Source organism: Kitasatospora sp. NPDC048296, from assembly GCF_043201815.1.
In the GTDB taxonomy this organism is placed as follows: domain Bacteria; phylum Actinomycetota; class Actinomycetes; order Streptomycetales; family Streptomycetaceae; genus Kitasatospora.
On sequence record NZ_JBICZB010000026.1, the window covers coordinates 1 to 106,705 of the forward strand.

At 73.3% G+C, this 106,705-nt stretch carries 98 protein-coding genes, 1 rRNA gene, 4 pseudogenes and 2 riboswitches; of the genes and pseudogenes, 52 read left to right on the forward strand and 51 right to left on the reverse strand.

The window, feature by feature from the left end:
* The 12 genes from rrf to ACGF12_RS17580 all read left to right on the forward strand — a co-directional run.
* Positions 1-92, forward strand: a 5S ribosomal RNA gene (gene rrf / locus ACGF12_RS17525); the annotation flags it as partial.
* A gap of 98 nt (positions 93-190) precedes the next feature.
* A complete protein-coding gene (pgsA, locus tag ACGF12_RS17530; protein ID WP_393030183.1) occupies positions 191-811 on the forward strand; it encodes a CDP-diacylglycerol--glycerol-3-phosphate 3-phosphatidyltransferase in 621 nt (206 codons plus the stop codon).
* A 124-nt stretch (positions 812-935) separates the two neighbouring features.
* On the forward strand, positions 936-3,431 hold the full coding sequence (locus tag ACGF12_RS17535; RefSeq protein ID WP_393030186.1) for a sugar phosphate nucleotidyltransferase: 2,496 nt from the start codon (positions 936-938) through the stop codon (positions 3,429-3,431).
* Between the two features lie 174 nt (positions 3,432-3,605).
* Positions 3,606-4,679: a DUF881 domain-containing protein gene (locus tag ACGF12_RS17540; RefSeq protein ID WP_393030189.1), complete on the forward strand. Its 1,074-nt coding sequence runs from the start codon at positions 3,606-3,608 to the stop codon at positions 4,677-4,679.
* Positions 4,676-5,008, forward strand: a complete 333-nt coding sequence (locus ACGF12_RS17545) for a small basic family protein (RefSeq protein ID WP_030062488.1) — start codon at positions 4,676-4,678, stop codon at positions 5,006-5,008. The genes ACGF12_RS17540 and ACGF12_RS17545 overlap by 4 nt, the downstream gene beginning before the upstream one ends.
* Positions 4,992-6,122 (forward strand): DUF881 domain-containing protein, encoded by a 1,131-nt coding sequence (locus ACGF12_RS17550; RefSeq protein WP_393030192.1) that lies wholly within the window; start codon positions 4,992-4,994, stop codon positions 6,120-6,122. The genes ACGF12_RS17545 and ACGF12_RS17550 overlap by 17 nt, the downstream gene beginning before the upstream one ends.
* 566 nt (positions 6,123-6,688) lie before the next feature.
* Entirely contained in the window at positions 6,689-7,231 is a 543-nt protein-coding gene (locus tag ACGF12_RS17555) for an FHA domain-containing protein (RefSeq protein WP_393030195.1), read from the forward strand.
* A 179-nt stretch (positions 7,232-7,410) separates the two neighbouring features.
* Positions 7,411-8,106 (forward strand): MerR family transcriptional regulator, encoded by a 696-nt coding sequence (locus tag ACGF12_RS17560; RefSeq protein ID WP_393030428.1) that lies wholly within the window; start codon positions 7,411-7,413, stop codon positions 8,104-8,106.
* A 97-nt stretch (positions 8,107-8,203) separates the two neighbouring features.
* Complete coding sequence (locus ACGF12_RS17565; protein WP_030303568.1) at positions 8,204-8,680, forward strand: bifunctional nuclease family protein; 477 nt, start codon at positions 8,204-8,206, stop codon at positions 8,678-8,680.
* A 223-nt stretch (positions 8,681-8,903) separates the two neighbouring features.
* The gene (locus tag ACGF12_RS17570) at positions 8,904-9,548 is read left to right on the forward strand and encodes a MerR family transcriptional regulator (protein WP_393030198.1); all 645 of its coding nucleotides are present in this window, start codon (positions 8,904-8,906) and stop codon (positions 9,546-9,548) included.
* Between the two features lie 187 nt (positions 9,549-9,735).
* Positions 9,736-10,407, forward strand: coding sequence for a vancomycin high temperature exclusion protein (locus tag ACGF12_RS17575; RefSeq protein ID WP_393030431.1), 672 nt, complete (start codon positions 9,736-9,738; stop codon positions 10,405-10,407).
* Between the two features lie 99 nt (positions 10,408-10,506).
* Positions 10,507-11,901: a DNA polymerase IV gene (locus ACGF12_RS17580; RefSeq protein WP_393030201.1), complete on the forward strand. Its 1,395-nt coding sequence runs from the start codon at positions 10,507-10,509 to the stop codon at positions 11,899-11,901.
* 150 nt (positions 11,902-12,051) lie between these two features.
* Here the strand turns inward: ACGF12_RS17580 and ACGF12_RS17585 are convergent, their stop codons facing one another.
* From ACGF12_RS17585 to ACGF12_RS17595, 3 genes and pseudogenes are all read right to left on the reverse strand, one after another.
* Entirely contained in the window at positions 12,052-13,542 is a 1,491-nt protein-coding gene (locus ACGF12_RS17585; protein ID WP_393030204.1) for an MFS transporter, read from the reverse strand.
* Positions 13,543-13,769: 227 nt separating this feature from the next.
* Entirely contained in the window at positions 13,770-14,429 is a 660-nt protein-coding gene (locus ACGF12_RS17590) for a YsnF/AvaK domain-containing protein (RefSeq protein WP_393030434.1), read from the reverse strand.
* 135 nt (positions 14,430-14,564) lie between these two features.
* A pseudogene (locus ACGF12_RS17595) lies at positions 14,565-14,939 on the reverse strand (PRC-barrel domain-containing protein); the annotation flags it as partial.
* Positions 14,940-15,164: 225 nt separating this feature from the next.
* Positions 15,165-15,268, forward strand: a riboswitch (glycine riboswitch).
* A 236-nt stretch (positions 15,269-15,504) separates the two neighbouring features.
* Here ACGF12_RS17595 and gcvP point away from each other — a divergent pair.
* Positions 15,505-18,405, forward strand: a complete 2,901-nt coding sequence (gene gcvP, locus ACGF12_RS17600; protein ID WP_393030207.1) for an aminomethyl-transferring glycine dehydrogenase — start codon at positions 15,505-15,507, stop codon at positions 18,403-18,405.
* Positions 18,406-18,615: 210 nt separating this feature from the next.
* Here the strand turns inward: gcvP and ACGF12_RS17605 are convergent, their stop codons facing one another.
* Positions 18,616-18,807, reverse strand: coding sequence for a DUF5999 family protein (locus tag ACGF12_RS17605; RefSeq protein WP_380613480.1), 192 nt, complete (start codon positions 18,805-18,807; stop codon positions 18,616-18,618).
* A 415-nt stretch (positions 18,808-19,222) separates the two neighbouring features.
* Positions 19,223-19,795 (reverse strand): hypothetical protein, encoded by a 573-nt coding sequence (locus tag ACGF12_RS17610; protein WP_387631341.1) that lies wholly within the window; start codon positions 19,793-19,795, stop codon positions 19,223-19,225.
* A gap of 377 nt (positions 19,796-20,172) precedes the next feature.
* Between ACGF12_RS17610 and ACGF12_RS17615 the strand changes: the two genes are divergently transcribed.
* Both ACGF12_RS17615 and ACGF12_RS17620 read left to right on the forward strand, forming a co-directional pair.
* Positions 20,173-21,678, forward strand: coding sequence for a glutamate--cysteine ligase (locus ACGF12_RS17615; protein WP_393030211.1), 1,506 nt, complete (start codon positions 20,173-20,175; stop codon positions 21,676-21,678).
* Between the two features lie 117 nt (positions 21,679-21,795).
* Positions 21,796-22,584: a CPBP family intramembrane glutamic endopeptidase gene (locus tag ACGF12_RS17620; RefSeq protein ID WP_393030214.1), complete on the forward strand. Its 789-nt coding sequence runs from the start codon at positions 21,796-21,798 to the stop codon at positions 22,582-22,584.
* Here ACGF12_RS17620 and ACGF12_RS17625 read toward each other — a convergent pair.
* The 6 genes from ACGF12_RS17625 to ACGF12_RS17650 all read right to left on the reverse strand — a co-directional run bounded on the left by ACGF12_RS17625 (position 22,562) and on the right by ACGF12_RS17650 (position 28,257).
* Complete coding sequence (locus ACGF12_RS17625; RefSeq protein ID WP_393030217.1) at positions 22,562-23,104, reverse strand: HAD domain-containing protein; 543 nt, start codon at positions 23,102-23,104, stop codon at positions 22,562-22,564. The genes ACGF12_RS17620 and ACGF12_RS17625 overlap by 23 nt on opposite strands.
* 99 nt (positions 23,105-23,203) lie before the next feature.
* Positions 23,204-24,490 (reverse strand): MFS transporter, encoded by a 1,287-nt coding sequence (locus ACGF12_RS17630; protein ID WP_393030220.1) that lies wholly within the window; start codon positions 24,488-24,490, stop codon positions 23,204-23,206.
* 62 nt (positions 24,491-24,552) lie between these two features.
* Positions 24,553-25,254, reverse strand: coding sequence for a dienelactone hydrolase family protein (locus ACGF12_RS17635; protein ID WP_393030223.1), 702 nt, complete (start codon positions 25,252-25,254; stop codon positions 24,553-24,555).
* A gap of 57 nt (positions 25,255-25,311) precedes the next feature.
* Complete coding sequence (locus ACGF12_RS17640; RefSeq protein ID WP_393030226.1) at positions 25,312-26,724, reverse strand: sugar porter family MFS transporter; 1,413 nt, start codon at positions 26,722-26,724, stop codon at positions 25,312-25,314.
* Between the two features lie 169 nt (positions 26,725-26,893).
* Positions 26,894-27,553, reverse strand: coding sequence for an FMN-binding negative transcriptional regulator (locus tag ACGF12_RS17645; protein WP_393030229.1), 660 nt, complete (start codon positions 27,551-27,553; stop codon positions 26,894-26,896).
* Between the two features lie 14 nt (positions 27,554-27,567).
* On the reverse strand, positions 27,568-28,257 hold the full coding sequence (locus ACGF12_RS17650; protein ID WP_393030232.1) for a pyridoxamine 5'-phosphate oxidase family protein: 690 nt from the start codon (positions 28,255-28,257) through the stop codon (positions 27,568-27,570).
* 34 nt (positions 28,258-28,291) lie between these two features.
* Between ACGF12_RS17650 and ACGF12_RS17655 the strand changes: the two genes are divergently transcribed.
* A complete protein-coding gene (locus ACGF12_RS17655) occupies positions 28,292-29,629 on the forward strand; it encodes an aminotransferase class I/II-fold pyridoxal phosphate-dependent enzyme (RefSeq protein ID WP_393030235.1) in 1,338 nt (445 codons plus the stop codon).
* 243 nt (positions 29,630-29,872) lie between these two features.
* On the forward strand, positions 29,873-31,066 hold the full coding sequence (locus tag ACGF12_RS17660) for a GDSL-type esterase/lipase family protein (RefSeq protein ID WP_393030238.1): 1,194 nt from the start codon (positions 29,873-29,875) through the stop codon (positions 31,064-31,066).
* A gap of 61 nt (positions 31,067-31,127) precedes the next feature.
* On the opposite strand, the gene ACGF12_RS17665 is transcribed toward ACGF12_RS17660, so the two are convergent.
* Positions 31,128-32,486, reverse strand: coding sequence for an NAD(P)/FAD-dependent oxidoreductase (locus ACGF12_RS17665; protein WP_393030241.1), 1,359 nt, complete (start codon positions 32,484-32,486; stop codon positions 31,128-31,130).
* Between the two features lie 231 nt (positions 32,487-32,717).
* Here ACGF12_RS17665 and ACGF12_RS17670 point away from each other — a divergent pair, with 231 nt between their 5' ends.
* From ACGF12_RS17670 to purB, 4 genes are all read left to right on the forward strand, one after another.
* Positions 32,718-33,473, forward strand: a complete 756-nt coding sequence (locus ACGF12_RS17670) for a HipA family kinase (protein WP_393030244.1) — start codon at positions 32,718-32,720, stop codon at positions 33,471-33,473.
* The gene (locus ACGF12_RS17675; protein ID WP_393030247.1) at positions 33,470-33,886 is read left to right on the forward strand and encodes a DUF3037 domain-containing protein; all 417 of its coding nucleotides are present in this window, start codon (positions 33,470-33,472) and stop codon (positions 33,884-33,886) included. The genes ACGF12_RS17670 and ACGF12_RS17675 overlap by 4 nt, the downstream gene beginning before the upstream one ends.
* A gap of 168 nt (positions 33,887-34,054) precedes the next feature.
* Entirely contained in the window at positions 34,055-34,510 is a 456-nt protein-coding gene (locus ACGF12_RS17680) for a MarR family winged helix-turn-helix transcriptional regulator (RefSeq protein WP_393030250.1), read from the forward strand.
* 153 nt (positions 34,511-34,663) lie between these two features.
* On the forward strand, positions 34,664-36,094 hold the full coding sequence (purB, locus tag ACGF12_RS17685) for an adenylosuccinate lyase (RefSeq protein ID WP_393030253.1): 1,431 nt from the start codon (positions 34,664-34,666) through the stop codon (positions 36,092-36,094).
* A 7-nt stretch (positions 36,095-36,101) separates the two neighbouring features.
* On the opposite strand, the gene ACGF12_RS17690 is transcribed toward purB, so the two are convergent.
* The gene (locus tag ACGF12_RS17690) at positions 36,102-37,640 is read right to left on the reverse strand and encodes an MFS transporter (protein WP_393030256.1); all 1,539 of its coding nucleotides are present in this window, start codon (positions 37,638-37,640) and stop codon (positions 36,102-36,104) included.
* 317 nt (positions 37,641-37,957) lie between these two features.
* Positions 37,958-38,131, forward strand: a riboswitch (cyclic di-AMP (ydaO/yuaA leader).
* A gap of 2 nt (positions 38,132-38,133) precedes the next feature.
* On the opposite strand from ACGF12_RS17690, the gene ACGF12_RS17695 reads away from it, so the two are divergent.
* Complete coding sequence (locus ACGF12_RS17695; protein ID WP_393030260.1) at positions 38,134-39,099, forward strand: peptidoglycan DD-metalloendopeptidase family protein; 966 nt, start codon at positions 38,134-38,136, stop codon at positions 39,097-39,099.
* A 327-nt stretch (positions 39,100-39,426) separates the two neighbouring features.
* Here ACGF12_RS17695 and ACGF12_RS17700 read toward each other — a convergent pair whose 3' ends face one another.
* From ACGF12_RS17700 to ACGF12_RS17715, 4 genes are all read right to left on the reverse strand, one after another.
* Positions 39,427-40,146, reverse strand: a complete 720-nt coding sequence (locus ACGF12_RS17700) for a DUF2470 domain-containing protein (RefSeq protein ID WP_393030263.1) — start codon at positions 40,144-40,146, stop codon at positions 39,427-39,429.
* 232 nt (positions 40,147-40,378) lie between these two features.
* Positions 40,379-40,804 (reverse strand): RidA family protein, encoded by a 426-nt coding sequence (locus tag ACGF12_RS17705; protein ID WP_393030266.1) that lies wholly within the window; start codon positions 40,802-40,804, stop codon positions 40,379-40,381.
* Between the two features lie 26 nt (positions 40,805-40,830).
* On the reverse strand, positions 40,831-41,580 hold the full coding sequence (locus ACGF12_RS17710) for an IclR family transcriptional regulator (protein ID WP_393030269.1): 750 nt from the start codon (positions 41,578-41,580) through the stop codon (positions 40,831-40,833).
* A 37-nt stretch (positions 41,581-41,617) separates the two neighbouring features.
* Positions 41,618-42,856: a sugar kinase gene (locus ACGF12_RS17715; RefSeq protein WP_393030272.1), complete on the reverse strand. Its 1,239-nt coding sequence runs from the start codon at positions 42,854-42,856 to the stop codon at positions 41,618-41,620.
* A 271-nt stretch (positions 42,857-43,127) separates the two neighbouring features.
* Between ACGF12_RS17715 and ACGF12_RS17720 the strand changes: the two genes are divergently transcribed.
* From ACGF12_RS17720 to ACGF12_RS17745, 6 genes are all read left to right on the forward strand, one after another.
* Positions 43,128-44,432: an amino acid deaminase gene (locus tag ACGF12_RS17720; protein ID WP_393030275.1), complete on the forward strand. Its 1,305-nt coding sequence runs from the start codon at positions 43,128-43,130 to the stop codon at positions 44,430-44,432.
* Positions 44,432-46,045, forward strand: a complete 1,614-nt coding sequence (locus tag ACGF12_RS17725; protein WP_393030278.1) for an amidohydrolase family protein — start codon at positions 44,432-44,434, stop codon at positions 46,043-46,045. The genes ACGF12_RS17720 and ACGF12_RS17725 overlap by 1 nt, the downstream gene beginning before the upstream one ends.
* Positions 46,046-46,151: 106 nt before the next feature.
* Entirely contained in the window at positions 46,152-46,766 is a 615-nt protein-coding gene (locus tag ACGF12_RS17730) for a bifunctional 4-hydroxy-2-oxoglutarate aldolase/2-dehydro-3-deoxy-phosphogluconate aldolase (protein WP_393030281.1), read from the forward strand.
* A 237-nt stretch (positions 46,767-47,003) separates the two neighbouring features.
* Positions 47,004-48,593, forward strand: coding sequence for an alpha-amylase family glycosyl hydrolase (locus tag ACGF12_RS17735; RefSeq protein WP_393030283.1), 1,590 nt, complete (start codon positions 47,004-47,006; stop codon positions 48,591-48,593).
* 133 nt (positions 48,594-48,726) lie between these two features.
* Positions 48,727-49,779, forward strand: coding sequence for a hypothetical protein (locus tag ACGF12_RS17740; protein ID WP_393030286.1), 1,053 nt, complete (start codon positions 48,727-48,729; stop codon positions 49,777-49,779).
* A 171-nt stretch (positions 49,780-49,950) separates the two neighbouring features.
* A complete protein-coding gene (locus ACGF12_RS17745) occupies positions 49,951-50,703 on the forward strand; it encodes a FadR/GntR family transcriptional regulator (protein WP_393030289.1) in 753 nt (250 codons plus the stop codon).
* Positions 50,704-50,768: 65 nt separating this feature from the next.
* Here the strand turns inward: ACGF12_RS17745 and ACGF12_RS17750 are convergent, their stop codons facing one another.
* On the reverse strand, positions 50,769-51,332 hold the full coding sequence (locus tag ACGF12_RS17750; RefSeq protein WP_393030292.1) for a (2Fe-2S)-binding protein: 564 nt from the start codon (positions 51,330-51,332) through the stop codon (positions 50,769-50,771).
* A gap of 602 nt (positions 51,333-51,934) precedes the next feature.
* On the opposite strand from ACGF12_RS17750, the gene ACGF12_RS17755 reads away from it, so the two are divergent.
* Both ACGF12_RS17755 and ACGF12_RS17760 read left to right on the forward strand, forming a co-directional pair.
* On the forward strand, positions 51,935-53,128 hold the full coding sequence (locus ACGF12_RS17755) for a sensor histidine kinase (RefSeq protein ID WP_393030295.1): 1,194 nt from the start codon (positions 51,935-51,937) through the stop codon (positions 53,126-53,128).
* A gap of 272 nt (positions 53,129-53,400) precedes the next feature.
* Entirely contained in the window at positions 53,401-54,039 is a 639-nt protein-coding gene (locus tag ACGF12_RS17760; RefSeq protein WP_393030298.1) for a response regulator, read from the forward strand.
* 369 nt (positions 54,040-54,408) lie between these two features.
* Here the strand turns inward: ACGF12_RS17760 and ACGF12_RS17765 are convergent, their stop codons facing one another.
* Positions 54,409-56,094: a peptide-N4-asparagine amidase gene (locus tag ACGF12_RS17765; RefSeq protein WP_393030301.1), complete on the reverse strand. Its 1,686-nt coding sequence runs from the start codon at positions 56,092-56,094 to the stop codon at positions 54,409-54,411.
* A 117-nt stretch (positions 56,095-56,211) separates the two neighbouring features.
* Complete coding sequence (locus ACGF12_RS17770) at positions 56,212-57,114, reverse strand: LysR family transcriptional regulator (protein ID WP_393030304.1); 903 nt, start codon at positions 57,112-57,114, stop codon at positions 56,212-56,214.
* Between the two features lie 138 nt (positions 57,115-57,252).
* On the opposite strand from ACGF12_RS17770, the gene ACGF12_RS17775 reads away from it, so the two are divergent.
* Positions 57,253-58,194 carry a pseudouridine-5'-phosphate glycosidase gene (locus tag ACGF12_RS17775; RefSeq protein ID WP_393030307.1) on the forward strand — a complete coding sequence of 314 codons (942 nt, stop codon included), beginning with the start codon at positions 57,253-57,255 and terminating at the stop codon, positions 58,192-58,194.
* A 3-nt stretch (positions 58,195-58,197) separates the two neighbouring features.
* On the forward strand, positions 58,198-59,070 hold the full coding sequence (locus tag ACGF12_RS17780; RefSeq protein ID WP_393030310.1) for a carbohydrate kinase family protein: 873 nt from the start codon (positions 58,198-58,200) through the stop codon (positions 59,068-59,070).
* 48 nt (positions 59,071-59,118) lie between these two features.
* Here the strand turns inward: ACGF12_RS17780 and ACGF12_RS17785 are convergent, their stop codons facing one another.
* Both ACGF12_RS17785 and ACGF12_RS17790 read right to left on the reverse strand, forming a co-directional pair.
* Positions 59,119-60,912, reverse strand: a complete 1,794-nt coding sequence (locus ACGF12_RS17785; protein ID WP_393030313.1) for a helix-hairpin-helix domain-containing protein — start codon at positions 60,910-60,912, stop codon at positions 59,119-59,121.
* 84 nt (positions 60,913-60,996) lie between these two features.
* Positions 60,997-61,686, reverse strand: coding sequence for a hypothetical protein (locus tag ACGF12_RS17790; RefSeq protein ID WP_393030316.1), 690 nt, complete (start codon positions 61,684-61,686; stop codon positions 60,997-60,999).
* Positions 61,687-61,943: 257 nt separating this feature from the next.
* On the opposite strand from ACGF12_RS17790, the gene ACGF12_RS17795 reads away from it, so the two are divergent.
* Together ACGF12_RS17795 and ACGF12_RS17800 are read left to right on the forward strand one after the other, a co-directional pair.
* Positions 61,944-62,561 carry an ArsR/SmtB family transcription factor gene (locus ACGF12_RS17795; RefSeq protein WP_393030319.1) on the forward strand — a complete coding sequence of 206 codons (618 nt, stop codon included), beginning with the start codon at positions 61,944-61,946 and terminating at the stop codon, positions 62,559-62,561.
* A complete protein-coding gene (locus tag ACGF12_RS17800; RefSeq protein WP_393030322.1) occupies positions 62,558-63,898 on the forward strand; it encodes an MFS transporter in 1,341 nt (446 codons plus the stop codon). Before ACGF12_RS17795 ends, ACGF12_RS17800 begins: the two co-directional genes overlap by 4 nt.
* Before the next feature lie 30 nt (positions 63,899-63,928).
* Here ACGF12_RS17800 and ACGF12_RS17805 read toward each other — a convergent pair.
* Positions 63,929-64,069, reverse strand: a pseudogene (locus tag ACGF12_RS17805) (DUF6629 family protein); the annotation flags it as partial.
* Positions 64,070-64,104: 35 nt separating this feature from the next.
* A complete protein-coding gene (locus ACGF12_RS17810) occupies positions 64,105-65,094 on the reverse strand; it encodes a DMT family transporter (RefSeq protein ID WP_393030325.1) in 990 nt (329 codons plus the stop codon).
* Positions 65,095-65,428: 334 nt separating this feature from the next.
* On the opposite strand from ACGF12_RS17810, the gene ACGF12_RS17815 reads away from it, so the two are divergent.
* Positions 65,429-65,692, forward strand: a complete 264-nt coding sequence (locus ACGF12_RS17815; protein WP_387626036.1) for a dsRBD fold-containing protein — start codon at positions 65,429-65,431, stop codon at positions 65,690-65,692.
* A 90-nt stretch (positions 65,693-65,782) separates the two neighbouring features.
* On the opposite strand, the gene ACGF12_RS17820 is transcribed toward ACGF12_RS17815, so the two are convergent.
* Positions 65,783-66,307, reverse strand: coding sequence for a hypothetical protein (locus ACGF12_RS17820; RefSeq protein ID WP_393030329.1), 525 nt, complete (start codon positions 66,305-66,307; stop codon positions 65,783-65,785).
* Positions 66,308-66,725: 418 nt separating this feature from the next.
* Here ACGF12_RS17820 and ACGF12_RS17825 point away from each other — a divergent pair, with 418 nt between their 5' ends.
* On the forward strand, positions 66,726-67,022 hold the full coding sequence (locus ACGF12_RS17825; RefSeq protein ID WP_393030332.1) for a barstar family protein: 297 nt from the start codon (positions 66,726-66,728) through the stop codon (positions 67,020-67,022).
* A 484-nt stretch (positions 67,023-67,506) separates the two neighbouring features.
* Here the strand turns inward: ACGF12_RS17825 and ACGF12_RS17830 are convergent, their stop codons facing one another.
* Entirely contained in the window at positions 67,507-68,385 is an 879-nt protein-coding gene (locus tag ACGF12_RS17830) for an alpha/beta fold hydrolase (RefSeq protein WP_393030335.1), read from the reverse strand.
* Between the two features lie 141 nt (positions 68,386-68,526).
* Here ACGF12_RS17830 and ACGF12_RS17835 point away from each other — a divergent pair, with 141 nt between their 5' ends.
* Positions 68,527-68,964 carry a MarR family winged helix-turn-helix transcriptional regulator gene (locus ACGF12_RS17835; RefSeq protein WP_393030437.1) on the forward strand — a complete coding sequence of 146 codons (438 nt, stop codon included), beginning with the start codon at positions 68,527-68,529 and terminating at the stop codon, positions 68,962-68,964.
* A gap of 10 nt (positions 68,965-68,974) precedes the next feature.
* On the opposite strand, the gene ACGF12_RS17840 is transcribed toward ACGF12_RS17835, so the two are convergent.
* Entirely contained in the window at positions 68,975-69,901 is a 927-nt protein-coding gene (locus ACGF12_RS17840) for an AEC family transporter (protein ID WP_393030337.1), read from the reverse strand.
* Positions 69,902-70,061: 160 nt separating this feature from the next.
* Here ACGF12_RS17840 and ACGF12_RS17845 point away from each other — a divergent pair, with 160 nt between their 5' ends.
* Complete coding sequence (locus ACGF12_RS17845) at positions 70,062-70,520, forward strand: HD domain-containing protein (protein WP_393030340.1); 459 nt, start codon at positions 70,062-70,064, stop codon at positions 70,518-70,520.
* Positions 70,521-70,703: 183 nt separating this feature from the next.
* Here the strand turns inward: ACGF12_RS17845 and ACGF12_RS17850 are convergent, their stop codons facing one another.
* Together ACGF12_RS17850 and ACGF12_RS17855 are read right to left on the reverse strand one after the other, a co-directional pair.
* Positions 70,704-71,075: a transglycosylase SLT domain-containing protein gene (locus ACGF12_RS17850; RefSeq protein ID WP_393030343.1), complete on the reverse strand. Its 372-nt coding sequence runs from the start codon at positions 71,073-71,075 to the stop codon at positions 70,704-70,706.
* A gap of 548 nt (positions 71,076-71,623) precedes the next feature.
* A complete protein-coding gene (locus ACGF12_RS17855) occupies positions 71,624-73,144 on the reverse strand; it encodes a carboxyl transferase domain-containing protein (RefSeq protein WP_393030346.1) in 1,521 nt (506 codons plus the stop codon).
* Positions 73,145-73,434: 290 nt separating this feature from the next.
* Between ACGF12_RS17855 and ACGF12_RS17860 the strand changes: the two genes are divergently transcribed.
* Positions 73,435-73,827, forward strand: coding sequence for a ribonuclease (locus ACGF12_RS17860; protein ID WP_380613530.1), 393 nt, complete (start codon positions 73,435-73,437; stop codon positions 73,825-73,827).
* 67 nt (positions 73,828-73,894) lie between these two features.
* Here ACGF12_RS17860 and ACGF12_RS17865 read toward each other — a convergent pair whose 3' ends face one another.
* Positions 73,895-74,710 carry an MOSC domain-containing protein gene (locus ACGF12_RS17865; protein ID WP_393030350.1) on the reverse strand — a complete coding sequence of 272 codons (816 nt, stop codon included), beginning with the start codon at positions 74,708-74,710 and terminating at the stop codon, positions 73,895-73,897.
* A gap of 128 nt (positions 74,711-74,838) precedes the next feature.
* On the opposite strand from ACGF12_RS17865, the gene ACGF12_RS17870 reads away from it, so the two are divergent.
* Both ACGF12_RS17870 and ACGF12_RS17875 read left to right on the forward strand, forming a co-directional pair.
* Positions 74,839-75,510, forward strand: coding sequence for a TetR/AcrR family transcriptional regulator (locus ACGF12_RS17870; protein ID WP_393030353.1), 672 nt, complete (start codon positions 74,839-74,841; stop codon positions 75,508-75,510).
* A gap of 226 nt (positions 75,511-75,736) precedes the next feature.
* Positions 75,737-76,261, forward strand: a complete 525-nt coding sequence (locus ACGF12_RS17875) for a universal stress protein (protein WP_393030356.1) — start codon at positions 75,737-75,739, stop codon at positions 76,259-76,261.
* 56 nt (positions 76,262-76,317) lie between these two features.
* Here the strand turns inward: ACGF12_RS17875 and ACGF12_RS17880 are convergent, their stop codons facing one another.
* The 3 genes from ACGF12_RS17880 to ACGF12_RS17890 form a co-directional block, all read right to left on the reverse strand.
* The gene (locus ACGF12_RS17880) at positions 76,318-77,028 is read right to left on the reverse strand and encodes an alpha/beta hydrolase family protein (RefSeq protein ID WP_393030358.1); all 711 of its coding nucleotides are present in this window, start codon (positions 77,026-77,028) and stop codon (positions 76,318-76,320) included.
* Positions 77,029-77,264: 236 nt separating this feature from the next.
* Complete coding sequence (locus ACGF12_RS17885; protein ID WP_393030361.1) at positions 77,265-78,023, reverse strand: VOC family protein; 759 nt, start codon at positions 78,021-78,023, stop codon at positions 77,265-77,267.
* Positions 78,024-78,093: 70 nt separating this feature from the next.
* Complete coding sequence (locus tag ACGF12_RS17890; RefSeq protein WP_393030364.1) at positions 78,094-78,735, reverse strand: alpha-ketoglutarate-dependent dioxygenase AlkB; 642 nt, start codon at positions 78,733-78,735, stop codon at positions 78,094-78,096.
* Positions 78,736-79,002: 267 nt separating this feature from the next.
* Between ACGF12_RS17890 and ACGF12_RS17895 the strand changes: the two are divergent.
* The 3 genes and pseudogenes from ACGF12_RS17895 to ACGF12_RS17905 form a co-directional block, all read left to right on the forward strand.
* Positions 79,003-79,503: pseudogene (locus tag ACGF12_RS17895) on the forward strand (alcohol dehydrogenase catalytic domain-containing protein); the annotation flags it as partial.
* A 53-nt stretch (positions 79,504-79,556) separates the two neighbouring features.
* Positions 79,557-80,165 carry a hypothetical protein gene (locus tag ACGF12_RS17900; protein WP_393030367.1) on the forward strand — a complete coding sequence of 203 codons (609 nt, stop codon included), beginning with the start codon at positions 79,557-79,559 and terminating at the stop codon, positions 80,163-80,165.
* 105 nt (positions 80,166-80,270) lie between these two features.
* The gene (locus ACGF12_RS17905; protein WP_393030370.1) at positions 80,271-80,789 is read left to right on the forward strand and encodes a universal stress protein; all 519 of its coding nucleotides are present in this window, start codon (positions 80,271-80,273) and stop codon (positions 80,787-80,789) included.
* A 34-nt stretch (positions 80,790-80,823) separates the two neighbouring features.
* On the opposite strand, the gene ACGF12_RS17910 is transcribed toward ACGF12_RS17905, so the two are convergent.
* The 10 genes and pseudogenes from ACGF12_RS17910 to ACGF12_RS17955 all read right to left on the reverse strand — a co-directional run bounded on the left by ACGF12_RS17910 (position 80,824) and on the right by ACGF12_RS17955 (position 92,938).
* Positions 80,824-82,467, reverse strand: coding sequence for an amidohydrolase (locus ACGF12_RS17910; protein WP_393030373.1), 1,644 nt, complete (start codon positions 82,465-82,467; stop codon positions 80,824-80,826).
* On the reverse strand, positions 82,425-83,306 hold the full coding sequence (locus tag ACGF12_RS17915; protein WP_393030376.1) for a PaaX family transcriptional regulator C-terminal domain-containing protein: 882 nt from the start codon (positions 83,304-83,306) through the stop codon (positions 82,425-82,427). Before ACGF12_RS17915 ends, ACGF12_RS17910 begins: the two co-directional genes overlap by 43 nt.
* Before the next feature lie 110 nt (positions 83,307-83,416).
* Positions 83,417-84,169, reverse strand: a complete 753-nt coding sequence (locus ACGF12_RS17920) for an Asp/Glu racemase (protein ID WP_393030379.1) — start codon at positions 84,167-84,169, stop codon at positions 83,417-83,419.
* 37 nt (positions 84,170-84,206) lie between these two features.
* On the reverse strand, positions 84,207-85,100 hold the full coding sequence (locus ACGF12_RS17925; protein ID WP_393030382.1) for a fumarylacetoacetate hydrolase family protein: 894 nt from the start codon (positions 85,098-85,100) through the stop codon (positions 84,207-84,209).
* Positions 85,101-85,125: 25 nt separating this feature from the next.
* Positions 85,126-86,250, reverse strand: coding sequence for a cupin domain-containing protein (locus ACGF12_RS17930; RefSeq protein WP_393030385.1), 1,125 nt, complete (start codon positions 86,248-86,250; stop codon positions 85,126-85,128).
* Complete coding sequence (locus tag ACGF12_RS17935) at positions 86,247-87,218, reverse strand: carbon-nitrogen hydrolase family protein (protein ID WP_393030388.1); 972 nt, start codon at positions 87,216-87,218, stop codon at positions 86,247-86,249. Before ACGF12_RS17935 ends, ACGF12_RS17930 begins: the two co-directional genes overlap by 4 nt.
* Positions 87,219-87,220: 2 nt before the next feature.
* Entirely contained in the window at positions 87,221-89,614 is a 2,394-nt protein-coding gene (locus ACGF12_RS17940) for an FAD-dependent monooxygenase (RefSeq protein ID WP_393030440.1), read from the reverse strand.
* A gap of 14 nt (positions 89,615-89,628) precedes the next feature.
* Positions 89,629-90,045 carry an acyl-CoA thioesterase gene (locus ACGF12_RS17945; RefSeq protein WP_387626118.1) on the reverse strand — a complete coding sequence of 139 codons (417 nt, stop codon included), beginning with the start codon at positions 90,043-90,045 and terminating at the stop codon, positions 89,629-89,631.
* Positions 90,046-91,656, reverse strand: a pseudogene (locus ACGF12_RS17950) (AMP-binding protein); the annotation flags it as partial.
* A gap of 217 nt (positions 91,657-91,873) precedes the next feature.
* Positions 91,874-92,938 (reverse strand): hypothetical protein, encoded by a 1,065-nt coding sequence (locus ACGF12_RS17955; protein ID WP_393030391.1) that lies wholly within the window; start codon positions 92,936-92,938, stop codon positions 91,874-91,876.
* Between the two features lie 336 nt (positions 92,939-93,274).
* Between ACGF12_RS17955 and ACGF12_RS17960 the strand changes: the two genes are divergently transcribed.
* From ACGF12_RS17960 to ACGF12_RS17985, 6 genes are all read left to right on the forward strand, one after another.
* Complete coding sequence (locus tag ACGF12_RS17960) at positions 93,275-94,474, forward strand: peptidoglycan-binding protein (protein WP_393030393.1); 1,200 nt, start codon at positions 93,275-93,277, stop codon at positions 94,472-94,474.
* 108 nt (positions 94,475-94,582) lie between these two features.
* Complete coding sequence (locus tag ACGF12_RS17965; RefSeq protein WP_393030444.1) at positions 94,583-95,590, forward strand: MsnO8 family LLM class oxidoreductase; 1,008 nt, start codon at positions 94,583-94,585, stop codon at positions 95,588-95,590.
* 673 nt (positions 95,591-96,263) lie between these two features.
* The gene (locus tag ACGF12_RS17970) at positions 96,264-96,647 is read left to right on the forward strand and encodes a hypothetical protein (protein ID WP_393030396.1); all 384 of its coding nucleotides are present in this window, start codon (positions 96,264-96,266) and stop codon (positions 96,645-96,647) included.
* Positions 96,648-96,780: 133 nt separating this feature from the next.
* A complete protein-coding gene (locus ACGF12_RS17975; protein ID WP_393030399.1) occupies positions 96,781-97,935 on the forward strand; it encodes a hypothetical protein in 1,155 nt (384 codons plus the stop codon).
* A gap of 82 nt (positions 97,936-98,017) precedes the next feature.
* On the forward strand, positions 98,018-98,413 hold the full coding sequence (locus tag ACGF12_RS17980) for a roadblock/LC7 domain-containing protein (RefSeq protein WP_393030402.1): 396 nt from the start codon (positions 98,018-98,020) through the stop codon (positions 98,411-98,413).
* 119 nt (positions 98,414-98,532) lie between these two features.
* A complete protein-coding gene (locus tag ACGF12_RS17985; RefSeq protein WP_387626093.1) occupies positions 98,533-98,907 on the forward strand; it encodes a hypothetical protein in 375 nt (124 codons plus the stop codon).
* Positions 98,908-98,939: 32 nt separating this feature from the next.
* Here the strand turns inward: ACGF12_RS17985 and ACGF12_RS17990 are convergent, their stop codons facing one another.
* The 6 genes from ACGF12_RS17990 to ACGF12_RS18015 all read right to left on the reverse strand — a co-directional run bounded on the left by ACGF12_RS17990 (position 98,940) and on the right by ACGF12_RS18015 (position 104,191).
* A complete protein-coding gene (locus ACGF12_RS17990; protein ID WP_393030405.1) occupies positions 98,940-99,341 on the reverse strand; it encodes a DUF6188 family protein in 402 nt (133 codons plus the stop codon).
* Between the two features lie 10 nt (positions 99,342-99,351).
* Complete coding sequence (locus ACGF12_RS17995; protein WP_393030408.1) at positions 99,352-100,500, reverse strand: NUDIX domain-containing protein; 1,149 nt, start codon at positions 100,498-100,500, stop codon at positions 99,352-99,354.
* Positions 100,501-100,627: 127 nt separating this feature from the next.
* A complete protein-coding gene (locus ACGF12_RS18000; RefSeq protein ID WP_393030411.1) occupies positions 100,628-101,512 on the reverse strand; it encodes an SGNH/GDSL hydrolase family protein in 885 nt (294 codons plus the stop codon).
* The gene (locus ACGF12_RS18005; protein WP_393030414.1) at positions 101,487-102,668 is read right to left on the reverse strand and encodes a glycosyltransferase; all 1,182 of its coding nucleotides are present in this window, start codon (positions 102,666-102,668) and stop codon (positions 101,487-101,489) included. The genes ACGF12_RS18000 and ACGF12_RS18005 overlap by 26 nt, the downstream gene beginning before the upstream one ends.
* Complete coding sequence (locus ACGF12_RS18010) at positions 102,665-103,891, reverse strand: glycosyltransferase family 4 protein (protein WP_393030417.1); 1,227 nt, start codon at positions 103,889-103,891, stop codon at positions 102,665-102,667. Before ACGF12_RS18010 ends, ACGF12_RS18005 begins: the two co-directional genes overlap by 4 nt.
* Before the next feature lie 111 nt (positions 103,892-104,002).
* Entirely contained in the window at positions 104,003-104,191 is a 189-nt protein-coding gene (locus ACGF12_RS18015; RefSeq protein WP_380610341.1) for a YegP family protein, read from the reverse strand.
* Between the two features lie 237 nt (positions 104,192-104,428).
* On the opposite strand from ACGF12_RS18015, the gene ACGF12_RS18020 reads away from it, so the two are divergent.
* Entirely contained in the window at positions 104,429-104,812 is a 384-nt protein-coding gene (locus tag ACGF12_RS18020) for a hypothetical protein (RefSeq protein WP_393030421.1), read from the forward strand.
* Positions 104,813-104,937: 125 nt separating this feature from the next.
* Here ACGF12_RS18020 and ACGF12_RS18025 read toward each other — a convergent pair whose 3' ends face one another.
* Positions 104,938-105,693 carry a thioesterase II family protein gene (locus ACGF12_RS18025; protein ID WP_393030423.1) on the reverse strand — a complete coding sequence of 252 codons (756 nt, stop codon included), beginning with the start codon at positions 105,691-105,693 and terminating at the stop codon, positions 104,938-104,940.
* 26 nt (positions 105,694-105,719) lie between these two features.
* The gene (locus ACGF12_RS18030; protein WP_393030426.1) at positions 105,720-106,295 is read right to left on the reverse strand and encodes an aminotransferase class IV; all 576 of its coding nucleotides are present in this window, start codon (positions 106,293-106,295) and stop codon (positions 105,720-105,722) included.
* Between the two features lie 82 nt (positions 106,296-106,377).
* Here ACGF12_RS18030 and ACGF12_RS18035 point away from each other — a divergent pair.
* On the forward strand, positions 106,378-106,705 hold a 328-nt coding region (locus tag ACGF12_RS18035; protein WP_393030447.1), incomplete at its 3' end, for a chorismate mutase.

A 106,705-nucleotide genomic window follows, 5' to 3' on the forward strand; every position in this document is an offset into this window, starting at 1 on the left:
CGCCCGGTTACATTCCGAACCCGGAAGCTAAGCCTCACAGCGCCGATGGTACTGCAGGGGGGACCCTGTGGGAGAGTAGGACGCCGCCGAACAATTCTTCGAGAGAAGCCCCCGCCGGGTGAACCGGACGGGGGCTTTTCTGTTGTAAGGTCAACGTGCATTGTCGTTACATGGGACAGGAGGCCCCCAGGTGGAGGTACAGGAGACGCGGGTCCAGACCGATCGCGTCCTCACCATCCCCAACCTGCTGAGCATGGGCCGGCTGGTCGGCGTTCCGCTTTTTCTCTGGCTCATCCTGTGGCCGGCCTTCGGCGGGCCCAACAATGACGGTTGGGCGCTGTTGATCCTGGCGCTGAGCGGAGTCAGCGACTACCTGGACGGAAAGCTCGCCAGGCGGTGGGGGCAGATCAGTCGGGTGGGGCAGCTGCTGGACCCGCTGGCTGACCGGCTCTATGTGCTGTCCACGCTGGTCGGATTGACCTGGCGTGAGATTCTGCCGTGGTGGGTGACGGCGATTCTGCTGGCCCGGGAACTGTTCATCGCCTCGCTGTTGCCCATTCTGAACAAGCACGGTTACGGGCCGCTGCAGGTGAGTTTCCTCGGGAAAGCCGCGACCTTCAATCTGATGTACGCGTTTCCGCTTCTGTTGCTCGGCAACGTGCACAGCTGGATCGCGCGGCCGGCCGAGGTGGTGAGTTGGGCCTTCATCTGGTGGGGAACCACGCTCTACTGGTGGTCCGCCATTCTTTACGCGGTGCAGGCGCGGCAGATCGTCAAGGCCGCCTCCGCGACCTCGGCGTCCACAGCCTGAGACGTGATCTGAGAGAAGTCCCACGCTGTACCGGTGCGTCGGACGATACCTTCCGGGTAGAGAACCCTCTGGAACGGTTTGATGGACCTGCAGGTCCACCACCGCGAAGGAGGACGCACCCGTAATGAAAGCCGTTGTCATGGCAGGGGGCGAGGGCACCCGACTCCGCCCGATGACCTCCAGCATGCCGAAGCCGCTGCTTCCGGTCGCCAATATGCCGATCATGGAGCACGTGCTTCGGCTGCTGAAGCGGCACGGCCTCTCCGACACCGTGGTCACCGTCCAGTTCCTGGCGTCACTGGTCAAGAACTACTTCGGTGACGGTGAGGAACTGGGGATGCATCTCACGTATGCCCATGAGGAGACGCCACTAGGCACTGCGGGGAGTGTCAAGAACGCCGAGGACGCGCTCAAGGACGACTCCTTTCTGGTGATCTCCGGTGACGCGTTGACCGACTTCAATCTCTCCGAATTGATCGACTTTCACCGCAGCAAGAACGCTCTGGTCACCGTCTGTCTCACCAGGGTGCCGAATCCTCTGGAGTTCGGTATCACGATCACGGACGACGACGGGCGGGTCGAACGCTTCCTGGAGAAGCCGACCTGGGGGCAGGTCTTCTCCGACACGGTGAACACCGGTATCTACGTGATGGAACCCGAGGTCTTCGACTACGTCGCGGCGGGGGAGTCCGTCGACTGGTCGAGCGACGTCTTCCCGCAGCTGTTGAAGGAGGGCAAGCGGGTCTACGGCTACGTCGCCGAGGGCTACTGGGAGGACGTGGGCACCCACGAGAGCTACGGCAAGGCCCAGGCGGACGTCCTGGAGGGCAAGGTCGACGTCGAGATCGACGGCTTCGAGATCTCGCCGGGAGTCTGGGTGGCCGAGGGCGCGGAGGTCGACCCCGAGGCCGTCCTGCGCGGGCCGCTGTACATCGGCGACTACGCCAAGGTCGAGGCCGGTGTGGAGATCCGCGAGCACACCGTGCTGGGCAGCAACGTGGTGGTCAAGCGCGGGGCCTTCCTGCACAAGGCGGTGGTGCACGACAACGTGTACGTCGGCCCGCAGAGCAATCTGCGCGGCTGCGTGGTGGGCAAGAACACCGATGTGATGCGGGCCGCGCGGATCGAGGACGGCGCGGTGATCGGGGACGAGTGCCTGGTCGGCGAGGAGTCGATCATCGCGGCGAACGTCAGGGTCTACCCGTTCAAGACCATCGAGGCCGGGGCCGTCGTCAACACCTCGGTGATCTGGGAGTCCCGCGGTCAGGAGCACCTCTTCGGTCTCCGCGGCGTCTCGGGGATCCTGAACGTCGAGATCACCCCCGAGCTGGCCGTACGGCTGGCCGGCGCGTACGCCACGACGTTGAAGAAGGGTGCCACCGTCACCATTGCGCGTGACCACTCGCGCGGTGCGCGTGCACTCAAACGGGCGATGATCTCGGCGCTGCAGACGAGCGCGATCGACGTCCGAGACCTGGAGAACGTGCCGATGCCGGTGGCCCGGCAGCACACGGCGCGGGGGAGCGCGGGCGGGATCTTCCTGCGGACCACGCCCGGAGTGCCGGACTCGCTGGACATCCTGTTCTTCGACGAGCGCGGCGCGGACCTCTCGCAGGCGGGGCAGCGCAAGCTCGACCGCGTCTACGCGCGCCAGGAGTACCGGCGTGCCTTCCCCGGCGAGATCGGGGACCTGACCTTCCCGTCCAGCGTCTTCGACTCCTACGCGGGCAACCTGCTGCGGACGGTGGACACCACGGGGGTCCGGGAGGCCGGGCTGAAGGTGGTCGTGGACACCGCGCACGGCAGCGCGGGGCTGGTTCTGCCGAGCATCCTCGGCCGGCTCGGGGTGGAGGCGCTCACCGTCTCCAGCGGGCTGGACGAGGCGCGGCCGACCGAGGACGCGGAGACGCGGCGGGCCGGGCTGGCCAGGCTCGGTGAGTTGGTGGCCTCCTCACGGGCGGCCTTCGGTGTCCGCTTCGACCCGGTCGGTGAGCGCGTCGCCTTCGTCGACGAACTGGGCCGGGTAATCGACGACGACCGGGCGCTGCTGGTGCTGCTGGACCTGGTCGCGGCCGAGCGCCGCAGTGGGCAGGTGGCGCTGCCGGTGACCACGACCCGGATCGCCGAGCAGGTCGCCGCCTACCACGGCACCCAGGTCATCTGGACCACGACGACGCCGGACGACCTCGCGAAGGCGGCCTCCGCCGAGGGCACGGTGTTCGGCGGGGACGGGCGCGGTGGCTTCGTGGTGCCCGAGTTCAGCGGGGTGCTGGACGGCGCCGCCGCCTTCGTCCGCTTGGTCGGCCTGGTGGCCCGGACCCAGCTCACGCTGAGCCAGATCGACGCGCGGATCCCGCAGGCGCACATCCGGCGCCGGGACATCGCGACGCCGTGGGCGGCCAAGGGCATGGTCATGCGCTCGGTGGTGGAGGCGGCCGGAAGCCGGCGGTTGGACACCACGGACGGCGTCCGGGTGGTCGAGGCGGACGGGCGTTGGACGCTGGTGCTGCCGGACCCGGCCGAGGCGGTCACCCACCTGTGGGCCGAGGGACCGGACGACGAGGCCACCGATGCGCTGCTCGACGAGTGGGCGGCGGTGGTCGACGGCGCGGGGCGGTGACGGCCTGAGCGTACGAATGCCCTGATCGGCGGGGCGTGCGGACTGGTTCGCACGCCCCGCTGTCCGTTTTCACATCATTCGGAGCGGTCCGTCACTTTCCGTGGGTGTGTGCAACGTGTGTGCAGCTCAGGGGCCGTGCGCGGGGCCCCTCGCGTTCATGGGACGATGGTCCGCATGCCAGCGACGCCGACGCCGAGTGCCCCGAACGGACGGTACAACCGTCCGGACGCCTCGATGTCGCTGCTGACGAACGTGATGGACCACAGCCTGGACGAGGGCTACGCCGAGGCGGCCGCCGCGCGGGGCGGCGAGCACGACAGTCGGATACCCCGGACCCTGCGGGGTCTGCTCACGCTGGGCGCCGGACTGGCGCTGGTCGGGGGCGTGGTGACGGTCGGCGCGGTGAACGCGCACAAGGCGGAGCCTTCGCTCGCCAAGGAGCGGGACGCGCTGATCCACCGGATCAATGACAGCAACGGCTCGGCCGACAACCTGCAGAAGCAGGTCCAGGACCTGCGGCGCAAGGTCGAGGAGACGCAGCAGCAGGCGCTCCCCTCGGGGGACGTCGACGCGGGTGGTCTGACCGGCACGGTGGGCCTGGGAGAGGTCACCGGGCCGGGAGTGAAGCTGGTCCTGGAGGACGCCCCGGGGACGGGGAGCGGGGGAAACGTCGACCCGCGGGCCGGGCAGGGCTTCTCCAACAGCGGGCGGCTGCGCGACCGCGACCTGCAGCTGGTGGTGAACGGTCTGTGGGGGTCCGGAGCGGAAGCGGTCTCGATCAACGGCCAGCGGCTGACCGCGCTGTCCGCGATCCGCGCCGCGGGTGAGGCGGTGCTGGTGGACAACCGGCCGCTGGTCCCGCCGTACAACATCCAGGCGATCGGGGACGGGCCCAGGCTCCTCTCCGCCTTCGAGAGCGACATGGCCGGGCAGTACCTGCGGCTGCTCCAGGAGAAGTACGGCATCAAGTCGACGCTTTCCGCGCAGAAGAGCCTGACGCTGCCGGCGGCGGTGGGGGTGACGCTGCGGACCGCCCAACCGGTCACGCCCGAGCCCACGCCCACGGCGACCCCGTCGGCCACGTCGTCGGCCGGCCCGAGCGGCACTCCTTCGGGCGGTTCCGGAACCTCGGAGAGCCCCGGCGCGTCCGTTTCACCATCCGCACGCAGTGGCGGTCCGACCCCGAAGCGGCGTCCGACCAGCGGATCCACCAAGACCACGACAGGGACAGGAGCAGCTAGACCGTGATTGCCGTACTGGGTCTCGTGATCGGGGTGGTCGTCGGCCTCTTCGTCCAACCCGAGGTGCCGGACGCCGTCGTGCCGTACCTGCCGATCGCGGTGGTGGCGGCGCTGGACGCGGTGTTCGGCGGCGTCCGGGCGATGCTGGACGGGATCTTCAACGACAAGGTGTTCATCGTCTCGTTCCTGTCGAACGTGGTGGTCGCGGCGCTGATCGTCTTCCTCGGTGACCAGCTGGGCGTCGGCTCGCAGCTGTCCACGGGAGTGGTCGTCGTCCTGGGCATCCGCATCTTCTCCAACGCGGCCGCGATCCGGCGTCATGTCTTCCGTGCCTGAGCCGGGCCGCGAGGCGGCGGAGGAGAAAACGGCCGGGAAGGCTGTCGAGGCGCCCGGGCCGGAGGAGGCGGAGGAGACCGCTGCGGTCGAACATGCGGAGGCGGGCGCGGAGCCGGAGGCGGAGAAGTCTGACGCTGAGGCTGAGCTTGAGGGCGCCGTGGCGGAGCCGGAGCCGGTGGTATCACTGACGAAGGCGCCGGAGCCGGAGTCCGCTGCCGGGACGTCGAAGGCGGAGCCCGAGCGCGACCCGAAGCCCGAGTCGACGGCCCAGCCGAAGCCCGAGCCGAAGGTCGAGCCAGAGGTCGAGGCAGGGCCGGAGCCCACTGAGTCCGAGCCCGCCGAGCCGGCCGGGACCGCCGAAGCCGAGCAGCCCTCCGCAGGGGACCGGACCGCCGGTCGGCGGCGGCTGAAGGCGGCGCTGTGGCCGCCGCGGCTGTCGCGCGGGCAGCTGGTGGTGGCGCTGCTGCTGTTCTCGCTCGGCCTGGCGCTGGCGATCCAGGTGCGCTCGACCAACGACCACCACAACCAGTTGCGCGGGGCCCGGCAGGAGGACCTGGTCCGGATCCTCGACGAACTGGACAGCCGTCAGCAGCGTCTCCAACAGGAGAAGGCGGAGCTCGAGCAGTCCCTGGCCAAGTTGGAGAACAGCTCCAACCAGGCCAAGGAGGCCCAGGAGCAGACCAGGAAGAAGATGACGGAACTGGGTGTGCTGGCCGGTACGGTCAAAGCCACTGGTCCGGGCATCGTACTCACGGTCGATGATCCCCAAGGGCAGGTGAAGGCAGATATGCTGCTGGACACCCTGCAGGAACTTCGAGCGGCGGGGGCGGAGGCGATTCAGATCAACGATGTGCGCGTGGTGGTCAACACCTACTTCACCGACCTGTCGGGCGGCGGGGTGCAGATCGACGGCAAGAAGGTCGCGCCGCCCTATCGGTTCACCGTCGTGGGGAACCCGCAGGATCTGACTCCCGCGCTGAACATCCCGGGTGGTGTCGTCCGTACGCTGGAGAGCCACCAGGCGCGGGCGACGATCACCCAGCAGCAGAAGGTGGTCGTGGACGCCCTCGTGGATCCGAAGACGCCGCAGTACGCCAAGCCGGCTTCGAAGTGACGGGGCGTCCGACGAACGGCCCGTCACGGCCGGGCGGCACCCCGCTGCGGGGCGCCGCCGCCGCGTGGGAGAGACTGGTTCGTACCAGTACGCTCCGTAGCACCAATCGCAGCACCAACCGTCGGAGTACCACTCCAGCAGGCCCGAGCCGCAACCGGGCCCGCAGCCTGTCCGAGGTTCTCACCCTGCCCCGCGGGCGGGTCTGTCACACGCAAGGGGATTCGCCCGTGAGTTTCTTCTCGAAGTTGTTCGGTCGCAACAAGGGCCGTGACGCGGCCGCCGTCGAGGCGCCCACCGCTCGGCACCGTCGGTCGGAGGACGAGCCCGTAGTGCCTGGCATGCGCTCCGCCCCCGAGGCCGCGCCGTACGCCGGACAGCAGCTCTACCGGGACGGCGGCGCCGCCCAGTTCGCGGGAAATCAGGCGGGCTACGGCGCGTCGGTTGACCCCTCCGGCGACCCGCGCATAGGTTTCCCGTCAGCACCCTCAACCTCTGGTGGAGGGTTTGCCCCGGACCCGTACGCCGGGCACAACCCGTCGGGTGTGCCGCGCCAGGAGGCTGTGAACATGGCTGGCCCTACTCCGTGTCCCAGGTGTGGTAACCAGAACCCGGCCGCGGCCCGCTTCTGTTCCAACTGCGGCACCGCACTGCGCGGCGGTCTGCTGCCCGAGGGGGCGGCGGAGACCACCTCGACCATCTCGATCTCCGGTCTGGAGTCCTACGATCCCACCACCACGACCGGCACCGGCACCACGCCGGCCCTGTCGGCCGAGGTGCTGCAGGCGATCGACGCGCTGCCGCCGGGCTCGGCCCTGCTGATCGTGCAGCGCGGCCCGAACTCGGGCAGCCGGTTCCTGCTGGACTCGGACGTCACCACGGCAGGACGTCACCCGCAGGGCGACATCTTCCTGGACGACGTCACGGTCTCGCGCCGCCACGTGGAGTTCCGCCGGACCCCGGTCGGCTTCAGCGTCGCGGACGTGGGCAGCCTGAACGGCACTTACGTCAACCGGGAGCGGATCGACGAGGTGTCGCTGAACAACGGCGACGAGGTGCAGATCGGCAAGTACCGGCTGGTGTTCTTCGCCGGCCACCACCGGGGGTACTGAAACCAACGTCGGCAGGAGCCCGAGTGAGCAGCGATTCCCCTTCTTCTCTCGGGGCGGCCAACCCCGCGTCGTCGTCCGGTCCGCAGCTGGACCGGGTCGGGCGCGGGGTGGTCGCGGGCCCCAGGCAGCCGCTCCGCCCGGACCGGCCGGCCGGGCGGCGGCGCGGTGGTGACGATCTGCTGAGCATCGGCGCGGTGCTGGCCTTCCTGCGCGACGACTTCCCCGAGGTGACCATCTCCAAGATCCGCTTCCTGGAGGCGGAGGGACTGGTGGAGCCGCAGCGCACTCCCTCGGGGTACCGCAAGTTCAGCCCGGCCGACGTCGAGCGGCTGGCCTACGTGCTGCGGATGCAGCGCGACCACTACCTGCCGCTGCGGGTGATCCGCGAACACCTGGACGCGATCGAGCGCGGCGAGGCCCCGCCCGCGCTTCCGCCGGCCACCGAGGCCCGGCCCGGGCCGATGGAGGAGGCCGACCGCGAGTTGGTGTCCTCCGCCGACGTCCCGTTCGGGGTCCGGCTGGGGCGCGCCGAGCTGCTGGCCGCAGCCGAGGCCGGGGAACGGGAACTCGTCGAGTGGGAGTCCTACGGGCTGGTCACGCCGGGCCCGGACGGCGGGTACGACGGCGAGGCGTTGCAGGTGGCCCGGTTGGTCGCGGAGCTCGGCCGGTACGGGCTGGAGCCGCGGCACCTGAGAGCCATGAAGGCGGCGGCGGAACGCGAGATCGCGCTGGTGGAGCAGGTGGTGGCGCCTCTGCGGCGGCACCGGAACCCGCAGACCCGGGCGCACGCGGAGGCCACCGCGCGGGAGCTCGCGACGCTGTCCGTACGGCTGCACGCGGCCATGGTCCAGGCCGGTCTGCGGACCCGTCCGTAGCGTTCGAAGAGTCCTTCACCCGTCGGGTGCACCGCGCTGACCAGCGGCGTCGGTCCTGCGCTTTCATATCCGGGGTCGGAGCCATAGGGTTGCCTGTGTGAATGAGCTCGACGTCGTGGGTGTCCGAGTGGAGATGCCTTCCAACCAGCCGATCGTGCTGCTGCGGGAGGTCGGGGGAGATCGCTACCTGCCGATCTGGATCGGCCCCGGCGAGGCGACCGCGATCGCCTTCGCCCAGCAGGGCATGACTCCGGTGCGCCCGCTGACGCACGACCTGTTCAAGGACGTCCTGGAAGCGCTCGGCCAGCAGCTCACCGAGGTCCGGATCACCGACCTGCGGGAGGGCGTGTTCTACGCCGAGCTGGTGTTCGCCGGCGGGGTCGAGGTGAGTGCCCGGCCGTCCGACGCCATAGCGCTCGCCCTGCGCACCGGCACGCCGATCTACGGGAGCGAGGAGGTGCTCGCCGAGGCGGGCATCGCGATTCCGGACGAGCAGGAGGACGAGGTCGAGAAGTTCCGCGAGTTCCTCGACCAGGTGTCGCCCGAGGACTTCGGGGGCAGCGGTCCGCAGTAGCGCGGACGGTCCGGTCGGCGGTTTCACGCGCCGTTTTGCCAAAAACCGCCCGTCTACCCACACTGGGGGCACGAAAAACCACTCTCCTGAGTGATGTGGTTTGTCTGGCCCGGCGTGGCGATCGTTGACGGGTCATAGGGGACTGCCTACCGTCAGGAGTGGCTGTCCGGGTGGCCGATGCCCGCAGTCGGGTTGCCCGCAGCACAAGTGGACGGAGGTAGGCATGAGCAGCACCGGCGATGACGCGGCCGCGGGAGGCCTGTGCGCCGTGCACGTGCCCCGCGCCGCCCGTACCGTGACCGACCTGCCCCGCATGGGCAGGTTCCCGGCCGTCCAGCCGGGTCAGCCCGCCATCGAGCGGCTGGCCCCGACATCCGAACTGATCGGCTTCCGCGGCCCGACGGCCTGCGCGGCGGCCGGCATCACCTACCGCCAGCTGGACTACTGGGCCCGCACCGGACTGCTGGAGCCCAGCGTCCGGACGGCGTACCCGGCGACCAGCCAGCGGCTCTACAGCTTCCGCGACATCCTGCTGCTCAAGATCGTGAAGCGGCTGCTGGACGTCGGCGTCTCGCTGCAGAACATCCGGGTGGCCGTCGCCCATCTGCAGTCCGCCGACCAGGCCGACCTGGCCGGGCTGACGCTGATGTGCGACGGTGCGACGGTGTACGAGTGCACCACGCCGCAGCAGGTGGTCGATCTGCTGAAGGGTGGTCAGGGGGTCTTCGGCATCGCGGTGGGGGCGGTCTGGCGGGAGCTGGAGCTGACCCTCGGTCGGCTGCACGCGGAGCGCACCGACACCGGCGAGACGCTCGTCGGGCAGGACCCGGGGGACGAGCTGGCGCAGCGGCGCAACCGGGCGGTCTGACGCGCGGTTCCGGGGCACACGTTCTGACGTGCCGGTGGTGAGCCACTGATCTTGACGAGGCCGTGGGCCCGAACGGGGAACCGTTCGGGCCCACGGCCTCGTCGTGTTGCCCGGTGGAACGATCGAGGGAGGGCATGTGGGGGTCGGCACCGGGATAGCGGGGCTGCTGCGGCGCCGCGCGGCGGGGATGCGGGTGCGGCTGCGGGAGCGGCGCACCCAGCGCAGGGTCTTCCAGGTGACGACGCTGCTCTGCTCGCTGGCGCTCGCGCCGAGCGCCTGGCTGTGGACCGCGGCGGGGGACCGGGTGGGCACGGTCGAGAGCGCGCCGTCCGCGCCGGTGGCGGTGGTCTTCGGCGCGGGCCTGGACCAGGGCAAGCCCTCGCCGTACCTGGAGCACCGGCTGACGGCGGCGCTGGACCTGTACCGGGAGGGGAAGGTGCAGGCCATCCTGGTGACCGGGGACAACGGGCGGGTCTCGTACGACGAGCCGGACGCGATGTACCAGTACCTGACCGAGCACGGAGTGCCGCAGGACCGGGTGGTCCGCGACTACGCCGGTTTCAACACCTGGGACTCCTGCACCAGGGCTCACCGGATCTTCGGGGTGGATCGCGCGGTGCTGGTCAGCCAGGACTTCCACGTCCGGCGGGCGCTGGCGCTGTGCGAGGCGGCGGGCATCCGGTCGTACGCGGTCGGGGTGCCGGAGCTGCACGACTCCACCTGGCTGTACGGCGGGCTGCGGGAGATCGCGGGGGCGGGCAAGGCGGCGGTGAACGCCTGGCTGCGGCCGGACCCGGCGCTGCTCGGGCCCAAGGAGGACGGCATCCCGAAGGCACTGGCGCAGGCGGCGAAGGAGTAGCCGACGGCGCCGGCCACCGGCCCCGGGGCGCCGGGCGTCGGTCGCGGGGCGTCGGCCGGGTTCGTACGCACTGTCGGACCCGTGCGCGATGATCAGCGGGTGCGATCTCTGCCGAGCATCATCCACCTCGACATGGACGCCTTCTTCGCGGCGGTGGAGCAGGCGGCCAAGCCCAGCCTGCGCGGCAAACCGGTGATCGTCGGCGGGCTCGGCGGACGCGGGGTGGTCTCCACGGCCTCGTACGAGGCGCGCAAGTTCGGGGTGCACTCGGCGATGCCGATGGCCCAGGCGCGGCGGCTGTGCCCCAACGCGGCCTTCCTGTCCGGGCGCTTCGAGGCGTACCGACAGAACAGCGAGATCGTGATGGGGCTGCTGCGGGAGCTGTCACCGCTGGTGCAGCCGCTGAGCCTGGACGAGGCCTTCGTCGATCTGGAGGCCGGTGCGTACGGCCCGGTGCTGGCGGAGGCGGACCATGACACCGGTGAGCGGTTGGTGCTCGCCCTGGCGGAGGACCTGCGGGCGGACATCCAGCGGCTCACCGGGCTGACCGGCTCGGTCGGGGCGGCGGGCTCCAAGCTGATGGCGAAGATCGCCTCCGAGCAGGCCAAACCGGACGGGCTGGTGCTGATCGAGCCCGGGCAGGAGCGGGCCGTGCTCGGGCCGATGCCGGTGCGGGCGCTGCCCGGCATCGGGCCGGCCACCGAGCAGGTGCTGCGGCGGGCCGGGCTGACCACGGTGTCGGACCTCGCGGAGGCGGGGGAGGCGGAGCTGGTCGCGCTGCTCGGGCGGGCGCACGGCGCCGGGATCCACCACATGTCGATAGGGCTGGACGAGCGGCCGGTGGTGGCCGACCAGGACGCCAAGTCGGTCTCGGTGGAGGACACCTACGAGGTGGACCTGGCCGACCGGGACCGGGTGCTGCGCGAGGTGGAGGCGCTGGCCGCCCGGTGCGTGCGACGGCTGCGGGCGGCCGGGCGCTCGGGGCGGACGGTGGTGCTCAAGGTCCGGCGGTTCGACTTCTCGACGCTGACCCGCTCGGAAACCCTCGGCGGGCCCACCGACGACGAGGCGGTGATCACCACGACGGCGCGGCGGCTGGCCGAACAGGTGGACATCACCGGCGGGGTCCGGCTGCTCGGCGTGGGCGTGGCTCAACTGGCCGACTACACCCAGGAGGACCTGTTCGCGCAGGCGCTGCGCGAGGAGGCGGCCGAGCACACCGAGGCGGCCCGGGCGGCGGAGGCCGAGGAGGAGCCGGAGGAGGTCGTGGTGCGGCGCTGGATGCCCGGACAGGACGTCCACCACGCCGAGTTCGGGCCGGGGTGGGTGCAGGGCAGCGGCGTCGGGCGGGTCACCGTGCGGTTCGAGACGCCGTGGAGCGAACCGGGACGGGTACGGACCTTCGCGGTCGACGACCCCGCGCTGGAACCGGCCCGGCCGTTGCCGCTGCGGCGGGTGGCGGGCGCGGAGGACGGTGAGGGGCCGGACGACTGAGGGGCTCGGGATGCGGAACGGCCCCACCCGGTAGGAGTACCGGATGGGGCCGCATACCGTGCCGGACTCCGCACCGTCGTGATGCCCTCGCGACGTAACGGAGGCCGGGCCCGCGCGCCCTGTCCCTGAGCGCGCGGGCCGGACGCCTGGTCAGGCGTCGGTCTTGGCCAGCTCGGCGCTGGAGTCCTGCGGGGCCGAGCCGCCCAGGGCGGTGGCGGCCGGCTTGACGGTGCGGATCAGGAACGGGACGGCACCGGCGACGATGCAGACGATGGCCGTGGTCCAGAACGCGTGCTTGTAGGCGTCCAGGGTGGGCAGCAGCAGCTGGATCTTGGGCGGGAGCTTCATGGTGTCGCCGGTCAGGATGGCGGTCATCACGGCGGTGCCGATCGCGCCGCCGACGGTGCGCAGCACGGAGTTCATGCCGTTGGCGATGCCGCTCTGCTCGACCGGGACGGCGCCGTTGATGAAGGCCGGCATCGCGGCGAAGGCGAGGCCGATGCCGAGGCCGAAGATCGCGGAGGCGGTGTAGATGTCGCCTTCGGCGCTGTGGCGCAGGGCCAGGTAGGCCATCGCGATCGCGCCGAGGACGCCACCGAGGACCAGCGGCAGGCGCGGGCCGCGGCGGGCGATCAGCAGGGCGCCGACCGGGGCGGCCACCATCGAGCCGATCGCGGACGGCAGCAGCATCACACCGGCGTGCAGGACGGTCGCGGTGAAGCCGTAGTGGGCCAGCTTCTCCGGGGTCTGGGCGAAGTTGCTGATGACCATGAACGAGCCGTACATGCCGAAGCCGATGAGCAGGCCGGCCAGGTTGGTGAAGGCCACGGCCGGGCGGGACATCATCTTCAGGTCCACCAGCGGGTGCGAGACCTTGGTCTCGATGATCCCCCAGATCAGGGCGACCACGGCGGCGACGGCGAACAGGCCGAGGGTCTTGGTGGAGGTCCAGCCCCAGTGGTTGCCCTGGCTGACCGCGACCAGCAGGGCGGAGAGCCAGCCGGCCAGGGTGAGGGCGCCGAGCGGGTCGGCGCCGCCGTCCTTGTCGGTCACCGGGTCGGACGGGACGCGGAAGGCGACCAGGGCCACCGCGAGCAGGCCGAAGGCCAGGCCCATCCAGAAGATCGACTTGTAGTTCCAGTGCTCCAGCAGGAGGCCGGTCGCCACCAGGCCGAGGCCGGAGCCGACGCCCATCGAGGCGCTGATGGCGGCGACGCCGCCGGTCACCTTCTGCTTGGGCAGCTCGTCGCGGACGATGCTGATCGCCAGCGGCATCACGCCACCGCCGGCGCCCTGCAGGACGCGGGCGACGATCAGCCAGCTGAAGGAGTGGGTGCTGACCGCCAGCGCCGACCCGGCGACCAGGCCGGCCAGCGAGATCAGCAGCATGGGCTTACGGCCCCGGAGGTCGCCGAAGCGGCCCAGCAGGGGAGTCAGCACGGCTGCGGAGAGCAGGTTGGCGGTCATCAGCCAGGTGATGTTGGACCCGGAGACGTCCAGTTCCTTGGCCAGCGACGGCAGGATCGGGACGACCGCGGTCTGCACCACGCTGAACGATAGCATCGCCAGGATGAGGGCCGGCAGGACCCGGGCGTTGCTCTGCTTCTCGGCCGCGGTGGTGGGCTGGGGTGCCTCACTCACGGTTGCTTCCTCCCGTACATAGTGAATGAACTGAAGTAACCATGCAGGGAGATACTTCAGAGTGTCAAATATCGAGCGGTTAAGCTTTGGCAAAGGCGGCGGGATGTCGCCTGCGGCGGGGCCGGGGGTTGAGAGCAGGAGGGCGGCGTTCGCGGGGAGTTGGGGCCGGGGTGGGGGCATGGCGAGGGCCCCGGACGGGGGTCCGGGGCCCTGGGGGGTGGGTCGGATCAGGAGAAGGGGCGCAGGGAGTCGGGGCGGACGCCGTTGGTCGCGGGGGTGGTCGGGTCGGGGTCGGCGGTGGTGCTGTCGTGGAATTCGACGCGCTCGCGGCGGAGTTCGTCGCGGACCACCTCCTCCGTCGTGTAGCGCTCGACGATCAGGCGGACCCGCTCGACCGGGGCGACGTACTTGCGGATGATGGGGTGTTCCTCGCGGAGGGTGACCTCCTCGACCGCCTCGGCGATCTCCTTGTCGGTGAGGGTGGCGCGCTCGGCGTCGCTGACCGGGATGCGCTCCACCCGGACCCGCTCGCGGACCAGCGGGATGCGGCGCTCGACCTGCTCGCTGGTCACGTACTTGCGCAGCTTCGCGGTGCCCAGGGCGTGCCACTCGGTGGTGATGTCCAGCCGCTCCTCGCGGCAGGTGACCTCGACCGGGGCGCTCGGGGCCGAGGTGGCAGCGCTGCCGGTGGGTGCCGGGGTGGTCGCGGCTGGGGCGGGTTGCGGTTTCGGCTTGGGCTCGACGGTGGGGGTGGTCGCTGTGGTGGCGGCGCTGGTGGTGGGTGCCGGGGTGGTCGCGGCTGGGGCGGGTTGCGGTTTCGGCTTGGGCTCGACGGTGGGGGTGGTCGCTGTGGTGGCGGCGGGTGCGGGGGTGGTGAGGGTCCGCACGGTGGCCTCCGCGGCGGTGTCGGTGCCGGCGGCACTGGGGACGGTGACGGTACTGACGGGGTTGGTCGGGCCGGGCTCGGCGGAGTGGAAGTCGAGTGGCTTGGCGGTCGTGGTGGCCGCGGCGGCCGGAGTGGTGCCGAAGTCGAGGTCGGGCTGGACGGGCCGACCGGGCTCCTCGGTGGCGGTCTGGCCGGCCGCCGCGGTGTCGAGGCCGTAGTAGCGGTAGAGCTGGAGTTCCTGGGCCGGCGACAGGTGCTGCCCCACGCCGAAGTCCGGGGACTCCTTGACCAGCGACTTGTCGTAGGGGACCCGGAGCTCCTCGCCGGAGAACTCGCTCGTGGTGAGCGGGACGAAGGCGTCCCGGCCGAAGATGCCGGTCCGGACGGCGGCCCACTCGGGCTGGCCGGTGGCGTCGTCCAGGTACACCTCGTCGACCGTGCCGATCTTGTCGCCGTTGCGGTCGACGGCCTTGTGGCCGATGAGGTCTCTGGGGTCGAAGTCGGTCTGCACTCTTTCCTCCAGCTGCGCTGCGGCTGCGGAACTCCCGCAGGTACGGCCGTCGGAGCACCCGTCCCGGCCGCCACTTCACACCAAAAGGCATGAATCGGACCGACGCGACCGGGGTGCGCCGGACGGGCTCGGCGCTGGGCCATCCGGGGGACGCGCGTAGACCCGGAGTGACCTGACACACCCGTGATCGGAAGGCCTCCCGCTGGTACCCTGGGCGGCGACTGCCGAGCCCGCTCGGGAGAGTCTCCGACGGCGAAAACCGCTGGTCGGGGCGCCGAAGGAGCAACTCCTCCCCGGAATCTCTCAGGCATCCGTACCGTGCGGGATAGGTCACTCTGGAAAGCAGGGCAGGAGCGTCGGCGCGGGAGCCGGCGATCACCACCCTCACCGACGGTGCAAGCCGACGGAGCGCCGACAGCGCGACGTGCGGGCGAAGCTCTCAGGTCCCGATGACAGAGGGGGAGGCCTTCCGGGTTCGTCCGCCCAGGCGATCCGCTGTCCGCAGCGGAACGACCGGTCGGCGTGCGTGCCCCCGCCGGTCCGTGACCAGGAGGCCTCGACCACCATGAACGCCCAGCCGAACGCGGGACGCCCCACCGGCGCCTCGACCCTCACCGAGCTTGAGCTGGCCAGCCCCTTCGAGAACCGCCACATCGGCCCCGACGCCGCCGCCCAGGAGAAGATGCTGGCGTCCGTCGGCTACGGCTCGCTGGACGAGCTCGCCGACACCGCCGTTCCCGAGGCGATCCGCTCCATCGCCGCCCTGGACCTGCCCGCCGGCCGCAGCGAGGCGCAGGTCCTCGGCGAGCTGCGCGAGCTGGCGAACCGCAACAAGGTGCTCCAGCCGATGATCGGCCTGGGCTACTACGGCACCTTCACCCCGCCGGTGATCCTGCGCAACGTCATGGAGAACCCGGCCTGGTACACCGCGTACACCCCGTACCAGCCGGAGATCTCGCAGGGCCGCCTGGAGGCGCTGCTCAACTTCCAGACCCTGGTCTCCGACCTGACCGGTCTGCCCACCTCCGGCTCCTCGCTGCTGGACGAGGGCACCGCAGCCGCCGAGGCGATGGCGCTGGCCCGCCGCGTCACCAAGGTCAAGGGCGGTGTCTTCCTGGTCGACGCCGAGACCCTGCCGCAGACCATCGCGGTGATCAACACCCGTGCCGTGCCGACCGGTGTCGAGGTCGTCGTCGCCGACCTGTCCGAGGGCATCCCGGCCGAGATCGTCGAGCGCGGCGTCTTCGGCGTGCTGCTGCAGTACCCGGGCGCCACCGGCGTGGTCCGCGACCTCGCCCCGGTGATCGAGCAGGCGCACGGGCTGGGCGCGATCGTCGCCGTGGCCGCCGACCTGCTGGCGCTGACCCTGCTGAAGTCCCCGGGCTCGCTGGGCGCCGACATCGCCTGCGGCACCTCGCAGCGCTTCGGCGTGCCGATGGGCTTCGGCGGTCCGCATGCCGGCTACCTGTCGGTGCGCGCCGAGTACGCCCGTTCGCTGCCCGGCCGCCTGGTCGGCGTGTCCGTCGACTCCGACGGCAACCGCGCCTACCGCCTGGCGCTGCAGACCCGCGAGCAGCACATCCGCCGCGAGAAGGCCACCAGCAACATCTGCACCGCGCAGGTGCTGCTCGCCGTGATGGCCTCGATGTACGCGGTCTACCACGGTCCGGACGGCCTGGCCGACATCGCCCGCCGCACCCACCGCTACGCCGCCGCCCTCGCCGAGGGCCTGCGGGCCGGCGGCGTGGAGCTGCTGCACGGCGAGTTCTTCGACACCGTCACCGCCGTCGTCCCGGGTCGTGCCGCCGAGATCGCCGCCGCCGCCCGCACCCACGGCATCAACGTCCACCAGGACGGCGCGGACCGGATCTCGATCTCCACCGACGAGACCACCACCCGCGAGCACCTGGCCGGCGTCTGGGCCGCGTTCGGCGTCCCCGCCGTCGAGGTGGCCGAGGCCGCCGAGACGCTGCCCGCCGCGCTGCTGCGCGAGGACGAGTACCTGACCCACCCGGTCTTCCACAGCCACCGCTCGGAGACCGCCATGCTGCGCTACCTGCGCCGCCTGTCGGACCGGGACTACGCGCTGGACCGCGGCATGATCCCGCTGGGCTCCTGCACCATGAAGCTCAACGCGACCACCGAGATGGAGGCGGTGACCTGGCCGGAGTTCGGCCAGCTGCACCCCTTCGCGCCGATCGACCAGGCCGAGGGCTTCCTGACCCTGATCCGCCAGCTGGAGCAGCAGCTGGTCGAGGTCACCGGCTACGACGCCGTGTCGATCCAGCCGAACGCCGGCTCCCAGGGCGAGCTGGCCGGCCTGCTGGCCGTCCGCGCCTACCACCACGCCAACGGTGACACCCAGCGCGACGTCTGCCTGATCCCGTCCTCGGCGCACGGCACCAACGCCGCCTCCGCGGTGATGGCCGGCATGCGCGTGGTCGTGGTGAAGACCCTGGTCGACGGCGACGTGGACGTCGAGGACCTGAAGGCCAAGATCGAGCAGCACCGCGACAACCTCTCCGTGCTGATGGTCACCTACCCGTCGACCCACGGCGTGTACGAGACCCAGATCACCGACATCTGCGCCCTGGTGCACGAGGCCGGCGGCCAGGTGTACGTGGACGGCGCCAACCTGAACGCCCTGGTCGGCCTGGCCAAGCCGGGCAAGTTCGGCGCGGACGTCTCGCACCTGAACCTGCACAAGACCTTCTGCATCCCGCACGGCGGCGGCGGCCCCGGCGTCGGCCCGGTCGCGGTGCGCGCCCACCTGGCGCCGTACCTGCCCAACCACCCGCTGCAGGAGGAGGCCGGCCCGGCCACCGGTGTCGGCCCGATCTCGGCCGCGCCGTGGGGTTCGGCGGCGATCCTGCCGATCTCCTGGGCGTACGTCCGGCTGATGGGCGGCGAGGGCCTGAAGCACGCGACCCAGGTCGCGGTGCTGAACGCCAACTACATCGCCAAGCGGCTGGCGCCGCACTTCCCGGTGCTCTACACCGGCCCGGGCGGGCTGGTCGCGCACGAGTGCATCATCGACCTGCGCCCGCTGACCAAGGAGACGGGCGTGACGGTGGACGACATCGCCAAGCGCCTGATCGACTACGGCTTCCACGCGCCGACGATGTCCTTCCCGGTGGCCGGCACGCTGATGATCGAGCCGACCGAGTCTGAGGATCTGCACGAGATCGACCGGTTCTGCGACGCGATGATCGAGATCCGGGCCGAGATTGACAAGGTCGGCTCGGGCGAGTGGGCGGCCGAGGACAACCCGCTGCGCAACGCCCCGCACACCGCCGCCACCCTGGCCGGCGACTGGGCGCACGGCTACTCGCGGCAGGAGGCGGTCTTCCCGGCGGGCGTGAACCCGGCGGACAAGTACTGGCCGCCGGTGAGCCGGATCGACGGCGCGTACGGCGACCGCAACCTGGTCTGCTCCTGCCCGCCGCTGGACGAGTACGGCGTCTGATCCGCAGCGGACGGACATGGGGCAGGGCCCTGGCAGAACGTTTCTGCCGGGGCCCTGCCCTTTGTCGTTCCCAGTCGGGTCGTCTCTTACGGTTCGTCTTCTACGGTCGGGTCGGCGGCTGCCCCCGCCGGGTGGCCCCGGGCCGTACGGTCCCGGCCGTACGGGGCGGGTCGTCCGCTCTCGGCCCGTGCTGTCTCAGCCGGTGGTGTCTCAGGCCGCGTGGGCGACGGGGCGGCGCGGGGCGATCACCCGGCCGTCGGGCAGCAGCTCTCCGGTGTCCTCGAACAACACGACGCCGTTGCAGAGCAGGCTCCAACCCTGCTCCGGGTGGCAGGCCACCGGCACGGCCGCCTCACGGTCCTCGGACTCGGCCGACGGGCACTCAGGACGGTGCTGGCACATACGCGTACCCTCGCTTCGCTCTGCGATCCTCCCCGTGGTGCGGTCCCGGAGGTGGTGCCGTCCGGAGCCGCCGCGGTAGTCGGATCCTGTCCGCAACGCCGACCAGGTGTGGACCGGCGCTCAAGTGGGTAGGACAGGTGGTCCTTCCACGCTGGTTCCCAGTGTCGGCATCTGTGGGCGCGCGCGCAGGGATTTCGTGACATGCGCCACAACTCCCGGGCAGAGATCACCCGTTCAGGTGGGGCCGGAGAGAAATCCTGCACCGATGGGCCAGCCGAGGGATAGCCCGGTGGGGCCATTGCGGATGGCCCGGCCAGGTGGTGGCCGTTCGGGTGAGGCCACGGAGCGGGGAGGGCGCGGCGAAGGGCCGCCGGGCGGTGGCCCGGCGGCAGGGTGCGGACGGGGCGGCGCGGGCTCAGGAGGAGCCGAGCAGCAGCGGTCGGGCGAGCGGAGCACGGGCGAGCAGCGGCAGCAACTCGGCGGCCGGGTAGGCGCGGTGCGCGGTGACGCCGAGCGGGGCGGGGGCGAGCGGGATCAGCAGGTCGGCGGCCGGGCCGGTGTCGGGACTGTGCAGCCACAGCGCCGTCGCGTACTGGCCGGGGAAGGTGAGCAGCCTGGGCTGGCAGCGGGAGCGGGCGTTCTGGGCGAGCTGCCAGGCCTCGCGCAGCGCCCGGACGGTGGAGGAGAGGTAGGGGCCGGCGGTGAAGTGGGAGAAGGTGTGGCCCTCCGCGCTCTGGACCACCTCGGCGGCGGCGGCCACGTCGGCGCCGTCCTTGATCAGGAAGCGCCAGCCGGTCCGGCGGGCGGCGGGGAGCTCGGGGTGCGGGCCGTCCAGGACGTGCACCGCGAGCGGATGCGCGGGGAGCAGTGGTCCGGTCGGGTGACGCAGTGCTGCGGCGGCGGGCTGGCGCAGCGCGGTGTCCGAGTCGAGCGCGCCCAGGACCGCGCGCAGGGCGCTCGGCGGGGGCTGGGGGGTCTGCAGGGTCATGGCGGGGTCCGCCTCTCCAAGCGAGATCGGCGTGCGAGTGCGGCATACCGGCGTGGCACGGCGCGTCTTCGGTGACGGGGGCCTGGCCGTGTCCGGTTGTGCAGGATCGCGGAGCCGGCGCGGTCGCCGCCGTCGACGAGGGACTCGGGGCGGGAGAAGACCGGCCGGAGCGCAGAGCGAATTCCTCGAATTCATCGAACAAATGCGCAGGGTGATCTGTTTATCACAGGCCGTGGTGGCGGGCAAGTCTACAGATGGCCTGAATTTCCGTCAGTTGCCTTGCATTGCAAGCCAGTACAAGCATTCGGGTATCGATCTTCGAGGTGGGCATGATGCTTGCACGGTCGGACGGCCGGGTGTCTCAGGAGGAGGGGACCGTGGGCGAGAAGGTCGTGGCGACTCGGGCGGATCTGGCGGATCGGCAGCAGTACCGGCTCAAGCTCCAGGCCTGCCTCGACGCGCTCGGGCGGATGCTGCGCGAGGACCGCTTCGACCGGCCGCGGGCGGTGGTGGGGCTGGAGATCGAGCTCAACCTGGCCGACGAGCAGGGCCTGCCGGTGATGCGCAACGCCCAGGTGCTGAGCGCGATCGGCTCCAGCGACTTCCAGACCGAACTGGGTCAGTTCAACATCGAGGTCAACATCGTGCCGCACCGGCTCTGCGGGCACGTCTTCGAGGAACTGCGCGAGGAGATCGACACCGGGCTTCGCTACGCCGACCGGCGGGCGGCCGAGGCCGGTGCCCGGATCGTCATGGTGGGCATCCTGCCGACCCTGGAGCACGACCACACCGGGCTGGACGCGATGAGCCACAACCAACGGTACAGCCTGCTCAGCGACCAGATCCTGGCCGCCCGGGGCGAGGACATCGCGCTGGACATCGAGGGCGTCGAGCACCTCCAACTGGAATCGGTCACCATGGTGGCCGAGGCCGCCGCGACCTCGCTGCAGCTGCACCTGCAGGTGACCCCGGAGCGGTTCTCCTCGGTGTGGAACGCCGCCCAGGCGATCTGCGGGCCACAGCTCGCGCTCGGCGCCAACTCCCCGTTCCTGTTCGGACGGGAGCTGTGGCGCGAGACCCGTCCGGTGCTCTTCCAGCAGGCCTGTGACACCCGTTCGGCGGAGCTCAAGGCCCAGGGCGTGCGCCCGATCACCTGGTTCGGCGAGCGCTGGGTGGACTCGGCGTACGACCTGTTCGAGGAGAACCTGCGCTACTTCCCGGCGCTGCTGCCGATCTGCGACGACGAGGACCCGCTCAAGGTGCTGGCCTCCGGCACCGCGCCCAAGCTCGCCGAGATGCGGTTGCACAACGGCACCATCTACCGCTGGAACCGGCCGATCTACGACGTCTCGGGCGGGGTGGCGCACCTGCGGGTGGAGAACCGGGCGCTGCCGGCGGGGCCGACGGTGGCCGACACGCTGGCCAACGCCGCCTTCTACTACGGGCTGGTGCGGGTGCTCGCCGAGCAGCCCCGGCCGGTCTGGAGCCGGCTGCCGTTCGAGCGGGCGGAAGAGAACTTCCGCCAGGGCGCCCGGTACGGCATCGACGCGGTGTTCCAGTGGCCGCGGCCCGGTCGGGCGGGCCGCGGCGGCGGGCTGCAGACGGTCTCCGCCGTCGACCTGGTGTTGGGCGAGCTGCTGCCGATGGCCTACCAGGGGCTGGACGAGTGGGGCGTGGAGCCGGCCGACCGGGACCGCTACCTGGGGATCATCGAGCAGCGCTGTCTGCGCCGCACCAACGGCGCGGCCTGGCAGAGCGCGACCTTCCACCGGCTGCGCGAGCAGTACGGGATGGACCGGCCGGCCGCGCTCGCCGCGATGACCAGGCGCTACGCCGAGCACATGCGCGGCGGAGAGCCGGTGCACACCTGGCCGGTGGGGTAGGGGCCGGCGGATCCCGCCGGCGCACATCCGCCGGACAGGCCCCGCCACCGCTGTGTCAGGATGATCGCTCCGGTGTCGGCCGACGGCCGGAGCGACCGCCCGTCCGCTGGAGCGCCCGTGACAACCCGCCCGACCGCGCCGGAGACCGCGCAGCCCACCCGCCGGCTGCTCGGCGCGGAGCTGCTGATCGTCCTCGGCCTCTCCCTCGGGGCCAGCGGGATCAGCGCGCTGATCAGCTTCGCGGGCTCGCTCACCGAACCGCTCCGGCTCGGCCAGCAGGTCGCCACACTGAACGGCTCGCGCGCGCCCGGGCGGCCCTGGCTGGACCTGGTGTGGCAGCTCTACTACATCGGGCGCGGACTGATGCCGGTGGTGCTGGTCGGCTACCTGCTGGTGCGCGAGGGCACGTCGCTGCGGGTGCTGGGCTTCGACCTCGGGCAGAAGCTGCGCGACCTCGGCCGGGGCGCGGCCGTCGCGGCGGCGATCGGCGGCTCCGGGCTGGCGCTGTACCTGGCCTCGCAGGCGGCCGGGTACAACCTGACGGTCGCGCCCTCGGGGCTGCCGGAGGTGTGGTGGCGGGTGCCGGTGCTGGTGCTCTCGGCCTGGCAGAACGCGATCCTGGAGGAGGTCGTCGTCCTCGGCTACCTGTTGCGCCGACTGGGGCAGTTGGGATGGTCCTGGCCGGCGGTGCTGGTGGCGAGCTCGGTGCTGCGCGGCTCGTACCACCTGTACCAGGGGGTCGGCGGGCTGGTCGGCAACATGGTGATGGGGGCGGTGTTCTGCCTGCTGTACCGGCGCTGGGGGCGGGTGATGCCGCTCGTGGCGGCGCACGCGCTGATCGACACGGTGGCCTTCGTCGGGTACGCGCTGCTCGCCGGCAACGTCAGCTGGCTGCCGACCCCCTGACCGCCGATCCGCCGGCGGTCGGCGCCCGGCCGCGTGGCGGGCGGGTGAGCAGGCGGTCGACGTGCCGGCGCTCCAGGCCCTGGCCGGGGTCCACCGGCAGCAGCAGCCGGTCGCGGCGCCACAGCGACCTGCGGACCAGCCGGGGCGGGATGACGTCGTCGACCCAGGCGAACGGCCGGCCCTCGGCGTAGCGCAGCAGCGGCGCCCACTTGCGGGTGGAGAACAGCTCCATCAGCGGGACGCGCGGGTCGCCGGGCTGCGGGACGTACCCGGTGAAGCGGACGAAGGGGAGCGGGTCCAGGCCGATCGCCGGGGCGATGTGGGTGTTGGCGTGCTCCTCCCAGGTGGTGGCCCAGACCAGCTCGTACGATCCGGCGAGTTCGCGCAGCCACTGGCCGTGCTTGGCGGCGAGCAGGACGGTGTAGCCGAGCAGGGTGTGGGCGTCGAAGCCGGCCTCCGGATGCGGACAGACCGGGTTCAGCACCCCGTCGACGTCCAGGAACAGCAGGGGCTTCGGCACCGGTGGGCTCCCAAAGGGATGGTTCTTCCTACTCGGTCGGACGAACCACGGGTACCACTGGTTGCGCGTCGGCAGGCGCACGTGGGGCGCACAGGGCGCTCACGAGGCGGGCGCGGGCTCGTCGACGGGCACCGGTGCGTCCGAGGTGCTGCGGGCCGGGGGCCGGCGGGTGAGCCGGCGCACCTGGGGGTCGAGCAGGACCCCGGCGCTGAGCAGCAGGCACAGCACGGCGCACGCCCAGAGTGCGCCGGAGAGGCCGAGCACGGTGGCGGCCGGGCCGGCCAGCGCGGTGCCGATCGGGGTCAGCGAGTAGGAGCCGAGCTCGTCGTAGGCGATGACCCGGGAGAACATCTCCTCCGGGACCTCCTGCTGGAGCGCGACCATCCAGTTGACGCCGAAGACGGTGACGCCGACCCCGGAGAGGAACATCGCGGCGACCAGCACCGGCAGCGGTGCGGCGACGGCCAGGGCCAGGGCGGGCACGCCGAACAGGAACACGCCCCAGTTGCCGACCAGCAGGATCCGGCGGGGACGCCAACGTGCCATCAGCAGGCCGGTGACCACCAGGCCGACGCCGTAGGCGGACATCGCCAGGCCCCAGGCGCCCGCACCGCCGAGCCGGTCGTTGGCCACGGTCGGCCCGTACACCGCCTCGACCGCGTTGATGCAGGCGACCAGGACGGCGAACTGCAGCACGATCACCCAGAGCCAGCGGCGGGAGGCGAACTCCTGCCAGCCCTCGCGCAGGTCGCGCAGCACGCTGCTGCCGGAGGCGGCGGGCGCGGACTCGGCCTCCAGGAGGAACCGGAGGGCGGCGGCGATCAGGAAGCACAGCGCGTCCAGGGCGAGCACCCAGCCGGGACCGAAGGCGGCGGTGAGCGCTCCGCCGAGGGCGGCGCCGCCGATCTGGGAGGCGTTCTGGCCCATCCGGAAGACCGAGAACGCACGGGCGGCGTGCTCCTGGGGGACGGCATGCATGATCATGCCGCCGGCGGCGGGGGAGTAGAGGGCGTAGCCGGCGCCGCCGGCGGCGGAGAGCACCAGCAGTTGCCACAGCTGGACGTTTCCGGCCAGCACCAGCGCGGCCAGGACGGCCTGGGAGACACCGCTGAACAGGTTGGCGGCGACCATGATGTGGTGGCGCGGCAGCCGGTCGGCGAGGGTGCCGCCGACGACCAGGAGCAGCACGGTGGGCAGCAGGCGGGCTGCGGTGACGTAGCCGACCTCGGCGGCGGTGCCGCCGTTGCCGAGGACGGCGAAGGCGGTGGCGATGGGGGCGCCGGCGTTGCCGAGGCCGCTGATCACGGTGGCAGCGGTCTGGATGCGGAAGTTGCGGCTCGCCCAGGCGAAGCGGCGGGCGGCTGTCGGTGGGGGTGGGGTCGGCACCCAGCGACTATGGCCTTGAGTTCGTACAGGTGTCCACCGTGTTTTGACACCTGGATCGGCGGTCAGCCGAGGTGGCCCCGGAGGAAGCTGACCGTGCGCCGCCAGGCGATCCCGGACTGCAGGGCGTCGTAGGTGCCGAGCGGGTTCTCGTCGTTCATGAAGGCGTGCCCGGCCGGGTAGAAGTGGAACTCGGGGCGGACGTCGGTGGCCTCGCCGATCCGGATCGCGGCCTCGTCCACGGCGGCCATCGGGATCGAGCGGTCGAGTTCGCCGAAGTGCCCGAGGACGTGGGCGGTCAGACCCCGGTAGCCGAAGTCCGGATCGGGCGGCAGGCCGTAGAAGGGGACCACGGCGGCCACCTTGTCCCCGGACCGGGCGGCCAGCATCAGGGCGAAGCCGCCGCCCATGCAGAAGCCGACCACACCGACGGCGTCGCCGACCGCGCCGTCCAGCGAGAGCAGGTGGTCGACGGCACCGGAGAGGTCCTCGACGGCCCGTTCGACCGGGAGTTCGCGTTTGAGGCGGGCGGCCTCGGTCCGGTCGTGGGTGGTGGCGCCGCCGAACAGGTCGGGGGCGAGGGCGGTGAACCCCTCGGCGGCGAAGCGGTCGGCCATGTCCGCGACGTGCGAGGTGAGACCCCACCACTCCTGCACCACCACCAGGCCGGGGCCGATGCCCTGCGGAGGGCGGGCCAGGTACCCGTGCGCGGTGCGGCCGTTGCTCGGGAAGGTGACGTTCTGCCGGGAGCCGCCCTGGTCAGGCATGGCTTCCTCTCGGTGGGTCGGGCCGCGTGCGGCGTGGGTGGGCAGGGGAGCGGCCTCTCAGCCCATATCTTCCAGGGCGCGGCCCTTGGTCTCCTTGATGCAGAAGGCCACGAACGGGATGGAGAGCAGCGCGAAGGCCGCGTAGATGACGTACGTCGCGGAGAGGTTCCAGTCGGCGAGGTCCGGGAAGGTGACGGTGATCGCCCAGTTGGCGATCCACTGGGCCGAGGCGGCGACCGACAGCGCCAGCGCCCGGATCCGGTTGGGGAACATCTCGCCGAGCAGCACCCAGACCACCACGCCCCAGGAGAAGGCGAAGCAGAGCACGAAGACGTGCGCGGCGATCAGGGCGACGGTGGCGTGGGTGTGGTCGAGGGTGGCGGTCTCGCCGGTGCCGTGCCGGTAGGAGAACGCCCAGGCGGCTGTGCCCAGTGCGATCGCCATGCCGATGGAACCGGCCAGGGCGAGCGGCTTGCGGCCGATCCGGTCCACCAGGACCATCGCGATCACCGTGCCGATCACGTTGATGATCGAGGTGGAGAGGCTGATCAGCAGCGAGTTGGACTCGTTGATGCCGACCGACTGCCAGAGGAAGGAGGAGTAGTAGAAGATCACGTTGATGCCGACGAACTGCTGGAACACCGAGGCGCCGATGCCGACCCAGACGATCGGCAGCAGACCGAAGCGCCCGCCGCGCAGGTCCCTCAGCCGGGGCTTGTGGGCGGACTCCAGCACCGCGCGGATCTCCGCCACCCGGGCGTCCAGGTCGACGTCCTGGCCCTCGACCTCCACCAGCACCTCGCGGGCCTGAGCCTCGCGGTGGTCGGCGATCAGGAAGCGCGGCGACTCCGGGATGGCCAGCGCCATCAGGCCGTACACCAGGGCCGGGATGGCCTCGACGCCGAGCATCCACTGCCAGGCCTGAATGCCGCCGAGGTGGCCGGTGGACTCGCCGCCGGCGGCCTGGTTGAGCGCCCAGTTGGCGAGCTGGGAGACGGTGATGCCGAGCACGATCGCCATCTGCTGGAAGGAGGCGAGCCGGCCGCGGTAGGCGGTGGGGGCGACCTCGGCGATGTAGGTGGGCGCGATCACCGAGGCGATGCCGATCGCGATGCCGCCGACCACGCGCCAGGCGGCCAGCGCCTCGATGTTCGGCGGGAACATCGAGCCGACGCCGCTGGCCGCGAACAGCGTGGCGGCCAGCAGCATCGTGCGCACCCGGCCGAGGTGGTCGGCCAGCCGGCCGGCGGCCACCGCGCCGACGGCCGAGCCGAGCAGGGCGATGGCGACCACGAAGGCGGTGGTGCCGTGGCCCACGGCGAAGTGCTTCTGGATGCCCGTCACCGCGCCGTTGATCACCGCGCTGTCGTAGCCGAACAGGAAGCCGCCCATGGCCGCGGCCGCGGAGATGAACACCACGTGCCCGAGGTGGGCCTCGCCGGAAGCTCGTGGACTGTGGACTGTGGGCACGCGCGCTCCCCGAGGTGGACGGGCCCGCACCTACGGTTGGGCAGGGCTCGTCTCACATTCGATCAGCGCGACAGCCGGCCTGCCCGAGTTGAGTTCCGATCGGGTGACCCGGGGTCAGCCCCTTGGGGTTTTGTCGGATCAGGCAAGGATCCGAGGGACTGGCCCCAAGTCAGTCGGCGGCGCGCGTCGTGGCCGTGCGCCGCTGATGGCGCCGCAGCAGCTGGGTCCGGGCGGCGGCGTCCTGGTCGTGACGGAGGGCCGGGGCGCCTGAGCGCTCGGCGAGGCGCTCGGCGATCGCGTGCTGCGCCTCGGCGGGCTTCTTGTCGTCGTACTTGAACTTGGCCCGCACCTCGCGCACCGTCAGCCGGAGCCCGCGCAGCCCCGGCAGCAGCCGGGCGAACTCGCCCTCGCCGGGGACCACCCGGACGTCCGGGGTCTCCGGCTGGAAGTGCGCCAGCTGACGGTTGAGGATCTCCGCCTTGTCCGCGGCGGACTCGACGACCTCGGCCGTGCAGTGGAAGTGGACCGAGGCGTAGTAACTGGTGGGCGTGCCGGGCGCGCCGCGCCAGTGGCCGGGGGCGAAGGCGTAGCCGTCGGTGACCGCGAGGGTGACGTTCGGGTCGGCCCGGACGGCGGCCAGCAGCGGGTTGGGCGCGGCGAGGTGGAGCAGGATCTCGCCGCGCTCGGCGTCCAGCAGGAAGTGCGTCGGGACCAGCACCGGGCCCTCGTCGGGGCGGCCGTTGGCGGCGAGCAGGCCGAAGTCGCGACCCTCGGCCAGCCAGGCGCGCCACTCGTCCTCGTCACCGCGGTCCCAGGACCTGATCAGCATCGGTGCGACCCTTCTCAGCGGGGGTAGCCGTGCAGGTGCGCGGGCAGCGGGACGGACTCGTCGTACGGGACGGGGGTGCCGTGCACGGTGGTGACCGGGATCAGGCCGGACCAGTGCGGCAGGTCGGCGTCCTCGGGGTCGTCGTTGGCGCCGTCCTCGCGGGTCTTGGCCGAGACCTCGTCCAGCTCGAGCCGGATCACGGCGGTGGCGGCGAGTTCCTTGGCGTTGGCCGGGCGGATCTCGCCGGAGCGGCCGGGGATCGCATGGTCGACCAGGGCGGCCAGCGCCATGTCCAGCTCCTCCGGGTCGGTGACCTGGTAGGCGGTGCCGTGGGCGACCACCGAGCGGAAGTTCACCGAGTGGTTGAACGCGGACTTGGTCAGGACCAGGGCGTCGACTTGGGTCACGGTGATGCAGACCGGCATACCCTGCTCGTCGGAGGCGCCGCGCAGCGGGCGGCTGCCGGTGGAGCCGTGGACGTAGAGCCGGTTGCCGACCCGGGCGAAGATCGTCGGCAGCACGATCGGGGCGCCGTCGGCGATGAAGCCGAGGTGGCAGATGTAGGCGCTGTCGAGGATGGTGTGGATCGCCTCCTGCTCCCAGGTGGCGCGGTCCTTGTACCGGGTGGGGGTGGTGCGCGGGGTACGGGAGTAGGTGGCGTCGCTGGTCGGCGTCGTGGTGCTGTGCGTCGGCGTGTCCGGCATGACAACCTCAATGTACTAGTGCATAATATGCTTTGTGCTAGGAGACTATCCGCTGAAAGGGCGACGCGCCAGCGAAATCGCCGCCCACATCGAACAGGGCGTGAGCAGCGGGCGGCTTGCCCCGGGAACCGCGCTGCCCCCGCTGCGTGACCTGGCCGCCGAACTCGGCGTCAACCCCAACACCGTGGCCGCCGCCTACCGGCTGCTGCGCGACCGGGGCGTGATCGAGACGGCCGGCCGCAAGGGCAGTCGGATCCTGCCCCGGCCCGCGCTCACCACCCGCGACCAGATCCGAGTCCCCGTACCCCCGCACGCCCGCGACCTGTCCAGCGGCAACCCCGACCCGGCCCTGCTGCCCGACCTCGCCCAGGCCCTCGCGGCGGCCGCCGAGGCCGCGAAGGCCGAGCCGGTGCTCTACGGGCACCCGAACATCGACGCCGGACTGCTCGCGCTCGCCCGTGCCTCCTTTGAGGCCGACGGGCTGCCCGGCGGCCCGATCGTGGTCGCCTCCGGCTCGCTGGACACCATCGAGCGCACCCTCGGCGCGCACCTGCGCCCCGGCGACGCGGTGGCGGTGGAGGACCCGGGCTGGGGCAGCCTGCTCGACCTGCTGCCCGCGATGGGGCTGCGGCCCGCACCGGTGCGGCTGGACGACGAGGGGCCGCTGCCCGACTCGCTGGCCGCGGCGCTCGCCGAGGGCGCCCGCGCGGTCGTGGTGACCAGCCGGGCGCAGAACCCGACCGGCGCGGCGCTCAGCGCCCGGCGGGCCGAGGCGCTGCGGGCCGTCCTGGCCGGGCACCCCGGGGTGCTGCTGATCGAGGACGACCACGGGCACGGCATGGTCGACCAGCCGTACCACCCGCTGGTCGGCGCCGGGCCGCGGCACTGGGTGGTGGTGCGCTCGGCCGCCAAGGCGTACGGGCCGGACCTGCGGGTGTCGGTGGCGGTCGGCGACGAGGAGACGATCGGCCGGGTCGCCGGGCGGCTGCGGCTGGGCGCCGGGTGGGTCAGCCACCTGCTGCAGCGCGCCGTCGCCGAGCTGTGGCGCGCCGACGCGGCGCCGGTCGCGCGGGTGGCGGCCGCCTACCGGGCGCGGCGGGACGCGCTGCTGGGCGAACTGGCGGCGCGTGGGATCGCGGCGCACGGGGAGAGCGGGTTGAACGTCTGGGTGCCGGTGCCGGACGAGACCTCGGCGCTGGCGGCGCTGGTGCAGCGCGGCTGGGTCGCGGCGCCCGGGGCGCGGTACCGGATCCAGTCGCCGCCCGGGCTGCGGTTCACCACGGCCCGGCTGGAGCCGGCGGATGCCCGGCGGTTGGCGGAGGACCTGGCGGAGGTGCTGGGGTCGGGCGGGGCCGGTTCGCGGCTGGTGTGAGCGGGGCTGCCGGGGATGGGGTGGTTTGCGGGCAGATTCCGGCGGCGGGGTGAACCGCGGGTCGACCGCGGGTGAGGCCTGGTCTGAACCCGTCGGTAACAAATGCGGAAACCTGGCGCACACGCCTAGCGGCGGCGGGCGAGGCCATGTCATCTTCATCGCGCCACCGGCCGGCGGCCCACCCTCACCTACGCGTCTTCCCGTCCCCACACCACGGGGAGACCGAGCCGCAGGAGTTCCGCCGTGCCCGAAAACTGTTCGAGCATCACCCGTAGCACCCCTGGACTCGGCCGCCGGCTGCTCGCCGCCGCCTTCGCCCTGCCGCTGACCGTGGCCGGGCTGGCCGTCGCCACGCCCGCCTCGGCCGCCCCGGGCGGGGTCTCGGCCGGGCCCACCGCGAGCGTCACGCTCGGCGACAGCTACATCTCCGGCGAGGCCGGACGCTGGATGGGCAACGCCGCCGGCACCACCGACGGCCACAACGGCACCGACCGGGCCTGGAACGGCAGTTCGGCCGATCCTTCGGTCGTCTACGGCGCCACGGCGGCGAGCGGCTGCGACCGCTCCGACGTCGCCGAGGTGGTCGGCGCCGCGACGGTCGCCCAGAGCCAGATCAACCTGGCTTGCTCCGGGGCCGTCACCGCGAACATCTTCCGCGCCGCCGACGGCGGTCAGTCACTCAAGGGCGAGGCCCCTCAGGCCGACCAACTCGCCACCGTGGCACGGCAGAACAACGTCAAGCTGATCACCCTGTCGATCGGCGGCAACGACCTCGGCTTCGGCAGCATCATCTCCGACTGCGTGCAGGACTACCTGATCTGGAACTCGTACTGCCACGACTCGGCGCAGTCCTCGGTCGACTCCAAGATGCCGACCGCGATGGCCGGGGTCGGCAAGGCGATCGACGAGATCCGCGCGGTGATGGCCGACGCGGGCTACGCGCCGTCGGACTACCGGCTGGTGCTGCAGTCCTACCCGTCGCCGATCCCGCGCAGCGCCGAGATGCGCTACCCGGAGAGCGGCTGGAGCCGTTCGGACACCGGCGGTTGCCCGTTCTGGAACGCGGACGCCGACTGGGCGCGCGACTCGATGGTGCCGCAGATCTCCAAGGCGCTGGCCGGGGTCGCGGCGACCAAGGGCGCCCAGTTCCTGGACCTGTCCGACATGCTGCAGGGCCGCGAGGTCTGCTCGACGGCCACCCAGCAGCCGACCGCGAGCTCCGCTCCGTCCGCTACCAGCAGCGAGTGGGCGCGGTTCGTCGACGGCGGGTTCAACACCACCCAGGGCGTGCTGCAGGAGTCGATGCACCCCAACTACTACGGGCAGTTGGCGCTCGGGCGCTGCCTGACCCTGCTGTGGGGGCAGAGCAGCGGTGACTACGCCTGCCGCAACACCGCCGGGCAGGACGCGAGCGGGATGTACCTGGCCGCACGCTGACGGACGTGCTTCGGCGCCCCGGCCGCGGCATTCGCGGCGGGGGCGCCGATGGCGTTCCGGTTCAGCCCTTGGCGAGCAGCGACTGGGCGTGGGCCCTGACCTGATCCTTCGTCAGATAGGCGTCGGTGTACTCGAAGTCGCGCAGACGGGCGGGCTGGCGGGCGAGGAAGCCGGTGCGGACGAAGTCGTCCCCGGCGGTCGCGTTGAGCAGCCAGTTCGAAGCCACCCGGAACTTGGCCGCATTGGTGCGCATCGCCATCAGGTGGTAGCCGCGGGCCACCAACTGGGCGGGCAGGCCGTGCAGTTCGACACCGATCGGCTTGGAGACCGCGTCCTTGCCGCCGAGGTCGACCACCAGGCCCAGATCCCTGTGGTAGTACGGCTCCAGCGGCTGGTTGCGGAGCGAGGCGATCACGTTGTCGGCCACCACGCGGCCCTGCCGGGCGGAGTGCTGGGCGGTCGGCGGGCAGACCGCGCCGTCGCCCTTGGCGAGGTCGGGGACGGCCGCCGCGTCGCCGAGCGCGAACACCCCCTCGAACTGCGGCACGCGCATCTCCGCCGTCACGGCGAGCCGGCCGCGGACCGTCTCCGCGTCCAGGGTGCCGATCAGCGGGCTGGCGGCCACGCCGGCGGTCCAGATCAGCGTGCGGCAGGGGAGCACCCGGCCGTCGGTGAACTTGACCGTCTCGGCGCTGACTTCGGCCACCGAGACGCCCAGCGACACCTCGATGCCGCGGTCCCGCAGGATCTCCAGGGCGGCGGTGCCCAGCACGTCGCCGAGTTCCGGCATCAGCTTCGGGGCGATGTCGATCAGGTGCCACTTGATCTGCCGGGCGTCGAGCCGCGGGTAGCGGCGGGCGGCGGCGGTGGTGAGGCGCTGCAGGCAGGCGGCCGTCTCGGTGCCCGCGTAGCCGCCGCCGACCACCACGAACTGCAGCCGGGACTCGCGCTCCTTCTGGTCCAAGGTGGCCGAGGCGAGGTCGAGTTGGGAGATCACGTGGTCGCGGATGTAGGCGGCCTCGGCGAGCGTCTTCATGCCGCGGGCGTAGTCGGTGAGCCCCGGGATGTCGAAGGAGCGGGTGATGCTACCGGGGGTGAGGACCAGGGCGTCGTACTTCTTCGCGACCACCTCGTCGGTGATCTTGCGGATGACGCAGACCTTGGAGGCCGGGTCCACACCGATGGCGCCGCCGGGGATGATGTGGGTGCGGCGCAGGGATCGGCGCAGCGAGACGGCCACGGACTGGGGGGTGAGGACGCCGGCGGCGACGTGGGGCAGGAGAGGGAGGTAGAGCTGGTAGCTGAACGGCGTGACCAGCGTGATCTCGGCCTCCGACGGCGCGAGCTTGCGTTCGAGGCGGCGGGCGCACTCCAAGCCGGCGAAGCCACCGCCCACGATCAGGATCCGAGGTCGTTCCATCGCTCATCCCTTTGTCGTGCAGGTCGTACCGTGAGGGTCCCCACTACTGTCCGCCACACTCGCACGGAGCAGCGGGGGCTGCCACCGGGGGCGGGCGGATGAGGGAGGGGAGCGGCAGGTGGGGTGCGGAGGTTGGTGCGGACGGGTGGAGTGGGGTGCTGCCGGGTGGGGCGGATGAGGGGGAGCGGTTCGGGGCGAGAGGAGGGGGCGGGCACCGATAAGCTGTCGGGCGTGCTCCCCGAGGTGACGGCGGTCCGGTATGTGACGCCACTGCGAGAAGGCGGCTCGATGCCGGGCCTGGTCGAGGCCGACGACCGGCGGCTGTACGCGCTGAAATGGGTCGGCGCGGCGCAGGGCCGCAAGGCGTTGGTGGCGGAGGTGTTGGCCGGGGAACTGGGCCGGCGGATCGGGTTGCCGGTGCCGGAGCTGGTGACCGTCGACCTGGACCCGGTGCTCGCGCGCAGCGAGCCGGACCACCAGATCCAGGATCAGATGCGGGCCAGCGGCGGCACCAACCTCGGGATGGCCTTCGTCAGCGGTGCGCTCAACTTCGATCCGCTGTGCTTCGACGTGGACCCCGAACTCGCCGGTCAGGTGCTCTGGTTCGACGCGCTGATCGGCAACGTCGACCGCTCCTGGCGCAACCCCAACCTGCTGGTGGCGACGGGTGGGCTGCGGCTGATCGACCACGGCGCGAGCCTGATCTTCCACCACAACTGGCCGGGCGCCGCCGCCTGGGTGCGTCGTCCGTACGACGCCTCCGACCACGCGCTGCTGCGCGCCCGGCCGGACCTGGCGGCGGCGGACAAGGCGCTGGCACCGCTCGCGGAGGCGGCGATCGAGGCCGCGGTGGCGCAGATCCCCGAGGTCTGGCTGCTGGACGAGTTCGGCTTCGACTCCCCCGAGGAGGTACGCGCCGCGTACCGTTCCCAGCTGACCGAGCGACTGGCCGGTCCGCGTGACTGGCTGCCGGAGGTGCCCGCATGACCGAGTCGCTGCCGGCCGGGCTGCCGGCCGTCGTGGAGCTGTACGACTACGAGTACGCCGTGATCCGCGCGGTGCCGAGGGTCGAGCGGGGTGAGTGCGTCAACGTCGGGGTGCTGCTGTACTGCCGGCAGAGCGCGCACCTGGCCGCGCGGACCCACCTGGACCAGGCCCGGCTGCTGGCGCTGGACCCGGTGGCGGACGTGCAGGGGGTGCGGCGGGCGCTGCGGGGGATCGAGGCGGTCTGCCTGGGTGGGCCGTCGGCCGGTCCGGCGGCCTCGGACAGCCCCGGGCAGCGGTTCCGCTGGCTGACCGCGCCGCGCAGCGCGATCGTCCAGCCAGGGCCGGTGCACACCGGGCTGACCGCGGACCCGGACGCGGAACTGCGGCGGCTGTTCGACCAGCTGGTGCTCTGATCCGGCCCTGATCCGCTGCGATGCGGTGCTGATCCGGTGCTGATCCGCTGTGATCTGGTGCCGATCCGCTGTGATCCTGCTCCGAATGGCTGGACTGTGAGGCGACTCGCCGACGGTTGCCGTGGTCAAAGCTTGAGTTACTGAAGCACTGGGTCGTACGCTGGCCCCATGGGTTCGACGACGACGACCGTACCGACCAACGCCGAGCTGATGGAGGCGTTGGCCGCCGTCGGCGCCGCGTACTTCCAGGACTTCGCGGCGGCCGCGGCCCGGCACGGGCTCTCCTCCTCGCAGGCCAAGGCGCTGGGCTCGGTGCAGGAGCCGGTGCCGATGCGGGCGCTGGCCGGGCGGCTGGGCTGCGACGCGTCGAACGTGACCGGGATCGTGGACCGGCTGGAGTCGCTGGGCCTGGCCAACCGCGAGGCGGCGGCCGGTGACCGCCGGGTGAAGATCGTGGTGATCACGGACGAGGGCCGGGAGATCCTGAACCGCATCCGCGGTGAGATGGCCCGCACCCACCAGGCCTTCGAGGCGATGACCGACGAGCAGCGGGTCGCCTTGCACTCGATCTGCGCGCAGGTCCTGCCGGTGCTGGCCGGTCGGACGGGCGGCGCGCAGCAGTAGCGGGTCGCCCGGCGCGATGACGGCCAAGGTGCCGACGGGGGCGGGCGGTTCGGCGAACGGAACGGCGAGTCCGTCCGGGCCGTGTTCGGAATCCGGCCCGGCCGCCCCAGCCGCCGACGATCGGCGTGACCTCGGCTGTTAGGCTTGCGAAGCGTGAGCGCGAAGCCCCAGATCCCCAATGTCCTGGCCTCCCGGTACGCCTCGGCGACCCTGGCCCAGCTGTGGTCCCCCGAGCACAAGGTGGTCCTTGAGCGCCACCTGTGGCTCGCCGTCCTGAAGGCCCAGCAGGACCTCGGTGTCGAGGTGCCGGCGAGCGCCGTCGCCGACTACGAGCGGGTGATCGACCAGGTCGACCTCGGCTCGATCGCCGCCCGTGAGCGGATCACCCGCCACGACGTGAAGGCCCGCATCGAGGAGTTCAGCGAGCTCGCCGGCCACGAGCAGATCCACAAGGGCATGACCTCCCGGGATCTGACCGAGAACGTCGAGCAGCTGCAGATCCGCCAGTCCCTGGAACACGTCCGGGACCGCACGGTGGCCGTGCTGGTGCGCCTGGCCAGCCTCGCCGCCCAGCACTCCGAACTGGTCGTGGCCGGCCGCTCGCACAACGTGGCCGCGCAGGCCACCACCCTGGGCAAGCGCTTCGCGTCGATCGCCGACGAGCTGCTGGTCGCCTTCCGCCGTCTGGAGGAGCTGATCGCCCGCTACCCGCTGCGCGGGATCAAGGGCCCGGTCGGCACCGCCCAGGACATGCTGGACCTGCTCGGCGGCGACACCGAGAAGCTGGCCGAGCTGGAGCGCCGGGTCGCCGGGCACCTCGGCTTCGAGAACGTGCTGACCAGCGTCGGCCAGGTCTACCCGCGCTCGCTGGACTTCGAGGTGCTCACCGCCCTCGTCCAGCTGGCCGCCGCGCCGTCCAGCCTGGCCAAGACGATCCGTCTGATGGCCGGCCACGAGCTGGTGACGGAGGGCTTCAAGGAGGGCCAGGTCGGCTCCTCCGCGATGCCGCACAAGATGAACACCCGCTCCTGCGAGCGCGTCAACGGCCTGGCCGTGATCCTGCGCGGCTACGCCTCGATGACCGGCGAGCTGGCCGGCGACCAGTGGAACGAGGGCGACGTCTCCTGCTCGGTGGTGCGCCGGGTCGCGCTGCCGGACGCCTTCTTCGCCTTCGACGGCCTGCTGGAGACCTTCCTGACCGTCCTCGACGAGTTCGGCGCCTTCCCGGCCGTGGTCGAGGCCGAGCTGGACCGCTACCTGCCGTTCCTGGCCACCACCAAGGTGCTGATGGGCGCGGTGCGCGCGGGCGTCGGCCGGGAGACCGGGCACGAGGTCATCAAGGAGCACGCCGTCGCCTCCGCGCTGGCCATGCGCGCGGGCGCCCGGGAGAACGAGCTGCTGGACCGGCTGGCCGCCGACGAGCGGATCCCGCTGGACCGGGCCGCGCTGGACGCGCTGCTGGCCGACAAGCTGTCGTTCACCGGTGCGGCCGGGGCGCAGGTCGCCGAGGTGGTCCGCCTGGTGGAGGCCGTCGCGGCGGCCTACCCGGAGGCGGCCAAGTACGCGCCGGCCGACATCCTCTGACGCTGCGTCAGTTGTCCGACGAGGGCCCTGCCACCGTTCCGGTGGCGGGGCCCTCGGGCGTCTTGGTGTGTCCGGGGTCGAGCGGCGGGGTGGTGGTGGCGCAGGGCCAGTCGCAGTTCGGCTCGGCCACCGGGTGCTCCTGCGGGGTGAGCACGTTGCCCCGGACGGTGGCGAAGGCGATCAGCCCGCCGCTGACCAGCAGACCCGCGCAGATCAGCATCGCGGTGTGGAAGGCGGAGTCCACCGAGGACGGCACCCGGTAGGCATCGCCGCTCAGTCCGGCCAGCGCCGGGAGGGCGGCCACCGCGAGCAGGCCGGCCGCGCGGGCGGCGGCGTTGTTGACGCCGCTGGCGATGCCCGCGTGCCGTACGTCGACGGCGGCCAGCACCGTCGCGGTCAGCGGTGCGACCAGCAGGGTCATTCCGCTGCCCATCACCGCGACGGCGGGCAGCACGTCCGCCCAGTAGGAGGAGCCGGGGCCGGTGCGCAGCATCAGCAGCACCCCGGCGGCGCAGAGCAGCGGGCCGACGGTGAGCGGGATGCGCGGGCCGATCCGCTTGCCGAGGCGGCCGGCGCGCGCCGACAGGGTCAGCATCAGCACCGTGATCGGCACCAGGGCGAAGCCGGAGACCAGGGGCGAGAAGCCGGACACGATCTGCAGCTGGACCACCAGCAGGAAGAACACCCCGCTGAAGGCCGCGTAGACGCAGAAGGTGACCAGGTTCACGGCGGTGAACAGTCGGGACGAGAACAGTCCGAGCGGCAGCATCGGATCGGGTGCGCGGCGCTCGACGGCGACGAAGGCGGCGCCGAGCAGCAGGCCGATCGCGCCGGTGAGCCAGACGGCGGGGGACAGGCCCTCCCCGGCGGCGGTGAGTGCGTAGGTGATCGCGCCGAGGGCGAGTGCGGCGAGCAGCGCGCCGGGCACGTCGAAGCGGCCGGAGGCGGACTCGTCGCGGCTCTCCGGGACGTAGCGGGAGGTGACCGCGATCACGGCGGCGGCCAGCGGCAGGTTCAGCAGGAAGATCCAGCGCCAGCCGGGGCCGTCCACCAGCCAGCCGCCGAGGAAGGGGCCGATGGCCGCGGACACCCCGCCGAGACCGGACCACAGGCCCACCGCCGCCGAGCGGTCGTCAGGATGGAAGACGGCCTGGAGCATGGCGAGCGAGCCGGGGGTGAGCAGCGCCCCGCCGATGCCCTGGACGGCGCGGGCGGCGATCAGCACGTTGATGTTCGGGGCGACGGCGCAGGCCGCGGAGGCGGCGGCGAACCAGACCACGCCGATCAGGAAGACCTTGCGCCGTCCGTACCGGTCGCCGAGCGCGCCGCCGAGCAGGATCAGGCCCGCCAGCGTGAGCAGATAGGCGTTCAGCGTCCATTGCAGGGACGCCAGGGAGGCGCCGAGGTCGGCGCCGATCCGGGGCAGGGCGACGTTCACCACGGTGCCGTCGAGCATCGCCATGCTGGAGCCGAGCACCGTTGCCAGGAGAACCCAGCGGCCCTGCGCGGTGCCCAGGCGCAGGGTGCCGGCCGTTGAGGTGGCCACGGCCTGATCCTGCGCCCGACAGGGTGCACGTGACAAGGGTCACCGGGCGGTGTGTCCGGGGTGGGCGGTGCGTGAGCGGACGGTCGCACTGGGCCGCCGAGGTCGGCGCAGCGTCGTGGATCAGTGGCGTCGAGTGAATGGATTGTGTACGCACCGTGCGGTGGGCCATGCGGAGGGTGATCGCGCCGCGGGGGGTTGTCGCTGGTTCAAGAGATCGACATTGCTTCACCCGAACGGATGGGTTTTAGTTCAGCGACCACCCGGCCAGCCTGGGTGGACCCACCGGGTGGAACGCCGAGTCCTGCCGCTGTCCGGTGGTTCGAACTGAGCTTTGCACGGCAGGAGCGGGGGACCCACAGGTAAGTCGCCGGACCGGAGTCCGCGCTGTTCAGCGCGAACGTCCAGGACCGGCTTGGGGTGAAGCCGCGCGTGCGGCCGGGCAACTCCAGCCCGAACCCGACAGCTCACCTCGCAGGCGTCGGAGAGGAATCCCATGCCTGCACAGGCTCGTCGTATCGCCGTGCCCCGCGCCGCCCGCATCGGCATCGCCGTCGCCGTCACCGGTGTCTCCTTCGCCCTGCCGCTCGTGACCACGATCAGCGCCCAGGCCCATAACGCCCCGGCCGCCTCGGTCGCGCAGCACGCCGCCGTCGTGGACGCCGTGTCGGCTGCCCCGGCAGCTGCCCAAGAGGGCTACCACGTCGTCGGCGGCGACAGCCTGTCCAAGATCGCCGACGCCCGGAACGTCGAGGGCGGCTGGCCCGCGCTGTACGAGCAGAACCGCTCGGCGGTCGGCGCCGACCCGAACCTGATCTTCCCGGGTCAGGGGCTGTCGCTCGCGGCCCACGCCGACGCCGCCGCCGAGCCGGCTGCTCCGGCCCAGCCCGCTGCTCCGGCCGCCCCGGTCACCCAGAGCGCCGCCGCTGTCGCAGACGCTCAGGTGCAGGTGCAGGTGCAGACCGAGGCCGCCAAGCCGGGCGTCCAGGTCCAGACCCAGATTCAGAACGCCGCTCCGGCCCAGGTCGTCACCGCCGCCCCGGTCGCCGCCACCGTCGGCTACGTCGCTCCGCTGGCCAACCCGGTGCTGGGCGAGGCCTACGGCGTGGCCGGCTCGATGTGGGCCTCCGGCCACCACACCGGCCAGGACTTCGTCGCCTCCACCGGCACCCCGGTGCGCACGGTCGCCAACGGTGTCGTGGTGAAGGCCGGCAACGGCGGCGCCTACGGCAACCAGGTCGAGATCAAGCTCGCCGACGGCAAGTACGCCCAGTATGCGCACCTCTCCGTGGTCGGTGTGAAGATCGGTCAGACCGTCACCGTCGGCCAGCGGCTCGGCCTCTCCGGCGCCACCGGCAACGTGACCGGCCCGCACCTGCACTTCGAGATCCGCACCGGGTCGGAGTACGGCTCGGACATCAACCCGGTCGCCTACCTGAGGGCGCACGGCGTCGCGCTCTGACGCTGCGCAGACCCTGTTCGGACCCCGCGCTGACCGCGGGTTTCAGGAACCACCGCTGGTGCGGGGCGAATCGACCGCCCGGGATGGTCATGTCGGGTGACCGCTCGACCGGGTGATCGCCGCACCGGTGGACATGGGCGCGGGACACGCCCAAGGCCGGCCCGGCTTCGCGAGGATCCCTCGTGGAGCCGGGCCGGCCGTTGCCGTTCGTGGCTCCGGGTGAGTTCGAGTGGTCGGGATCGCGCCGGTGCCGGCGGCCGGAGCGGTACGCGCGGACGGGGCGGATCGTGCTGGAGGACGCCGTCGAGCGGTGACGCCCGGGCGGGGTCAGTTCCGGCGGACGGGCAGGCCGTGCTCGGCGGCGGCCAGCAGCTCGTGCATCCGGTGCCCGAAGTCCTCGGTGTCGCCGGCGGGTTTGGGGAAGACCAGGCGGACGTCGCGGTGGCCGTGCGGGTGGGCCAGGCGCAGTACCAGGCCGTAGCGGTCGAGGGCGAGCGGGCGGATGTCCGGGTGCCCGGCGAGCAGGGCCGGGTCGAGCAGGCCGGTGAGCAGGTCGAGTGCGTCGGCGTGCTCGTCGGCCAGGTGGGTGAGCAGCGCGGCCTCGTGCCGGGCCAGCGGGTCGGGGGCGGCGAGGGCGAGGCCGGCGGCGGTGAGCGCGCCGGTGCCGTACGGGGTGGCGAGGACGGCGTGGGCGACGTCCACGCGCAGGTGGACGCTGAGGCCGTCGTCGGCGAGGTGGGCCAGGTGCAGCCGGCCGGCCAGGGTGAGGCGGCCGCGGATCCGGTCGCGGACGGCGACCGGGGACACGTCGGTGACGTCGAGGACGACGGCCAGGCCCTCGGTGGCTCCGGCGGCGGCCGCGGTGAGCGGGGCGTCCAGCGGGGCGCGCAGGCGCAGTCGGGAGCCGTGCACGGAGACCGGGGTGTTCAGGTCGTGGTGTTCGCCGAGGGCGCGGACGGTGAGTGAGGAGGTCGTGCTGAGCAGGCTGTGGACCCGTTCGGCGGTGGTGGGCTCGGGCACCTCGGCGTCGCCGGTGGGCAGACTCATGCGCCCACCTCGCCGCGCTCGGCAGGGGCATTCGCCCACACGCACCTTTCGATGATTCTCCCCCAGCCTTCGGCCGGGGGGACCCCCATGCTGCGCTCGCTCATGAACGGACCTCCTAATAGTTAGGTGAGCCTAACCTAATGTCCGCGCAGGGGTGTGGCAAGTGGATGGCGGGGTGCGGCGAGGCCCGGACGCGTGACGGCGTCCGGGCCCTCGGGGGTTTCGCGGGGCGTCAGGCGACGACGGCCTGGGCGTCGATCTCCACCAGCATGGGCTCCTGGGGCAGCTCCACGAAGACCGTGGTGCGGCAGGGCTTCACGCCGCCGGGCTTGATGTTCTCCTCGATGAACTCGGCGTAGACCTCGTTCATCAGCGGGAAGTCGGCGCGCTTGGTGAGGTACACGCGGAACATCACCACGTCCTCGATGGCGGCGCCGCCCGCCTCGACGATGGCCTTGACGTTCTCCAGGGTGCGGCGGGTCTGGGCCCTCACGTCGCCGTGGTGGAGGTACTCGCCGGTGGCCGGGTCCTGCGGGCCCTGGCCGGAGACCTGCAGGATCGGGCCCTTGCGGACGCCCTGGGAGAACATCCACGCGGGGGCGGGGGCGCCGTCGGTGCGGATCTCGGTCTTGTCGCCGGTCTGGGGGTGCTCGGACATGGGGTTCCTTTGGATGTGGCGGATCGTCAAATGTGGTCGGGGTCGCCGCAGTCGGCCGAGACGGCGCGGGCGGTGGCGAGCACTCGCGGGAGGAGGTCCAGCACCTGCTCGTACGGCAGGACGACGTCGGGGACGGAGATGGAGGCTGCGGCGACCACCCGGCCGCTGGCGTCCCGGATCGGGGCGGCCACGCAGTTGATGAAGGACTCGTGCTCGGCGTGGTCCTCGGCCCAGCCCCGGGCAGCGACCTTCTCCAGCTCGGCGAGCAGCGCCTCTGGCGTGGCGAGGGTGCGCTCGGTGTGCGGGGTGAAGTCGATCCCGGCCACCACCCGGCGGCGCTCGGGCAGCGGCAGGTCGGCCAGCAGCACCTTGGACACGGCGGCGCAGTGCAGCGCGGCGCGCAGGCCGATCCGGGAGTACATCCGGACCGGGTGGCGGGAGTCGAACTTGTCGATGTAGACCACCTCGCCGCCCTCGTACGCGGCCAGGTGCACGGTCTGGCCGGTGGCGGCGTTCAGCTCGGCGAGGTGGGGGGCGGCGATCCGGCGGATGCCGCGCTGTTCCAGGGCGAGGCCGGAGAGCGCGAACAGGCCCGCGCCGAGGTGGTAGCGGTAGGCGGAGTCGCGGTAGACGAACCGTTCCTCCTCCAGGCTCTGGAGCAGGCGGAGCACGGTGGTCTTGTGGACGCCGAGCACCTCGGCCAGCTGGTCGAGGGAGCGCTCGCCCTCGCCGAGCTGGGCGAGGATGCGCAGGGCGCGGGTGACGGTCTGGCTCATCGGGCTCGGGCTCCGGTCGGTGGGCTGGGGGGCGTGCTCATCGTGCCCGGGACCGATCGGCCCGTGCCCCGGTCGGGTCGGCCTGCGGCGGTGGCGGGTCGGCCTGCGGCGGGGGTGGATCGGCCTGGGCTCGGGGCTGTTCGCCGCGGGTTCGCGCTCGGGTGCCTCGGGTCCAGGACTGCTCGCCCCGGGCCCGGGCCCCGTTGTCGGCGGGCAGCGCCGGGGAGGTGATTCCCTCGGCGCTGACCCGGGTGGCGGCCCAGTCGGCGGGCGAGGCGCCGAGCAGCGCGGCCACCACGGACTCGGGCGGCAGCTCGGCCTGGTCGTCGGGGGCGGTCAGCGCGCAGGCGGCGCTCAGGTGGCCGAGCCGCAGTCGGCCGCGCTGGTCCAGGCCGTGGATCGTTCCGGCCAGGTAGCCGGCCGCGAAGGCGTCACCCGCGCCGGTGGCCTCGACCACCTCGACGGCCAGCGCCGGTTCGGCGACCGCCGTACCGTCCCGCTCCAGGGCGGTGACCATCCGGGCGGCGTCCTTGACCACAACGGTGGCGGGGGAGGGGAAGCGGCGGCGCAGCGCGGTGGGCTCGTCGGTGCCGAAGGCGGCCTGTGCCTCGTCGGTGCCGAGCAGCAGCAGATCGGCGGCGTCCAGCAGCGGCGGGAGCACGGCCGGGTCGCGGTCGTGCCAGAGCGCGGGGCGCCAGTTGAGGTCGAAACTGACCAGCCGGCCCGGGCGGCGGTCGGCGAGCAGGGCGCGCAGCAGGGCCAGGCAGTCGTCGGAGAGTGCGGCGGTGATGCCGGACAGGTGCAGCAGCCGGGCGCCGGCCAGCAGCGCGACGGCGGCCGGGTCGGTGAGCAGCGCGGGGGAGAGCGCGGCGGCCGCGGAGCCGCGCCGGTGGTAGTGCAGGCGGCTGCGGCCGGGGCCGAGGTCGTGCCGGTGGCCGGTGTCGCCGCCGACCTCCTTGAGGTAGAGGCCGGTCGGTCGGTGCGGGTCGACCGTGACGGCGGAGACGTCCACCCCGCGGGCGGCGAGCTCGGTGAGCAGGCGGCGGCCGAAGCCGTCGTCGCCGACCCGGCTGATCCAGGCGGTCGGTACGCCGAGTGCGGCCAGCGCCCCGGCCACGTTGGACTCCGCGCCGCCGACGGACAGTCGGAAGTTCTCCACCGCCTCCAGCGGGCCCGGGCGGTCCGGGAGCAGGGCGGCCATCGACTCGCCCACGCAGACGGCCGTCGGGGGAGGACCGGGGCGGCGGGTCGGCCCCGGGGCGTCCTGTCGCGGCATCTGCGGGGCTCCTCGTCTGCGGCCGTCCCGTCGTGCGCGGGTCGACCTGGGCCGGCCGTCGGTGCTTGAGCGTCGGTGCTTGAGCGTCGGTGCGTGACTGTCGGCGTCAGACCGTCGGTGCGTGACCGTCGGTGTCAGACCGCTCGTGTTCGACCGTGGGTGTTCGACCGTCAGCCGGGTCCGTTGACCGTGATCCGGCGCCGATGCTAGAACCGTGCTGCCAGCATGTGCAACCCTCGTTGCGTATGTTGCAACGAGGTGGATGGAGGAAATGGTGGAGCAGACGTTCGCGAACGGCACCAACGGGCCGGGCATCGCCGAAGGGGCGGTGGCGGCGCTGGCCGATGAGACGCTCGACTGGCGGTTCAAGGCCGCCCCGCCGGAGAGCTGGGGACACACCGTCCGGGACTGGCTCGCCACCGGCCCGACCCTCTCCTCGCTCGGCACCCCGCTGCTCACCCTCGACGGCGCCGCGCTCGACCACAACGTCCGTACCATGGCCGACTGGTGCGCCAAGGCGGGCGTCGCGCTCGCCCCGCACGGCAAGACCACCATGGCGCCCGCCCTGTGGCAGGCCCAGCTCGCGGCCGGCAGCCACGGCATCACCCTCGCCAACCTGCCGCAGGTCCGGGTCGCCCGGGCCTTCGGCGTGCAGCGGATCCTGCTCGCCAACACCCTGCTCGACCCGGCCGGGCTCGCCTGGCTCGCCGCCGAGCTGCGCGCCGACCCGGACTTCGCCTTCCTCTGCTGGGCCGACTCCACCGAGGGCGTCCGGCTGATGGACGAGGCGCTGCGCGCCGCCGGGGCCGAGCGGCCGGTCGAGGTGCTGGTCGAACTCGGCGGCCCGGGCGGGCGGACCGGCGCGCGCGGGGTGGACGCGGCCGTCGAGATCGCCGCCGCCGTCCTACGTGCCCCCACCCTGCGGCTCGCGGGCGTCGGCGGGTACGAGGGTGCGCTCGCCCACGACGCCACCGCCGAGGGGCTGGCCACCGTCCGCGGCTACCTGAAGGCCCTCGGCGAACTGCACGGCCGGCTCGCCGGCTCCTACCCGGACGATGCGCCGCCGGTGGTCTCGGCCGGCGGCAGCGCCTACTTCGACCTGGTGGTCGAGGAGTTGGCCGCGCTGCCGGAGGCCCTGGTGGTGCTGCGCTCGGGCGCGTACATCGCCCATGACGACGGCTTCTACCGGGGCATCTCGCCGCTCGCCCGGCACGGCGGCCAGGCCGCGTTCCGCGGCGCGCTGCACGGCTGGGCCCGGGTGGCCTCCCGGCCCGAGCCGCAACTGGCGCTGCTGGACGCGGGCAAGCGCGACCTGCCCTTCGACGAGGGCCTTCCGGAGCCGCAAGTCGTCCGGGGTGGAGCGGAGTTGACCAGCACGGCGGCCCGGATCACCGCGCTCAACGACCAGCACGCCTTCCTGCGCGACGCCGGCGACCTCGCGCCGATCGGCGCGGTGCTGCGGCTCGGCGTCTCGCACCCGTGCACGGCCTTCGACAAGTGGACGGCGATCCCGGTGCTGGACTCCGCCGACGCGGCCGAGCCGAAGGTCACCGGGCTGGTCAGGACCTTCTTCTGATGACGGAGGCGGCGAGAACGGTCTTCAGGGGCGCGACGGTCGTCGACGGCACCGGCGCCGAGCGCTACCGGGCCGACGTCCGGATCGCCGACGGCCTGATCGCCGAGATCGGCCGGGGCCTGGACGCGCCGTCGGTGGTGGACGCCGACGGGCTGGTGCTCGCCCCCGGGTTCATCGACATGCACGCCCACTCCGACCTGGCCCTGCTGCTCGAACCCGAGCACCCGGCCAAGGTCACCCAGGGCGTCACCTGCGAGGTCCTCGGCCAGGACGGTCTCTCCTACGCCCCGGTGGACGACACCACGCTGCCCGAGCTGCGCCGCCAACTGGCGGGCTGGAACGGCGATCTGGAGGACCTCGACTGGGACTGGCGTGACGTCGCCGGCTACCTGGACCGGCTCGACCGCACCCGCGTCGCCGTGAACGCCTGCTACCTCGTGCCGCACGGCACACTGCGGACGCTCGCCATGGGCTGGGTCGACCGCCCGCCCACCCCGGCCGAACTCGACCGGATGCGGCAGGTGTTGGCGAAGAGCCTGCTGGACGGCGCGGTCGGCATGTCCAGCGGCCTCAGCTACACCCCCGGGATGTACGCCGACACCGCCGAGCTGGTCGAGCTGTGCACCGTGGTGGCGGCCTACGGCGGCTTCCATGCCCCGCACCAACGCTCTTACGGTGCCGGGGCGTTGGCGGGCTACGCGGAGATGGTGGAGATCTCCAGGCGGTCCGGCTGCGCACTGCACCTGACCCACGCCGCGATGAACTTCGGCGTCAACCGGGGCCGGGCGGGCGAACTGCTGGAGCTGGTCGACCGGGCGCTCGCCGACGGTGTCGACCTCACTCTGGACAGCTACCCCTACCTGCCCGGCTCCACCACCCTGGCCGCTCTGCTGCCGAGTTGGGCCGGCGAGGGCGGACCGGCCGCGACGCTGGCGCGGCTGGCGGATCCGGCGCAGTGCGAGCGGATCCGGTACGAGGTGGAGGAGAAGGGGAGCGACGGCTGCCACGGCGTGGTCGCCGACTGGGCGACGATCCAGATCTCCGGTGTCCGCTCGGCCGAGCTCGCGGGGGCGGTCGGCCGGACGGTCGCCGAACTCGCCGTCGAGCAGGGGCGCGGCGGGACGGAGGTCTTCCTCGACCTGCTGCGCCGCGACGGGCTGGCCACCACGATCCTCCAGCACGTCGGACACGAGGAGAACGTCCGGACGATCATGCGCCACCGCGTGCACATCGTCGGCAGCGACGGGCTGCTGGTCGGCGCCCGCCCGCACCCGCGTGCCTGGGGCGCCTTCCCGCGCTACCTCGGCCACTACAGCCGGGATTCGGGCGTGCTGACCCTGGAGGAGACGGTCGCCCGGATGACCGGCCGGCCCGCCGCCAGGCTGGGACTGCACCGGCGCGGGCGGATCGCCCCCGGAAATTACGCCGACCTGGTGCTCTTCGATCCCGAGCGGGTCCGGGACGCCGCCACTTTCGAGCAACCCCGGCTGCCCGCCGAGGGGATCGCGTACGTGTACGTCAACGGCACCGCCGTCGTCCGGCAGGGTCGTACCACCGGCGCCCGGCCGGGGCGCGCCCTGCGTCGCACCGATCGAGGAACTCTGGCCGTATGACCGCTCCTTCCGCTGGTCCCTCGCCAACCCGTCCGCCAACCCGTCCGCCAACCCCTCCGCCGGGCTGTCGGCCGGCCGCTCCGCCGCTTCGTCCGCCGGGCCTCCCGTGCTGAGCGGCGATCCGGTGATCGCGGTGGTCCGCGCGCCCCGCATCCCGGACGCCGCCGCGCTCTGCGCCGCGCTCGCGGAGGGTGGCATCCGGCTCACCGAATTCACCTGCACCACATCGAATGTGACGGATCATCTGAAGCGGGCCTCCGAAGCGGGATGGCGAGTCGGGGTCGGGACGGTGCTGACCGCCGACCAGGCCGAGCGCGGCATCGCCGCCGGGGCGTCCTTCCTGGTCACCCCCGGCGGCCGGCCCGAGGTCGCGGCGCGGGCGCGGGCGCGCGGGGTGCCGGTGGTGCTGGGGGCGCTCACCCCGACCGAGGTGGCCCTGGCAGTGGACCTCGGGGCGGCCGCCGTCAAGATCTTCCCGGCCCGGGTGTTCGGACCTGGCTACTTCAAGGACCTTCGCGGGCCGTACCCGGACGTGCCGCTGGTGGCCTCCGGCGGCGTGAACGCGGGCAACGCGGCCGAGTTCCTGGCACAGGGCGCACTCGCGGTGTGCGCGGGGACGGACGTGGTGCCGCCGGAGGCGGTCGCGGCGGGGGACTGGGCGGAGATCACCCGGCGGGCCCGGGTGTTCACGGAGGCCTGTGCGGCGCCTTTCGAGCGGTAGCGGGGTGGTCGGGCCGGGAACGCGGAGCCGGGCTTGGGCCGGGCAGGGATCGCGGCATCGAGCCGGGCCGGGCCGGAATCGTGGAGAGGCGGGCTGTCGGGACGGCCGGGATTGGACGAGAATCGTTGGCACCCGGCTGAGCGGCACCCGGCTGAGCGGCACCCGGCTCAGCCCGGGCAAGCCCGGCGCCTCGGCCCCGGCCCGTACGCCCCCGGACCCGGTAGGAGGACCCACCCCATGACCTCGACCCGCCCCGGGCCCGACTGGTTGGACGACGCCGTCCTCTACCAGATCTACCCGCAGACCTTCGCCGACTCCGACGGGGACGGCATCGGCGACTTCGCCGGCATCACCGAGCACCTCGACCACCTCGCCTGGCTCGGCGTGGACACGGTCTGGCTCAACCCCTGCTTCGCCTCGCCGTTCCGCGACGCCGGCTACGACGTCTCCGACTACCTCACCCCGGCGCCGCGCTACGGCCGCACCGAGGACCTGGTCGCGCTGGTCGAGGCGGCGCGCGGCCGGGGCATCCGGATCCTGCTGGACCTGGTCGCCGGGCACACCTCCGACCGCCACCCCTGGTTCCTGGCCGCGGCCGAGGACCCGTCCGACCACCGCTACATCTGGTCCGACCGGCAGGTGGACGGCTTCGTCGCCTCGCCCGGCAGCCGCCACGGCTGGTACCGGCCCAACTTCTTCGACTGTCAGCCCGCGCTCAACTTCGGCTACGCGCGCGGCAGTTCCGAGGAGCCGTGGCGTCAGCCGGTGGACGCCGACGGTCCGCGCGCCAACCGGGCGGCGTTGCGCGGGATCATGGCCCACTGGCTGGGCCTCGGGGTGGCCGGGTTCCGGGTGGACATGGCGTACTCGCTGGTCAAGGACGACCCGGGCAAGGTCGAGACCGCCAAGCTCTGGGCCGAGCTGCGCGACTGGCTGGACCGCGCCCACCCCGGGGCCGCGCTGTTCGCCGAGTGGGGCGAGCCCGCCGCAGCCGTCGCGGCCGGATTCCACGCGGACTTCTTCCTGCACTTCGGCGGCGACGACCACGGCCTTGCGCTGCGCTCGCTCTGGAACAACAACGCCGGGACGGTGGAGGAGTTCTGGCAGCAGGGCCCGTGCTACTTCGAGGCCGAGGGGCGCGGCACCCCGCAGCCGTTCCTGGACGCCTGGCGTTCCGCCGCCGAGCTGACCGAGGGCAGCGGGCACATCGTGCTGCCCACCGCCAACCACGACTTCTCCCGGCTCGCCACCGGCCCGCGCGGCGGCGGGCAGCTCGCCCCCGCCTTCGCCTTCCTGCTCACCTGGCCGACCCTGCCCGCCGTCTACTACGGCGACGAGATCGGCATGCGGTACGTGCCCGGGCTGCCGGACGTCGAGGGCAGCGTGCTCGGGCCGCGCTTCAACCGGGCGGGTTCACGGACCCCGATGCAGTGGACGCCCGGCCCCGCCGCCGGGTTCTCCAGCGCGCCGCCCGAGCGGTTCTACCTGCCGCTGGACCCGGACCCGCAGCGCCCGGACGTGCTCTCCCAGCGCGCCGACCCGACCTCGCTGCTGCACACCGTCCGGCGGCTGATCGCGCTGCGCCGGGCGCATCCGGGGCTGGGCACCTCCGGCGGGGTGGAGGTGCGGAACGCCGGGTACCCGCTGGTGTACACCCGGGCCGGGCGGTACCTGGTGGCGGTCAACCCGCGCCGGGAGCCGGGGGCGGTGCGGCTGGCGGACGGCTGGGGCGCGGTGCGGCGGCTGGAGGCGCAGGGCGTACGGGTGGCGGACGGCGAGCTGCGGGCGGACGGGTTCTCGTACGGAGTGTTCGAGCTGTCGGACTGAGCGGCTGGGGGCCGGCCCGGCTTTCGACCAACGTCCAAAAGTTGTAAGGTGCATCCATAGATGGTTGCATTTACCACCTTCATTGGTTGCATTTACCACCTTGACCGAGTTTGCCGGAGGACGCACGAACGCCATGAGCACACCCCAGACACCCGCCGCGGCGCCCACCCCGGGGCACTCGCTCAAGCACCTCGCCGTCCACCTGCTCACCCCGCTGCTGATGTGCCTCGGCATGGCGCTCGCCTACCAAGGTGCCTTCCACCAGCCGGAGCCGAACCACCTCAAGGTCGCCGTGGTCGGGACCGGCCCGCAGGCGCGGGGGCTGGTGGAGGCGATCCAGGCCAAGGCCGGTGACGCGCTCGACGTCCGCACGGTCGGCGACCGCGCCGCCGCCGAACAGCTGCTGCGCGACCGCGACCTGGTCGGCGCCTTCGTCCCGGACGCCAGGAGCCCCGAGCTGATCGTGGCCAAGGGCAACTCGGACACCTCGGTGGTGGCCGCCACGGCGGTGTTCACCGACGTCACCGACAAGCAGGGCGTCCCGCTGCACGTCACCGACCTCACCACCCCCGCCAAGGGCGACCCGACCGGGCAGGGCCTGTTCTTCCTCCTGGTCGCGCTCAGCATCGGCTCCTACGCCAGCGTCGCGGCGATCGGCGCCGCCGGCGCCGGGCTGGGCATGCGGATCCGGGCACTGGTGGGCGTGGCGGTCTCGCTGGTCGTGAGCGTGATCGGGATCGTCACCGCCGGACCGGTCTTCCACGTGGTCGACCACGACTACGCCGCGATCTGGGCGCTCGGCTGGCTCTACTCGGCGGGCATCGTGCTGATCGGCATCGGCCTGCACAGCTTCCTGAAGAAGTGGACCACGCTGGCTCTGATGGTGCTGTTCGTGATGCTGAACTTCACCTCCTCCGGCGGCATCTACCGGCCCGAGCTGCAGAACGGCTTCTTCGGCGCCCTGCACGGCTTCTGGACCGGCGCCGGCTTCCTGGAGGGCGCGCGCAGCATCCTGTACTTCGACGGCGGCGTCGGCCTCGGCGGGCACGTGGTGACCCTGCTGGTCTGGCTGCTGCTGGGCGGGGTGGCCCTGGTCGCCGCGGCGATGTACGAGGGCCGCGGGCGGCGTCCGGTGGAGACGGCGGCGCAGGCCGAGGAGGAGATGGAGGAGGCGGTCGCGGTCTGAGGGGCGGACGACCGTACGGCCGAGCGGCCGGGGCTCTCGACCCCCGGCCGTTCGGCCGTGCCGGTCCGTCGTTCCGGGGCGCACACACGAGGTTGAGCATCCGACGGCAAGGGCGCGCGTCCGACCAGGAGGTACCCTGCGGGAGACGCGCACTCTGGAGGAGGGGCCGGCGTGACGACCTTCGGCAGTGCGACCCCGCTGCTCAGCGCTGTCCTCGCGCCGCTCGCCGACCTCGGCCGGGCCGACGCCGTGGCCCGGCGGATCACCGAGGCGATCGCCCTCGGCCTGGTCTCCGACGGGGACCAACTGCCCAACGAGAACGACCTGTCCGACCAGCTCGGCGTCGCCAACGGCACCGTCCGCGAGGCGCTCGCCCTGCTCCGCGAGGCCGGTCTGATCGAGACCCGGCGCGGCCGCAACGGCGGCAGCTTCGTCCGCATCCCCGCCGAGGGCTGCGAGCACCTCCAGCTCGCCAGGCTGCGCGACCTCGCCGTCGTCGACCTGCGCGACCTCGGCGACGAGGAAACGGCCGTCTTCGGCACCGCCGCCCGGCTCGCCGCCGAACGCGCCCCCGCCGACCTCGGCCCCCGGCTCGCCGGGCTGGTGCAGGAGTTGCGCGGCGCCGGCGGGCCCGCCGAGCAGCGCCGGGCCGACGCCCGCTTCCACATCGAACTCGCCGTCGCCGCCCGGTCGGTGCGCCTCACCCGGCTCGCCGTCCGGCTGCAGGCCGAACTCGGACCGCTGCTGTGGCTGCCCGCGCCCTACGGGCCCGACCAGGAGCAATTCGCCGAACAGCACCGCGAGATCCTGGTCGCGGTGCTGGCCGGTGACGCGGCCGGCGCCCGCGCGGCGGCGGAGACGCACGCGGTCGCCTGCGTGCACCATCTGGTGCGCGGCCAGCAGCGGCTGGCGGAGGACGGCTGAGGTGGTGGTGGAGGGTTGGGAGGTGGTGGTCCGTGTCCCGGAGATGACCCTCACCCGTGAAGCTCTCAGTCGCTCCGCTTCCTTGCGGCCGGCGGCCGGGTGAAACAGCAGTCCTCGCAGAGCCCCGCGCCCGGACCGATCCGGTAGTAGAGGCAGCAGCTGGTCCGGCGAAAGGCCGTTCCGCGCGGCCCGGTGAGCAGTGCGCCGGACCCGGCCAGCGGCGGACGGGCCAGCAGCTCCGCGACCAACTCCCGGGCCGCTCCCGGAGCATGGGCGTCCAGCACCCGCAGGGTTCCGGCCAGGGCGGAGGCGGCGTTGCCGAGCAGCAGGCGTGCCGAGAGCGGGACGATGGCCCGGACCGCCGCCGCGAGCGGCTCCAACTGGCCCAGCAGGACGGCCCGGTGGAGCTGGTCGGCACGACTGTCGGTCGTGCTGCGCGCCGGCTCCGGCGGAGTCCAGAGGTCGATCGGCCCCTGGTCCGGAATCCGCACCCAGGCGTGCTCCAGGGTCGGCACCGTCCCGAGCAGCACGGCCGAACCGAGGCCCACCGACCAGAAGCGGGCGGCCAGTCCGAGGTGCAGGATCGAGGCCGCGACCCGGAGCTCGGCGGTACCCAGCCGCTGCGCCACCACCCGGACCCGGGCGGCGAGCGGCGCGTGGGGTCCGGTGCCGTACAGCTCCGGCAGCGGGCGGAAGCCCGGCGGCGGTGCCCCGGCCGGGGAGGTGTCCAGAGCGAAGTACGGCCCGACGGCGGCGAGTCGGCCGTAGTCGGGCTGTCGGCGGTCGTCGGGCGGCTGGCGGCCGTCGGGTCGCTGACGGTCGCCGGGCCGTCGGAGGTCGTCGGGGGGGGGGGGGGGGGGGGCGCCCCCCCGCCGGGGGGGGGCGCCCCCCCCCCCCGCGGGGGGGCGGGGGGGGGGGGGGGGCGGGGGGGGGGGGGCGCCCCCCCCCCCCCCCCCCGGCCCCCCCCCCCCCCCCCCCCCACGCTCGGTCGGCCCGGTTGCGGGCGGGCGGTGGTGCAGGGGCATCGGCGCAAGCCTCCAAGGGTGCGGTCGGATACCGATCATGGGCATGAACGGTACCGCCGCGCCCCTGCCGCCCGGCACCGCCGCGTCGGGCGTGCTCCGATTCTGCTCCCGGGCCCTCGACCTCGCCTCCCACCCGGGAGGGGAGTTGTCTCCATCGCGGGGAGGAACCCGCCTCCCCCGGGAGAGTGGCCCGTAGGCTCGGCCGGGTGCGCACCGACTCTCAGCCCCGCCCCGCCCGGTCCCGGCGAGTGCTCGCCGCCCTCGCCGCCGTCGTCCTGCTGGCGCCCGTCGCCCTCGCGCACCCGGGAGAGCGTGGCGCGGCCGTGCTGCTCGCCCTGACGGCGGTGCTCGCGGCGGTGGTGGCGTTGCTGCCCTGGCCGGCCGGGCGGATCACGCTCACCGCTGCGGCGGGAGCCGTGGCCGGCGCCTCCGTGCTGGTCGACCTGCTCTACTCGGGGCCGTACCGGCTGCCCGCGTTCTGGCTGCCCTTCGAATGGCTCGCCCTGCTCGGCGTGGTCTTCCGCGCCGTCCGCCGACTGCCCGACCGTTGGGTCGGACCGGTCGGCGGCCTGGCCGGCCTGGCCGCCGTCGTCCTGCCGCTGCGGTTCGCCCTCCGGACACCACAGGGCGGCCCGGCCGGGCCGGTGATCGGCGTGCTGCTCTCCCTGCTGCCGGTGCTCGGAGCGGCCGGGGCGGGCCTCTACCTGCGGATCCTGGACGCCCGCCGGGAGCGCGCCGTCGCTGCGGCCAGGCGTGAGCAGCGGCTAGAGGTGGCGCGCGGCCTCCACGACTTCGTCGCCCACGAGATCACCGGCATCGTGCTGGAGGCCCAGGCCGGCCAACTCCCGGGCCAGGAAGCCGAGGAGACGGCCGCCCTGCTGCGCCGCCTGGAGGAGGCGGGGCTGCGGGCGCTCGACTCGATGGACGACATGGTCGGTGCCCTGCGAGACCCGCAGGGCGACCGGAGCACCGGGGCGCCGACCCGCTGCCTCGGCCTGGCCGACCTCCCAGAGCTGGTCAGCCGCTTCGGGACGACGGGCGGCCTGCGCGCCACCGTCGAGCTGACCCCCGAGGCCTCCGGTCGACTCGCCGGCGAGGCGGAGGCGACCGTGTACGTCGTCGTCCTGGAGGCCCTCACCAACATCCGGCGACACGCCCCGCAGGCCACCGAGGTGACCGTCCGGGTGGCCCCGGCGGACGACGGGAGCGCCGTCCGGGTGACTGTCACCGACAACGGCGGCCCCGCCGTTCGCAGGCCCCTGCTGCGCCGCCGACCCGGCTCGGGAGGTACCGGCCTGCCCGGCCTCACGGCCCGTGCGGCGGCCCACGGCGGCACCCTGACCTCGGGCCCGGTCACCCCGGCGGGGTGGCAGGTGGTGTGCGTGCTGCCGGGGCGCTAGCGGTGAGCCGTCCGGTGGCGTCGGCCGAGTAGGCTCGGCCGACGCCGCGTCCGTGCGGGTCGGCGCCGCGTCGGGCCGCCGAGGCCGAGACCGGTCGCCCCGGCCAGGAGTCCGCGCCTGCTGACGGGGAGACGTCCACGGGATGCGTTCATGGCGGCCAGCCTCACCGGACGGAGGTGAACCGCGCCGGACCGGCAGCGTGAACTTTCGCGCCGGGCGGGCGATGCGGGAGACTGCCCGCTGTGACGAGTGCGAACGGTGAGTGTCCGCGGGTGATCCGCACCCTGATCGCGGACGACCAGGAGGCCGTACGGCGGAGCGTGCGGCGGATCCTCGACGCGCAGCCGGACATCGAGGTGGTCGGCGAGGCGGCCGACGGGCAGGCCGCGCTGGAGCAGGCGGCCGAACTGCGGCCGGACGTCGCGCTGGTGGACATCCGGATGCCGAGGCTGGACGGGCTGGAGGTGACCCGGCGGCTGTCCGGCTCGGTGCGGGTGGTGGTGCTGACCACCTTCGACCTGGACGAGTACGTCTACCCGGCGCTGCGGCACGGCGCGTCCGGGTTCCTGCTGAAGCGTTCCGGCCCGTCCCTGCTGGCCGAGGCGGTCCGGGCGGCGGCCGACGGGGAGAGTCTGATCAGCCCGTCGGTCACGGTGCGGCTGCTGAAGCACGTGACGGCGCCGCCCCGCCCCGCGCAGCCGGCCCCGGTGGTGCCGCTGACCGAGCGCGAGGTGGAGATCGCCGGTCACGTCGCGGCGGGCCGCACCAACGCCGACATCGCCGCCGAACTGTTCATCTCCCGGGGCACGGTGAAGACCCACGTGGCCAGCATCCAGCGCAAGCTGGGCGTGCCGAACCGGGTGGGGATCGCCGTGTACGCCTGGGAGATGGGGTACCCGGTGCCGCAGTGACCGCCGCAGTGACCGGGGCGGAAGCGGTGACCGGGGCGGAACGGGAGCGCGTCCACGGGGCCGAGGGGATGCTCCGTGGACGCGCGGAACCTACGAGGTGGGGGTGGCCTCCGGACATGGCGTCCTCCGGCCGGTAGTTCGATCGTCGACCGAGGTAGTGCTCAGCGGCAGACCCTGATCCGTCTCGATCTGTCGCCACTGCCTCCTGCGGTCGAACTTCCTTCAGCTACCTCGCAGGTCCATCTCCCATCATGCGCCTCCTACGGCGCGCGCACCAGGGGTGAACGGCCCGAATTCGGGCAAATTTCGCAAGTCGCGAGGCCTTCGGCGGGCCGAGGCCTTCGTCGGGCATTGCGGGCCGTCGGCCCGCTACCAGCCGTCCACGAAGCTGAGCGTCCGGTGGTACGGCCCTTCCGGTCCGGTGCTGCGGTAGTCCTCGACGCTGCTGCCGGTCCGCACCGTGCGGTCCCCGTCGTGGCGCTGGGCGGTGGGTCGCAGGGTGTGGTCCACGGTGGAGCGCTCGGTGACGTGGCCGCCGGTCGCCGTGGTGGCCTCGCGGTGGTAGCCGAGGTCCATCGCGGTGCGCTGGTCGGTGTTCCCGGCCGCGTCGTGGGTGACCTTGTAGGTGACGTCCAGCGGCTCGCCCTCGTGCACCGTGGTGGTGCGGTGCGGCCCGCCGCCCCAGGTGGCGGTGGTGCGGGTGAGGTCGGTGCCGTTGTGCAGCGTCACGTCGTTGCCGCTGTCGCGCAGTTGCTGGGCGGAGCTGAAGGCGAGGTCGTCGCGGACCTCGGTGGTGATCCGGCCGTGCGAGGTCTGTACCCAGCCTCGGGCGAGGTCGTGCCGGGCGGCGGTGACGGTCCAGTCGCCGCTGCCGCCGCCGTGGTCGGTGAGCTCGGTGCCCACGGTGGCCTCGGGGGCGACCCGGTAGTCGGTGAGCTGCCCGGAGGTGCGGTCGGTGCCGTGGTCGACCTCGGCGAACAGGTTGACCTGGCCGGTCCAGACGTCGTTGCTCTGCGCCTCGCTCGCGTTGACCGTGATGCCGACGGTGTGCGGGCGCCCGTCCAGCAGCAAGCCGATGTACGGGGTGAGGTCGAGCCGGTAGGCGGGCAGGTCGAAGGCGAAGATGCCCGGGATGGGCCGCCACAGCAGCGGGTCCCAGCCGCCGGTGTAGATCACCGGGTACGGCCAGACCGCGCCGGCCACCCGGCCGTCCACGGTGAGCCGCAGCTCGCGGAACGGGCCCTTGCCGCAGGCGCCGATCGACGGGTTGGCGGCGACGAAGGCGTCCGGCGCGGAGGCGTAGGCGAACTCCTCGCAGGCGCCGCCGCCCCGGGCGTAGACCTCGGCGGTCAGGCGCTCCAGGTTCTGCGGGAAGGTGAGCTCGCGCCCGGCGGTCGGGGCGGCCTGGGTGAGCGCGAACGGGCCGGTGGTGAGCAGCTGGTCGGCGCCGCGGGCGGCGGGCCAGCGGTCGTTCGCGGTGTAGAAGGTCAGGCTCGCCGAGATCTTGTAGACGCCGGTGTAGGTGGCGTCGGTGACGTTGGCGAGGTCGAAGGAGAACGGCTGCGGTCCGGCCGTGAACAGCGGGGCGTAGCGGGTGAGGTCGCGCTCGACGTTCCACTGGATGCCGTCCTTGGACGGCTCCGGGGTGGAGGAGAGCAGGACCTGCACGCCGCCGACGCGAACGCTGAAGATCCGGTCGAACTGCCGCCCGGCGACCTGCCCGTGGAGGTCCATGACCACCGCCGACCAGGGCCCGGCGCAGTCGGCGGGCGGGGTGAGGGTGGCGGTGTACGGGGTGTCGGGCGGGTTGCCGTACCCGTTGCGGAATTCGCGCTCGTGCATCACCTCGACGGTGCAGGAGCGGGTGTCGGGGCGGGTGAGCGGCTTGGTGGCGGTGACCGGGTCGTGGTAGCCGGTGCCGAAGTCGGCGTGGGCGGGTCCGGCGGCGGTGAGGGTGCCGGCGAGGGCCAGGAGGGCGGCGCCGACCAAGCGGGCGGTGCGGCGCAGCAGAGGCCTTCGGGACTCGGTTCGGCGGAGCAGGGGGTGCAGGGCCACGGTGGATCCCCGGGGTCGGCGGCCCGTCGGCGTGCGACGGGGCGGGTGGATGATCCGGGCATCCTTCCGGCGGTGGCATGTGAGCGTCAAGGGTGGGTGCCGGAGCTCCCGCGACTCCTACGGTTCCTCCAACTCGGCCGCCTCCTGCCGGATCACGTCGCGCAGCACCGCCAGCGTCGGGCGGCGGTCGTCCGTCCGCCACTGCATCTCCAGCGGCAGGGTGGCCCGGCCCTCCAGTCGTACGGTGGCGACGTCCCCGGTGAGGTGGCCGGTCATCGAGCCGGGCACCAGCGAGAAGGCGCGGTTGCGGGCGAGCAGGTAGAGCCGGGAGCCGACGATCCGCGGCGGGCTGACCAGCACCGGCGGGTCGGTTCCGTGCTCCGCGCACAGGCCGAGCACATGGTCGTAGTAGCGGGGGTGCTGCTCGCGCGGCCACAACAGCAGTGGGAGGTCGCGCAGTTCGGCCAGGCGCAGGCCGGTCCGTCCGGCCAGCGGGTGGTCCCGGCCGAGGGCGACCCGCACCGGCTCGTCGGCGATCCGCTCCAGCCGGTAGCCGGGCACCTCCGTCAGGAAGCGGCCGAGGCCGATGTCGGCGAGCTCGGTGGCCAGGGTGGTGGACACCTGCCCGGTGTCCACGGCGAGTTCGGCGGTGGTGAGCGTGGGCAGCTCCTGCTCGGCCCGGCTGGCCACGGCGGGCAGCAGCCGGTTCACCACGCTCGGGGAGGCGACGATCCGGGCCGTGCCGAGCCGGGACTCCTCGTGCAGCCGCACCCTGGTCAGCAGCGCCCCGGCCTGTTCGAGCAGCCGGGCGCTCTCGGTAACCATCACCTCGCCCGCCTCGGTCAGGGTGACGGAGCGGCGGCTGCGGTCGAACAGCTCGACGCCGACGGTCCGCTCCAGCCGGGCGACCTCCTGGCTGACCGTCGGCTGCGAGACGTGCAGCCGCTCGGCGGCCCGGCCGAAGTGCAGCGTCTCGGCGACGGTCAGGAAGACCTCCAGCTGACGCAAGGTGAGACCCATGCCGTTCAGCCTAGTACGAACTGATAGGTGATCGCCTATCGGAAGCCCCAGGACTCATTCTGGATTCCGATGCGAAGCGTCCATACGCTGATCGTCGCGTTGCCCCAACGCAGTGGCATCTCACAGGGAGATCGCATCATGACCGGACTGCCCACCAGCACCCCCGCCATCAAGGTCTCCGAGGAGGTCGCGCAGGCCGTCGCCGACGGCCGTCCCGTGGTCGCACTGGAGTCGACGATCTTCACCCACGGCCTGCCCCGGCCGCGCAACCTGGCCGTCGCGCTGGAGGCCGAGCGGCAGCTGCGGGAGGCGGGCGTCGTCCCGGCGACCACCGGAGTGCACGCCGGCGTGCCCACCGTCGGCCTGAGCACCGAGCAGATCACCGAACTGGCCGCCGCCGACGGCCTGGACAAGGTCAGCCTGCGCGACCTGCCGGTGGTCGCCGCGCTCGGCCGGCACGGCGGCACCACCGTCGCCGCCACCGCCTTCCTGGCCCACCGCGCGGGCGTCCGGGTCTTCTCCACCGGCGGCCTCGGCGGCGTCCACTTCGGCGCTTCCGAGAGCTTCGACGAGTCGGCCGACATGACCACCCTGGCCGCCACCCCGGTCACCGTGGTCAGCGCCGGCGTGAAGTCCATCCTCGACATCCGGGCCACCCTGGAGCGCTTCGAGACCTTCAACATCCCGGTCATCGGCTACCGCACCACCAAGTACCCCGGCTTCTACGTCACCGACTCCGGGCACGAGATCAACTTCAGCGTCCAGTCGCCCGAGGAGGCCGCCAAGGTGATCGACGCCCGCGACCGGCTCGGCCTGCCGCAGGCCGTCCTGATCGCCAACCCGGTCGACCCAGCCAAGCAGCTGCCGCCGGAGGAGCTCGACGGCATCCTGGCCCGTGCCTGGGCCGAGGCCGAGCGCCGGGGCGTCACCGGCAACGCCTCCACCCCGTTCCTGCTCGACCACATCCAGCGCGACACCGGCGGCCGCAGCCTGGAGGTCAACGTCGAGGTCTACCGCGGCAACGTCCGCCTCGGCGGCGAGATCGCCACCGCCCTGGCCGCCGCGTCGACCGGGGCCTGACCCGTGCTCGGGGTGCTCGGCGACCTCGTCGAGGACATCGTGGTCTGGGTCGACGGCCCGCTGCGCCACGGCACCGACTCCAGTGCCCAGGTCTTCCGGCGGCGCGGCGGCAGCGCGGCCAACGTCGCCCGCTTCGCCGCCGGGCAGTACCCGGCCCGCTTCCTCGGCTGCGTCGGCGCGGACCCGGTCGGGGACGGCATCGTCGCCGAACTCGGCGGCCACGGCGTGGACGTACGGGTGCAGCGGCGCGGCCGGACCGGCAGCATCGTGGTGCTCATCGACCAGGACGGCGAGCGCACCATGCTGCCCGACCGCGGCGCCGCCACGCTGCTGGAGCGCGTCCCGCAGGAGTGGCTGGCCGGCCTGACCCACCTGCACGTGCCCGCCTACTCCTTCGACGGCGAGCCGGTCGGCGCCACGGCGGTGGACGCGCTGGGCCGGGTCCGGGAGGCGGGCGGCACCACCTCGGTGGACGCCTCCTCGACCGGCATGCTGGAGCAGTTCGGGCGGGAGCGGTTCCTGGGCCTGCTGGCCGAGTTGGCGCCGACCTTCGTGTTCGCCAGCCGGTCCGAGTCGGCCCTCCTCGGTCTGCTGGTGGACGGCCTGCCGGGGCCCGGGCGCGCCCGGCTGGCGGCCACCACGGTGGTCACCAAGTCCGGTGCCGAGGCGACCACCGTCGACGTGTCCGGCGAGGGGCTGTTCACCGTGCCGGTCCCGCCGGTCGCGCGGGTGCGCGACCTCACCGGGGCCGGGGACGCCTTCGCGGCGGGCTTCCTGGCCGGCTTCCTGGACACCGGGGACCTGCGCCTGGCGGCCGGGCTCGGGCACCGCAGCGCGGCCCGGGTGCTGGCCTCGCCGGGGGCGAGCGCGGGGTAGGCGATTCGCCGGGGTGGGGCTGCGGGGTGGGCGGTTGGGTGGGGCCGCCTAGCCGCGCAGTGCGTCCTTGCGGAGGAAGTGCTTCAGCCTCTGCCAGGTCCAGGCGTTGATCACGTCCTCGGCGGTGAGCCAACCGCGCTGCGCCGTGCCGATGCCGAAGCGCGGGTAGGCGAGGTGGCCGGTGGCGTGCGCGTCGCTGTCGATCGCGAAGCGCACGCCGTGCCGCCTGGCCCGCAGGATGTCCTCGTCGCGCAGGTCGAGCCGCTGTGGGGAGCTGTTGATCTCGATCGCGGTGCCGGTGCGCGCGGCCGCCGCGAACACCGCGTCGAGGTCGACGTCGATCGGCCCGCGTCGGCCGATCCGGCGGGTGGTGAGGTGGCCGATGATGTGCACGTGGGGGTTCTGGCAGGCGCGGATCAGCCGGCGGGTCTGGGCGGCGCGGTCGAGGGCGAAGTGCGAGTGCACGGAGGCCACGCAGACGTCGAAGCCGGCCAGGAACTCGGCCGGCCAGTCCACCCCGCCGTCCGGGCCGATGTTCAGCTCGGTGCCGTGCAGCAGGCGCAACTTCTTGTGCCGGTCGGCGAGTTGGCGAAGCTGCTCGCGCTGGGCGAGCATCTTCTCGTCGGTCATCCGCTGCATCACCAGGTCCGGCGCGTGGTCGGTGACGGCGTAGTAGGAGTAGCCGCGCGCGGCTGCCGTGTCGATCATCTCGGTGAGGGTGGCCAGGCCGTCGGTGAGGTCGGTGTGGGTGTGCAGGTCGCCGCGAAGGTCCGACTCCTGGACGAGATCCGGGAGTTCACCGTTCAGCGCGGCCTCGATCTCGCCCCGGTCCTCGCGCAGCGTCGGTGGGATCCAGGGCAGGCCGAGCGCGGCGTACACCTCCTCCTCGGTCTCCGAGACGACCTTGGCGCCGTCCGCCTCGGCGCCTTTCCCGGCCCCGCCGTCCTTCCGGGTCCCGCCGTCCTTCCCGGCTCCGCCCTCGACTTCGAACAGCCCGTACTCGGAGAGCTTCAGCCCCGCCCGCACCGCCATCGTGCGCAGCTTGATGTTGTGCGCCTTCGACCCGGTGAAGTAGACCAGCGCCGCGCCCCAGTCCTCCTCCGGGACGACCCGCAGGTCCACCTGGATGCCCTGGGTGGTGCGGACCGAGGTCTTGGTCGGCCCGCTCCCGATCACCTCGGCCACGTAGGGGAGTTCGGTGAGCGCGGCCATCAGCGGGGCGGAGTCGGCGGCGGTCGCCAGCACGTCGATGTCGCCCACCGTCTCGCGCATCCGGCGCAGCGAACCCGCGTACGCGCAGCGGGTGCAGCCGGGGACGGCCGAGAGCGCCTCGACCAGCTGGTCGGCCAGCTCGGTGGCGGTGTCGAGCAGGGTGCGGCCGCCGGACTGCCGCATCAGCTCGATGCCGTGCAGGATCTTCTCGCCGCTGCGCTCGCCGAAGCCGACCAGGTCGGACAGCTTGTCGGCACGGATCGCCTCGGCGAGTTCCTCGACGGAGGCGATGCCGAGGTCGCGGTAGAGGGAGAGGGCGCGCTTGGGGCCGACGCCGGGGACGGCCATCATCTCCCGCACGCCGGACGGGATCTCGGCGCGCAGGGTCTCCAGCGCGGCGATCTTTCCGGTGGCGAGGTACTCGGCGACCTTCTCGGCGGTGGACCTGCCGACGCCGGGGATCTGCTGGAGCCCTTTGACGTCCAACTCGGCCAGGTCCTCGGGGTGGCCGCCGACCGCGCGGGCGGCCTTCTCGTAGGCGCGGGCCCGGAAGGCGTCCCCGCCGGTGATGTTGATCAGGTCGGCGTACTCCTGGAGCAGCTCCCTGACCTGGTCGTTGAGCCGGGGCATGGGGCAAGTCTAGGTTCGGCGGCCCCGGCTCGCCGGGTGGTCGGCCGATGCCCGCCGGGTGGCCGGCCGGCGTCCGCCGAGCGGTCAGTCGTACGCGACCGCCAGCAGCAGGACCACGGTGAGGCCGCCGCCGGGGGTGGGCTCGACCGCGAGCCGGCCGCCCGCCGCCAGCACCAGGCTGTGCAGTGCCGGGCCGACCGGTCCGGTGGCGCGCGCGCCCGTCGGCAGCCATTCGCGGGCCTCGGGCGGCTCGTACGAACCGCGGTCGGAGATCCGTATCTCCACCCGCTCCCGCCTGCGCGCCGCGCCGCCCCGCCCGGTCGCGGCCCGGGGCGCCGCCGGGCGGGTGGGGGTGACCTCCGCGCGGACCAGCACCCGGTCGCCCAGCGGGCTGCGCCGGATCGCGTGGTCGACCAGCCCGGCTATCGCGGCCTCCATCCGCCGGGCGTCCCCGGCCACGACCGGCAGCCCGGGCGCCATCCGGACCGTGACCGCCGCGGCCCGGCCGCCGCCGCGCACCACCCGGTGCACCACCTCGGCGACCTGGACGTGCCGCGCCTGGGGCTCGCACCCGGTCTGCCGGCCGGTCCACCTCAGCCGGTCCAGCTCGGTGCGGGACAGTGTCCGGGGCGAGGCCATCGCGACCGGCGGGACCGGGCCGAGGACTTCCGGCGCGCCCTTGCCGACCTTGCGATCGCTGCGGCCCGCGCCGCCGAGCGCGCCGAGCGCCCGGGCCCCCGAAGCCACGTAGCCCCAGAGTTTCCCGCGTGCCATCGCCCTGCCCCTCGTGCCTGACCGGTGGCCGTCATCGGTTCCGCGGCCGACCGGGGCGGACCGCTTCCCGGGCCCTGCTGCCAGGGTGCGCCTCCGCCGTCCGGGTGACAATCCGGCTCCGGGGCGCGAAGCGGTCACCGGCCCCCGCCGAGCGGCAGGCCGGGCACCCGCCGACCGGCGGGGCCGTCCGTCCATCGCAAAGAACTCTTCGCAAAAAAGCCTTTGCAAACGTCTCTTTGCGGTCCTACGCTCCTGCCATGACCGAAGACCGCGGCTGGAAGCACAGCGACGACCCGCACATCGCCATCACCGCCAAGGGCATGCGGGCGATGGCGCACCCCGTGCGCATGCAGCTGGTCGGGCTGCTGCGCAAGCACGGCCCGTCCACGGCGACGAGGCTCGCCGCGCAGCTGGGGCTCAACTCCGGGGCCACCAGCTACCACCTGCGCCAACTCGCCGCCGCAGGCTTCGTCGAGGAGGACCCGGAGCGCGGCAATGCCCGTGAGCGCTGGTGGCGTTCGGCCCACCAGCTCACCGTCTGGACGGGGGACGACATGGCCGACGAGGAGCCCGAGACGGCCGTCGGCTTCCTGCGGTCCGTCCTGGCCGCGCACGCCCTGGCCGGCCAGCGCACGCTGGACGCCTTCGAGACCATGCCGCGCGAGTGGCGCCGGGTGACAGACCTCAGCGACCTGGTCCTGCAGCTCACGCCCGCCGAGGCCGAGCGGCTGACCGGCGAGCTGTCCGACGTGATCGGGCGCTACCGCCGGATCGGCGCGGGCGGGCCGGTCCCGGAGGGCAGCGAGCAGGTCTCCGTGATCGTCCACGTCCTGCCGGACCCGAGCGCCACCGCAACCGAGGGGGAAGCCGTATGACCACGACCGTCGTTGACCCGCCCGCGCGCAGCTTCCGGCCGCTGGCCGGGGTGCTGACGGCCATGGCCGTCTCCACGACCGGGACACGGGTCTCGGCCATCGCCCTGCCCTGGTTCGTCCTGGCCTCCACCGGCAGCGCCACCATGACCGGCCTGGTCGCCTTCGCCGAGATGACGCCGTACGTGCTGGTCAAGGCGCTGACCGGGCCGCTGGTCGACCGGCTCGGGCCGCGGGTGGTGTCCTGGACGACGGACGCGGTGAGCGCCGTCGCGGCCGGGCTGGTCCCGCTGCTGCACGCACACGGGCTGCTGCCGTTCTGGCTGCTGCTCGCGATGGTCGCGGTGATCGGCGCGATGCGCGGCCCGGGAGACCTGGCCAAGTCGGTCATGGTCCCGGAGGCGGCCGACCGGGCCCGGGTGCCGATGGAGCGCGCCACCGGGCTGTCGGGCGTCACCGAGCGGCTGGCCTCCACGATCGGTCCGGCGGTCGGCGGCGGGCTGGTCGCACTGATGGGCCCGCTGGCCGGGCTGGCGGTCAACGCAGCCACCTTCGCACTCGGGTCACTGGTCATCGCGGTCGCGCTGCCGCGCGGCATGGGGCGCCCGGCGGTGCCCGGTGCGGCCGCGTCGTCGTCCGGGTCGTCGTCAGGGTCGGCGGGGGAGGGGGAGCAGGGCGGCTATTGGCTGATGTTCCGCGAGGGCTTCGCCTTCCTGCGGTCCGAGCCGCTGCTGCTCGCCGTGATCGTGATGGCCGGCATCACCAACCTGCTCGACGCGGGCTTCACGACCGTCCTCGTCCCGGTCTGGGCGCGGGAGTCCGGCAACGGTCCGGCCGCCATCGGTCTGACCGCCGGTGTCATGGGCGCCACGGCAGTCGTCGGCAGCCTGATCGCGGCGGCCGTCGCCTCGCGCCTGCCCCGGCGGACGGTCTTCTTCGCCGGCTTCCTGCTGTGCGGTGCGCCCCGCTTCCTGGTGCTCGCCCTCGGTGCGCCGATGTGGGTGGTGGTCACGGTGTTCGCGGTCGGAGGCTTCGGCTCCGGCTTCCTCAACCCGATCCTCGGCGCCGTTCTCTTCGAACGGGTGCCCCGCCACCTCCTCGGCCGCGTCCACGCGCTCGGCGACTCCCTCGCCTGGGCGGGCATCCCCCTGGGAGGTCTCCTCGCCGGCGGCGCGGTCGCCCTGGTCGGTCTGATACCCAGCCTGCTCACGGCCGGGCTCCTGTATTTCGCCACCACGACGCTGACCGCGCTGCGGCCGGAGTGGCGGGAGATGGACCGTCTGCGGGGGCACACGAGCACCGCGGTCGTCGAGCAGGAGGCGGAGCCGGCACGCGCGTAGGTCATCGACCATCCAGGACGGGCGACCTGCCCAACGGAGGAGCAGGAGGCTGACCAGGGCTGCGAGGGCGCACCAGGTGGAGACGAGGGCGAGACACCAGAGCAGGGCGCAGAGCCCGGCGCCCGCGACCAGCCCGCCGGCCACGGCGTTCGCCTGCGCGCTCCAGCGCATCGGCCGGCCGCCTACCCGCCCTTCCCGTCCCTGCCCTAGTCGTCCCTGCCCTTCGAGTCCTCGTCCTGTTCGTCGTTCTCCCCGGGTTCATCCCTGTCCCCGGATTGGTCCTGGCCGCCGGGTTTGTCCCAGGGAGCGTTCTCCGGTGGCGATCCGATGCTCTCCAGGGTTTCCCGGACGGTGCCGGGCATCGCCGGGTGCCGCCCGATCACGATCACCCCGATCACAATGGCCAGCAGTCCGATCGCCTCCCAGGCCAGCGCGCCCGGGGTGACCCGCAGCCGGTCGCCCAGGAATCCGACCGCGCAGGCGATCCCGGCCAGCGGCTGGGCGGCGGTCAGCGCGGGCAGGGACATCCGCAGCGGGGCGGCCTCGAAGGCGCTCTGCACCAGCAGCAGCCCGACCACGCCCGCCGCCACCACCGCGTACGGCTGCCAGGTGCGCAGCACCGCCATCAGCCCGTCGTGGTCCAGGCGCTGGGTGGTGGTGCGGGTGAGCGCGTCCTGCAGGCCGTAGAGCAGCCCGGCGGCGAGCGCCAGCAGCGTGGCCTCCTCGAACAGCGGCAGCCGCCGGGCGAGCGAGACCAGCAGCAGGGTCAGCCCGACCACCGTGCCGACCACCAGCCAGTGCCGCAGCTCCCCGGCGGATGGTCCGCCCCCGGTGGGCCGCCCGGCCACGATGAACGCCGTCACCCCGAGGCCGAGCAGCAGCACCCCGGCCCAGCCGGAACGGCCCAGCGTCTGACGGGTCAGCACCCGGGACAGTGCCATGGCGAAGAGCAGGTTGGTCGCCAGCAGCGGCTCGACCAGTGACACCTGGCCCTGGTTGAGCGCGAGCGCGGAGAGCAGCAGCCCGCTGACCATGAACCCGGTGCCGAGCAGCCACTCCGGCATCCGCATCAGGTCCAGCAGCAGCCGCCAGCGCAGCATGTCGGCACGAGGGGCCCGCTGCGCCGCGTGCTGCTGGAGGACGAAGCCGAGCCCCAGACAGCAGGCCGCGCCGAGAGCGAGGAGGAAGACCGCCACGAAGGGACCACCAGGTTGTCGCTGCCCCGCGCCGCGCCGGCGGGTCCGGGGTGGGGTCGGCGGTCGCGGCGCGCTTCCGTCAGCCTACCGCCGGGGCGGTGGCCAGGCCGATCAGACGCGGGACGGCCCGCCGATCGGACGCGGGACGGCCCGCCGATCGGGCGTCCGGAGGCAGCGCGGTTCGGGTGCCGACGGCACGGCGGCCGTGTGCCACCCGGCCGCGCTTGCCGCTTCGGGTGGGGCAGGCGCACGCTGGTGTGAGCGGCCGCCACGGGTCCACCGCCCGTGCCGGTCCCATACAGGCGCGACGGGGGCAGGCGCCAGGAGGTGTGGCATGCACAACCAGTGGGACGTGGAGCTGAGCTTCGAAGAGGACGGCGTGCACACGACGTGCGACGCCAGGCTGGTGGGCGCGAGGGCGCCGGGCCTGAACGCCCACGGCGAGGCCGAGAAGAGCGCGGAGGACCGTCCGCTCGCCAGGATCGGCGAGGAGGTCGCGGCCTCCCGTGCCCTGGAGGAACTGTCCCGCAAGCTGCGGGCCCAGGCCACCGGGGAGATCGAGGACGAAGGGCACCGCCCGGGCTACCTGATCTACTGACCCCGGCGGCTTTCCGAACGCCCGGGCCTTTCGAGCAGGAAGGGGCGGCCGCGTCGGCACGGTCGCCCCGACCTTCCCGTGCGCTCCGGCTCAGCTCCAGGGGTTGGCCGGCTGGGCGTTGATGGCCGTCCAGAAGCGGGTGTCGGCCGGGAGGGTGCCGGTGGCCCAGAGCGACCATCCCTCACCGTCGTGGAACTCGGCCATCCGCCAGTCGCCGCCGAAGGAGTCCGCGCACAACTCGTCGGCGGCCTCGCGGCTCGTCAGCTCGGAGCCCGCCGTCGGCGCGGTCGCCGCGACCTCGCCGCCCGCCCAGCTGTGGAAGCCGGTGGTCGGGATCCCGTCCGGGGCCGGTCGGTCGTCCACCAGGATGCAGAGCACCGGCAGTTCGGTCTCGGGGTCGGTGTCGCCGAGGTAGGGGTTGCTGAGGCCGTCGGCCCCGACGTGCACCGAGCTGCCGCGCTGCTCCAAGGCGGTCCAGGTCAGCCCCAGGTGCTCGCCCGGCGAGGCGGCGACGGCCGGGGCCGACGCGACGGCGGACGCGCTGTTCGGAGGGACGGCCAGGGCGGCGAGCGCGAACACCGCAGCGGGGGCGAGGCGTCGGACGAACACGGGCATGGCTGCTCCAGGGAAGGGGGAGGCGAGTGGGGCGGCTGCGGGGCCGTAGTCTGCCAGCGCCAAGTGCCATGTGGACCTGAAGACTTGATGGTTGCGTCGGTTTCCGGCCGCCGCCCGCTCGCTTGGTCCGTGGACTACCGGACCGGCGCCGCGTCGCGTCCCCATCGCCCAGCGTCCACACCAACGTCAACGCCGGACCCGCAAACACCACCGCCGGCGCCATCGGATGGGCAGCCGCCACCTGTGATCCACCGCGCGCCGTGGTCTCGGTCATCCGGCCACGCTACGGGGGGTGAACGCACCCGACACCGCGACACCTGGCCGGTGGCCGTATGCTCCCCTCGTGGCCTGACGGGCGATCGGCCCGGGCTCCGGTTTCCCTGATCGGCCGAGTGGCGGGGCTGGGTAGTCTGCCGCGATGACGGACAGAGAACTGATCGTGGACCTGCGCGGTCGACCGATCGAGACACTCGACGACTTCTGGGACGCGGTGAGCGAGCCGTGCGGGCTGCCAACGTGGTTCGGCCGGAACCTGGATGCCTGGTCGGACACGATCGAGACCCGCGGCATCTCCGAAGTGATCGACAGCCACGACATCCTGACCGTGCACGTCGTCCAGCGGGGACTCTTCACGGGGAACCGGCCGGAGGCGCAGGTCCTGGCCGAGATCTTCGACGGGGTACGGAACCGGCTCGTCGTCCACCCGTTGGCCTGACGGAGCCGCGCGGTGTCTCAGGCCTGGCGGCGACGGGTTTGACGCCCTGATTCCGGAGTGGACGGAGGCCCCTTCCCCGCGGTCGATTCGATGAGCCACCGGACGAACGGGCATGGGCGCGAGTCAGTCGATCGGCCGAGGGCTGAAGATCCCCCCCGCACGGGAAGTCGGACCCGCCGACTTCCCGTGCGGACTTCGAGGTGGGGCGCGGCAATCCGTGGTCCGATCGCGAGCATTGGCGGGCCCGACGAGGCGCAGTGGTCGGAGCCCGTCGCTTCATGGGGCCGAATCCGGTGCAAGCCGGCCGAGCCCGAGCTCCGGCGTGGTTCCGCGGCGGGAGTGGGGGTGGGGGCTAGCGGCGTCCGGGGTCGGGCGTGGTTGTGAGGGCGACGCGTGGGGGCCGCGCGGGCCGAGGTCGGACGTGCCGCAGCGGCGTCGACTCGGGGCGTCCGCTCGGCTCGTCGTGATGCTGCGCCGGGCCGGGTCAAGGGCGGGCGGGGGTGAGGAAGTCCAGGACGCGGTGGTTGACCTCGGGAGCGGCGGAGGTGGGGAGGGTGTGGTGGGAGGTGTTCGGGATGGTGGCGATGGTGGCGTGGGGGACGGCTCGGCGGGTGGCTTCGGCGGTGTGATGAGGATCGTGGGGGCGGGAGTTGGCGGCGTACAGGGTGAGGAGGGGGGTGGTGAGGGCGCGGAGGCGGGCGGGGGTGGGCCGGGGGCCGGTGATGACGGGGGAGGCGGGGAAGCCGGCGTAGCCGAGGGCGTAGAGCTCGCGCCAGGCGGGGTCGAGGCCGTGGCCGCCGGATTCCCAGTCGAGGTAGGAGCGGGCGCGGGCCGGGGTGCGGCGGGGGAGGAAGAGGGGGAGGACACGGAGGAGGTAGCCGGGGCGGAAGCCGGTGAAGCACTGGGTGGGGTCGAGGAGTGCGAGGCGACCGACGCGGGTGGGGGTGTGCAGGGCGTATTCGAGGGCGATCCAGGCGCCGTAGGAGTGGCCGCAGAAGTCGGCTTCGGGGACGCCGAGTTGGTCGAGTACGGTGTCCAGCCAGCCGAGCAGGCCGGGGACGTCACCGAGTGGCGCGCCGTCGTGGACGCTGCGGCCCGGGTCGCCGATGAGGTCGACGGCGAGGACGCGGTGGCCGGCCTCGGCCCAGGCGCCGGCGTTGGCGAACCACGTGGTGGAGGTGGCACCGCCGCCGTGGAGGAGGACGAGGGGGCGGCCGTCGGCGGGGCCGCAGGCGTTGATCCGGGTGGTGCCGTGCGGGGTGCGGACGGTGAGGGGTTCGACCGGGACGGGCCAGCGGGCGAGCAGCGCGTCGTAGGCGGCGAGGAAGGGAGCGGTGACGGAGCGGGCGGTGCGGGTGGACATGATGGGCCTCCGCGATGTGGTGTGATCGGCGACCGGATCACATAGGGAATCGCTCGTTGAGCAAGTATCTCGCTGAGCGAGAGAATAATGGCATGCGAGTGCCCAAGGAAGGACGAGAGGGTGTCCGAGGCTGAGGAGCCGATGCGGCTGGTCCACCTGCTGCGCGGTCTGACGGTCGAACTCGACCTGTTCGGGGCGGAGTTCGCGGCTCGCAACGGTCTTCATCCGACCGATCTGCGGGCGCTGATCCACCTGTTGGACGCCGCCCGGGCCGGGGAGGTGGTCACCCCGGGCCGGCTCGGGGAGGCGCTGCGGCTGAACTCGGCCGGGACCACCGCTCTGGTGGACCGGCTGGTGCGGCTCGGGCTGATCCGCCGTGAGCGCGACCCGCAGGACCGGCGAAAGGTCCGGCTGGTGGTGGAGGAGCGGGCGATGGAGCTGGGGCAGGGCTTCTTCGGCGGGCTGATCGGCGACCTGGTCGCGGCGATGGGCCGGTTCGACCCGGCGGAGCTGACGACGGCCCGGCGCTTCCTGGAGGCGATGACGGCCGTGGTGGCCGCCGCCCGGGAGGAGGGGTGACGGAGGAGCGCTACGCGGGCCCGAGGGTCCAGCTGATCACGGACAGGGTCGCCATCGACACCAGCGTCGACCAGAGCACCGTGTCCCGGGCGAGGTCGCTGCTCTGCCCGTACTCGCGGGCGTAGGTGTAGACGTTCTGCGCCGTCGGCAGGGCGGAGAAGAGCACCACGGTGAGCAGTTGGTGCGGAGGAAGGTGGAGCAGCGGCCCGGCGACGGCGAGGGCGACGAGCGGCTGGACCAGGGTCTTGACCGCGACGGTCAGCCCGACCTCGGCGCGGCGTGAACGGCCGTCGGCGGGCGGGCGGTTGTGCAGGGACATGCCGAGGGCGATCAGGGCGGTCGGCACGCCGGCGCCGCCGAGCAGTTCGCAGGAACGGTTCAGCTCGGCGGGCAGGTGCAGCCCGGCCGCGGAGACGACGGCGCCGAGCGCGGTGGCGAGCAGGATCGGGTTGCGCAGCGGCAGGGTGAGCAGGGCCCGGCGGCCGGCCGCGCCGCTGTCCAGGACGGCGAGAACGGCGGGGGTGACCAGCAGGATCTGGAACAGCACCACCGGCGCGACGAAGGAGGCGTCACCGAGGACCTGCATGGTCACGGGTATGCCGAGGTTGGCGGAGTTGACGTATCCGGAGGCCATCGCGCCGATGGCGAGTTCGCCGGACTTGCGCCGGAAGAGCAGGTGCCCGGCGAGCAGCCCGAGGCCGGTCGCGACGGCGGTGCCGGCCGCGAAGGCGAGCATCGAGGGATTGGCGAACCGGTCGAGCGGGGTGCGGGCGATCATCAGGAAGAGCGCGGCCGGCATCGCGACGTGGAAGACGAAACGGTTCAGCACCACCTCGGCCTGCGGCCCGAGCAGTCCGGTGCGGCCGACGAGGTAGCCGATCCCGGTGAGCACCCAGATCGGGGCGAAGCCGGACAGCAGCGGATGCAGGGATGGCATGGTTCCTCGGATCGCTCGGACGGGTCTGCCGGGTTCGGCGGGGATCGCCCGCCCGCGGGAGGGCGTCAGCCCCCCGGGGCGGTGGCCCTGGGCGCCGTGGAGCCCCGGGGCAGTAAACCAGCAGGTGCCGACTCGAAGATCACGGGCCTACGATGAGCCGATGGAGCAGCAGTACCTGAGCCTGTCCGAGGTCGAGGCCATCGCGCGCCGCGCCCACCGGGGACAGGTGGACAAGAACGGGCACCCGTACAGCGAGCACATCGCGGCGGTCGCCGCCGGGACGAAGGCACGCGGCGGGAGCGAGGCGCAGATCGCGGCGGGCTGGCTGCACGACACCGTCGAGGACGACCGGCTGAGCCGGGAGTGGCTGGCGGCGGCCGCACTGCCGGAGACGACCAAGGCGATCGTGGACGCGCTCACCCGCCGCCCGGACGAGCCGGTCGAGGAGTACACCGCGCGCATTCTGGCCACGCCCGGCGCGCTGCTGGTCAAGCGGGCCGATCTGGCGCACAACTCCGACCCGGCCCGGCTGGCCTCGCTGGACCGGGCGACCGCCGAGCGGCTGGCCGCCAAGTACGCGCGGATGCGGGAGTTGCTCGGGCTCGCCGGGGAGCTGTGAACCGGGGAGCCGTGAACCGCGGAGCCGGGTGAGCATCGGGGAAACCAGGACAGGGCCCGGGCCACGCGGATCGCGCGGGCCCGGGCCCTGTCGGGTCACCCCGGTGGTCCCTGTCCGACCCCCGGGGTGAGGGGGGAGTGGTCAGGAGGCGGGTGGAAGTCGGTACGCCGGTGGTGGGTCGGCTTAGTACCAGTGGTGGTGCTGCCAGAAGACCCAGGCGGCGTTCGGGCTGCCGTAGCGGGTGTTCATGTAGTTCAGCGCCCACTTGATCTGGGTGCGCGGGTTGGTCCGCCAGTCCGAACCCGCGGAGGCCATCTTGGAGCCCGGCAGCGCCTGGGCCAGGCCGTACGCGCCCGAGCTCGGGTTGGTCGCGTGCACGTTCCAGCTGGACTCGTGGAAGATGATCTGGCTGAACGAGGCCAGCTGGTTCGCCGGGACGATCTGCTTGGCGATGGCCTTCGGGGACACGGTGGCGGCGTTCGCGGTGGCGGGCAGAACGCCGCCGAGGACGGTCAGACCGGCGGTGCCGGCGAGAATCGCGGCGGAAGTGCGCATACGGAGCTTGAAAGCGGGCATGTAAGACAGGACCTCAATCGGGTTGGGTCGAGTCGCGCCCCACCCAGGACCACGGGCCGGACAGGGGCCGTTGCGGTCGTGGGGCGCGACTCGGCGGTAAGCCGTTCACCGGCGGGACAGGAGGCCGGTGCGGCTGACGACGAGAGCCATTGTTGGCAGATGGGATCGGCCGTCGCCAAGACCCCCTTGTTACGACGCCCGGTCGTACCGGTGGTGGCCGCCGTGGATTCGAAGGGGCGGCGGCGCGCGGTGCCCGGATCTGCGCTGAGCTGGGAAAACGCCAGTCGAGTGGGACCCTGGGCGGTGGCGTGTCAACGGCCGGGAGGGCGCCACTACCGCCCGTCGGAGGTTCGATTCGACTGTGAGTGCGCTCACCGTTTAGGAGCGGCGACTGTCACCAGGCGATCCGGTCACACCACTTTGGGTGCAGACGATCTGTGCCCGGCGCCACACGATCCCCTCGCGGTCCGGAGGTGCGGGCTCACCGAACGTCGCCCGATCGCCGAACATCGATCGCCGAACATCGATCACCGAACGTCGCCCAGCCGCCGGTGCCGAGCCGCCCGGGCCGTGAGCCGTTCCGCCTCGCCGGTGGCCGCCAGGACGTCGAGCGCCGTTCCGAGCGCCGCTCCCATGCGGGCGCAGAAGGCCTCCGGTTCCTCGGCGGCGTCCGGCAGCTCCGGGACCACCTCGTCCACCAGCCCGACCTCCGCCAGGTGGTGGGCGCCGATGCCCTGGGCCCTGGCCAGCTCGGCCGCGTGCGCGCCGTCCCGGTGGACGATCGCCGAGGCGCCCTCCGGCGGCAGCGGCGCCAGCCAGGCGTGCCCGGCGGCGAGCACCCGGTCGGCCGGGAGCAGCGCCAGCGCCCCGCCGCCGGAGCCCTGGCCGAGCAGGACGGCGAGGACGGGCGTGCGCAGCGCGAGCAGGGTGGTCAGGCAGTGCGCGATCTCCACCGCGATCCCGTCCAGCTCGGCCTGGGCGGAGAGCTCGGCCCCGGCCGTGTCCACCACCGTGACCAGCGGCAGCCCCAGCTGCTCGGCGAGCCGGGCGGTGCGGCGGACGGCCCGCAGGTCGGCGGCGGTGAAGGGGCGCTCGTGCTCCGGGCTCTGCCGCTGCTGCCCGACGACCAGGACGGGCCGGCCGCCGAGCACGGCGAGCGCCCGGACCAGCGCGCCACCGCGGCCGCCGGGCGCGTCCAGCAGCACCAGCTCCTCGGCGGTGCGACGCAGCAGTTCACGGGTGCCGGGGCGGTCGGGGCGGCGGCTGCGGCGGACGGAGTCCCAGGCGTCGGGGTGCTCGGCGGGCTGCTCGTCGGCGGGGGCGGTGCCGTCATCGCGAAGGTCGCCCGTACTGGGGGGAGGCGTGGCGCCGAGGACGGCGAGTGTTCGGCGGAGCAGTTCGCGCAGCTCCTGCGGTGGCACCACGGCGTCCACCAGCCCGTGCTCGGCCAGCGTCTCCGCCCGCTGGACGTCCGCGGGCAGCTCCACGCCGCGCAGCTCCTCGTAGACCCGCGGCCCGAGGAAGCCGAGCCGGGCGCCGGGCTCGGCGAAGACCAGCTGGCCGAGCGTGCCCCAGGAGGCGAAGACCCCGCCCATGGTGGGGTTGCGCAGATAGGTGAGGTAGGGGAGGCCGGCCGCGCGGTGCGCCTGGACGGCGGCGGTGATGCGGAGCATGCAGAGGAAGGCCGCCGAGCCCTCCTGCATCCTGGTGCCGCCGGAGACGGGCAGGGCGAGCAGCGGCAGTCGCTCGGCGGTGGCGCGTTCGACGGCCCGGGTGATCCGTTCGGCGGTGGCGACGCCGATGGAGCCGCCGAGGAAGCCGAACTCGGAGGCGACCAGGGCGACCGGCCGGCCGTCGATCCGGCCGAGGCCGGTGAGCACGGCCTCGTCCAGGCCGGTGCGTTCGCGGGCGCGGTCGAGCGAGGCGCGGTAGCCGGGGTCGGCCTGATCGACGGCCGGCGGTTCGTCCCAGCCCTGGAAACTCCCCGGGTCGACCAGCAGTCCGATCAGCTGGTGCGCCGTCAGCGAAGTGCCCGTTCCCGTACCCATGTCCACCCCGTCAGAGATCGTTCCGGCCCGACACGGTGCGCCACTCTATGCGGCGCCGATGTCGCGTTGTGGGAGGGATGTGAAGGTGTGAGCAGGCCGACAACGGCGCTCGCAGTAGTTCGATGGCGGTCGACCCAAGGATGGTGCGGGCGGTTCGTGGACGGCTTCGGGGCGAGTCGCCCCGGGGTGGGCATACGGCTGAAGTCCCTGATGGGGCAAGAGAGTTACCCGTCGGTAAAAAGTTGACTCAGGGGTTCCGGAGTTGTCGGTGGCCCGCCACACTGGTCGACATGACCCGCACTCTACGCGCGTGGAAGTCTCGCGCTGCCGCCATCACCGCCGTCGCCATGATGACCCTCGCCCCCGTCGCCGTCGCCACCGACGCGCACGCCGACGTGAGCGGCACGGTGTGCCTGTCCACCCTGCCGCCGGAGGCCACCGACACCCTCAACCTGATCGCCTCCGACGGGCCGTTCCCGTACTCGCAGGACGGCGTGGTGTTCCAGAACAGAGACAGCGTCCTGCCCGGCCAGTCCTACGGGTACTACCACGAGTACACCGTCATCACCCCGGGCGCCCCGACCCGCGGTGCCCGCCGGATCGTGACCGGCCAGCAGTACCAGGAGGACTACTACACCGGCGACCACTACGCCACGTTCTCCCTGATCGACCAGACCTGCTGACACCCCCGGCACGACCGCGGTCCCGGCGAACTTTCCCGCCGGGGCCACGGGCGTACCGGGACCGGCCCTACAGGTCGGACGGCCCCCAGGCGCTCACCGCCACCTCGTCCCCGACCCGCAGCGTGCCCGGCCGCACCACCGCGAACTTGCTGCCGAACGCCACGCCGCCGGCCGCCGCGCGGCGGTAGCGGGCCAGCGTGCGCAGCGGCTCCGGGCCGGCCTTGGCGCCGGTCGACTGGTCCACCAGCGTCACCGCGCAGCGGATCGCCAGCTTCGTGTAGCCCAACTCCGCGCCGCCGACGGTGAACCGGCGGAGCAGGTCCTCGGTGTGCGGCTCCGGCCAGCCGTCCACCACCAGGTTCGGGCGGAACCGGTCCACCGGCAGCGGAGCCCCGTCCGAGCGCGCGTTGAAGTCGTCCAGGGAGGAACGCGACAGCAGGTGCACGGCGGAGCTGTCCGCGAACCCGGACGTCCCCGGGGTCAGTCCGTCGGTCACCCGGTCGTGCTCCGGCGGCACCCGGACCAGCCGGCTGGGCGCGCCCAGCACCTCGGAGAGCCACCCGGCGGCCTCCTCGCCCTGGTCGACGGCCGCGTACGGCGTGTCGAACATCCGCACCTCGCGGCGCGGGCCCTCGGTGTCGACAGCGAACTCCACCGGCTCCACCCCGGGCGCGGCGAGAGCCAGCCGGTCGCCCCCGAGGACCGTCGGCTGGACGGTCGCCAGGAGCCGGTCCCGCCGCTGGGAACGGAACACGCCCTCCGTGTCCACCACCATGAACGAGCGGTCGTGGGCCAGGCCGGCCCGGGTCAGCTCCGCCTGTTCCGCCACCACCCCGGCGCAGCCCTTCACCGGGTAGTACCGCAACTCCACCACTGTGGCCATCTTTCCCCCCGTACTCTCCAGCCGCATCGGAAGCGGCTTCTCCGTTTCCTCGTAGGGTAGTTGCCGGCGCCGGTGCCGGTGACGAGCCGCCGAACACCGGGCGGCCGCGCGGTTGCTAGGGTCGGGGCATGGCACCGAGCAGCGCGAACCCCCCGGGACGGCTCCGGCGCGACGCGCAGCGCAACCGGGACCTGCTGCTCGCCGCCGCCCGCGAGATGTTCTCCCGACACGGCCTCGACGTCCCCCTGGACCAGATCGCCAAGGAGGCCGGCGTCGGCAACGCCACCCTCTACCGGCACTTCCCGACCCGCGAGGCGCTGATCGCCGAGGTCTTCGCGGACGCCGGGGCCGGCCTGGCCACGGCGGGGGAGGAGGCGCTCGCCGCCGAGGACGCCTGGACCGGCCTGGAACGCTACTTCGGGCGGATCTTCGAGCTCGTCGCCGCCGACCGGGGCATCAACGACCTGGTCACCCAGGCCATTCCGGCCATGCCCGGAATGACCGAGATCAGCCGCGGACACGCCGTCACCGTCGGCGTCCTGATCACCCGCGCCCAGGAGCAGGGCACCATGCGGCGCGACGTGGTCACCATGGACCTGCTCTTCCTGCTCGGCCCGCTCTGCCGCGCCCTGCCCGCCGCCACCGAACTGCGCCCCGACCTCTGGCGCCGCTACCTCGCACTGTTGCTGGACGGCTTCCGCGCGCAGGCCACCCACCCGCTGCCGGTCCCGCCGATCGGCGAGGAGCACCTGGACCGGATGTTCGCCGACCTGTGGGAGGCGCAGGCACCGGAGGCCTGACCGACCCCGGGCGCATCAGGGACGCGTACGGAACGTCGGGTGCGGCGTCAGGGCCGTGTCAACGGGCAGGGCGGGCGGGGCGCGGGCGGCTTTGCTGGGGTGACGCGGCCCGGTCCGGTCGTACGGAGACGGCGTGGCCGGGCTGGTGGAGGCGGCGTGCGTCGGTCGGACGAGGAGCACGGCGCGGGTCGGTTCGGTGACGCGGACGGAGCGGAAGGGGCGGGCCATGGCGGACACGGGAGCGGACGAGGGCCGGATCGTGGTCGGCGTCAGCGGCTCGCTCGGCAGCCTGGCCGCCCTCCACCGCGCGGTCGCCGAGGCCCGGCGCGCGGACGTCGAGGTGCTCGCGGTGCTGTGCTGGACCCCGCCCGGCGACGAGCTCGGATACCGCCGCTCGGTCTGCCCGCCGGTGCTCAACGCCGGCCGCGACGCCGCCGTCGCGCGACTGCGGCAGGCACTCGACGAGGCCTTCGCCGGTCGCCACGCCGGCGCCCGGCTGCGCTGCCAGGCCGTCCGCGGGGACACCGCCCACACCCTGGTGCGCAGCGCCGACCGGCCCGGGGACGTCCTGGTGCTCGGCGCGGGCCGTGAGCGCGGCCGCCTGTCCCGGCTGATCCGGCCGTCGGTCACCGCCTACTGCGTGCGGCACGCCACCTGCCCGGTGCTGACCGTGCCGCGCCCGCCGCTCCAGCGGGACCTGGAGGCGCTGGAACGCGGGCACGGGCTGAGGGAGTTGGTGGCGGGGAACTGAGCCCCGGGGCGCCGACGGTGCCGGCCGGCTGTGACCGGGCAGCTACGGCGGTCCGGCTACGGCAGGCCGGCGGCCCGGGCCAGGACGGCGGCGGTCCGGCGACCGGCGTTCAGGGTGTCGGGGTCCGTGGCGGGCAGGCAGCGTTGGGCCTCGGGGCTGTAGGCGGTCATGATCACGCCGGCGTGGTCGGTGGGGAGTTCGAGCAGCTCGGCGGTCGGTACGACGGCGTGCAACTGGCGGGTGATTTCCGCCGGAACCACCTCGTCCGTCGTGCCGTGCACCAGCCGGATCGGGACCGGGGACGGGCTCGCGGCGAGGAGGTCGAGCGGGCAGTCGCCGGTGGTGGCGGCCGGGCGGCCGTAGGCGGAGGCGATGCCGACGGCGGCGGTGGGACGCAGCTCGGCGGGGGTGTCGGGGTGGGTGGCCACGGCGACCGCCTCCCGGCCGCCGAGCGACCAGCCGGCCAGCACGAAGCGCTCCGGATCCCCGCCGTACGCGGCGGCGTTGCGGCGGGCGAAGGCGAGCGAGGCGAGCAGGTCGGCGCGACCGCGGTCCTCGCGGTCGGAGCGCCAGTCCGGGACGAGCACCAGCAGGCCGAGCCCGGCGGCCTCCTGGGCGAGCGTCGCCATCACGTCGCGCTCGTCCGGGCCCGAGCCGTGCCAGAGCAGCACGACCGGGGCGGGTCCGGCGGCGCCGGCGGTCGGGCGGTGGACGTCCAGCAGGCGTCCGTCCGCGTACGGAACGACCTCAGGTTGAGTGCTCGTCATGCCGGGTTCCCCTCCGATTCGGTGCCTGATCATGGAACTGGTACTGTACTTCCTGTCGCGAGGGAGATGATTCCTCGTCAGGCGTCAGCGGTGCTACCAGAGCACGTCCTACTTTCAGTAGGGAGAGTCCGTGCAACCCGGGCCTGGCGCTCCACGGTCGGACGGGGTCCGGTACCTACTCAGGTACCGGGCCCCGTTCGCGTTTCCCCTCGGCTCCCAGGAAGTGACCGGTCGTCTCAGGCGGCCTCCGCGGACTCGTCGGACGGGACGGCGATCAGGACGAACTCCGCGCCGGCGTCGTCCCGGACCAGGGCCGAGCGGCCGAAGGGCGTGGGCTCGGGGTCGGTGAGGACGCTGCCGCCGAGGGTGTGGAGTCGGGCGGCGGCGCGGTCGACGTCGGCGGTGCCGAAGTGGGTGCGCCAGGCGGCGCCGGCCCGCGGGGGGTCGGAGGGGCCGATCCCGCAGGCGGGCAGGCCCGCGACCCGGGCGAGGGTGTGCCCCGCGCGCGGGCGGTCGTAGCCGTAGCCGAAGACCTCGCGGTAGAAGGCGCGGGCGGCGTCCGGGTCGGGGGAGAGGTGCTCGTTCCAGGCGAGCGTGCCCGGCTCGTTGACCAGCCCGGCGCCGTCGACGGCGTCCCCCTGCCACAGGCCGAAGGGCGCGCCGAGCGGGTCGACGGCGAGGGCGGCGCGGCCCTGGTCGGGCACCTCGTACGGCTCGCGGGCGATCCGCCCGTCGGTGGCACGGATCAGCGCGACGGTACGGCTCAGGTCGGCGCAGGCGAGGTACGTGCTCCAGGCGGCGGACGCCGCCCGGGGTGCGGAGGCGATCGCCGCGACCTGCGCGCCGTGGCGGGTGGCGACGGCCTCGCCGGGGCCGGTCGGGACGAACTCCCAGGCGAACAGCGCGCCGTAGAAGCGCTGCGCGCGCGGGACGTCCGGGGTCGTCAGCACGACCCAGCACGGGACGCCCTCGTGGTACCGGCCCGCCTTCGGCATGCCGCCCTCCTGGTGCCATCGGCCCACTCGTCAGCCTCCGCGCCCGGCGGGCGGGCGGCAAGCGGGGGCCTCAGGCGACCCCGTACGGGCGGAACTGGATGCTGATCCGCGGGCCCACCGGGCGGGCCGTCTTCGGGATCGCGTGCTCCCAGGTGCGCTGGCAGGAGCCGCCCATCACCACCAGGTCGCCGTGGCCGAGCGGTCGGCGGACGACGGCTCCGCCGCCGGCGCGTGGCCGCAGTGCCAGCGTGCGCGGCTCGCCGACCGACAGGATCGCCACCATGGTGTCCTCGCGGGCGCCGCGCCCGATCCGGTCGCCGTGCCAGGCCACGCTGTCCCGGCCGTCCCGGTAGTAGCAGAGCCCGAGGGTGCGGAACGGCTCGCCGAGTTCCGGCGCGTAGTTCCTGCTCAGTGCCGTGCGGGCCGCGCCGAGGACGGGGTGCGGCGGTTCGGCCTCCGCCGAGTAGGAGGCGAGCAGCCGTGGGACGTCGACCGTCCGCTCGTACATCTCGCGCCGCTCGGCCCGCCAGGGCACCGTCGTGGCCAGCTGTTCGAACAGCTCGTCCGCTCCGTGCAGCCAGCCGGGCAGCACGTCCAGCCAGGCGCCGTCGCCGAGCGCCAGCCGTCGCAGGCCGTCGAGCGGGCCGAGGCGGACGCCCCCGGTGTCGCCGTCGTCGAACAGCGAGGGCTGGAGGTGGACGGTGCTGTGCATGGAGCCAGCCTACGCCCTGAATCGAACACCTGCTCGAACAATTGGTTCCGTCGCTCACCGTCTCGTCTCGAACGATCTGGTCTCGGCCCGCACCGATCACGATGCGCGCCACCACCGGCCGGAACGGCTGCCGGCCGCCACCCCGCCCAGGTGGCTCTGGCCCGGGTTGTGGCGCAGGGTGGATGTGTCACCTGTGGACCGGCACGAAGGCACGCGGGCATTCCGCCCTTGCTCGGCACGCACCCTCGAACGTACGGGAGAGACGACGTGCTCACCGTTCCCGCCTACGCCGCGACGTCCGCGACCGAACCGCTCACCCCCACGACCGTCTAGAGACGGGACGTCGGCCCGCACGACGTCCTGATCGAGATCGAGTACGTCGGTATCTGCCACTCGGACATCCACAACGTGCGCAGCGAGTGGGGTCCTGCCTCCTGTCCCGTGGTCCCCGGCCATGAAATCGCCGGCTTCGTCGCCGAGGCCGGCTCCGAGGTCACCAGGTACGCCGTCGGTGACCGCGTCGGCGTCGGCTGCATGGTCGACTCCTGCCGGGAGTGCGCGCCCTGCCTGAGGGGCGAGGAGCAGTACTGCCTGAAGGGCAACACCCTCACGTACGGCTCCGTCGACAAGGACGGCACGCTCACCCAGGGTGGCTACTCCACGCACATCGTGGTCAATGACGACTTCGTCGTCCGCGTCCCCGGGGCTCTCCCCTTGGACGAGGCTGCCCCGCTGATGTGCGCGGGCATCTCCACGTACTCCCCGCTGATGCCCGGCCGGAGCTACGGGCGGGCTCTCCATCCGGCCGCTAGCCTGCCGCCATGGCGATCAACGGCTTCGGGGTCACCGAGTTCCAGCTCGTACTGCTGCGTCGGATGGCCGACCACCACCCCGAACTGGTCGAGGACGCGGTGCGGCGGCTCGGTGCCACGCGTGCCTCGATGCGGGAGGCGAACAAGCGCTGGCAGGCGATGGTCCGCGCGCCCCGGTTCCCGCGCGGCGCCGCCCGGTACACCGCGGTGCTGGGGCCGGCGGAGCTGAGCCTGCCGCGGCGGATCGGGGATCTGGCATGTGTGGCGCGGCAGTGGGCGCTGCCGCTCTGGCCCGAGCTGCGCTTCGAGATCCTGCTCGGCCCGGCGGGGATCGGTGCGCCGCTGCTGAACGAGTGGCTGGTCCGGGCGGTCGGTGCTCCTGCCCTCGTGCTGCGGACGCGGGCGGACCTGGCGCCGTGGGGCTGCGTGGTGGGCGATGTGGGCGCCGCCTTCCCGGGGGCCGTGCCGCGCGAGGGGAGTGCGCCGACCCGGTTCCAGCTGGACTTCGAGGCGCCGGACGCGGACGGGCGGGTGCGCGCGTGGACGGCCGACTTCACCTGGGGGCTGTTGCAGGAGGTCCGACCGGCCGAGGGGGCAGCCGGGCCATCCATCGGTTGATGCAAGGCGATATTCAGTTAATGCCTTCGATTTGCAGGCAATGGCGAGATAGTGGCAGCATAATCGCAGACACGGAACCGTCTTGGAATCGGAAAGTGAAGGATCATGTCGCCCGTCGCGCGCGTCATCGTCGGAGTCAGCGGCTCGCTGCACAGTCTCACCGCCCTGCACCGGGCGGCCGAGGAGGCCCGCGCCCGGCAGGCCGTGCTGGTCCCGGTGCTCGCCTGGACCCCGGTCGGCGGCGAGCGCAACTACCGCGCCCGGCCCTGCCCGCCGCTGCTGCGCGCCTGGCAGGAAGCCGCCGAGGCCCGGCTGGAGCGCGCACTGGAGCAGGCCTTCGGCGGCCTGCCGGTCGGCGTGCCGGTGCGGCCGCTGGTCATGCGCGGCGAGGCCGGTCAGGTGCTCGCCGAGCTGGCCGACCGGCCGGGCGACCTGCTGGTGATCAGCGCCGGCCGCCACGGCACGACGCGTGGACGACTGCGCCGGCTGCTGCGCGGCTCGGTCAGCCGCTACTGCCTCGACCACGCGCCGTGCGGCGTGCTCGTCGTCCCGCCGTCCACCCTGCACGAGGACCTGCGCGCGCTGCACCGCGGCGTCGACCTGCGGGAGCTCATCGCGGCCTGAGTGCCGACCCGCAACGGCGACATCTGACCATCCGTCAACTCCGGTGCACCGTCCGTCCGCCGACCACCGTACGGGCGGGCCGCAGCTCGCGCAGCGCGTCCACCGGACAGCTCAGCGGATCCAGCGGCCACAGCGTGAGATCGGCGAGCGCGCCCGGCCGCAGGCAGCCGCGCTCGGCGCTCTCGCCGGTCAGCCGGGCGGCGTTCACGGTGTGCAGCGCGATCGCCTCGGCCCGCCCGATCGCGTGCTCCGGGCCGACCACCCCGGCCGTGGTGTCGCGGGTGGTCATCCCCCACACCGACACCATCGCCCCGTACGGGCCGACCGGGAAGTCCGAGCCCGCCGAGAGCTGCGCTCCCTCGTCCAGCCACTCGCGCAGCGGGAACAGTGCCGCGGTGCGCTCCTCGCCCCAGGTCCGCTGCTGGGCGAGCGCGCCGTCGTGCAGCAGCGGGTGCTGCACGGTCACCGGCACGCCGAGCGCGATCGCCCGGGCCCGCTGGTCGGCCCGGGCCAACCCGCCGTGCTCGACCACCAGGGTGCCGGGCGGCAGGCCCGGGCGGCGCTTCACCACCTGCTCGAAGACGTCCAGCAGCACCCGCAGGCCGCGATCGCCCCAGGCGTGCACGCCGACCCGCCAGCCGCGCCCGACCACCCGGTCCACCGCCGCGAGCAGGTCCCCGGGCTCCCAGAGCAGCCGCCCGTGGTAGCAGGGCTGCCCCTGGTACGGCTGCTCCAGCGCGCCCGCCTCGAATCCACCGTCGATGCCGAACTTGACGCCCCACACGCGGAGTCGGTCGTCGTCCCGGCCGGCCGCCCGCCAGTCGTCCATCCGGTCCAGCAGCGCGTCCACCTGCTCCGGCGTGCGGGCGGCGAAGCCGGAGACCAGCGCCCGGACCCGCACGGCGAGCGCGCCCTCGGCGCGGGCCGCGTGCAGCACGTCGAGGTCCTCCACCGGCACCAGGCAGTCCCGAACGGTACCGATCCCGGTGGCGGCGTAGTCGGCGGAGGCCGCGCGCAGGCCCTCGATCCGCTCGGCGAGGGTCGGGCGCGGCAGCACCCGTTCGACCGGCTCGATCGCCCGGTTGATCAGCCGGCCGGTCAGCCGCCCCCGGTCGTCGCGCTCGATCACCCCGCCGGGCGGCGGCTCGGTGGCATCGGTGATCCCGGCCAGGCGCAGCGCGGGCGAGTTGAGCACCATGTTGTACGCGCCACGGCGCACCAGCACCGGGTGGTCGGCGGTGGCGCCGTCCAACTCCTCGGTGGTGGGCATCCGTTGCTCGGCCAGCAGCACTTCCTGCCAGTTGACCGTGGTACGGATCCACTCCCCGGCGGGGGTGCGGGCGGCGCGCTCGCGGATCAGGTCGAGGAACTCGGCGAGGTCGTGGGCGCGGTGGACGGGGACGCCGTGGACGCTGTGGCCCGCCATGATCAGGTGGGTGTGGGTGTCGTCGAAGGCCGGCAGCACCGTCGCGTCCGGGGCGTCCACCACTTCGGTGCCGGGGTCGATCAGGGCGTCCAGGCCGGCGGGCTCGGGGGAGAGGGCGGTGATCCGGCCGCCGGTGACGGCGATCGCCCGCTGCGGCGGCTCGCCGGGGGCCCGACCGGGGTCGAGGGTGTGGACGGCGGCGGCGCGGATCAGCAGGTCGGCGGGGGAGTGGTCGGTCTTTCCGTCGGACATGGCGGCTCCTGGGAGTGGGACAGCCCGGTGACCTTCTCGACGTATCGCAGACTGGGCTCGGCGAGCCGTCCGTGCAACTCGGTGAACACGGCGCGGGCCGGGACGGCGTTCCAGTCGGCGGGCAGCAGCGGCGCGGGCAGGCCGGGGTCGAGGTAGGGCAGCCGGCGCCATTCGGTGAGCATCGGCACGTAGTCCCGGAACGCCTGGACCGGGTCGGTCCGCTCCTGCCCGCGCAGCTCGTCGGCGACCGGGCGCCAGGCGTCGGTGAAGGCCGCGTACTGCGCCTCGATCGCCGGGAGGTCCCACCAACTCGCCACCGCCGTCCGGAGTTCGGCGAAGCCGGCGTACTCGGCGGAGAGGAAGAGGTGGACGTAGGCGCTCAGCCCGAGGCGCTCCAGCAGGCGGCGGGCGTCGGGCAGTAGCCGGGCGGGCGCCAGCCAGACGCCGGGGGCGGCGTTGCCGAAGCCGAGCCAGCTGAGCCGGGATCGCAGCTGGTGGCGGTGGGCGCGTTCGGACTCGGGCACCGAGAAGACCGCCACCACCCAGCCGTCGGCGAGTTCGGCGGGCTCCAGGCTGTGGAAGATCCGCCGGTCGCCCTCCTCGAACACCGGGTCCATCGCGGGGTCGAGCCGGTAGCCGGTGCCCGTGCGGCGTTCCTGGAGCAGGGTGCCGGCCTTCTTCAGCCGGGAGATCGCCGAGCGGACGGCCGGGCCGTCGACGTCCAGTTCGGCCATCAGCGCGATCAGGTCGGCGATCGATATCCAGCCGCCGAGGCGGCGGACGTACTCGCCGTAGATGGTGTGGATCAGGGAGCTGGGCCGGGGCGCGCTCTCCGACATGCCTGGGCCCTCCTCCCCGACGGCTGGTGGTGATCATAGCGGCGGTGTCGCGTTCCGGGTGCGGGTGTCCGCGCGCGGGAGCCCGTGCGCAGGTGACCGCGCACGGGCAGCTATGCGTAAGCGCCGGACAGCAGGTGCCCGGCGCCGGGGGCGAAGGCGGGCAGGCCGAGGGCGCGCAGGAGTTGGTGGGTGGTGCAGATCGAGGCCGAGACCACCGGCTTGCCGAGCTGCTGCTCGGCCTCCTCGACGGCCGACAGCGAGGGCATCTGCACGCAGGCGGAGAGCACCACGGCGTCGGCCTCGGCGTGCGCGAGGCCCTTGGCGATCGCGGGCAGCCGGGCCGGGTCGTGGGCGGCCACGTCGAGGTTGTCGGCGATCTCCAGGGCGGCGTGGTCGAGCACCTCGATGCCCTCCTGGGCGAGGTAGTCGACCACCGTACGGGCCAGTGGCCGCAGGTACGGGGTGACCATGGCGACCTTCTTGGCGCCGAGCGTGTGCAGGCCGGTGACCAGGGCGCCGGCGCTGGTGACCACGGGCGCGGGCGCGCCGTTCTCGGCCGTGCGCCGGTGCAGCCTTTGCTCGGCCTCGCGGTGGTAGCCGGGGCCGGTGGCCATCACCGCGACCAGACAGGCGTACCCGATCACATCGACCCGGGCGTCCGAGAGTTCGGCGGCGCAGCGGTCGGACTCGGCGTCCATGGCGCGCAGTTGCTCGGGGGTGACCCTGGTCATCCGCATCCGGCTGGAGTGGAAGGTGAACCGATCGGGGGCGACCGCCTCGCGGGCCCGCAGCAGGGCGGGGACCTCGGTTTCCATGGTGACGTTGGAACTCGGGACGATCTGGCCGATCCGGTACGTCGGCATCAGCGGGTGCTCCTTTCTGCGGGCACTCTGCGGGCGCTCAGCGGGCGTCGATCACGGGGTTGGCGAGCGTGCCGATTCGCTCGATGGTGGCCTCGACCAGGTCGCCGGGCTGCAGGAACTGCGGCGGGACCATCCCGGCGCCCACCCCCGAGGGGGAGCCGGTGGAGATCACATCGCCCGGTTCCAGGGTCATGCCGGAGGAGATGTCGGCGATCAGCCGGGCGATGCCGAACAGCATGTACCGGGTGTTGGAGTTCTGCCGCAGCTCGCCGTTGACCCGCAGCGAGAGGTCGAGCCGCTGGGGGTCGGGGATCTCGTCGGCGGTGACCACGCCCGGGCCGAACGGCGCGTAGCTGTCCTGGCCCTTGGAGAAGAACCACTGCCCGGAGCGGCGCTGGTCGCGGGCGCTGATGTCGTTGACGATGCTGTAGCCGAACACGTGCCGCAGGGCGTCCTGTTCGGCTACCCGGTAGGCGGGTTCGCCGATCACCACCGCGAGTTCGCACTCCCAGTCGAGCTGCTTGGTGAGGTCGGCGTTGTGCAGGATCGGCTGGCCCGGCCCGGTGACGGCGGTGGCGGGCTTGCCGAACAGGACCGGGCGGTCCGGGAGTTCGCGCTCGGTGTCCAGGCTGCGGTGCGATTCGGCCACGTGCTCCACGTAGTTGAGGCCGATGCCGATGATCTTGCCCGGACGCAGCGGGGCGCGCAGCGAGACCTCGGCGAGCGGCCGGGTGTCCGGCGTTGCGGCGAGCAGCTCGCGGGCGGTGGCCAGCGCGGGCGCCCCGGCCCGGATCAACCCGAGCAGGTCGCTCGGGAGTCGGGCCCCGGCGGCGGTGGCGAGGGAGGTCAGGTCGGCGACCCGGTCGGTGCCGATCCGGGCGCCGAGGCGCGGGGTGTCGTCGCCGTCGGCGCAGTAGGTCAGCAGATGCATGGTTGCGGTGCTCCCGTGTCGGGTGTTACGAGGCGGTGGTGGGCTGGTGTCCGTCGTGGTCCGGGTAGGCCTCCTCGCGGTAGAGGCCGAGCGAGTGCATCACCGGGAAGTCGTTGAAGGAGAACAGGCAGGCGTCCTCGCCCTGGTCGAGGTTCGCGTGCTCGTGCCAGGCCCAGGACGGGACGACGAAGATGTCGCCCTGCTGCCACTCGAAGCGCTGCCCCGCGATCACCGAGACGCCGCGTCCCTTGGCCGCGGTGTAGACCACCGAGCCGGTGTGCCGGTGGGCGCGGGTGGCCTGGCCGGGGCGCAGGAGTTGCAGGTGAGCGGCCATGGTGGGCATCACCGAGCCGCCGGTGACCGGGTTGGTGTACTCCATCACCACGCCGTCGTAGGGCGATCCCTCGGTGGCGCGGGCGAGTTGGCACAGCGCGTGGTAGCTGGGCTCCCAGGGCCAGCCGAGCAGCGGGGAGTACGGCCGGGTCCACTTCTCGACGCCGTACGGGAGCAGGTTGCCGCCGTAGCTGAGCAGCGAGGAGTTCACCACCGGGCCGGGCCGCTGGTAGAGCTCGGGGTGGACCTCGTAGAAGTTGGCGTCGAGGGTGTTGACCAGCGGGATGTCCAGGCCGTCCTGCCAGATCACCGGGTTGTCCTCGGCCTCGTTGCCGTGCTCGTGCCAGGTGTTGTTGGGGGTGATCGCGAAGTCGCGCGGGCCGACCTTGAGCTTCTGCCCGTCGACGACGGTCCAGGCGCCGGCGCCCTCGTGGACGAAGCGCAGCGCGGAGGCCTGGTGGCGGTGCGCGGTCATCGCCTCGCCGGGGCCCATGATCTGCAGACCCGTGTACAACAGGCCGACGGCGGCGCTGAGTTCGCGGCGGCCCGGGTTGACCAGCATCACCACCCGGCGGCCGGCGTCGTCGGCCTTCACCAGTGGGAGCGCCTTGCGGACCAGAGGGCGCAGGTCGGCGTAGCGCCAGAGCACCGGGACGGACCGGGGCTGCGGGTACCAGGGCTCGATCTCGTTCGCCACCGTCCACAGGGCGCCGGCCTCGTGCTTGGCCAACTCCTCGTAGTAGGCCAGCAGTTCGGGACTGTCGTTGACCCTCGCGCGGCCGATCCGGTCGTCGTCGTAGCTGTTTTCGCCGGTCATGTCTCCTCCTCGGGGAGTACCAGGGGTCGCAGCGGGCGGTTGTCCACGTGCAGCCGGAACACGTCGAAGCGGTTGTAGTGGCCGACGATGTCGTGCATCTGCTTGGGCTGGATGCAGCGGCCGAGGTCGATCTCGGCGTAGACGATGCCTTCCTCGTCCACCAGCGGCTCGGTGACCGCCCGGCCGTCCGGGCCGAAGATGCCGGAGAGCGCGTTGCGCGGGCGGGCGAGCTGCTTGCGGACCTGCTGGTCCTCGCCGGCGATCAGCTCCACCATCTCGGGTGAGATCGTGGAGCAGGAGACCACGGTGAACAGCTTGCCCTCGAAGCAGTGGGCGGCGGCGCGCAGCGCGATCGCCTCGGCCATGTCGTAGTCCTCGGGAGCCACCGGCAGGGCGATGTAGCTCGCCGCGTGGACCAGTTCGCCCTGGGCCAGCAGGGTGAAGCGGGCCAGGGTGTTGGTGTTCTCGCCGCAGGCCAGCGCGCCGAGCGGGCCGACGGCCGTGCGGTGGACCTTCAGCGAGCTGCCGTCGCCCTGGGTCCAGGTCAGTTTCTCGGCCCAGGTGGGTACCAGTTTGCGGTGCACGCCGAGGAGTTCGCCGTCCGAGCCGATGATCAGCAGGGTGTTGTACAGCACCCCGAGGCTGTGCCGGCCGCGCTCGTTGACGCCGATCACCAGCACCACCCCGGTCTGCCGGGCGGCGGCCCGCAGGGTGTCCACGTACGGGCCGGGGACGTCCACGGCGGCGCGATAGAGCCGCTCGTACCAGGGCGAGCCCTGCACCGGGGTCATCGTCCAGTTCCAGTAGGGGTAGCCGGGGACGAAGACCTCGGGGAAGACCACCAGTTCGGCGCCGTGGTCGGCGGCCTCGTGGATCAGGGCGACGGCCTTGTCCACGGTGGCGACCGGGTCCAGGTAGACCGGGGCGGCCTGCACGGCGGCGGCCGTGAAGCGGGGCAGGTCCGGCATGCTCACTCCTCGGCTCGAACGGGCAGCCAGCGGCGGTGGACGGGTGGGGCCGGCTCGCGCAGCAGGTGCAGCCGCGGGGCGACCCGGTCGGCGCCGGGGCCGGGCGGTTTGCGGCTGCCCGCCCGCCACGGCTCGGGCCAGCGGGCGCCCGGGCCGGTGTAGCCCTGGTCGGCGGCGGCGTGCAGGGTCCAGAGCGGGTCGTGGAGGTGGGCGCGGCCGATCGCGACCAGGTCGGCGCGGCCGGCCAGCAGCACGGAGTCGGCGTCGTCGGGCCCGGAGATCGCGCCGACCGCGACGGTGGGCAGCCCGGTGGCGGCGCGGATCAGTTCGGCGAACGGCGTCTGGTAGCCGCGTCCGTACGGCGGCCGCTGGTGCGAGACGACCTCGCCGGTGGACACGTCCAGGGCGTCCGCGCCGGCGTCGGCCAGCGCGCGGCAGATCGCCACCGCCTCGGCCTCGGTGGTGCCGCCGGGGGCCCAGTCGGCGGCCGAGATCCGCACCAGCAGCGGCCGGCCGGCGGGCCAGACGGCGCGGACGGCGGCCAGCACCTCCAGCGGCAGCCGCAGCCGGTGGGCGAGCGGGCCGCCGTAGTGGTCGGTGCGGTGGTTGGTGAGTGGGGAGAGGAAGGAGGAGAGCAGGTGCCCGTGGCCGAACTGCAGCTCCAGCACGTCGAATCCGGCCCGGGCGGCCCGCTCGGCGGAGGCGGCGAAGTCGGCGGTGACGGCCGCGAGTTGGACCTCGTTGGCCTCGTGCGGGGTCGGGCTGTCGGCGTCCCAGGGCAGTGGCGAGGCGGCGAGCAGCGGCCAGCCCTCGGCGAGCGGGCGGCCGATGCCGTCCGGTCCCGGCACGGTCGTCGCGGCCCGGCGGCCGGCGTGGGTGAGCTGGAGGCCGACCGGGGTGTCGCTCACCGCCCGTACGGCGTCGCGGAGTTCGGTCCAGGCCGCTTCCTGGCGGTCGCTCCACAGCCCGGGGCAGCGGTCGGTGGCCCGGCCCTCGGGGCTGACGGCCGTCATTCCGGCGAGCACCAGTCCGGCGCCGCCGAGCGCGTGGGCGGTCAGTTGGGCCCGGTCGAAGGCGCTGGGCTGCGCGTCGGGGGAGGTGAAGGTGGCGAGTGGGGGCACCACGACGCGGTTGCGCAGCTCCAGCGCGGCGAGCTTCAGCGGCCGGAACATCGGCGGCACCCCGGGCGAGCCGCCGACGGCGGCGTCCACCGCGTCCACGAAGGCGGGGTCGCGGGCGCGCAGATTGCCGTAGGTGACCCGGCGGCTGCGGGTGAGCAGGTTGAAGGCGAACTGGTCGATGCCCTGCCCGGTGCGACGCCCGACGGTCTCGAACCACTCCAGGCTGGCCTGTGCGGCCCGCTGGGTGGACTCGACCACCGGCCGGCGCTCGGCCTCGTAGGCGGCCAGGGCGCCGTCCAGGGTAGGCTGTTCGCTCAGCGCGGCGGCCAGGGCAAGGGCGTCCTCCAGGGCCAGCTTGGTGCCCGAGCCGATCGAGAAGTGCGCGGAGTGCGCGGCGTCACCGAGCAGCACCACGTTGCGGTGGCGCCAACTGGCGTTCCGTACCGTGGTGAAGCGGATCCAGCGGGAGGCGTTGGGGATCAGCCGGTGGCCGTCCAGGTGGCCGGCGAGCAGGTCGGCGCAGCGGTTCACGCTCTCCTCGTCGCTCTCGCCGTGTGCCAACTCCCGGGCGGCGAAGGCCTCGAAGCCGGCGCGACGCCAGGCGTCCTCGGCGATCTCGACGATGAAGGTGGAGCGGGTCGGGCTGTACGGGTAGGCATGCACCTGCAGCACGCCGAAGTCGAACTCCTCGACGATGAAGGTGAAGGCCTCGAAAACCCGGTCGGTGGCGAGCCAGATGTAGCGGCAGTCCCGCGCGTCCAGCTCGGTGCGGAAGGTGTCCGGGTGGGCCGCCCGGGTGGCGGAGTGGATGCCGTCGGCGGCCACCACCAGGTCGTATTCGGCTGACAGCTGCTCGACCGGTGGGGCGGGCGTGCGGTAGCGCACGTCCACCGCCAGCTCCGCGCAGCGCTGTTGCAGGATGGCGCGCAGGCGGTTGCGGTCCAGGGCGGCGAAGCCGTGGCCGCCGCTGGTGCGGACCTGCCCGGCGTAGCGGATGTCGATGTCGCTCCAGCGGGCGAACTCGGTGCTGATCGCGGCGAAGACCGCCGGGTCAGCCTGGGCGATGCCGTCCAGGGTCTCGTCGGAGAAGACCACGCCGAAGCCGAACTCGTCCTCCCGGGCGTCCCGTTCGAACACGGTGATCTCCCGGTGCGGTGCCAACTGCTTGGCCAGGGCGGCGAAGTAGAGCCCGCCCGGGCCGGCGCCGAGCACCGCGATCCGGCGGGCCGCGGCCGTCATGCCTGCCCCGGCCGCCGTACCCGCTCCGCCCGTCATGCCTGCCCCGGTCGTCACGCCAGCACCTCCGCCTGCTGCGGACCGGCCTCGGTCAGCGCCCGGCGCACCGGTGCGGGCCAGGGCTCGGCGCCCTTGGAGTGCGGGGCGGCGTGCACCACCGACATCCGGCCGCTGGCGGCCAGCCCCTGCGGGCCGTGCACCTCGAAGGCGTAGTGCAGCGAGGAGCCGCCGACCCGGAGCACCCGCAGCTCGGTGCGGACCACGTCCCCGAACCAGAGCCGCTCGCGGTAGTCCGCCTCGAAGTGCACCCGGGGGATCCGCCCGAACAGCTCGGCCAGCCCGAGCCGGCGCAGCAGTGTCGCCTCCGCGGCCTCGGCCCAGCGCTGGACGGCCGAGAAGTGGTAGTGCCCGGCCGCGTCGGTGTCGGACCACTCGACCCGGCGCTCGATGGTGACGCTGGCGGGTTTCAGGGCGGACCTCCTGCGGAGTTCGGCGCGCAGCAGCTTGCCGGTCGGGGTGCGTGGCAGCTCGGTGACGAACTCCACGGCACGCGGGTACTTGTACGGTGCGATGGTGCGCTTGACGTGGTCCTGGAGTTCCTTGACCGTCTCCGGCCCGGCGGACACGCCCTCGCGCAGCACCACGTACGCCTTGACCACCGTGCCGCGCCGTTCGTCCGGCGAGCCGACGACGGCGCTGTCGGCCACCGCGGGGTGGCCGGCGAGCGCCTGCTCCACCTCGGGCCCGGCGATGTTGTAGCCGGCCGAGACGATCATGTCGTCGTGGCGCGCCTGGTACCAGAAGTAGCCGTCCCGGTCGCGGACGTAGGTGTCTCCGGTGAGGTTCCAGCCGTTGCGGACGTAGCCGCGCTGGCGCTCGTCGTCCAGGTAGCGGCAGCCGGTCGGGCCCTTGACCGCGAGCAGGCCGGGCCGGCCGTCCGGCACCGGGTCGCCGTGCTCGTCCAGGATCGCCGCCCGGTAGCCGGGCACGGGGCGGCCGGTGGAGCCCGGGCGGATGTCCTGGTCGGCGGCCGAGATGAACACGTGCAGCAGCTCGGTCGCGCCGATGCCGTCGATCAGCCGTTTCCCGGTGGCCTCGTGGAAGGCCTCCCAGACGGCGGCGGGCAGCGGCTCGCCGGCCGACACGCAGCGCCGCACGCCGGCCAGCCGGTCGGCCAGCCCGGCGGCCAGGATCGTCCGGTAGGCGGTCGGCGCGGTGAACAGCACGCTCACGCCGTGGCGGGCCACCTGCTCGGCGAGCTGGTCGGGCGTGGCCTGCTCCAGCAGCAGGCTGGCGGCGCCGGCCCGCAGCGGGAACACCAGCAGGCCGCCGAGGCCGAAGGTGAAGCCGAGCGGCGGGGTGCCGGCGAACAGGTCGTCGGGGGTGGGGCGGAGCAGGTGGCGGGAGAAGGTGTCGGCGTTGGCCAGCACGTCGCGGTGGAAGTGCAGGGTGGCCTTGGGCCGGCCGGTGGTTCCGGAGGTGAAGGCGATCAGCGCGACGTCGTCGGCGGCGGTCGGCACGGCGGTGAAGCCGCGCGGCTGGGTGGCGGAGCGTACGGTGAGGTCCTCGGGGCCGGTGCCGCCGAAGGGGAGTACGCGCAGGTCGGGGGCGTTCGCCTGGTGGAGTTCGGCGAGGAAGCGGTGGTCACACAGGGCGACGGTGGGCCGGGCCACTCGGATCAGCTCGGTCAGCTCGGTGGCGCGCAGCAGCGGCACGGTGGTGACGACCACCCCGCCGGCCTTCAGGACGCCGAGCCAACAGGCCGCCAACCAGGGGGTGTTGGGGCCGCGTAGTAACACCCGGTTGCCGGGGACGAGACCCAGGTCGTCGGTCAGCAGCCGGGCGATCCGGTCGGCGTGGTCGCGCAGGTCGCCGTAGCTCCACCGGTCGGTGGGGGTGAGCAGGCAGCGGCGGTCGGGGCCGAGGCGGGCGATCGTGTCGTCGAGCAGGGCGGCCGCGCAGTTCAGGCGGTCGGGGTAGGCCAACTCCGGTAGTTCGAAGAGGAGTTCGGGCCACTGGTCGAAGGGCGGGAGATGGTCGCGGCTGAACGTGTCCACATGTGCTGAGGGGGAGAGCTCCATGGGCGGGCACCTCATCGGGCGAGCGGGAGTAGAGCCAGTATGGCGCGCTCGTGACGCCAGTCAAGAGAGCGATACATGCATTCGGAGGACAGGGGCGGCCGGGCGTCGGATGGCGGGCGCGGCGGCAGACGGAACGCCCCGCAGGCCGGGTGGGGCCTGCGGGGCGGGTGGGGTGCGTGGGGCGTGTGGTGCCGCCGGGCGGCGGTCTCCTCGTCGGTCAGGTGACGTCGGCGTGGAAGGCCGCGTCCGGGGTGCGGCCGTCCTGGGCCTGCTGGGCGCGCTCGGCGAGCAGCCGGGCGAACAGGGTCAGGGCGGGCGTCGCGACGGCCGCCCCCGGGCCCTGGTCGCGTACGTACAGTAGCGTCGAGCCGACCCGGACCAGCGCCTCCGCCATCGACGAACCGCGCTCCCGGGCGGCGCTCTGGTCGCCGATCGAGGGGATGGTCACCGCAGTCGCGTCGCCCTCGCCGTCGACGAGGGCGAGCCTGCCGGCGAAGGCCCGCCCGGCCGTCTCGGGGGAGGCGAAGGTGACCACGGTGAACTGCACGGACTGGACGGGTACGGCACGGAAGGTCACGGTGGCGTAGGCGAGTTGCCGGTCGCAGGCGTCCGGGAGCAGACAGGGCACGTCGGCCCCGGAACCGGCCCCGGACTGCGGCCCGCTCTCCACCTGCCAGCCGCCCGGCATCGCCGCCACGTCCGGCAGCACCCCCTGCACCTGCGCGGGGTCGCGGATGGTCCGCGCGGCGTGGGCGAAGTCGGGGCCGTTGGGATGCAGCAGCGGGCGCGAACCGAGGTGGATCCCGAGCGCGACCAGGGCGGCGATCAGGACCAGCGCCAGCGCGACGATGATCGCGGTGTTGCCGCGCCGGGCGGCCAGGGCCTGGGCACGGGCGACCGCCGGATCGACCCGGAGCTGGACGGTGCTCGGCCCCGAGGAGTCCGTTCGCAGCTGGACGGTCGCCGGATCCGCCTCCGGACCCATCCGTAGCTGGACGGTCGTCGGGTCGGCGGGTCTTCCGAGGTCGGTGGTCGCCACGTACTGGGCGAACGCCACGTCGGTGGCCAGCAGTCGGGTGACGGCGGCGGTCAGTCCCTCCCGGGCCCGCGGATCGTGGGGGCTCGCCTCGAGCACCGCCACGGCCCGCGCCCCCTCCGGCATCAGCCGCAACCGGGCCCGCACCACCTCGGCCACCGCCTGCCCCGGCCCGCCGGCCGCCCCCTGGGCGAGCCGGACCAGCGCCCCCGCCACGCCCGTTACCAAGTCCCGGTCGTCCCCCATGGCAACTCCCCCCGCCGCACGAGTCGTTGCCCCTACGATCCCGGACCGGCGGCCGCTCCACACCCCCGTCGAGCTGAACGGAGACGTAACTGCAACCGCTCCCGGACGTCGGGGGCGAACGGCGGGTTCGGTTCGACCGGGCGGTCGCCGTGGGCGGCGTGGAGTGAGCCCCGAGCGTGAGCGGCTCGCACGCGGTGGCGAATTGCTGTCGATGATCCGAATGTCAGAGCGGGACCGGGCGGTTCGCCGCCGCGGGTCTCGCCGCGGGGGTCAATTCCGAACGCGGACGTGCCGATACTTCCGAGTGACGTCCTTACGCCGTTCGGAGGAGTCCGCATGCCCGAGCTGTGGCTGCCCGGTGCCGAGATCCACGACCTCGGCGACCACGCGCCGACCGACCAGCAGTACCCGCCGAAGGCCATCGCGCACATCACCTGGGACCGCAACGCGACCGCCGCCGCACCGCAGGACTGGTGCAGCTACGAGGACCTCGTCGGGTACTTCACCGGCAGCGGCGCCGGTGACGCGCCGCACCTGGTCTGGGACCCGTTCAGCGGTCGTACGACGCAGCTGTTCCCGGCCGACTCCCGCTCGAAGAGCCTGCTCAGCCCGGCCCAGAGCCCGACCCGCACCAACCGCGCCGGGCGGGTGGTGATCCAGATCGAGGCGGTGTTCTTCCCGTACTGCCGCTACCAGGGCACCGTCTACCCGCGACTGGTCGACACCCCGTGCGCGGGCTGGGACCGGATCCATGCCTGGATCTCCTCCTGGGGCGTGCCCGACGTGTGGCCGATGGGCCGTCCGACCGACTTCTCCGAGCACCGCGACGAGCGGGTCTGGGAGACCGTCGGCGGCTGGTACGCCCACGCCCACGTGCCCTTCAACGACCACATCGATCCCGGTTCCTGGCCCGCCTTCACCGGCGGCTCCGGCTCCACGCCCTCCCCGCCCTCGCGGCAGTACCCGGTGCCGCCGGGGGACTCCGGTCCGGCCCGGTACCAGGTCGGTATCAACGGCCTGGCGTACGGCTACGGCGCCCACGGCTACCAGGTGACCACCGTCGGGCGGGCGCTGGTCGGGCACGGCTTCGGCGCCCACTACCGGTCCGGGCCCGGGCCGGACTGGACGGACGCGGACACCGAGAACTATGCCGACTACCAGCAGAGCCTGGGCTACACGGGGCAGGCGGCGGACGGCGTTCCCGGCGAGGCCTCGCTGCGGCGGCTGCTCGGCTACCTGCCCGGGCCGCGCACCGTCTCGCTGGCACACGTGGTGGCGGCGGCGCGCAGCGATCCGGGGGCCGAGCAGGGGCACCTGACGTACGGGGCCGAGGTGGCGATCGTCGAACAGGCGCTGGCTGACGAGGGGTTGCTCGAACAGCGCTGGGTGGACGGCTCCTTCGGCAGTCTTACGGTCACCGCGTACGCGGGCTGGCAGCGGCGGTGCGGGTACACGGCGGGGGCCGCGGACGGGATCCCCGGTCGGGACTCGCTCCACCGGCTCGGCGCGGCGCAGGACTTCACGGTGACGGACTGAGGCTCGCGGCCTGTCCCGGGGCCCGAGGCGGCGGGCCGGGGTCGCCCGAGGCGGCGGCCCCGGCCCGGCGGGGAATGCCCGCGCGGCGGGTGGGTGTTGTCCACCGACGTGACCAGCGCTACGCCCCCGACCAGGCTCTCCGTCCTCGACCGCTCCCGCACCAGACGGGGCGAGGAGCCGGCGCAGGCGCTGCGGGACACGGTGGCCTTCGCCCGGGAGATCGACCGGCTGGGGTACCACCGGTTCTGGGTCTCCGAGCACCACGGCGTGCCCGGGGTGGCCGGTTCGGCGCCGACGGTGCTCGCCGCGGCGGTGGCGGCGGCCACCACGCGGATCCGGGTCGGCACCGGCGGGGTGATGCTGCCGAACCACCGACCCATGGTGGTGGCCGAGCAGTTCGGGGTGCTGGCGGCACTGTTCCCCGGGCGGATCGACATGGGGCTCGGCCGTTCGGTGGGCTTCACCGACGGGGTCCGGCGGGCGCTCGGGCGGGAGAAGGACGCCGCGGACGACTTCGGCGCCCAGCTGGCCGAGCTGCTCGGCTACTTCGACGGCTCGCAGCGGGTGCACCGCGACGTCCACGCCCGGCCGGCCGAAGGCCTGCACGTCCCGGCCTTCGTCCTGGCCACCGGCGCGGGCGCCGACCTGGCCGCCGACGCTGGGCTGCCGCTGGTCATCGCCGCCGCACGCGGGGAGGACCGGATGCTCGGGGCGATCGACCGCTACCGCACCCGGTTCCGCCCCTCCGCGCAGACCGCTGAGCCGTACGTGGTGGTCTCGGGCACGGTCGCGGTTGCCGAGACCGAGGAGCGGGCGTGCGAACTGCTCGTCCCGGAGGCCTGGGCCGGTGCGTACTCCCGCACCCACGGGGAGTTCCCGCCGCTGGACCCGGCCGCCGAGATCCTGGCGCGGGCGATGAGCGCGCGCGAGCGGGCCGCGTTCGAGCAGTCACTGAAGGGCCACATCGCGGGCACCCCGGAGCAGGCTGCCGCCGAGCTCGCCGCCCTGGTGGCGCGCACCGGCGCGGACGAGTTCCTGGTCGTGACCAGCACCTACGACCGCGCCGAGCTGCTCGACTCCTACCGACTGCTCGCCGAGGCCGTCGGCCAGGTGTGAGCGGGCCCGCACGCCTGATCGCCGGCTACCGGGCGCTGCCGGGCCGAGCGTGAGCCGGGTCCGGCGGAGCGGTGGCGTTCGTCCGGCGGCGATTTCTGACCAGGGGTGATGAGCTGCTACTGTTTTTCCCGTCGAGAGGAAATGATCTTCCGAAGCGGGGATCTCTCGAACAGGCGTCAGCGGTGCTACCAGAGCACGTCCTACTTTCAGTAGGAAGAGTCCGTGCGACCCGGGCCTGGCGCTCCACCCGAAGGGGCTCGTTCCGTCCAGCGGAACGAGCCCCTTCGTCGTGTCCGTGCGGACTCGACCTGTCCGCCCAGGCCTCGACCGACACGACTGCCCGGCGTCGACGCTCCATCGCTCGCGTCCTCTTATCGCACTTTCGGCTCCGAAACCCTGTCGCTCAGCCCGGTATCAGCCAAGGTCCCGTGCCAGGTGGCTGACGGGCGGCGCTCGGTGATGGCCGACCGGCCAGCGGTTCTGCCTGTCAGGCAAGGCTGACGCACCGTCACACCTTGGCTGGAATTTGCTGCTGCCGGTGTGAATATGCCATTGGAATGTTCGTCATATGGAAACCGGCAGTAGCCTTCCGTGTCGAACCTGCCACTGCTGGTGGCGATCCGGCCGGAACCGCGCTGCGCCCGGCCACCCCAGACCCCGCGAAGGAGCCGGTGTGCCGGGTATCGACGAATGTCTCTCCGGAGCGATGGCGATCGCCGGCGCCCGCGCCGCGAGCCTGGTCGACTGGAGCAGCGGACTCGCCCTCGGCAGCCTCGGAGACAGCCCGACCGGCGAGCACGAGACCTCGGCCGCCGAGGCAACCGACCTGGTACGCGCGGCCGTTGAGAGTCAGACTTTCACCGTGGCGGAGGACCGGCGGTCGCCGCTGGAGGACATCATCGTCACCGCGGGCCGCAGTTACCACCTGATCCGCTTCATTGACACCGTCTTCGACAGCCGTCTGGTACTGCACCTCTGGCTGGACCGTGCGGAGGGCAACCTCGCCGTCGCCCGCTTCCGCCTCCAGGCGCTCGCCGAGGAGCTGGTGCTGGGGTGAGCGTGACGCCCGTACGGACCACCGCATTCCGGCCGGCCCGCCGGACGGACACCCCCCGGTGGCGGCCCGCGTGACCGCCGCGCCCCCCGCCGCCCCGCCCCCCATGACCGAACCCCCCGTGACCAAGCCCCCGATGACCGATCCCCCCACCGGCAATCCGCTCACGGCCAAGGGCACCACCGCCTCGGCCTCCTCGGTCGAGCCCGCCACCGCCCCAACCGCGACGGAACGAACGGAATCGACGATGCCGACCGGACCCGTCGCGCCGGCCGGACCCGCCCGGCCGAGGACCCCGGGCGAGGCCGTCGCCCTGCTCGCCGCCCGCCGCGCCACCGGTGCCCTGTACGGCCCGCTCGGCAGCCTCCACCTGGTCGACGGCCAGGTGACCGCCGCCGAGTCCCCGCGCGCACCCGGCCTGGCCGACCTGCTCACCGGCTGCGGGCGGATCACCCCCGAGGGCTGGGTGGACCTCCTCCGCCTCCACGGCCCCCGGGGCCGGGTCGGCGAGGCGCTGGTCGAACGCGGGCTGATCACCCGGGGCGAGCTCGAACTCGGCCACCTGGGAACGCTGTTCGACGCCGCCTACTTCACCCTGGCGGACCGGGCGGGCGGCACCTGGCGGTTCGAGCCCGATGCCCGGCACTGGCTCGGACCGGTGGCGGCGGTCGACCCGGCGCGGCTGCACCGCGAGGTCGAACGCCGGAGTCGACTCCTCGACCGGATCTGGCCGTGGCCGCAGCTCGACACCGCTCCCGTCCGCCCGGTCGAGCACACCCGGCGCCCCTCCCACCGTCCGCCCGGCCGCCGCCGGCGCGAACTGCTGGACCACGCCGACGGCCGAAGAACCCCGGCGGACCTGGCCCGGCTGCTCGGCCGCTCCGGCTTCGGCGTGACGGCGGACGTCCGCCGCCTGGCCGCCGCCGGTCTGCTGGACGCCCCGCGACCCGAGGCCCCCAGGCCCGATTTCCCGCGGCCCGAGGCACCCAGGCCCGACGCACCTCCAGTCGACGCTCCCCGCCCCGACGCCCCGCGGCACGCCGCGCCGACGGCCGTGAGGCCCGAAGTCCCCCCGCAGGGAGGGCGCGGAGCGGCCGGGGGCCTGCACCGCCGGGTCCCCGGGGCGACCCTCCGCGGTGCCGCGGCAGCCGTCCGTCCGGAAGCCGCAGCTGCCGTGCCCACCCGTCCCGACCGCCCGCCCGCCACGGCAGCGGCCCACCCGCTGACCGTCCCCGACCCGGACATCGCGCTGCTGACCCGGGTCCGAGACCTTCTGGAGGCCCGACTTTGAGCAACCCTCCGCCCGCGACCCCGCCGTACCGGCCATGAGGCGGGCGCTCAAGCAGCGTGTCGGAAGGAGACAACTGATCGCCTTGGAGACCGAGCTGCTCGCCGAAATCCGCGCCGTCAAGCGGCGCGTCCCGCACCTCGCGGGCGGCCTGGTGGCCAGCGTGGACGGCCTGCTGGTCGCCCACGACACCCACGGGACCGAACCCTCCGGGCTCGCCGCGATGACGGCGGCCTCGCTCTCGCTGGCCCAACGGCTCGCCGACACCACCGGCCAGGGCGAGTTCCGCGAGTCGCTGGTACGCGGAGAGCACGGCTACGTCGCCACCTACGCCGCCGGCGGCAGCTGCGTGCTGACCCTGCTGGCGCACCCGGACGTCAACGTCGGCCGGCTCCATCTGGAGGCCCGCCGCTGCGCGCGGCGCATCGCCGAACTGCTCAACGACGCCCTGGTGCCCAAGGACCCGCGCGACACGGCCTGACCCCGACCACCGGACCGACCGACCATCCGAAACCGCGGTCGGGCCAACCGGCCCGACCGGTCCAACCGACCCGACCCAGCTAGCCCCACCACCCCACCGACCAACAGGAGTTGAAAGAAATGACCGACGCAGCCGGCGCGCTCAAGCAGGCCATGACCACGATCGAAGGCGCCATCGGCGCCGCCCTCGTCGACTACAACAGCGGTATGGCGCTCGCCACTCTCGACGGCCCCGGCGGCCTGGACCTCAACGTCGCCGCGGCCGGGAACACCGACGTGGTGCGCGCCAAGATGCGCACCATGGACATGCTCGGCCTCCAGGACGGCATCGAGGACATCCTGATCACCCTGTCCAGCCAGTACCACCTGATCCGCCCGCTCACCGGCCGCACCGGCAAGGGCCTGTTCCTCTACCTCGCGCTGGACAAGGGACGCGCCAACCTGGCGATGGCGCGCCACCAGCTCACCAAGGTCGAGGCCGACCTGGAGGTCTGAGCCCGGACCGCGCAGGACGGGACCCCGGCGGCTCAGGCGCCGCCGGGCTCCGTCCACCGCACCTCGCCGCCCGGCAGGCCCGCGCACACCGCGCCCTCGGCGGTCCGCACGCTCCACGGCGCGAGCAGGGCGTGCGGCGGGACGGACAGCGCACCGCCCTCGGCGAAGCCCAGCTCCAGGCCGCCGGCCAGGGTGATCCGGGCGGTGTCGACGGTCCGGCCGACCAGCGCCAGCAGGGCGGGGGTCGGACGGAAGGTCAGCGCCGGGAAGTAGTGCTCGACCTCCGCCGGCGCGGTGAAGGACGGCACCGCGAAGCGGAACTCGTGCGTCACCCGGACGGTCACCGGTCCGTCGAGTCGCAGGTCGAGCCGGTCGCCGCCGCTCACCGTCGCCACCCGCCGACCGGCCAGCACCTCACTGATCCCGTTCCGCATGCCCCCGGTGTCACCCACCGGCCACGTCCTGACCCACCGCCTGCCCGCGCACCAGCTCGACCGGTCCGCCCACCCGCTCCCGGGCGGCCAGCGCGGCGGCCGTACGGCTCCAGGACGGTCCGTTCAGCAGCGCCCGCGCCTCGGCCGGGTCGCAGAGCCGCCACTCCATCAACTCCTGCTCCTGCAGGGCGATCGAGCCGAGCAGCTCCTGCGTCACCGTGCCGCCGTCGAACACGTACACCAGCACGGCGGTGTCCCGGCCGGTGGCCGGATCGGCACCGGGGTCGGCCGCCGTCCCCGGCAGCCAGTCCAGCGCCAGCATCCGCCCGGGCTCGACCTCCCACCCCAGCTCCTCGCGGATCTCCCGCCGCGCCGCCGCCCGCGGCCCCTCCCGGTCCGCCTCGACCCCGCCGCCCGGCAGCGTCCAGTACGGCACCTGCCCGCGCGGCCCGTCCCACGGCCGCAACCGCACCAGCAGCACCCGGCCGTCACCGTCGGTGAACAGTGCCCGCGCCTTCGCCCGGATCCGCGGCCGGGTGGCGTAGTAGGTGTCCCGGTCCATCGGCGGCGCCGGCTGGAAGGGGGACACGCCGTCCGGCATCGGCACGGCGGCCAGCCCGATGTACTCGGGTACGGGCCCGTCCGTCGTCACGTGGTCGAGCGTGTGCCCGACGGGCCGACTGTCCTCCAGCTCCAACGGGCCGGCCGCGCGCGGCGCCCGCAGACAGGCCGTCACTCGCCGGGACAGCCGGGGCGCGAGCGCGTGCCCCACCTCCTCCGTCGTGGCCCAGGCGCACGCCCCGATCTCCGCGGCGTCCGGCCGGATGGCCGACACCTGCTCGGCGGTCAGCGGCTCCGCCCAGTACAGGTACGCGACGATCGGTGGCCGGCGGCTCGACACCGCCCAGTCGACACAGGCCAGTGGCCCCAACCTGGGGGTGAACCCCAGCTCCTCCTCGACCTCCCGTACGGCGGTCTCCCTCGGCGACCGGTCCTGCGGTTCCCACCCGCCACCCGGGATCGCCACCGGATGCCGCCGATCGTACGGAAGCTGTACGACCAGCAGCCGCCCCCGCTCATCCGGGAACAGCACCCCGGCCGCCGCCAGGACCTCCCGCCCCGGCGCCTTCGACGTCTCCACCCCGGCTCCCTCCGTCACGCACTCCTCCACCGAGCACTCCTCCGCACCACTGCCGCACGACAATGCTCCATCCGGGGCGACATCCCCGGCCGCAATGATGGTTCCCCCGGGGCGCCACTTCGATCAACCCGCCAGGGCCGACGCCTCACCCCAGCGACGCCAGCGCCTGCGCCGCCGCCCGGGCCATCTGCTCGTCGTGCCGCCCGCTCGCCCCGCGGAGGCGGGCGAGGCCCTCGGCCGCCGCCAGGGCGAGCAGGCCCGGCAGGAGGTCGGTGCTGCGGGCGATGACCCAGCGGGTGCCCTTGGTGGCCATCCACCACAGGTCGGCGGCCAGGCCCGGCGGAGGTTCGGTGGCTTCGGTGGCGGGTGGCGGGCCGAGTGGATGGCCGGCTTCGGTGAGCAGGTCGTGGAAGCGGCGGGCGATCAGGCGGTGTCCCTCGGCACTGGGGTGGAGGCGGTCGACGCTCAGGAGTCCGCGCTGTGCGCACCAGGGCAGGTCGGCGATGTGCAGGTGTACCGCCCGGTGCCGGGCGGTGAGCGCGTGCACCACGGTGTTGACCGCCCGCATCCGGCGGGCCAGGGGGCAGGCGAGCGGCGCCGGGAGCCGGAGCAGGGTGCCGGGGTCGGGCAGGCAGGCGGTCAGCAACACGGCTCCGTGGGCGGAGAGTTCACCCAGGGTGGCGTCCAGTTCCAGGGTGGTGCGCCGGATGTCGAAGCCCGCCCGCAGGGTGTCGTTGCCGCCGACCACCACGGCCGCGAGCTGCGGCCGCGCGGCCAGCGCCGCCGGGAGCTGACGTGTCGTCAGGTCGCTGGTCAGTGCCCCGCTGTACGCCAGGTTGGTGAACCTGACCTCCCGGCCGCCCGGTGCCAGCGTGTGCGCCAGCACGGCGGCCCAGCCGCGCCACTCCTCGCCGACCTGGTCCCCGATCCCCTCCGTGAGCGAGTCCCCGAGCGCGACGAAGCGCAGCAGTTCGCCCGACGCCGGTCGTTCCTCCGCCGCCCGGTCAGGCCCGGTGTCCAGCACGCTCATCCCAACCCCCCTCGGCCGCTTCGGAGTTCCGTACGCCATGCGCTGCCAGGAAGGCCGCCACCGCGGTCGACCAGCCGTACCGCTCGGCCTGCGCCCGGGCGGCCGCGCGCCGGGTCCCCTCCGGCCGCCGAAGCAACTCGCGGACGGCACAGGCGAATCCGGCCCCGGTGTCGACGGCGGCCACCCCGGCGAGCCCGATCAGCCCCGGGAGTGCGGAGGAGCGGCTGACCGCGACGGGCGTGCCGCAGGCCAGCGCTTCCATCGCGGCCAGGCCGAAGGTCTCCACGGGCCCGGGCGCGAGCACGACGTCCGCGCAGCCCAGCAGCCGGGCCAGCGCTTCGCGCCGGTTCAGGTGCCCGAGGAAGCGCACCGGCAGCCGCAGCCGGGCGGCCCGGGCGGCCAGCCGCTTCCGCAGCGGCCCGGTCCCGGCCACCACCAGGACGGCGGGCAGCCCGCGCGCCCGCAGCCGGGCCAGCGCTTCGACCGCCCGCTCGGGCCGTTTCTCCGCCGACAGTCGCGAGCAGAGCACCAGCAAGGCGTCGTCCGGTGCCGCGTACCGGGCCCGCTCCGCCGCCCGTTCGGCCGGCGGCAGCGGCCGCATCGCGTCCAGGTCGACCCCGAGCGGGGCCCGGACCAGGTTGGGCACGCCGATCCGGCGGAACTCCGCCGCCGCCCAGTCGGTGGTGCAGAGCACCGAGTCGTAGGCGCGGGCCGTCGCCGCGTTGAGCCGGTCGGCGGCCGCCGAGGCCAGGGGGCCGGGCAGGCCCCAGGTGCGCAGCACCCCGGTGGCGCTCTCGTGCGAGACCATCACCGAGCGGACGCCGTGCCGCCGCGCCCAGGCGCCGGTCCAGCGCAGGGTCGTCCGGTCGGAGACCTCCAGCCGGTCGGGGCTGAGCCGGGTCAGCTCGGCGGCCACCGCCCGCCGGTCGGCGAGCAGCCGGTAGCCGCCGCTGGCCGGCAGCACCGGGCCGGGCAGGGTGACCACCAGGCCCTGCCCGGTCTCCTCCACCGTGCGGCGTTCGCCGGGCACGATCAGCACCGGTCGGTGCCCGGCCGCCCGGTAGCCGGTGCCGAGGTGGCGCAGCGCGGTGCGCAGGCCGCCGGAGACCGGGGTGACGAAGTTGGCGAGCCGGACGATGGTCAGCGGGTCGGTCATGCCGACAGCTCCTCCGGCAGGACCGGTACCACCGGGGCGACCGAGGCCGAGGACGGGGGAGCGGGCGGCAGCGGCAGCCCCCGGTGCTCGGCGAGCACCTCGTCGTAGTGGCGGAGCAAAAGGTCCCCGACCGCCTCCCAGGTCCGGGCGGCCACCTCGGCCCGCCCGGCCGTCCCGTACGCGGCCCGCCGGGCCGGGTCGGCGGCCAGTTCGGCCACCGCCCGGGCCACCGCCGCGCCGTCCCGGGGCGGCACCAGCAGACCGGTGCGGCGGTGGGCGACCAGGTCCAGCGGGCCGCCGGCGGCCGGGCCGATCACCGGCACGCCGCTGGCCATCGCCTCCTGGATGGTCTGGCAGAAGGTCTCCAGCGGGCCGGTGTGCACGAACACGTCCAGCGTCGCGAAGCAGCGCGCGAGTTCCTCACCGGTGCGGCGGCCGAGGAACACCGCGCCGGGCATCGAGGCCTTGAGTGAGGGCGCCGACGGCCCGTCCCCGACCACCACGACCCGCACCCCGGGCAGGGCGGAGGCCGCCGCCAGCAGGTCGACCCGCTTCTCGGGCGCCAGCCGCCCGACGTACCCGACCAGCACCTCCCCGCCGGGCGCGAGCGCCCGGCGCAGCCCCTCGTCGCGGTGGCGCGGGTGGAAGCGCACCGAGTCCACCCCGCGCGGCCACAGCTGCACCCGGGGCACTCCGTGCGCGGTGAGGTCCTGTGCGGCGGGGGTGGACGGCGCCAGGGTGCGGGCGGCCGCCCGGTGCACGGCCCGGATCCGCCGCCAGGCGGCGGCCTCCCCGAGTCCCCGTCCGGCCCGGTAGGCGTGCGCGTACCCGGCCAGGTCGGTCTGGTACACGGCGACGGCGGGCACCCCGAGCCGCGCCGCGACCGGCATGGCGCGCGCGCCCAGCACGAACGGGCTGGCCAGGTGCACGATGTCCGGCCGGTGCCCGGCGACGGCGGCGGTCAGCTGCCGGCTCGGCAGCGCGATCCGCACCTGCGGGTACCCCGGCAGCGGCATCGAGGGGATCCGCACCACGGGGATCCGCTCCGCCTCGGTGCCGGAACCGAAGGTCTGCGGTGAGCACTGGGCGCCCCGCGCCGGCGCGGGGGTGACGACGAGGGGTCGGTGGCCCCGGCGGACCAGGTGCTCGGCCGTCCGCAGCACGCTGTGGGCGACTCCGTTGACCTCGGGCGGGAAGGATTCGGTGACGATGACGACGCGCATGCCAGTGTTCTGTCCGCGCCCGGCATGCTTCCGGCCAAAGGGATCTGTCGTACAAGCGAACGCGGGTCGGCGATTTGCACCACCGACCCGCGTGTTCAGCCAGATGTCATCTCAGGCCGACCCGGCCGCCTCCTTGAGCTCCGCGTACGGCGCGAGCTTGCGGATCGACTCGATGCTCTTCAGACAGTCGTCCTTGCTCTCGTACGGGTCGCCGGTCACCACGACGGACCCGTTGCTCGCCTTGAGCCGGAACCGGTGCATCCCGCTCTCGTCCTTGTACAGTTCGAACTTCCCAGCCATGCCAGTCGACACCTCTCGCTCGGGTAACACCCCCTCGCACCGCACCGTAGGTCCAACCCCATTGCGCCGCCCGCCGGCTGAGGCATCCGAGGGACGAAGTCGACCGGCCGGGGATCGGAGGAGCCCGGGTTGGAGGCGGCGCCCGCGCCCGCGTCGTAGCGGAGGGTCAGCGCCCCTGAGCCGGGCCGCCCGGAGCCGATCCCGTTCTTCGGCGGGCTCGGCAGCGTCAACCCGGTTGTGGTGCTGCCCGGGGCCGCCGGCGCGGATGCCGAGCGCATCGCCGAGGGCTACGCGGTGTCGCTGACGATGGGCACCGGCCAGTTCTGCACCAATCCCGCACTGCTCTTCGTCCCCGAGGACCCCGACCTGCTCCAGCGGATCGCGACGGCCATCGCCAGGAGCACGGGCGGTGCGATGCTGTCGCCCGGCATCCACGACAGCTACCTGGCCCGTACCGCCCAACCGCCCGCCGGCACGGCCGCGGGCCGCACCTCGGTCGGCGCGACGGCGATCAACCACTGGTCGGTACCCGTCACCTACCAGGACTGGCCCGACTCCCTCCTGCCCTCCGAACTGCGGGACGGGAACCCGCTCGCCGTCCCCCGCCGCCATCATCCCTGACCCGGTGGCGGTTCCTGTGCCCGCCCCGGGAGAGATTCCCCGGGCGGGCACAGGCGTTGAGGGGCGATCCGTCGCCGGGGATTCCGCCGCGTCCGCGCGCCGGACGCGGCACGTGGGCGGCGGGCTCAGGCGCCGTTGAGGCGCTCGGCGATGGTGCGGAGGATCCGGGCCTGGTGGTGGACCAGGTAGAAGTGGCCGCCGTCGTGGACGTCGAGGGAGAAGCCACCGGTGGTGTGCTCGGACCAGGCGGCCGCCTCCTCCTCGGTGACCATCGGGTCCTCGGTGCCGATGAGGACGTGCACCGGGCAGTTCAGCTTGGCGCCGGGCCGGTACTGGTAGGTCTCCGTCGCCTTGTAGTCGTTCCGGATGGCGGGCAGCGCCATTCGCAGCAACTCCTCGTCGCCGAGCACCTGCTCGTCGGTGCCGCTGAGCTCCCGGTGCTTGGCGATCAGTTCGGTGTCGTCGCCGAGGTGGACGGTGCCGCCCTCGCGGTGGCGGGAGGGGGCGGGGCGGGCCGAGACGAAGAGCGCGCTCGGGACCGTGCCGGCCTCCTCGAAGCGGCGGGCGAGTTCGAAGGCGAGGCTGGCTCCCATGCTGTGGCCGAAGAACGCCACCGGGCCGTCCGTGGTGCGCCGGAGCACGGGGAGGAGCTGATCGGCCAGCTCGTCGATCGACTCGACCAGCGGCTCCGAACGGCGGTCCTGCCGGCCCGGGTACTGGACCGCCACCACGTCGCAACCGGGGGCCAGCGCGCGGGACATGGGGAAGTAGGAGGTGGCGCTGCCGCCCGTGTGCGGGAGGCAGACGAGGGTCGGGGCGCCGGGGCCGGCCTGGTGGTAGCGGCGTATCCAGAGCCGGTCGGTGGTGACGGTGCTCGTCATGGGTGGTGCTGTCCCTCCGGGGATCGTCAGTGCGGCTGCTCGGCCGCGATCTCCGCGTACCGGTCGCGGAGTTCGGACAGGATCGGATGATCCGTCGCAAAAGGTACGGAGCCGATGGCGGAGATCGGCCTGACGCCGACCGCGGCGTTGGTGGCGAACGCCGCCTCCATGAACGGAAGCTGGTACAGGGTCACGGTCCTGGACACGCAGTGGTCGTGAACGCCGGTCAGCAGCGCCTCGGTCACGCCGGGCAGGTGCTCCGCTCGCGGCCAGACCACCTGGCGGCCGTCGAAGAAGCCCACGTTCCAGGTGGCGCCCTCGGAGATGCCCAGTTCGTCGCCGTGGAACAACACGTCATCGAAGCCGTCGAGTTGTGCCGCGCGGCGCAGGTGCAGGCTGTCGAACAGTCCGGTGTGCTTCGCCCCGGCGACCTGGCGCAGGTGCCTGACCGGCTGCACGCGCATCGGCCCCTGCGGAACCGGCGGTGCGGGGCGCGTGGTGACGAGGATCCTCGGGGCGGCCGGTCCGGCCGGGTGAGTGAGGCTCAGATCCGGGTCGAAGGCGGTGATCCGGACGACCGCATCACCATCCGTCAGATCCACGGCGGCAAAGTTCTTGACGGACCTGATCCAGGTTCAGTTCGGTGCCGAATACCGTTCGGCAGTCCCGTTCCAGCCGCGCGAAATGCAGTGCGAGTCCGCGTATTGCGCCGCCCTCGACGCGCTCACCGCGCCGAGCCGCGTCGACGAGCGGCAGGACGAACTCGCCGAACTCGACCGGTCCCTCATCCGGATGATCCGGCGCCGCGCCGAACTGGTCGGCGCGATCGAGGCGGAGCGCCGGGCCGCCGGCCTGCCCCGCACCGAACTCACCCGGGAGAACCGGATGTTGCAGGAGTGGAAGCGCCTGGGCTCCAAGATCCGCGAGTTCACCGGCGGCGAGGACGTGGACATCGTCTTCGAGCACCCGGGCCGCGAGACCTTCGGCGCCTCGGTGTACGTCACCCGCAAGG

Bases quoted from the DNA above. Each gene is read 5' to 3' on its own strand.
- ACGF12_RS17720 (WP_393030275.1), top strand. From the start codon at position 43,128: ATGGTGGAGCAGACGTTCGCGAACGGCACCAACGGGCCGGGCATCGCC.
- ACGF12_RS18025 (WP_393030423.1), bottom strand. From the start codon at position 105,693: ATGACGAGCACCGTCACCACCGACCGGCTCTGGATACGCCGCTACCAC.
- ACGF12_RS17785 (WP_393030313.1), bottom strand. From the start codon at position 60,912: ATGCCCCGGCTCAACGACCAGGTCAGGGAGCTGCTCCAGGAGTACGCC.
- ACGF12_RS17570 (WP_393030198.1), top strand. From the start codon at position 8,904: ATGAGCAGCACCGGCGATGACGCGGCCGCGGGAGGCCTGTGCGCCGTG.
- ACGF12_RS17665 (WP_393030241.1), bottom strand. From the start codon at position 32,486: ATGGAACGACCTCGGATCCTGATCGTGGGCGGTGGCTTCGCCGGCTTG.
- ACGF12_RS17830 (WP_393030335.1), bottom strand. From the start codon at position 68,385: ATGTCCACCCGCACCGCCCGCTCCGTCACCGCTCCCTTCCTCGCCGCC.
- ACGF12_RS17940 (WP_393030440.1), bottom strand. From the start codon at position 89,614: ATGACGGGCGGAGCGGGTACGGCGGCCGGGGCAGGCATGACGGCCGCG.
- ACGF12_RS17710 (WP_393030269.1), bottom strand. From the start codon at position 41,580: ATGAGCCAGACCGTCACCCGCGCCCTGCGCATCCTCGCCCAGCTCGGC.
- ACGF12_RS17605 (WP_380613480.1), bottom strand. From the start codon at position 18,807: ATGTGCCAGCACCGTCCTGAGTGCCCGTCGGCCGAGTCCGAGGACCGT.
- ACGF12_RS17860 (WP_380613530.1), top strand. From the start codon at position 73,435: ATGACCCGCACTCTACGCGCGTGGAAGTCTCGCGCTGCCGCCATCACC.
- ACGF12_RS17775 (WP_393030307.1), top strand. From the start codon at position 57,253: ATGACCGGACTGCCCACCAGCACCCCCGCCATCAAGGTCTCCGAGGAG.
- gcvP (WP_393030207.1), top strand. From the start codon at position 15,505: ATGAACGCCCAGCCGAACGCGGGACGCCCCACCGGCGCCTCGACCCTC.
- ACGF12_RS17875 (WP_393030356.1), top strand. From the start codon at position 75,737: ATGGCGGACACGGGAGCGGACGAGGGCCGGATCGTGGTCGGCGTCAGC.
- ACGF12_RS17550 (WP_393030192.1), top strand. From the start codon at position 4,992: ATGTCTTCCGTGCCTGAGCCGGGCCGCGAGGCGGCGGAGGAGAAAACG.
- ACGF12_RS17675 (WP_393030247.1), top strand. From the start codon at position 33,470: ATGACCGAGTCGCTGCCGGCCGGGCTGCCGGCCGTCGTGGAGCTGTAC.
- ACGF12_RS17800 (WP_393030322.1), top strand. From the start codon at position 62,558: ATGACCACGACCGTCGTTGACCCGCCCGCGCGCAGCTTCCGGCCGCTG.
- ACGF12_RS17975 (WP_393030399.1), top strand. From the start codon at position 96,781: ATGACCGATCCCCCCACCGGCAATCCGCTCACGGCCAAGGGCACCACC.
- ACGF12_RS17705 (WP_393030266.1), bottom strand. From the start codon at position 40,804: ATGTCCGAGCACCCCCAGACCGGCGACAAGACCGAGATCCGCACCGAC.
- ACGF12_RS17535 (WP_393030186.1), top strand. From the start codon at position 936: ATGAAAGCCGTTGTCATGGCAGGGGGCGAGGGCACCCGACTCCGCCCG.
- ACGF12_RS17540 (WP_393030189.1), top strand. From the start codon at position 3,606: ATGCCAGCGACGCCGACGCCGAGTGCCCCGAACGGACGGTACAACCGT.
- ACGF12_RS17740 (WP_393030286.1), top strand. From the start codon at position 48,727: ATGAGCACACCCCAGACACCCGCCGCGGCGCCCACCCCGGGGCACTCG.
- ACGF12_RS17885 (WP_393030361.1), bottom strand. From the start codon at position 78,023: ATGCCGAAGGCGGGCCGGTACCACGAGGGCGTCCCGTGCTGGGTCGTG.
- ACGF12_RS17635 (WP_393030223.1), bottom strand. From the start codon at position 25,254: ATGCCTGACCAGGGCGGCTCCCGGCAGAACGTCACCTTCCCGAGCAAC.
- ACGF12_RS17835 (WP_393030437.1), top strand. From the start codon at position 68,527: ATGCGGCTGGTCCACCTGCTGCGCGGTCTGACGGTCGAACTCGACCTG.
- ACGF12_RS17930 (WP_393030385.1), bottom strand. From the start codon at position 86,250: ATGACCGGCGAAAACAGCTACGACGACGACCGGATCGGCCGCGCGAGG.
- ACGF12_RS17845 (WP_393030340.1), top strand. From the start codon at position 70,062: ATGGAGCAGCAGTACCTGAGCCTGTCCGAGGTCGAGGCCATCGCGCGC.
- ACGF12_RS17680 (WP_393030250.1), top strand. From the start codon at position 34,055: ATGGGTTCGACGACGACGACCGTACCGACCAACGCCGAGCTGATGGAG.
- ACGF12_RS17770 (WP_393030304.1), bottom strand. From the start codon at position 57,114: ATGGGTCTCACCTTGCGTCAGCTGGAGGTCTTCCTGACCGTCGCCGAG.
- ACGF12_RS17815 (WP_387626036.1), top strand. From the start codon at position 65,429: ATGCACAACCAGTGGGACGTGGAGCTGAGCTTCGAAGAGGACGGCGTG.
- ACGF12_RS17925 (WP_393030382.1), bottom strand. From the start codon at position 85,100: ATGCATCTGCTGACCTACTGCGCCGACGGCGACGACACCCCGCGCCTC.
- ACGF12_RS17900 (WP_393030367.1), top strand. From the start codon at position 79,557: ATGGCGATCAACGGCTTCGGGGTCACCGAGTTCCAGCTCGTACTGCTG.
- ACGF12_RS18015 (WP_380610341.1), bottom strand. From the start codon at position 104,191: ATGGCTGGGAAGTTCGAACTGTACAAGGACGAGAGCGGGATGCACCGG.
- ACGF12_RS17650 (WP_393030232.1), bottom strand. From the start codon at position 28,257: ATGCCGGACACGCCGACGCACAGCACCACGACGCCGACCAGCGACGCC.
- ACGF12_RS17840 (WP_393030337.1), bottom strand. From the start codon at position 69,901: ATGCCATCCCTGCATCCGCTGCTGTCCGGCTTCGCCCCGATCTGGGTG.
- ACGF12_RS17905 (WP_393030370.1), top strand. From the start codon at position 80,271: ATGTCGCCCGTCGCGCGCGTCATCGTCGGAGTCAGCGGCTCGCTGCAC.
- ACGF12_RS17955 (WP_393030391.1), bottom strand. From the start codon at position 92,938: ATGGGGGACGACCGGGACTTGGTAACGGGCGTGGCGGGGGCGCTGGTC.
- ACGF12_RS17920 (WP_393030379.1), bottom strand. From the start codon at position 84,169: ATGCCGACGTACCGGATCGGCCAGATCGTCCCGAGTTCCAACGTCACC.
- ACGF12_RS17575 (WP_393030431.1), top strand. From the start codon at position 9,736: ATGCGGGTGCGGCTGCGGGAGCGGCGCACCCAGCGCAGGGTCTTCCAG.
- ACGF12_RS17795 (WP_393030319.1), top strand. From the start codon at position 61,944: ATGACCGAAGACCGCGGCTGGAAGCACAGCGACGACCCGCACATCGCC.
- ACGF12_RS17865 (WP_393030350.1), bottom strand. From the start codon at position 74,710: ATGGCCACAGTGGTGGAGTTGCGGTACTACCCGGTGAAGGGCTGCGCC.
- ACGF12_RS17735 (WP_393030283.1), top strand. From the start codon at position 47,004: ATGACCTCGACCCGCCCCGGGCCCGACTGGTTGGACGACGCCGTCCTC.
- ACGF12_RS17985 (WP_387626093.1), top strand. From the start codon at position 98,533: ATGACCGACGCAGCCGGCGCGCTCAAGCAGGCCATGACCACGATCGAA.
- ACGF12_RS18005 (WP_393030414.1), bottom strand. From the start codon at position 102,668: ATGACCGACCCGCTGACCATCGTCCGGCTCGCCAACTTCGTCACCCCG.
- ACGF12_RS17890 (WP_393030364.1), bottom strand. From the start codon at position 78,735: ATGCACAGCACCGTCCACCTCCAGCCCTCGCTGTTCGACGACGGCGAC.
- ACGF12_RS17990 (WP_393030405.1), bottom strand. From the start codon at position 99,341: ATGCGGAACGGGATCAGTGAGGTGCTGGCCGGTCGGCGGGTGGCGACG.
- ACGF12_RS17910 (WP_393030373.1), bottom strand. From the start codon at position 82,467: ATGTCCGACGGAAAGACCGACCACTCCCCCGCCGACCTGCTGATCCGC.
- ACGF12_RS17700 (WP_393030263.1), bottom strand. From the start codon at position 40,146: ATGAGTCTGCCCACCGGCGACGCCGAGGTGCCCGAGCCCACCACCGCC.
- ACGF12_RS17850 (WP_393030343.1), bottom strand. From the start codon at position 71,075: ATGCGCACTTCCGCCGCGATTCTCGCCGGCACCGCCGGTCTGACCGTC.
- ACGF12_RS18000 (WP_393030411.1), bottom strand. From the start codon at position 101,512: ATGAGCGTGCTGGACACCGGGCCTGACCGGGCGGCGGAGGAACGACCG.
- ACGF12_RS17960 (WP_393030393.1), top strand. From the start codon at position 93,275: ATGCCCGAGCTGTGGCTGCCCGGTGCCGAGATCCACGACCTCGGCGAC.
- ACGF12_RS17610 (WP_387631341.1), bottom strand. From the start codon at position 19,795: ATGACCCTGCAGACCCCCCAGCCCCCGCCGAGCGCCCTGCGCGCGGTC.
- ACGF12_RS17820 (WP_393030329.1), bottom strand. From the start codon at position 66,307: ATGCCCGTGTTCGTCCGACGCCTCGCCCCCGCTGCGGTGTTCGCGCTC.
- ACGF12_RS17695 (WP_393030260.1), top strand. From the start codon at position 38,134: ATGCCTGCACAGGCTCGTCGTATCGCCGTGCCCCGCGCCGCCCGCATC.
- ACGF12_RS17870 (WP_393030353.1), top strand. From the start codon at position 74,839: ATGGCACCGAGCAGCGCGAACCCCCCGGGACGGCTCCGGCGCGACGCG.
- ACGF12_RS17555 (WP_393030195.1), top strand. From the start codon at position 6,689: ATGGCTGGCCCTACTCCGTGTCCCAGGTGTGGTAACCAGAACCCGGCC.
- ACGF12_RS18010 (WP_393030417.1), bottom strand. From the start codon at position 103,891: ATGCGCGTCGTCATCGTCACCGAATCCTTCCCGCCCGAGGTCAACGGA.
- ACGF12_RS17645 (WP_393030229.1), bottom strand. From the start codon at position 27,553: ATGCTGATCAGGTCCTGGGACCGCGGTGACGAGGACGAGTGGCGCGCC.
- ACGF12_RS17825 (WP_393030332.1), top strand. From the start codon at position 66,726: ATGACGGACAGAGAACTGATCGTGGACCTGCGCGGTCGACCGATCGAG.
- ACGF12_RS17715 (WP_393030272.1), bottom strand. From the start codon at position 42,856: ATGCCGCGACAGGACGCCCCGGGGCCGACCCGCCGCCCCGGTCCTCCC.
- ACGF12_RS17855 (WP_393030346.1), bottom strand. From the start codon at position 73,144: ATGGGTACGGGAACGGGCACTTCGCTGACGGCGCACCAGCTGATCGGA.
- ACGF12_RS17790 (WP_393030316.1), bottom strand. From the start codon at position 61,686: ATGGCACGCGGGAAACTCTGGGGCTACGTGGCTTCGGGGGCCCGGGCG.
- ACGF12_RS17725 (WP_393030278.1), top strand. From the start codon at position 44,432: ATGACGGAGGCGGCGAGAACGGTCTTCAGGGGCGCGACGGTCGTCGAC.
- ACGF12_RS17880 (WP_393030358.1), bottom strand. From the start codon at position 77,028: ATGACGAGCACTCAACCTGAGGTCGTTCCGTACGCGGACGGACGCCTG.
- ACGF12_RS17915 (WP_393030376.1), bottom strand. From the start codon at position 83,306: ATGTCGGAGAGCGCGCCCCGGCCCAGCTCCCTGATCCACACCATCTAC.
- ACGF12_RS17935 (WP_393030388.1), bottom strand. From the start codon at position 87,218: ATGCCGGACCTGCCCCGCTTCACGGCCGCCGCCGTGCAGGCCGCCCCG.